This window comes from Lysobacter sp. Root604 (assembly GCF_001427505.1).
Lineage (GTDB): Bacteria > Pseudomonadota > Gammaproteobacteria > Xanthomonadales > Xanthomonadaceae > Lysobacter.
This window is the reverse complement of the sequence record NZ_LMGS01000010.1, coordinates 57,262-171,876: the sequence shown is the minus strand read 5'-3', so window position 1 is coordinate 171,876 and position 114,615 is coordinate 57,262. Positions and strand designations below refer to the sequence as shown.

94 protein-coding genes and 2 pseudogenes (2 of these 96 cut by a window edge) are annotated in these 114,615 nt (G+C 68.9%); 47 read left to right on the top strand and 49 right to left on the bottom strand.

Annotation, left to right across the window (positions count from 1 at the left end):
• From ASD69_RS15870 to ASD69_RS15850, 5 genes and pseudogenes are all read left to right on the top strand, one after another.
• A pseudogene (locus ASD69_RS15870) lies at positions 1–76 on the top strand (polymer-forming cytoskeletal protein); its annotated part reaches 296 nt to the left of the window's first position; the annotation flags it as partial.
• Positions 77–169: 93 nt separating this feature from the next.
• Positions 170–898 (top strand): DUF6776 family protein, encoded by a 729-nt coding sequence (locus tag ASD69_RS15865; RefSeq protein WP_056180406.1) that lies wholly within the window; start codon positions 170–172, stop codon positions 896–898.
• A 241-nt stretch (positions 899–1,139) separates the two neighbouring features.
• Entirely contained in the window at positions 1,140–1,517 is a 378-nt protein-coding gene (gene erpA, locus ASD69_RS15860; RefSeq protein ID WP_056180404.1) for an iron-sulfur cluster insertion protein ErpA, read from the top strand.
• 65 nt (positions 1,518–1,582) lie between these two features.
• A complete protein-coding gene (gene nudC, locus ASD69_RS15855) occupies positions 1,583–2,482 on the top strand; it encodes an NAD(+) diphosphatase (RefSeq protein WP_056181247.1) in 900 nt (299 codons plus the stop codon).
• A gap of 148 nt (positions 2,483–2,630) precedes the next feature.
• Positions 2,631–3,530, top strand: a complete 900-nt coding sequence (locus ASD69_RS15850; protein WP_056180401.1) for a hypothetical protein — start codon at positions 2,631–2,633, stop codon at positions 3,528–3,530.
• Positions 3,531–3,563: 33 nt separating this feature from the next.
• Here ASD69_RS15850 and ASD69_RS15845 read toward each other — a convergent pair whose 3' ends face one another.
• From ASD69_RS15845 to ASD69_RS15830, 4 genes are all read right to left on the bottom strand, one after another.
• The gene (locus tag ASD69_RS15845; RefSeq protein ID WP_056180396.1) at positions 3,564–3,839 is read right to left on the bottom strand and encodes a CD225/dispanin family protein; all 276 of its coding nucleotides are present in this window, start codon (positions 3,837–3,839) and stop codon (positions 3,564–3,566) included.
• A gap of 61 nt (positions 3,840–3,900) precedes the next feature.
• A complete protein-coding gene (locus tag ASD69_RS15840; RefSeq protein WP_056180393.1) occupies positions 3,901–4,323 on the bottom strand; it encodes a DUF2752 domain-containing protein in 423 nt (140 codons plus the stop codon).
• Between the two features lies 1 nt (position 4,324).
• Positions 4,325–4,654, bottom strand: a complete 330-nt coding sequence (locus tag ASD69_RS15835) for a CD225/dispanin family protein (protein ID WP_056180390.1) — start codon at positions 4,652–4,654, stop codon at positions 4,325–4,327.
• Positions 4,655–4,791: 137 nt separating this feature from the next.
• The gene (locus tag ASD69_RS15830; RefSeq protein WP_056180387.1) at positions 4,792–6,675 is read right to left on the bottom strand and encodes an MFS transporter; all 1,884 of its coding nucleotides are present in this window, start codon (positions 6,673–6,675) and stop codon (positions 4,792–4,794) included.
• Positions 6,676–6,988: 313 nt separating this feature from the next.
• On the opposite strand from ASD69_RS15830, the gene ASD69_RS15825 reads away from it, so the two are divergent.
• Positions 6,989–7,270 (top strand): hypothetical protein, encoded by a 282-nt coding sequence (locus tag ASD69_RS15825; RefSeq protein WP_056180385.1) that lies wholly within the window; start codon positions 6,989–6,991, stop codon positions 7,268–7,270.
• 130 nt (positions 7,271–7,400) lie between these two features.
• On the opposite strand, the gene purD is transcribed toward ASD69_RS15825, so the two are convergent.
• Complete coding sequence (gene purD / locus ASD69_RS15820; protein WP_056180382.1) at positions 7,401–8,696, bottom strand: phosphoribosylamine--glycine ligase; 1,296 nt, start codon at positions 8,694–8,696, stop codon at positions 7,401–7,403.
• Positions 8,697–8,960: 264 nt separating this feature from the next.
• On the opposite strand from purD, the gene ASD69_RS15815 reads away from it, so the two are divergent.
• The gene (locus ASD69_RS15815; RefSeq protein WP_200944016.1) at positions 8,961–10,415 is read left to right on the top strand and encodes a sodium:alanine symporter family protein; all 1,455 of its coding nucleotides are present in this window, start codon (positions 8,961–8,963) and stop codon (positions 10,413–10,415) included.
• Positions 10,416–10,425: 10 nt separating this feature from the next.
• Here ASD69_RS15815 and ASD69_RS15810 read toward each other — a convergent pair whose 3' ends face one another.
• Together ASD69_RS15810 and purH are read right to left on the bottom strand one after the other, a co-directional pair.
• Positions 10,426–10,938, bottom strand: coding sequence for an N-acetyltransferase (locus tag ASD69_RS15810; protein WP_056180378.1), 513 nt, complete (start codon positions 10,936–10,938; stop codon positions 10,426–10,428).
• A gap of 2 nt (positions 10,939–10,940) precedes the next feature.
• Complete coding sequence (gene purH, locus ASD69_RS15805; RefSeq protein WP_056180375.1) at positions 10,941–12,515, bottom strand: bifunctional phosphoribosylaminoimidazolecarboxamide formyltransferase/IMP cyclohydrolase; 1,575 nt, start codon at positions 12,513–12,515, stop codon at positions 10,941–10,943.
• 252 nt (positions 12,516–12,767) lie between these two features.
• Here purH and ASD69_RS15800 point away from each other — a divergent pair, with 252 nt between their 5' ends.
• Genes ASD69_RS15800 through ASD69_RS15775 form a run of 6 tightly spaced genes read left to right on the top strand, consistent with a single transcriptional unit; the run spans position 12,768 to position 18,665 of the window.
• Complete coding sequence (locus tag ASD69_RS15800; protein WP_056180370.1) at positions 12,768–13,412, top strand: CDP-alcohol phosphatidyltransferase family protein; 645 nt, start codon at positions 12,768–12,770, stop codon at positions 13,410–13,412.
• A complete protein-coding gene (locus ASD69_RS15795; protein WP_056180367.1) occupies positions 13,409–15,151 on the top strand; it encodes a bifunctional alpha/beta hydrolase/class I SAM-dependent methyltransferase in 1,743 nt (580 codons plus the stop codon). Before ASD69_RS15800 ends, ASD69_RS15795 begins: the two co-directional genes overlap by 4 nt.
• Positions 15,148–16,491 (top strand): phosphatase PAP2/dual specificity phosphatase family protein, encoded by a 1,344-nt coding sequence (locus ASD69_RS15790; RefSeq protein ID WP_056180364.1) that lies wholly within the window; start codon positions 15,148–15,150, stop codon positions 16,489–16,491. Before ASD69_RS15795 ends, ASD69_RS15790 begins: the two co-directional genes overlap by 4 nt.
• Positions 16,488–17,036, top strand: a complete 549-nt coding sequence (locus ASD69_RS15785) for a hypothetical protein (RefSeq protein ID WP_056180361.1) — start codon at positions 16,488–16,490, stop codon at positions 17,034–17,036. Before ASD69_RS15790 ends, ASD69_RS15785 begins: the two co-directional genes overlap by 4 nt.
• Positions 17,029–17,697: a lysophospholipid acyltransferase family protein gene (locus tag ASD69_RS15780; protein ID WP_056180358.1), complete on the top strand. Its 669-nt coding sequence runs from the start codon at positions 17,029–17,031 to the stop codon at positions 17,695–17,697. Before ASD69_RS15785 ends, ASD69_RS15780 begins: the two co-directional genes overlap by 8 nt.
• A complete protein-coding gene (locus ASD69_RS15775; RefSeq protein ID WP_056180355.1) occupies positions 17,694–18,665 on the top strand; it encodes a phosphatidate cytidylyltransferase in 972 nt (323 codons plus the stop codon). The genes ASD69_RS15780 and ASD69_RS15775 overlap by 4 nt, the downstream gene beginning before the upstream one ends.
• A gap of 819 nt (positions 18,666–19,484) precedes the next feature.
• On the opposite strand, the gene fis is transcribed toward ASD69_RS15775, so the two are convergent.
• From fis to prmA, 3 genes are all read right to left on the bottom strand, one after another.
• The gene (gene fis, locus ASD69_RS15770; RefSeq protein WP_056180352.1) at positions 19,485–19,757 is read right to left on the bottom strand and encodes a DNA-binding transcriptional regulator Fis; all 273 of its coding nucleotides are present in this window, start codon (positions 19,755–19,757) and stop codon (positions 19,485–19,487) included.
• Positions 19,758–19,878: 121 nt separating this feature from the next.
• Positions 19,879–20,832, bottom strand: a complete 954-nt coding sequence (locus ASD69_RS15765) for a DUF3426 domain-containing protein (protein WP_235567244.1) — start codon at positions 20,830–20,832, stop codon at positions 19,879–19,881.
• 34 nt (positions 20,833–20,866) lie between these two features.
• Complete coding sequence (gene prmA, locus ASD69_RS15760; protein WP_056180344.1) at positions 20,867–21,787, bottom strand: 50S ribosomal protein L11 methyltransferase; 921 nt, start codon at positions 21,785–21,787, stop codon at positions 20,867–20,869.
• 258 nt (positions 21,788–22,045) lie between these two features.
• Between prmA and ASD69_RS15755 the strand changes: the two genes are divergently transcribed.
• Together ASD69_RS15755 and ASD69_RS15750 are read left to right on the top strand one after the other, a co-directional pair.
• Entirely contained in the window at positions 22,046–23,056 is a 1,011-nt protein-coding gene (locus tag ASD69_RS15755; protein ID WP_235567243.1) for a hypothetical protein, read from the top strand.
• Positions 23,053–23,400 (top strand): annotated as a pseudogene (locus ASD69_RS15750) (hypothetical protein); the annotation flags it as partial. The gene ASD69_RS15755 and the pseudogene ASD69_RS15750, both read left to right, overlap by 4 nt.
• 259 nt (positions 23,401–23,659) lie before the next feature.
• Here the strand turns inward: ASD69_RS15750 and ASD69_RS15745 are convergent.
• The 9 genes from ASD69_RS15745 to ASD69_RS15705 form a co-directional block, all read right to left on the bottom strand.
• Positions 23,660–23,911 carry a hypothetical protein gene (locus tag ASD69_RS15745; RefSeq protein ID WP_157499231.1) on the bottom strand — a complete coding sequence of 84 codons (252 nt, stop codon included), beginning with the start codon at positions 23,909–23,911 and terminating at the stop codon, positions 23,660–23,662.
• Positions 23,912–23,967: 56 nt separating this feature from the next.
• On the bottom strand, positions 23,968–25,335 hold the full coding sequence (accC, locus tag ASD69_RS15740) for an acetyl-CoA carboxylase biotin carboxylase subunit (protein ID WP_056180338.1): 1,368 nt from the start codon (positions 25,333–25,335) through the stop codon (positions 23,968–23,970).
• A complete protein-coding gene (locus ASD69_RS15735; RefSeq protein ID WP_056180335.1) occupies positions 25,328–25,765 on the bottom strand; it encodes a four helix bundle protein in 438 nt (145 codons plus the stop codon). The genes accC and ASD69_RS15735 overlap by 8 nt, the downstream gene beginning before the upstream one ends.
• A 27-nt stretch (positions 25,766–25,792) precedes the next feature.
• The gene (gene accB, locus ASD69_RS15730) at positions 25,793–26,272 is read right to left on the bottom strand and encodes an acetyl-CoA carboxylase biotin carboxyl carrier protein (protein ID WP_056180332.1); all 480 of its coding nucleotides are present in this window, start codon (positions 26,270–26,272) and stop codon (positions 25,793–25,795) included.
• A gap of 42 nt (positions 26,273–26,314) precedes the next feature.
• The gene (gene aroQ, locus ASD69_RS15725; protein ID WP_056180330.1) at positions 26,315–26,761 is read right to left on the bottom strand and encodes a type II 3-dehydroquinate dehydratase; all 447 of its coding nucleotides are present in this window, start codon (positions 26,759–26,761) and stop codon (positions 26,315–26,317) included.
• Between the two features lie 244 nt (positions 26,762–27,005).
• Positions 27,006–27,608, bottom strand: a complete 603-nt coding sequence (locus tag ASD69_RS15720) for a TlpA disulfide reductase family protein (RefSeq protein ID WP_056180327.1) — start codon at positions 27,606–27,608, stop codon at positions 27,006–27,008.
• Positions 27,608–30,061: a protein-disulfide reductase DsbD gene (dsbD, locus tag ASD69_RS15715; RefSeq protein ID WP_056180323.1), complete on the bottom strand. Its 2,454-nt coding sequence runs from the start codon at positions 30,059–30,061 to the stop codon at positions 27,608–27,610. Before dsbD ends, ASD69_RS15720 begins: the two co-directional genes overlap by 1 nt.
• Positions 30,054–30,389 (bottom strand): divalent-cation tolerance protein CutA, encoded by a 336-nt coding sequence (gene cutA, locus ASD69_RS15710; RefSeq protein ID WP_056180320.1) that lies wholly within the window; start codon positions 30,387–30,389, stop codon positions 30,054–30,056. The genes dsbD and cutA overlap by 8 nt, the downstream gene beginning before the upstream one ends.
• Before the next feature lie 68 nt (positions 30,390–30,457).
• Positions 30,458–31,390, bottom strand: coding sequence for a LysR family transcriptional regulator (locus tag ASD69_RS15705; RefSeq protein ID WP_082576556.1), 933 nt, complete (start codon positions 31,388–31,390; stop codon positions 30,458–30,460).
• Between the two features lie 85 nt (positions 31,391–31,475).
• Between ASD69_RS15705 and ASD69_RS15700 the strand changes: the two genes are divergently transcribed.
• From ASD69_RS15700 to ASD69_RS15690, 3 genes are all read left to right on the top strand, one after another.
• Complete coding sequence (locus ASD69_RS15700; RefSeq protein WP_056180316.1) at positions 31,476–32,486, top strand: NAD(P)-dependent alcohol dehydrogenase; 1,011 nt, start codon at positions 31,476–31,478, stop codon at positions 32,484–32,486.
• A 542-nt stretch (positions 32,487–33,028) separates the two neighbouring features.
• Positions 33,029–34,207 carry a hypothetical protein gene (locus ASD69_RS15695; protein WP_056180312.1) on the top strand — a complete coding sequence of 393 codons (1,179 nt, stop codon included), beginning with the start codon at positions 33,029–33,031 and terminating at the stop codon, positions 34,205–34,207.
• A complete protein-coding gene (locus tag ASD69_RS15690; RefSeq protein WP_056180309.1) occupies positions 34,207–36,306 on the top strand; it encodes a WG repeat-containing protein in 2,100 nt (699 codons plus the stop codon). The genes ASD69_RS15695 and ASD69_RS15690 overlap by 1 nt, the downstream gene beginning before the upstream one ends.
• A gap of 431 nt (positions 36,307–36,737) precedes the next feature.
• Here ASD69_RS15690 and ASD69_RS15685 read toward each other — a convergent pair whose 3' ends face one another.
• Positions 36,738–38,516 carry an endonuclease gene (locus ASD69_RS15685; RefSeq protein WP_056180306.1) on the bottom strand — a complete coding sequence of 593 codons (1,779 nt, stop codon included), beginning with the start codon at positions 38,514–38,516 and terminating at the stop codon, positions 36,738–36,740.
• Between the two features lie 85 nt (positions 38,517–38,601).
• Positions 38,602–39,018, bottom strand: a complete 417-nt coding sequence (locus tag ASD69_RS22505) for a helix-turn-helix transcriptional regulator (protein WP_082576554.1) — start codon at positions 39,016–39,018, stop codon at positions 38,602–38,604.
• A gap of 971 nt (positions 39,019–39,989) precedes the next feature.
• Here ASD69_RS22505 and ASD69_RS15675 point away from each other — a divergent pair.
• The 3 genes from ASD69_RS15675 to ASD69_RS15665 all read left to right on the top strand — a co-directional run bounded on the left by ASD69_RS15675 (position 39,990) and on the right by ASD69_RS15665 (position 43,397).
• Positions 39,990–40,277, top strand: coding sequence for a co-chaperone GroES (locus ASD69_RS15675; RefSeq protein WP_056180300.1), 288 nt, complete (start codon positions 39,990–39,992; stop codon positions 40,275–40,277).
• A 126-nt stretch (positions 40,278–40,403) separates the two neighbouring features.
• Complete coding sequence (gene groL / locus ASD69_RS15670) at positions 40,404–42,044, top strand: chaperonin GroEL (RefSeq protein WP_056180298.1); 1,641 nt, start codon at positions 40,404–40,406, stop codon at positions 42,042–42,044.
• Positions 42,045–42,185: 141 nt separating this feature from the next.
• On the top strand, positions 42,186–43,397 hold the full coding sequence (locus ASD69_RS15665) for a right-handed parallel beta-helix repeat-containing protein (RefSeq protein WP_162250665.1): 1,212 nt from the start codon (positions 42,186–42,188) through the stop codon (positions 43,395–43,397).
• A gap of 166 nt (positions 43,398–43,563) precedes the next feature.
• Here ASD69_RS15665 and ASD69_RS15660 read toward each other — a convergent pair whose 3' ends face one another.
• The gene (locus ASD69_RS15660) at positions 43,564–43,917 is read right to left on the bottom strand and encodes a hypothetical protein (protein WP_056180292.1); all 354 of its coding nucleotides are present in this window, start codon (positions 43,915–43,917) and stop codon (positions 43,564–43,566) included.
• A 187-nt stretch (positions 43,918–44,104) separates the two neighbouring features.
• On the opposite strand from ASD69_RS15660, the gene ASD69_RS15655 reads away from it, so the two are divergent.
• The gene (locus tag ASD69_RS15655; RefSeq protein ID WP_157499230.1) at positions 44,105–46,009 is read left to right on the top strand and encodes an alpha/beta hydrolase; all 1,905 of its coding nucleotides are present in this window, start codon (positions 44,105–44,107) and stop codon (positions 46,007–46,009) included.
• 406 nt (positions 46,010–46,415) lie between these two features.
• Here ASD69_RS15655 and ASD69_RS15650 read toward each other — a convergent pair whose 3' ends face one another.
• The 3 genes from ASD69_RS15650 to ASD69_RS15640 form a co-directional block, all read right to left on the bottom strand.
• Positions 46,416–48,434, bottom strand: a complete 2,019-nt coding sequence (locus tag ASD69_RS15650; protein ID WP_056180287.1) for a multicopper oxidase domain-containing protein — start codon at positions 48,432–48,434, stop codon at positions 46,416–46,418.
• 288 nt (positions 48,435–48,722) lie between these two features.
• The gene (locus ASD69_RS15645) at positions 48,723–50,156 is read right to left on the bottom strand and encodes an XVIPCD domain-containing protein (RefSeq protein WP_056180283.1); all 1,434 of its coding nucleotides are present in this window, start codon (positions 50,154–50,156) and stop codon (positions 48,723–48,725) included.
• A gap of 15 nt (positions 50,157–50,171) precedes the next feature.
• Positions 50,172–50,669, bottom strand: coding sequence for a hypothetical protein (locus ASD69_RS15640; RefSeq protein WP_157499229.1), 498 nt, complete (start codon positions 50,667–50,669; stop codon positions 50,172–50,174).
• A 299-nt stretch (positions 50,670–50,968) separates the two neighbouring features.
• Between ASD69_RS15640 and ASD69_RS15635 the strand changes: the two genes are divergently transcribed.
• The 4 genes from ASD69_RS15635 (at position 50,969) to ASD69_RS21325 (ending at position 58,109) form a co-directional block, all read left to right on the top strand.
• The gene (locus tag ASD69_RS15635; protein WP_056180278.1) at positions 50,969–52,573 is read left to right on the top strand and encodes an NAD(P)/FAD-dependent oxidoreductase; all 1,605 of its coding nucleotides are present in this window, start codon (positions 50,969–50,971) and stop codon (positions 52,571–52,573) included.
• A gap of 319 nt (positions 52,574–52,892) precedes the next feature.
• Entirely contained in the window at positions 52,893–54,242 is a 1,350-nt protein-coding gene (locus ASD69_RS15630; protein ID WP_162250664.1) for a S8 family serine peptidase, read from the top strand.
• 134 nt (positions 54,243–54,376) lie between these two features.
• The gene (gene glnE, locus ASD69_RS15625; RefSeq protein WP_056180271.1) at positions 54,377–57,208 is read left to right on the top strand and encodes a bifunctional [glutamate--ammonia ligase]-adenylyl-L-tyrosine phosphorylase/[glutamate--ammonia-ligase] adenylyltransferase; all 2,832 of its coding nucleotides are present in this window, start codon (positions 54,377–54,379) and stop codon (positions 57,206–57,208) included.
• 676 nt (positions 57,209–57,884) lie between these two features.
• Positions 57,885–58,109, top strand: a complete 225-nt coding sequence (locus ASD69_RS21325) for a hypothetical protein (protein WP_082576551.1) — start codon at positions 57,885–57,887, stop codon at positions 58,107–58,109.
• Positions 58,110–58,149: 40 nt separating this feature from the next.
• On the opposite strand, the gene ASD69_RS15620 is transcribed toward ASD69_RS21325, so the two are convergent.
• Entirely contained in the window at positions 58,150–59,103 is a 954-nt protein-coding gene (locus ASD69_RS15620; RefSeq protein ID WP_056180268.1) for a mitochondrial fission ELM1 family protein, read from the bottom strand.
• A 144-nt stretch (positions 59,104–59,247) separates the two neighbouring features.
• On the opposite strand from ASD69_RS15620, the gene ASD69_RS15615 reads away from it, so the two are divergent.
• The 6 genes from ASD69_RS15615 to ASD69_RS15590 all read left to right on the top strand — a co-directional run bounded on the left by ASD69_RS15615 (position 59,248) and on the right by ASD69_RS15590 (position 64,173).
• The gene (locus tag ASD69_RS15615) at positions 59,248–59,835 is read left to right on the top strand and encodes a malonic semialdehyde reductase (protein WP_056180267.1); all 588 of its coding nucleotides are present in this window, start codon (positions 59,248–59,250) and stop codon (positions 59,833–59,835) included.
• Between the two features lie 75 nt (positions 59,836–59,910).
• Positions 59,911–60,504 carry a YceI family protein gene (locus ASD69_RS15610; RefSeq protein ID WP_056180264.1) on the top strand — a complete coding sequence of 198 codons (594 nt, stop codon included), beginning with the start codon at positions 59,911–59,913 and terminating at the stop codon, positions 60,502–60,504.
• 5 nt (positions 60,505–60,509) lie between these two features.
• Positions 60,510–61,217: a pirin family protein gene (locus tag ASD69_RS15605; RefSeq protein WP_056180261.1), complete on the top strand. Its 708-nt coding sequence runs from the start codon at positions 60,510–60,512 to the stop codon at positions 61,215–61,217.
• 278 nt (positions 61,218–61,495) lie between these two features.
• Positions 61,496–61,696 carry a zinc-finger domain-containing protein gene (locus ASD69_RS15600; protein ID WP_056180259.1) on the top strand — a complete coding sequence of 67 codons (201 nt, stop codon included), beginning with the start codon at positions 61,496–61,498 and terminating at the stop codon, positions 61,694–61,696.
• Positions 61,697–61,724: 28 nt separating this feature from the next.
• Positions 61,725–62,846 (top strand): glycosyltransferase, encoded by a 1,122-nt coding sequence (locus ASD69_RS15595; protein ID WP_056180256.1) that lies wholly within the window; start codon positions 61,725–61,727, stop codon positions 62,844–62,846.
• 73 nt (positions 62,847–62,919) lie between these two features.
• Positions 62,920–64,173 carry an O-antigen ligase family protein gene (locus ASD69_RS15590; protein WP_056181239.1) on the top strand — a complete coding sequence of 418 codons (1,254 nt, stop codon included), beginning with the start codon at positions 62,920–62,922 and terminating at the stop codon, positions 64,171–64,173.
• A gap of 55 nt (positions 64,174–64,228) precedes the next feature.
• Here the strand turns inward: ASD69_RS15590 and lpxL are convergent, their stop codons facing one another.
• Positions 64,229–65,161 carry an LpxL/LpxP family Kdo(2)-lipid IV(A) lauroyl/palmitoleoyl acyltransferase gene (lpxL, locus tag ASD69_RS15585; RefSeq protein ID WP_056180253.1) on the bottom strand — a complete coding sequence of 311 codons (933 nt, stop codon included), beginning with the start codon at positions 65,159–65,161 and terminating at the stop codon, positions 64,229–64,231.
• A gap of 143 nt (positions 65,162–65,304) precedes the next feature.
• Here lpxL and waaA point away from each other — a divergent pair, with 143 nt between their 5' ends.
• A complete protein-coding gene (gene waaA / locus ASD69_RS15580; protein ID WP_056181237.1) occupies positions 65,305–66,600 on the top strand; it encodes a lipid IV(A) 3-deoxy-D-manno-octulosonic acid transferase in 1,296 nt (431 codons plus the stop codon).
• Between the two features lie 223 nt (positions 66,601–66,823).
• On the opposite strand, the gene ASD69_RS15575 is transcribed toward waaA, so the two are convergent.
• The 3 genes from ASD69_RS15575 to ASD69_RS15565 form a co-directional block, all read right to left on the bottom strand.
• Positions 66,824–68,227 (bottom strand): TolC family outer membrane protein, encoded by a 1,404-nt coding sequence (locus tag ASD69_RS15575; protein WP_056180250.1) that lies wholly within the window; start codon positions 68,225–68,227, stop codon positions 66,824–66,826.
• Between the two features lie 21 nt (positions 68,228–68,248).
• Positions 68,249–68,905: a protein-L-isoaspartate O-methyltransferase gene (locus tag ASD69_RS15570; RefSeq protein WP_056180247.1), complete on the bottom strand. Its 657-nt coding sequence runs from the start codon at positions 68,903–68,905 to the stop codon at positions 68,249–68,251.
• Between the two features lie 172 nt (positions 68,906–69,077).
• On the bottom strand, positions 69,078–69,746 hold the full coding sequence (locus ASD69_RS15565; protein ID WP_056180244.1) for a TetR/AcrR family transcriptional regulator: 669 nt from the start codon (positions 69,744–69,746) through the stop codon (positions 69,078–69,080).
• 78 nt (positions 69,747–69,824) lie between these two features.
• Between ASD69_RS15565 and ASD69_RS15560 the strand changes: the two genes are divergently transcribed.
• A complete protein-coding gene (locus ASD69_RS15560) occupies positions 69,825–70,931 on the top strand; it encodes an efflux RND transporter periplasmic adaptor subunit (RefSeq protein ID WP_056180240.1) in 1,107 nt (368 codons plus the stop codon).
• 206 nt (positions 70,932–71,137) lie between these two features.
• Positions 71,138–74,317 carry an efflux RND transporter permease subunit gene (locus ASD69_RS15555; protein ID WP_056180237.1) on the top strand — a complete coding sequence of 1,060 codons (3,180 nt, stop codon included), beginning with the start codon at positions 71,138–71,140 and terminating at the stop codon, positions 74,315–74,317.
• Positions 74,318–74,775: 458 nt separating this feature from the next.
• Here the strand turns inward: ASD69_RS15555 and leuB are convergent, their stop codons facing one another.
• The 10 genes from leuB to ASD69_RS15505 all read right to left on the bottom strand — a co-directional run bounded on the left by leuB (position 74,776) and on the right by ASD69_RS15505 (position 86,485).
• Positions 74,776–75,864: a 3-isopropylmalate dehydrogenase gene (gene leuB / locus ASD69_RS15550; protein WP_056180232.1), complete on the bottom strand. Its 1,089-nt coding sequence runs from the start codon at positions 75,862–75,864 to the stop codon at positions 74,776–74,778.
• On the bottom strand, positions 75,854–76,435 hold the full coding sequence (leuD, locus tag ASD69_RS15545; RefSeq protein WP_056180228.1) for a 3-isopropylmalate dehydratase small subunit: 582 nt from the start codon (positions 76,433–76,435) through the stop codon (positions 75,854–75,856). The genes leuB and leuD overlap by 11 nt, the downstream gene beginning before the upstream one ends.
• The gene (gene leuC, locus ASD69_RS15540; protein ID WP_056180225.1) at positions 76,435–77,859 is read right to left on the bottom strand and encodes a 3-isopropylmalate dehydratase large subunit; all 1,425 of its coding nucleotides are present in this window, start codon (positions 77,857–77,859) and stop codon (positions 76,435–76,437) included. The genes leuD and leuC overlap by 1 nt, the downstream gene beginning before the upstream one ends.
• A 144-nt stretch (positions 77,860–78,003) precedes the next feature.
• Positions 78,004–79,593, bottom strand: coding sequence for a 2-isopropylmalate synthase (locus ASD69_RS15535; RefSeq protein WP_056180224.1), 1,590 nt, complete (start codon positions 79,591–79,593; stop codon positions 78,004–78,006).
• On the bottom strand, positions 79,590–80,738 hold the full coding sequence (locus ASD69_RS15530; RefSeq protein WP_056180221.1) for a threonine dehydratase: 1,149 nt from the start codon (positions 80,736–80,738) through the stop codon (positions 79,590–79,592). The genes ASD69_RS15535 and ASD69_RS15530 overlap by 4 nt, the downstream gene beginning before the upstream one ends.
• A gap of 4 nt (positions 80,739–80,742) precedes the next feature.
• Positions 80,743–81,651: an aminotransferase class IV gene (locus tag ASD69_RS15525; RefSeq protein WP_056180218.1), complete on the bottom strand. Its 909-nt coding sequence runs from the start codon at positions 81,649–81,651 to the stop codon at positions 80,743–80,745.
• Between the two features lie 47 nt (positions 81,652–81,698).
• Complete coding sequence (locus tag ASD69_RS15520) at positions 81,699–81,935, bottom strand: ACT domain-containing protein (protein ID WP_056180214.1); 237 nt, start codon at positions 81,933–81,935, stop codon at positions 81,699–81,701.
• Complete coding sequence (gene ilvG, locus ASD69_RS15515) at positions 81,919–83,667, bottom strand: acetolactate synthase 2 catalytic subunit (protein ID WP_056180211.1); 1,749 nt, start codon at positions 83,665–83,667, stop codon at positions 81,919–81,921. Before ilvG ends, ASD69_RS15520 begins: the two co-directional genes overlap by 17 nt.
• Complete coding sequence (gene ilvC, locus ASD69_RS15510) at positions 83,667–84,698, bottom strand: ketol-acid reductoisomerase (protein ID WP_056180206.1); 1,032 nt, start codon at positions 84,696–84,698, stop codon at positions 83,667–83,669. The genes ilvG and ilvC overlap by 1 nt, the downstream gene beginning before the upstream one ends.
• A 53-nt stretch (positions 84,699–84,751) precedes the next feature.
• A complete protein-coding gene (locus ASD69_RS15505) occupies positions 84,752–86,485 on the bottom strand; it encodes a dihydroxy-acid dehydratase (protein WP_056180202.1) in 1,734 nt (577 codons plus the stop codon).
• Between the two features lie 733 nt (positions 86,486–87,218).
• Between ASD69_RS15505 and ASD69_RS15500 the strand changes: the two genes are divergently transcribed.
• The 5 genes from ASD69_RS15500 (at position 87,219) to ASD69_RS15480 (ending at position 94,645) form a co-directional block, all read left to right on the top strand.
• The gene (locus tag ASD69_RS15500) at positions 87,219–89,333 is read left to right on the top strand and encodes a S8 family peptidase (protein WP_056180197.1); all 2,115 of its coding nucleotides are present in this window, start codon (positions 87,219–87,221) and stop codon (positions 89,331–89,333) included.
• Positions 89,334–90,137: 804 nt separating this feature from the next.
• On the top strand, positions 90,138–92,996 hold the full coding sequence (locus ASD69_RS15495) for a DUF11 domain-containing protein (RefSeq protein ID WP_056180194.1): 2,859 nt from the start codon (positions 90,138–90,140) through the stop codon (positions 92,994–92,996).
• Positions 92,997–93,399: 403 nt separating this feature from the next.
• A complete protein-coding gene (locus ASD69_RS15490) occupies positions 93,400–93,876 on the top strand; it encodes a hypothetical protein (RefSeq protein ID WP_056180192.1) in 477 nt (158 codons plus the stop codon).
• Between the two features lie 84 nt (positions 93,877–93,960).
• Positions 93,961–94,281, top strand: a complete 321-nt coding sequence (locus ASD69_RS15485) for a hypothetical protein (protein ID WP_056180188.1) — start codon at positions 93,961–93,963, stop codon at positions 94,279–94,281.
• A gap of 13 nt (positions 94,282–94,294) precedes the next feature.
• Positions 94,295–94,645, top strand: coding sequence for a hypothetical protein (locus ASD69_RS15480; RefSeq protein ID WP_056180184.1), 351 nt, complete (start codon positions 94,295–94,297; stop codon positions 94,643–94,645).
• Between the two features lie 30 nt (positions 94,646–94,675).
• Here the strand turns inward: ASD69_RS15480 and ASD69_RS15475 are convergent, their stop codons facing one another.
• Positions 94,676–97,651, bottom strand: a complete 2,976-nt coding sequence (locus tag ASD69_RS15475; protein ID WP_056180181.1) for a serine/threonine-protein kinase — start codon at positions 97,649–97,651, stop codon at positions 94,676–94,678.
• A 534-nt stretch (positions 97,652–98,185) separates the two neighbouring features.
• On the opposite strand from ASD69_RS15475, the gene ASD69_RS15470 reads away from it, so the two are divergent.
• Both ASD69_RS15470 and ASD69_RS15465 read left to right on the top strand, forming a co-directional pair.
• Entirely contained in the window at positions 98,186–100,147 is a 1,962-nt protein-coding gene (locus ASD69_RS15470) for a hypothetical protein (protein ID WP_157499228.1), read from the top strand.
• Positions 100,148–100,222: 75 nt separating this feature from the next.
• A complete protein-coding gene (locus ASD69_RS15465) occupies positions 100,223–101,119 on the top strand; it encodes an enhanced serine sensitivity protein SseB C-terminal domain-containing protein (protein ID WP_157499227.1) in 897 nt (298 codons plus the stop codon).
• Between the two features lie 52 nt (positions 101,120–101,171).
• Here ASD69_RS15465 and ASD69_RS15460 read toward each other — a convergent pair whose 3' ends face one another.
• Both ASD69_RS15460 and ASD69_RS15455 read right to left on the bottom strand, forming a co-directional pair.
• On the bottom strand, positions 101,172–102,617 hold the full coding sequence (locus ASD69_RS15460) for a serine hydrolase domain-containing protein (protein WP_056180171.1): 1,446 nt from the start codon (positions 102,615–102,617) through the stop codon (positions 101,172–101,174).
• A 115-nt stretch (positions 102,618–102,732) separates the two neighbouring features.
• Positions 102,733–103,137 (bottom strand): hypothetical protein, encoded by a 405-nt coding sequence (locus ASD69_RS15455; protein ID WP_056180167.1) that lies wholly within the window; start codon positions 103,135–103,137, stop codon positions 102,733–102,735.
• 248 nt (positions 103,138–103,385) lie between these two features.
• On the opposite strand from ASD69_RS15455, the gene ASD69_RS15450 reads away from it, so the two are divergent.
• A complete protein-coding gene (locus ASD69_RS15450; RefSeq protein WP_056180165.1) occupies positions 103,386–104,612 on the top strand; it encodes a pentapeptide repeat-containing protein in 1,227 nt (408 codons plus the stop codon).
• Positions 104,613–104,806: 194 nt separating this feature from the next.
• Entirely contained in the window at positions 104,807–105,769 is a 963-nt protein-coding gene (locus ASD69_RS15445; RefSeq protein ID WP_056180163.1) for an MBL fold metallo-hydrolase, read from the top strand.
• 51 nt (positions 105,770–105,820) lie between these two features.
• On the opposite strand, the gene ASD69_RS15440 is transcribed toward ASD69_RS15445, so the two are convergent.
• Genes ASD69_RS15440 through ASD69_RS15430 form a run of 3 tightly spaced genes read right to left on the bottom strand, consistent with a single transcriptional unit; the run spans position 105,821 to position 108,199 of the window.
• A complete protein-coding gene (locus ASD69_RS15440) occupies positions 105,821–106,717 on the bottom strand; it encodes a DMT family transporter (protein ID WP_056180160.1) in 897 nt (298 codons plus the stop codon).
• Positions 106,714–107,325, bottom strand: coding sequence for a class I SAM-dependent methyltransferase (locus ASD69_RS15435; protein WP_056180156.1), 612 nt, complete (start codon positions 107,323–107,325; stop codon positions 106,714–106,716). Before ASD69_RS15435 ends, ASD69_RS15440 begins: the two co-directional genes overlap by 4 nt.
• Before the next feature lie 37 nt (positions 107,326–107,362).
• On the bottom strand, positions 107,363–108,199 hold the full coding sequence (locus ASD69_RS15430; RefSeq protein ID WP_056180152.1) for an AraC family transcriptional regulator: 837 nt from the start codon (positions 108,197–108,199) through the stop codon (positions 107,363–107,365).
• Positions 108,200–108,477: 278 nt separating this feature from the next.
• Between ASD69_RS15430 and ASD69_RS15425 the strand changes: the two genes are divergently transcribed.
• Entirely contained in the window at positions 108,478–109,257 is a 780-nt protein-coding gene (locus ASD69_RS15425; RefSeq protein WP_056180149.1) for a hypothetical protein, read from the top strand.
• A gap of 13 nt (positions 109,258–109,270) precedes the next feature.
• Here the strand turns inward: ASD69_RS15425 and ASD69_RS15420 are convergent, their stop codons facing one another.
• Positions 109,271–109,879 carry a GyrI-like domain-containing protein gene (locus ASD69_RS15420; protein WP_056180147.1) on the bottom strand — a complete coding sequence of 203 codons (609 nt, stop codon included), beginning with the start codon at positions 109,877–109,879 and terminating at the stop codon, positions 109,271–109,273.
• Between the two features lie 113 nt (positions 109,880–109,992).
• Positions 109,993–111,447: a tectonin domain-containing protein gene (locus tag ASD69_RS15415; RefSeq protein WP_157499226.1), complete on the bottom strand. Its 1,455-nt coding sequence runs from the start codon at positions 111,445–111,447 to the stop codon at positions 109,993–109,995.
• Positions 111,448–112,080: 633 nt separating this feature from the next.
• Here ASD69_RS15415 and ASD69_RS15410 point away from each other — a divergent pair.
• Positions 112,081–113,604, top strand: a complete 1,524-nt coding sequence (locus tag ASD69_RS15410) for an FAD-dependent monooxygenase (protein WP_200944015.1) — start codon at positions 112,081–112,083, stop codon at positions 113,602–113,604.
• Between the two features lie 107 nt (positions 113,605–113,711).
• Here ASD69_RS15410 and ASD69_RS15405 read toward each other — a convergent pair whose 3' ends face one another.
• Entirely contained in the window at positions 113,712–114,197 is a 486-nt protein-coding gene (locus tag ASD69_RS15405; RefSeq protein ID WP_056180138.1) for a VOC family protein, read from the bottom strand.
• Between the two features lie 323 nt (positions 114,198–114,520).
• On the opposite strand from ASD69_RS15405, the gene ASD69_RS15400 reads away from it, so the two are divergent.
• A protein-coding gene (locus ASD69_RS15400) for a class I SAM-dependent methyltransferase (protein WP_056180135.1) crosses the window boundary here: on the top strand, positions 114,521–114,615 show its start. The gene runs 583 nt beyond the window's last position; the window shows 95 of its 678 coding nt (coding positions 1–95); it begins with the start codon at positions 114,521–114,523; its stop codon lies off the right edge, out of view.

Below are 114,615 nucleotides of genomic sequence, written 5' to 3'. Positions count from 1 at the left end.
CCACTACAAGGTGGTCGAGATGATCGCCGGCTCGATGCTGACCGGCCGCCTGATCCATTCCGACACCGCCGGCGCGCCGCGCGCGGGCGCTGAAGCTCCGGTGACCGCGCACGCCCTGGCCGACTGAGGGGAGATTGCGCCGGCCCGCGCCGCGCCCTATTAATGGGGCATGGCCGAATCCGAACCGCGCAGTCCCCAGAACGCGCCCCGCCACTGGCGCTACGCCGCCGGCGTGGCGATGGCCGGCGTGCTCGCGTTCGGCGCCTGGGGCCTGTGGCGCGCCTGGTCGCCGCCGCCGCCCGCGGCGCCGGCCGGCTCCGACGCGGCGCGGGACGCGCGCGCCGAACACGCCGAACTCGAGCAGCTGCGCCAGCGCGTGACCACGCTGAGCCGATCGGATCAGATCAGCCGCGAGGCCAACCGCGACCTGCAGGGCACCCTGTCCGAGCGCGACGAGGAAATCGCCGGCCTGCGCGCCGACGTCGCCTTCTACGAACGCCTGGTCGGCTCCACCGCGCAACGCCGCGGCCTGGCCGTGCACGCGCTGCGGGTGCAGCCCCAGAACGGCGGGGCCTGGCATTTCACCAGCACCCTGACCCAGAACCTCAACCGCGGCGCGGTCAGCGCCGGCCGCCTGACCGTGGCCCTGGAAGGCAGCCGCGGCGGCAAGCTGCAGAAGCTGGCCTGGGACGACCTGCGCCAGCAGCCCAATGCGCCGGGCCTGGCCTATTCGTTCAAGTACTTCCAGCAGATCGAAGGCGACCTGTTCCTGCCCGCGGGCGTGACCCCGGTGCGGGTGGTCGTGCGCCTGACCCCGCAAAGCGGCTCGGCGGTGGAGCAGTCGTTCACCTGGGCCGAGGCTACGCGCGAGGGCAGCGGGGCGACGGCGGCGGAGTAGGGGTGGGCTAGTCGGCTCTGCGGAAACCCCGATGCGCGATCGCTTTTGCCCGTGATTCCCGCGGAAGCGCAGCCCGCCTATGCGGGAGTGGCGACTGGAGAGTTTCGACCGAATTGCGACCGCGCCAGACCGCGCAAGCCCCTCACGTCGAGGTCCGCCGCGCCGCGATAGCAGCAACGATCAACCGCAGCGTTCGATCCGCGAGCTTGAATGCGGGGCCTTCGCCCCCCATCCTGGAGGGATGGAAACGATCACTGCCCTGCCCACGGCGCCGGACTACCAGTCGCTGGAGCGCCCGTTGGATTTCACCGCCTCGGCGGCGACCAAGGTCCGCGAGCTGATCGCGGAAGAAGGCAATGCCGCGCTCAAGCTGCGCGTCTACATCCAGGGCGGCGGCTGTTCGGGCTTCCAGTACGGCTTCGAATTCGACGAGCAGCAGGGCGAGGACGACCTCGCCGTGCAGACCGACGGCGTCACCCTGCTGGTGGATCCGCTGAGCCTGCAGTACCTGATGGGCGCGGTGGTCGATTACACCGAAAGCCTGCACGGTGCGCAGTTCGTGATCCGCAATCCGAACGCTAAGACCACCTGCGGTTGCGGCTCCTCGTTCGCGGTGTGAGCGACGCCGCCGACCAACCCGAGCGCGCGCCTTACGCCTTCGTCGAAGCCGGCAGCGATGCCGCCGTGCGCGCAGCCTTGGACCGTGCCGACCATCTGCGCGACCAGCCCGAAGCGCTGACCGCGCTGTGGCCGCAGGCGCGGGTGATCCTGCTGGACGAGTCCGGTCAGGCCCTGGCCGACGACGATGGCCAATTGCTCGCGCCCAGCGGCGCCGAACTCAGCGCCGGTCCCGGCGGAATCGGGGCGGCCGTGTTCCTGGGCCTGGCGCCCGACGGCGGCGGCTGGTTCGCGCTGGAGTCGGCGCTGGCCGCGTTCGAAGCGCCGCGCCGGGTCGATCTGCGCAACGCCGCCGCGCATTGGCCGGCGCTGCACGCCAGCGTGTTCGCGCAGGCGCGCGCGCTGCAGCATTGGCGCACGCGCAACCGCCACTGCGGCGTCTGCGGCGGCGAAGTCGGGTTTTCGCGCGGCGGCTGGCAAGGCCGCTGCGCGCAATGCGGCGCCGAGCACTATCCGCGCACCGATCCGGCCGTGATCGTCGCCGTCAGCGACGGCGAGCGCCTGCTGTTGGGCCGCCAGACCGGCTGGCCGGCGCGTCGCTATTCGGTGCTGGCCGGCTTCGTCGAGCCCGGCGAATCGCTGGAGCAGACGGTCGCGCGCGAAGTGTTCGAGGAGGCCGGCGTGCGCGTGCAGCGCTGCCGTTACCTGGGCTCGCAGCCGTGGCCGTTCCCGGGCGCGCTGATGCTGGGCTTCTTCGCCGAGGCCGGCCCGGACGAGCCGCAGGTCGGCGACGAGCTGGAAGAAGCGCGCTGGTTCACCGCGCAGGAAGTCCGCGAGGCCCAGGCCCGCGGCGAGCGTCCGCCGCGCGAGGACGACCAGGGGCCCCTGCTCTCGCCCAGCATTTCGATCTCGCGCTGGCTGATCGATCAGTGGCTGGCGGCCGCCGAGGCACGTGCTACGCGTTGAGCCACGGTAGAATCGGCGCTGGCGGACGTTGCAGAGCGTTCCGCCGGATGGCCGGTTCGGCCATGACGGCGGTACGCGCCAGGCGCGCGCCGCCCACGCATACAACGGACACCTTCATCGGATTGGCCACGCCGGGAGCCGGGACGCAATGTCAGAAACGCTGATCGCCGCCGTCGTCGCGCTCGTGCTCGGCCACCTCGCGCAGTCGCTGGCGGCCTCGGTGCGGCACTACGGCTGGTACGCCGATTGGCTGCGCTGGCTGGGCACGCGTTTTCCCGAGGACAGCATCTGGCGCGGCCGCTGGGGCATCGCGCTGGCGCTGGTGCCGCCGCTGCTGGCGGTGGGCTTGTTCCAACTGGCCCTGGACGAGCCGCTGTACGGGCTGGCCGGCCTGGTGTTCGGGATCGCGGTGCTGTTCTACGTCTGGGGCCCGCGCGATCTAGATCTGGACGTGGACGCGATCGTCGCCGCGCCGGATGCGGCCTCGCGCCGCGAAGCCGCCTCGCGGCTGTGGCCGCAGGGCGCGACGCCTTCGTTGGACGGCGGTTCGCTGGTCGAGGCGGTGTTCCGCAACGCGTTGCGGCGCTGGTTCGGCGTGCTGTTCTGGTTCCTGGTGCTGGGCCCGTTCGGCGCGGTGTTGTACCGCCTGACCGAATTGGCGGCCGAAGGCGAGGGCGCGCAGGAATTGCCCGGCGAAACCGCCGTGGGCGCGCGCACGCTGTTGGCGATCCTGGAATGGCCGGTGGCGCAGCTGCTGACCCTGGCGATGGCCCTGGTCGGCAATTTCGACACCGTGCTGGGCGCCTGGCGCGAATCCGGCGGCGCCGCGCTGAGTCTGGACAACCGTTTCCTGGGTGCGATCGCGCGCGCGAGCGTGAAGATCGAGCTGGCCGAAGAGGCCGCCGACTACGCCGAGGACAACGGCAACGCGACCCTGGCCAGCGCGGAGCTGCCCGAATTGCGCGACGCCATGAGCCTAGTCTGGCGCAGCCTGCTGGTGTGGCTGGCGGTGCTGGCGCTGTTCGTGATCGCCGGCTTCGTCAGCTGATCGCCTGACGGCGACCCCTGACCGACCGCGGGCTCATTGCCCGAGCGCGGCGCCGAGCACGGCGAGTCCGCCGAAGAACACGAACCACAACACGATCGCGACCGGCAGCGCGACCACGGATGCGATCGCCCAGTTGATCGCGCTGCGCGAGGCCGCGCGCGCGCCGGCGATGTCGCCCGCGGCGCGTTTGCCGTCTACCTGCGCGGCATACACGATCGAGACCACGCCCAGCGGCAGGCAGCAGAACAGGGTGGACAGGATCGCCCAGACCAAGTGATTGGGGACGTATTCGCCGTGAGGTGCGTTCATGCGGTTCTTCTGCAAAGGGGACGGTGCGCCGCGTTCGCGGCGCCGAGACGGAGGATGCGATTCAGCCCGGCGCGAGCCAGCTGAAAGGCCACCAGGGCAGGTTGCGCGCGATCCAGTAGCCGAAGATCAGGCTGAGCCAGAACTTGCCGCTGAGCAGCAGGTCGATCGCGCGTTTGGGCAGGGGCAGGCGATAGCCCATGCCGTGCGCGATCAGCAGCGGCATGGCCGGGATCACCACGAACAACAGCGGGTTCATCGCCAGTGCCTGGCCGAGGTCGCCGTGGACCAGGCCGTGCATGGCGCGGGTGCTGCCGCAGCCCGGGCAATACAGCCCGGTGAAGTGGAAGAACAAACAGCCCGGTAGCGGGCTGTCGGGCGCGTTCGGATCGACGCGCCGCAACAGCCAGACGCCGGCCCCGGCCGCCGCGAGCGCGGCGGCCGCAGCCGTCGCGTGCCACAGTCGGGGCTGGCGCAACGCGGTCATATCAACGCGCGTTCTGCATCTGCTGCATCATTTCCATGTACTGAGCGGTACCGCCCATCATGACGTAGCCGATGTTGAGCAACAGGCCGACGGCGACCAGCGCGGTCGCGACCCAGCACCAGATCTTGGCGTTCTCGGAGGCCTTGCGCGCGCCTTCCAGATCGCCCGCATTGGACTTGCTGTTGACCTGCGAGCCGTAAACGATGCCGACGATGCCCGGCGCGCAGCCGAAGATGCAGCACAGGCAGAAGCCGAGCACGGTCATGCTGATCGACCAGGCCAGGTAGTTTTGAATCGGCTGCGCAGGCGTGGCCTGAGGCGGCTCGTACATGGGTGTCCCCTATCCTTGTTGTGTTTGTGATCGCCGGCACGCGCCGACGCCCCCTTGCCCATCCTAGCAGCGGCTTGCGACGGCTGTCAGTCCTGAATGGGCTTTAGCGGGGTTTTGCCGGCGCCGGGCCGGCATCTTCAGGCGGCGTCGCCGCGCAGCGCGCGCACCTGCGCTTCCAGGCCCTCGGCGCTGGCGGCGGCGCCGTCCACCGGCGCGGCCGCGACCACCTCGACCTGGGCGCGGAAACGCCGCGGCACGCGCATGCGCGACATGCGCGAATCGCGATGGCTCCACATGCTGGTCCACATCCCGCGCAAGGCCATCGGGATCACCGGCACCGGCTGTTTTTCCAGGATGTGCTCGACGCCGGACTTGAACTTGGCGATCTCGCCGTCCTTGGTCAACGCGCCCTCGGGGAAGATGCCGACGATCTGGCCGTCGGCGAGCGCGGCCTCGATCTCCTCGAACGCGCGTCGCATGATCTCCGGATTCTCGCGCGCGCCGGCGATCGGGATCGCCTTGGCGGTGCGGAAGATCCAGCTCATCACCGGGATGTTGAAGATCTTGTAGTACATGACGAAACGCACCGGGCGCGGAATGCTCGCGCTCAGGATCAGGGCGTCCATGTAGCTGACGTGGTTGCACACCACCAGCGCCGCGCCCTCGTCGGGGATCTGCTCGACGCCCTTCACGCGCAGCCGGTACAGCGCGCGCACGAGCACCCAGCTCATGAAGCGCATCAGGAACTCGGGCACCAGGGTGAAGATCCAGATCGCGACCAGGGCATTGGCGATCGCCAGGCCCAGGAACACCTGCGGAATGGTCCAGTGCAAGTAGCGCTGCACGACCACGCCCAGCACGGCCGCCGACACGATGAAGCCGGCGTTCTGGATGTTCATGCCGGCGATCACACGCGACAGCTCGTTCTTGGGCGAACGGCTCTGGATCAGCGCGAACAGCGGCACCACGAAGAAGCCCGCGAACACGCCGATGCCGACCAGATCGACCATCACCCGCCAGGCGCCGGGCTGGCCGACGAAGCCGGCCACATCCAGCCCCGTGACGGTCGCCGCGCCGGTGCGGGCGAAGTACAGGTCGACCATGAAGGCGGTCATGCCGAACGCGCCCAGCGGCACCAGACCGATCTCGACCGTGCGCGCCGACAGCCGTTCGCACAGCATCGAGCCTACGCCGGTGCCGATCGAAAACAGCGCGAGCGCGAAGATGTACAAGGTCGGCCCGCCGCCGAGGTTGTCCTCCGCGTAGCCCGGCAGCTGCGAGGTCAGCACCGTGCCGACGAACCAGAACCACGACACGCCCAGTACGGCGTTGCGCACCGCCGGCTGGCGCCGGGTCATGCGCATGATCTTCACCGACTCGGGGAGCGGGTTCCAATTGATCGCCAGGTCCGGCTCGCCGGCATCGGCGCGCGGAATCATGCGGCTGACGATGTTGCCGGTGATCGCCAACAGCACGATCGCGGTCGCCGCGACCACCGGGCCGTGGGTGCCGGCGAGGGTGAAGATCAGGCCGCCGAAGATCATGCCGGCCAGGATCGAGATCGAGGTGCCCATCTCGACCAGGCCGTTGCCGCCGGTGAGTTCCTCGGGCTTGAGCACCGAGGGCAGGATCGAATACTTGACCGGCCCGAACAGGGTCGACTGCAGGCCGGTGCCGAACAGCGCGACCAGCAGCACCGGCAGGCTCTGGGTCAGGAAGCCGACCGCGGCCAAGGACATGATCGCGATTTCCATCGCGGTCGTGATCCGGATCAGCTTGTGCTTCTCGAGCTTCTCGGCGATCTGGCCGGCGGTGGCGGAGAACAGGAAATAGGGCAGGATGAACAGCGCCGGCGCCAGGTTGGTGTAGAGGGTGCGCTGCTCGTCGCTAACCCCCAGATAGAACAGCAGGCCGATGATGGCCTGGCGATAGACGTTGTCGTTGAACGCACCGAATGCCTGGGTCAGGAAGAACGGCAGGAACCGCCGTTGCTTGAGCAGCTCGAACTGGTTGTGCGCCATGCGGCCTGCGGGTCCGGTCAGGTCCGCACGTCGATGTGCGGCTCGTGCGAAGGGTTCGCCGGTGGAGCCTAGCAAACCCCCCTGACGGGGTGTAGCGGTACCGGCGAGGTAGCGGAAAACTAGCCCCGCGATGCCATCGGCCTAGCCTTGGCCGCCCTGCATCGTCGCCTAGACGGCGCTGGGGTGCCGGCGAGCTGCCCGGAGCTCGTCCTGGGTGACCGGTGAAGGCCGCGTGTGCAAGGCGCGATCCGTTTCGCGGGCAGCCAGCTTGGCCTGGCTACCCTGAGGCCCAGCTTGTGCAGAGGAGGTTGCCATGTCCGCCGATAACAAGACGCCGTTGGATCACGTGAACTCGGCCTTGAACCAGCTCAAGGAAATGCGTCACTACTCCAAGAACTATGTCGAGCAGCTGACCGCGCAATGGCTGCTGTTCGACGGCGAGCTGTCGAAGTTGAAGCTGGCCGCGCACATCGAGGATCTGATGGTGCGTCAGGGCGAGTTGTACGAGGCTTTGGAGAAGGAGATCGCGGAGTTGGAGGAGGTGGCGGTGTCCTTGCAGCCGGCGCCTGAGGAGGCGGCTGGGGCGGCGCACTAGTTGCGGTGGTCGCGCCGGTGCTTGTGTTGGCGCGATCGCGGCTTACGCCGCTCCCACAGAGAGCGCTAAAGAAAACGGCCGGGAGCGCGATGCTTCCGGCCGTTTGTTTTTGCGTGCGGCGATGTCGGGCTTAAACCTGCGCGGCGCGCTCGCGCTCGATCGCGCGCCAGCCAATATCGTGGCGGTGGAACTCGCCGTGCCAGGAGATGCCGGCCACCGCTTCGTAGGCGCGGTGCTGGGCTTCGGCCACGCTGGCGCCCAGCGCGCACACGCACAGCACGCGGCCGCCCGCGGTCACGACCTGGCCGTCGACCAGTTGGGTGCCGGCGTGGAAGACCTTGCTGTCCTCGGGCAGGGGCACGTCCCAGGCGCTGATCGGATCGCCGGTGCGCGGCGTCTCCGGATAGTGCTCGGCGGCCATCACCACGCCCAGGGACGGGCGCGGGTCCCACTGGGCCTGCGTCTCGTGCAGGCGGCCGTCGATCGCGGCCTCGACCAGGTCCAGCAGGTCGGACTGCAGGCGCAGCATCACCGGTTGGGTTTCCGGGTCGCCGAAGCGCACGTTGAACTCGATCACCTTGGGCGCGCCAGCCTTGTCGATCATCAGGCCGGCGTAGAGGAAGCCGGTGAAGGGGATGCCGTCGGCGATCATGCCGCGCACGGTCGGCTCGACCACTTCGCGCATCACTCGCGCATGCACTTCGGGGGTGACCACCGGCGCCGGCGAGTAGGCGCCCATGCCGCCGGTGTTGGGGCCGGTGTCGCCGTCGTGCACGCGCTTGTGGTCCTGCGAGGTCGCCATCGGCAGAGCGGTGCGGCCGTCGACCATGGAGATGAAGCTGGCCTCCTCGCCGTCGAGGAATTCCTCGATCACCACGCGCGCTCCGGCCGCGCCGAAGGCATAGTCGGCGAGCATGTCGGTGATCGCGGCTTCCGCCTCGGCCAGGGTCATGGCGACGATCACGCCCTTGCCGGCGGCCAGGCCGTCGGCCTTGATGACGATGGGCGCGCCCTTCTCGCGGACGTACTCCAACGCTTCCTCGACATGAGTGTGCACGGCGTAGTGCGCGGTCGGGATCTGGTGGCGGGCCAGGAAATCCTTGGCGTAGGCCTTGCTGCCCTCGAGCTGGGCCGCCGCCGCGGTCGGCCCGAAGATGCGCAGGCCGGCGGCGCGGAAGCGGTCGACCACGCCCGCGACCAGCGGCGCCTCGGGGCCGACCACGGTGACCGCCACGCCCTCGGCCGCGACCAGGGCCAGCAGGCCGTCGATGTCGGTCGCGGACACCGCGACGTTGCGGCAGCGCTCCTCCGTCGCGGTACCGGCATTGCCGGGGGCGACCAGCACTTCGTCGATGCGGGAAGACTGGGCCAGCTTCCAGGCCAGCGCGTGTTCGCGCCCGCCGGACCCGATGACGAGAACCTTCATACGTGCTCCAGGGAAATAACGGATGGGGAGAGGCTCATGAGCCATGGGATTTTACGCCACCGGCCGGGACGGGGTGGGCGGCTGCTACCATCGCGACGGCTACTGGCGGCCTTTCCGGCCTGAACTCGGACGCAGTCCTCGTCCGGTTCGCGACAGGGCCGCGCAGGGCATGCCGGCGATCCGTAACGACGGCGCCGGCAGGGCGGCATGGACGCGGCCGCACGAGCCCCTCTTCCTTCCCGCCCTCATTTCGGAACCGTCCGCATGGATTGGCTGCTGCACCAGATCGAACTCGCGATCTCCCCGGTCGTCGCCGCGATCAACAACCTGCTGTGGAACTACATCCTGATCTACGGCCTGCTGGCGGTGGGCGTGTTTTTCACCGTGCGGCTGGGCTTCGTGCAGGTGCGGCGCTTCCCGCACATGCTCAAGGTGATCGGGCGCGGCACCGACGGCGACGACGCCGGCATTTCGCCGTTCCAGGCGCTGTGCACCTCGCTGGCGGCGCGGGTGGGCACCGGCAACCTCGCCGGCGTGGCCATCGCCTTGAGCCTGGGCGGCGCGGGCGCGCTGTTCTGGATGTGGTGCACGGCCGCGGTCGGCATGGCCACCGCCTACGCGGAGAGCTCGCTGGCGCAGCTGTACAAGGTGCGCGACGAGAAGGGGCAGTATCGCGGCGGTCCGGCCTATTACATCGCGCGCGGCCTGCGCATGCCGAAGATGGGCTGGGCGTTCGCCGCCTGCTTGTTGTTCTCCTACGGCGTGGTGTTCAACGGCGTGCACGCCAACGCGATCGCGCAGTCGGTGGGCGAAACCTTCAAGTTCAGCCAGACCCAGGTCGCGGTGGTGTTGGTGGTGCTGACGGGGGCGATCATATTCGGCGGCTTGCGTTCCATCGCCAAGGTCGCCGAATGGGTGGTGCCGTTCATGTCGATCGGCTACATCGGCCTGGCGGTGTGGGCGCTGGTCGCGCATTACGACCAGATTCCCGCCGCGGTGATGATGATCCTGCGCGGCGCGTTCGGCCTGGACCAGGCCGCGGGCGGCATCGCCGGCGGCATGGCGGCGGCGATGCTCAACGGCGTCAAGCGCGGCCTGTACGCCAACGAGGCCGGCATGGGCAGCGCGCCCAACATCGCCGCGGCGGCGACGCCGGTGCCGCACCATCCGTCCAGCCAGGGCTTCGTGCAAGCCCTGGGCGTGTTCTTCGACACCATGTTCATCTGCACCGCGACCGGGCTGATCGTGTTGCTGTCGGGCGTGCTCGACCAGGGCGGCGATGGCGTGGTGATCACCCAGCGCGCGATGACGGTGTTCTTCGGCGAGTGGGGCGCCTGGTTCGCCTCGATCGCGCTGTTCTTCTTCGCCTTCACCACCATCCTGGGCAACTACTCCTACGCCGAGAGCGGCCTGCTCTACATCGGCGGCGGGCGCAAATCGCTGTTCGCGCTGCGCATCGTGGCGCTGTGCGTGATCGTATGGGGCGTGTTCTCGAAAGTGCAGCTGGTCTGGGACGCCGCCGACGCCGCAATGGCGGTGATGGCGACCTTGAACCTGATCGCGATCGTCTTGCTGGCGAAAGTGGTGGTGAAACTGACCCGCGACTACGACCGCCAGTTGGATGAAGGCAAGTCGCCGGAATTCCACATCGCGCAGTATCCCGAGCTGGGAGAGGGCGTGGACCACGAAATCTGGAAGGAACGCACGCCCAAGGCCTGAGCGGGCGCGGTCAGGCGACCTCGAACGCGCGGTGGTAGGTCACCGCGCCGGACGGCCTGGCGCCGGCGAATGCCAGCGCCATGAAGTACTCGGGCGGCAGGCCGGGGTAGCGCAGTCCGGTGTCCTGGCGGAAGCCGAAACGGCCGTAGTAGCCCGGATCGCCGACCACCACGCAGCCTTGCGCGGCCAACGCGCGCAGGCGCGCCAGTCCTGCTTCGATCAAGGCGCGGCCGATGCCGCGACCCTGCGCCCGCGGCGCCACCGCGACCGGGCCCAGGCCGTACCAGCCCCGGCTGCCGTCGTCGATGCTGACCTGCGAGAACGCGACGTGGCCGAGCACGGCGCCGTCGCGTTCCGCCACCAGCGACAGGCTCAGCGCATCGGCGGCGCGCAGGGCGTCGACGATGCGGTGTTCGGTCTGCTGGCTGTGCGGATGCCCGACGAAGGCGGCCGCGACCACGGCGCGGATCGCGTCGCGATCCCCGTCGCGCTCCTCGCGGATGACTGGCGCGTCGCTGCCCACGTTCAGTGGCGGAAGTGGCGCACGCCGGTGAACACCATCGCCAGACCGTGCTCGTCGGCGGCGGCGATCACTTCGCCGTCGCGCATCGAGCCGCCGGGCTGGATCACCGCGCGCACACCGGCCGCGGCGGCCGCGTCGATGCCGTCGCGGAACGGGAAGAAGGCGTCGGAGGCCATCACCGAGCCCGGCACCACCAGGCCCGCTTCCTCGGCCTTGAGCGCGGCGATCTTGGCCGAGACCACGCGGCTCATCTGGCCGGCGCCGATGCCGATGCTGCGGTGGTCGCGCGCGTAGACGATGGCGTTGGACTTGACGTACTTGGCCACGCGCCAGGCGAACAGCAGGTCGGCGAGTTCGGCCGGGTCGGGCGCGCGCTGGGTCACGACCTTCAGTTCGTCGCGGCCGACCTCGCGGATGTCGCTGGTCTGCATCAGCAGGCCCGAACCGACGCGCTTGACGTCGAAGTTGTTCCTGCCGTCGCCGTGCGGGATGCGCAGCACGCGCACGTTGGCCTTCTTGGCGCAGTAGGCCAGCGCGGCCTCGTCGTAGTCCGGCGCGATCAGCACCTCGACGAACTGACGGTCGAGGATGGCCTTGGCGGTGGCCGCGTCCAAGCGGGTGTTGAAGGCGATGATGCCGCCGAAGGCCGAGGTCGGGTCGGTGGCGTAGGCCAGCTCGTAGGCGTCGCCGCAGGCCACGCCCTCGGCCACGCCGCAGGGATTGGCGTGCTTGACGATCACGCAGGCCGGGCGCTCGAACTGGCGCACGCATTCCCAGGCCGCGTCGGCGTCGGCGAGGTTGTTGTAGCTCAGTTCCTTGCCCTGCAACTGGCTGAAGGTGGCCAGGGTGCCCGGCACCGGGTACAGGTCGCGGTAGAACGCGCCCTGCTGGTGCGGGTTTTCGCCGTAGCGCAGGTCCATGACCTTGACGAAGTTGCTGTGCTGCTGGGCCGGGAACTGCTGGCTGCGCACGCCGTCGGCGTCCAGCGAGGACAGGTAGTTGGCGATGCAGGCGTCGTACTGGGCGACGCGATTGAACGCGGCCACCGACAGCGCGAAGCGGGTCTGCGCCGACAGGGTGCCGGCGTTGGTCTGCAGCTCCTCGATCAGGGCCGCGTACTGGGCCGGATCGGTCGCGACCGCGACCCGGGCGAAATTCTTGGCCGCCGAGCGCAGCATGGCCGGGCCGCCGATGTCGATGTTCTCGACGATGTCCTCGAACGAGCTGTCGGCCTTGGCCGAGACCTGCTCGAACGGATACAGGTTCAACACCAGCAGATCGATCGCGCCGATGCCGTGTTCGGCCATCACCGCATCGTCGATGCCGGCGCGGCCGAGCAGGCCGCCGTGCACCAGCGGGTGCAGGGTCTTGACCCGGCCGTCCATCATTTCCGGGAAACCGGTGACCTCGGAGACGTCGCGCACGGCCAGGCCGGCGTCGCGGATCGCCTTGGCGGTGCCGCCGGTGGACAGCAGTTCGACGCCATGGGCGGACAGGGCACGGGCGAGGTCGAGCAGGCCGCTCTTGTCGGAAACAGAGAGCAGCGCCCGGCGGACGGGCAGGCGATCGGAGGTCATGCGGGGAGTCGGGCAGCGGAAGGGCGCGGGAATTATAGCGGTGCGACTGCGCCATCCCGGCCCCGCGCGCCGAATCCAGCCGGTACGCCCGCCCGCGGGGCATCCGGCGCAGCCGAAGGTGGCGCGGCGCTGGCCCCGGGGGTCAGCAATGCGCTACCCCTGCGATCGGGCCGCGGCGGGACCGTCAACGCGTCCGCCAGCGGCTAAGCTGATGCCCGATCGCCCGTGAGGGCATGCGGACCGGCTCAGGGAATGGCATCGATCTACGCGTTGAAGGGGCGCTTCCAGGCCTTGTTGCGGCCGCTGGTGCGCGCCCTGTTCGCGGCCGGCGTGACCGCCAATCAGGTCACCGTGCTGGCCGGCCTGGGCTCGCTGGCGGTCGCGGCCTGGGTGGCCTGGAACGGCAGCGAGCAGCCCTGGGCGTTCGCGGCCCTGCCGCTGTGGATGTTCCTGCGCATGGCCTTGAATGCGATCGACGGCATGCTGGCGCGCGAGCACGGCCAGCAGTCGCGCCTGGGCGCCTACCTCAACGAACTGTGCGACGTGGTTTCCGACAGCGCCCTATACCTGACGTTGCTGGTGGTCCCCGGCGTCGCGCCGTGGACCCTGCTGCTGTTCGCGGGGCTGGCGGCGCTGACCGAATTCGCCGGGATCCTGGCTCCGATGGTCGGCGCGCCGCGCCGCTACGACGGGCCCATGGGCAAGAGCGACCGCGCCTTCGTGGTCGGCGCGCTGGGACTGGCGCTGGCCCTGGGCTGGGCCGGCGCGCGCGCGACCGAACTGGTCGCGATCCTGGCCGCTTTGTTGTGTGTGTGGACGGTGCTGCGGCGGGTGACCGCCGGCGTGCGCCACGGCGCGGCATCCGCCGACGCCGCAACGCAAGGGAGTCGCGAATGAGGGAACACCAGGAACGCCACTACGCCAGCTTCGACGGCACCGAGCTGTACTACCGTCATTGGCCGGCGCGCGGCGAGGGGCCGCGGCGCGCGGTGGTGCTGCTGCATCGCGGTCACGAACACTCCGGCCGGGTCGCGCACCTGGTCGACGAACTGGGCCTGGACGATTGCGATTTCTTCGCCTGGGACGCGCGCGGCAACGGCCGTTCGCCGGGCGAACGCGGCGACGCGCCGGGCTTCGAGGCGCTGGTGCGCGATCTGGACCGCTTCGTCGCCCACATCGGCGACGTCCACGGGATCGCGGTGGAGGACACCGCGCTGATCGCGCAGAGCGTGGGCGCGGTGGTCGCCGCGACCTGGGCCCACGATTACGCGCCGCGCCTGCGCGCGCTGGTGCTGGCCTCGCCTGCGTTCAAGGTCAAGCTGTACGTGCCGTTCGCGCGCGCGGGCCTGGGCCTGATGCAGAAGCTGCGCGGCAATTTCTTCGTCAACAGCTATGTGCAGCCGCAATGGCTGACCCACGACGGCGAGCGCGTCGCCAGCTATCGCAGCGACCCGCTGATCGCGCGGCCGATCTCGGTGCGCGTGCTGCTGGGCCTGTACGAGGCCGCCGACCGCATCGTCGCCGACGCCCAGGCGATCCGGGTGCCGGTGCAGCTGCTGGTCTCGGGCTCGGATTTCGTGGTCCACCGCGCGCCGCAGGACCGCTTCTACGAGCGTCTGGGGTCGAGCATCAAACAGCGCCACTTCCTGCCCGGCTTCTATCACGACACCTTGGGCGAGAAGGAGCGCGCGCCGGCGCTGGCCAAGATCCGCGACTTCCTGCGCGCGCGCTTCGAGGAGCCGCTGCAACACGCTTCGCTGCTGGATGCGCACCAGCGCGGCGACAGCTTCGAGGAGGCCGAGCGCCTGGCCTGGCCGCCGCAACGCAATTCGTTGCAGGATCTGCGCTGGCGTTTCGTGCGCGCCGGCCTGCGCTTCGGCGGCCACCTGTCGGAAGGCATCCGCACCGGCCTGGACACCGGCTTCGACTCCGGCAGCAGCCTGGACTACGTCTACCGCGATCAGGCGCGCGGCGCCGGTCCGCTGGGCCGCATGGTCGATCGCAACTATCTGGACGCGATCGGCTGGCGCGGGATCCGCGTGCGCCGCACGCATCTGCACGAACTGCTGGGCGAGGCCATGCGCCGCTTGCGCGAAGCGGGCGAGCGCGTGGATGTGGTGGATATCGCCGCCGGCCACGGCCGCTACGCGCTGGAGGCCCTGGCCGGCGGCGCCGATTCGATCCGCCTGCGCGACTACAGCGATCTCAATGTGCGCCAGGGGCGCGCGCTGATCGCCGAACTCGGCGCCGGCGGCGTGGCCGAGTTCGAGCAGGGCGACGCCTTCGACCGCGTCGCGCTGGCCGCGCTGACACCGCGCCCGACCCTGGCGATCGTGTCCGGCCTGTACGAACTGTTCCCCGACAACGCCCTGGTGCGGCGCTCGCTGGCCGGCCTGGCCGACGCGGTCGCGCCGGGCGGCTATCTGGTCTACACCGGCCAGCCTTGGCACCCGCAGTTGGAGTTCATCGCGCGCGCCCTGACCAGCCACCGCGGCGGCGAGGCCTGGGTGATGCGGCGGCGCTCGCAGGCCGAGATGGACGAATTGGTGCGCGCGGCGGGCTTCCGCAAGCTCGATCAGCGCATCGACCGTTGGGGCATCTTCACCGTGTCGCTGGCGCAGCGGGTCGAGGAATGAGCGAGACCGCCGTGCGCCGGCCCTGGGGCCGCGCGCTGCTGTGGCTGGCCTTGCTGGGGCCGTTGTTCTTTCTCAGCTACGGCTATGCCAACTCGGTCGCCGCCCAGCGCGTCGGCGTGCCCAGCATCGTGTTCGGCTGGGAACACGCGATTCCGTTCTGGGCCTGGACCATCCTGCCGTACTGGTCGATCGATCTGTTCTACGGCATTTCGCTGTTCGTGTGCCGCGACCGCCGCGAACTCGACAACCAGGCCTTGCGCCTGCTGACCGCGCAGGCGATCGCGATCGCCTGCTTCCTGGCATTCCCGCTGACCTTCAGCTTCGTGCGGCCCGAAACCGACGGCGTGTTCGGCTGGATGTTCGACGTGCTGCTGGGCTTCGACAAGCCGTTCAATCAGGCGCCGTCGCTGCACATCGTGCTGTTGATCGTGCTGTGGGTACGTTTCGCCCAACACCTGAGCGGCGCCTGGCGCTGGCTGCTGCACCTGTGGTTCGGCCTGATCGGGGTGTCGGTGCTGACCACCTATCAACATCACTTCGTCGACGTGCCGACCGGGCTGCTCGCGGGTTGGCTGTGCGTATGGCTGTGGCCGGAAGGCGCGCGCTCGCCGTGGCGCGCGGCGGCTTGGGCGCGCGATCCGAAGCGATGGCGACTGGCATCGCTGTATTTGTTGGGCGCGGCCTTGTGCGCGGCGCTGGCCTGGATGCTGCGCGGCGCGGCGTGGTGGCTGTTGTGGCCGGCGCTGTCGCTGCTGCTGGTGGCGCTGAACTATGCGCTGCTGGGCGCGGACGGATTCCAAAAGCGCGCCGACGGCCGCCTCAGCCCGGCCGCGCGCTGGCTGTACGCGCCCTACCTGTGGGGCGCGTGGATCAATTCGCGGCTGTGGACGCGGCGCGCGCCGCAGCCGGTGGAAGTCGCCGACGGCGTCTGGCTGGGGCGCATGCCCGGGCGGGACGAGGCTGCACGCTACGCGGCCGCGGTCGATGTCTGCGCCGAGTTGTCGGCGCCGTCGACGCTGCGGGTGGCGGCGGTGCGGCCGATGCTGGACCTGGTGGCAGCCGAACCGCAGGCGCTGCGCGCGGCCGCGCAAGACATCGAAGCCGCGCGCGCGGCCGGTGCGGTGCTGGTGTGCTGCGCGCTGGGGTATTCGCGCAGCGCGGCGGCGGTCGCGGCCTGGTTGCTGGAGAGCGGCCGCGCCGATACCGTCGAGGCCGCGGTCGCGCAGGTGCGCGCCGCACGGCCGGTGGTGGTCCTGGGCGAGGCGCATCTGCGTGCGTTGGAACAGGTCCGTGCCGGTGCGATGCCAATCTCCGTGCAGGCAGGGGCGCCCGCGACATGACCACCGCTTTCGAGCTGCACACCATGGGCCTGCTGCTGCGCCAGGGGCGACGCTTGAATGCGTTGTCGCTGGGCTTGCTGGCCCTGACCGGCCTGTGGCTGCTGCTGGCCGGTTTCGGTTTCGGCGCGCTCGTAGGCTGGACCGCCTACGGGCTCGGCCTGAGCGCGATCGCCGGCCTGCTGCAGGTCTATTACGCCGCGCGCGTGGATTTCGACGCGGGCCTGCTGCTGGCCGCCGCGCGCGAACGCGATCCGGCGCATGCGGCGACGGCCGTGGACGCGAGTCTGCAAGCCCTGGGCCTGCAGGCGCCCGAACACGCCGGCCGCGACTGGTCCGCGCGCTGGCGTGGCGCGCGCGGCCTGCTGCGGCGTCAAGCCGCGTGTCTGATCGCGCAGGCGCTGTTGCTGGCGAGCGCCTGGTGGTTGGCGCCGTTGCCGCTGGATAACGATCCGGCCCCAGAGGCGTTCGACGACGATCCGGTCGCGAGCCTATGGCGGCCCGAGCGCGCGCCCTCGTCCATTTTCGGAGTACGTATCGATGCTTAGCGGTTGGATCGCCGACGGTTTCAGTTTCGCGATCCGCGCCCTGACCGGCGCGCGCGCGCTGTGGCGCTGCCCGCCGCTGGGCGATCGCCGGGTCTATTACGGCAACCACGTCAGCCACGGCGATTTCGTGATGATCTGGTCGGCCTTGCCGCGCGCGATGCGCGACGAGACCCGGCCGGTCGCGGGCGCCGACTATTGGCAGCGCGACGCTTTGCGCCGTTACCTGATCCGCGAGGTCTTCAACGGCGTGCTGGTGGACCGCGAGCCCAAGCCACAGGACTGCGGCGATCCCGACCAGCGCCGCCACGAGGCCATGCAGACCTTGTGCGACGCGGTCGACGGCGGTGCCTCGCTGATCCTGTTTCCCGAGGGCACGCGCAACCAGGGCGAGGGCCTGCTGCCGTTCAAGAGCGGCCTGTTCCACCTCGCCCGGCTGCGTCCGGAGCTGGAATTCGTGCCGGTGTGGATCGACAACCTGGCGCGGGTCATGCCCAAGGGCAAATTGCTGCCGCTGCCGCTGCTGTGCACGGCCACTTTCGGCGAGCCGCTGCGCCTGCACAGCGACGAGGACAAACCGGCGTTCCTGGCGCGCGCGCGCGAGGCGTTGCTGGCCTTGTCCGATGACGGTACGGGCACGCGCGGCTCGGAGGGCGGCGCATGAGCGCGAACCTCGCGATCCTGATCGAGCGGGTGAAGGTGCTGCCGCATTCGGTCTTGTTGTTCCTGGGCGTGGCGGGGGTGCTGTTGCTGGCCACGGCGATCGCGGAATTCCTGCGCTGGCGCACGCGCGGGCGGCCCAGCCCGGTGATCGCCAACCTGACCGCGCGCATCCGCGCCTGGTGGGTGATGGCGGCGGTGGTGGGCGCGTCCTTCCTGATCGGCCGGGTCGGGGTGATCGTGCTGTTCGCGCTGGTGTCGCTGTTCGCGCTACGCGAGTTCATCACCCTCACGCCGACCCGGCGCAGCGACTACTACGCGCTGGCGGTGGCGTTCTACGCGGCGTTGCCCTTGCAGTACTGGCTGGTCTACACCGACTGGTACGGGCTGTACACGCTGCTGATTCCGGTCTACGCCTTCCTGCTGCTGCCGATCCTGTCCACGGTCGGCGGCGACACCACGCGTTATCTGGAGCGTGCGGCCAAGGTGCAGTGGGGGCTGATGATCTGCGTGTTCTGCATTTCGCACGTGCCGGCGTTGTTGAACCTGGACATTCCGGGCTACGAGGGTCGCAATCTGCTACTGATCGCGTTCCTGGTGATCGTGGTTCAGTCCTCGGACGTGCTGCAGTACGTGTGGGGCAAGTTGTGCGGGCGCCGTTTGATCGCGCCCAAGCTGTCGCCGTCGAAAACGGTGGAGGGTTTCGTCGGCGGCGTGGCCTCGGCGACGGCGCTGGGCGCGGCTTTGTGGTGGATCACGCCGTTCACGCCGCTGCAGGCGGCGGCGCTGGCGTTGGTGATCAATCTGATGGGGTTCTACGGCGGTCTGGTGATGTCGGCGATCAAGCGCGATCGCGGGATCAAGGATTGGGGGCACATGATCGAGGGGCACGGGGGCATGCTGGATCGCCTGGATTCGGTGTGTTTCGCGGCCCCGGTGTTCTTCCATTTGATTCGGTATTGGTGGGCGTAGCCGGACGCATTGCGCGCATTGCGCGCAGTCCGGCTACGCGCCCGGCCATGGATGGCCGGGCCGGGCGATCCGGAGCCAGCGTCTTCTCGCCATGGATGGCAGGGGGGCACCCCCAAGAAGCGTCTCGCGCATTGCGCGCAGTCCGGCTACGCGCCCGGCCATGGATGGCCGGGCCGGGCGATCCGAAGTCCGCGGAAGTGGCGCCATGGATGGCAGCGAGTCGCTACCTATGCGTCGTGCAGAACGCGCTCATCCCAAGTAGACGGCTTTGCTGGTGCTTGTCATCCCGGCGCGGGCGGCTTACGAGCGCAGGTTCGTTCACGGTTGAACGCCAGAGGGCTCTCGCTCCTAGCTCCTAAGCTCTTTAGCTCTTTAGCTCCCTCCTTTGGAAAAGGAGGGTTGGGGAGGATTTGCTTTTGCTGTTGCTTCGTCGGCTCGGTTCGAAGGTCAACGGCTTCGTAACCAAAGAGAAGGGCTAGCGTGACCAACCCTCCCCTGCGAGTTCGAGGCTTTCGCCGGGATTTTTCGAATGGACGTCCCTGTCCATTCGAAAAACGGCGCGCGTCCTGCGCGCCGCCCTTCGGGTCTACGGTTGTCTGTGTGAGTGCGGTGCTTTTGGACTTCAATGCAACGGCAACGGCAACGGCAATCGCAGCTCCGTGAAAGACGGCGTTCGTAGGATGCGGTGAGCCGAAGGCGAACCGCATCGTCGCGGCGGTTCGATGTGCGGTGGGCTCTGTCGTGCTGGCCTGGAACGCCCGGAAAGGCGGGAAAGCCCGGGAAAACGAGGCTTTCGACCGCTCACGCAGCGGCGGCGGATTACTCCAGCCCGTACTCGCGCAGCTTCTTGCGCAGGGTGGCGCGGTGGATGCCCAGCATGGAGGCGGCGCGGCTTTGGTTGCCGTCGCAGTGCTGCAGGACTTCGGCGAACAGCGGGATTTCGAGTTCGCGCAGGGCGATCTCGTAGAGGTTCTCGGTGCCGCTGCCGTTGAGGTCGCCCAGGTAGCGCCGGATCGAGGTGGCCACGTGGTCGCGCAGCGGGACGCGCGGTCCGCCGCGGGTGGCTTCGTTGCGATCGATTGCGGCGTTCAAGCGGTTCCCCTGATGCAGTGTCGTCCCGCCGGGCGGGTGCCTGGCGCAGGGCGCGGCGGACGGGCGGGAGGGGGAGTCTAGCGCGCGACGGTCGCGGCGGACAACGCGACCGTCGCAGTTTTTATCGGAAGTCGAAGGTGAATGCGACGATCCGGGGCGCCGGCTCGACCACATCCAATTGCACCGTCGCGCTCTGCCCGGGGGCGAGTTCGTCGGTGGGGGCGTGGCCGCGGCGGTAGTCGGAGGGAGCGAACGCGCGCTGGCCGACCTCCCGGCCATCGACATCGGACAAGGTCAGCAGCAAGGTCGGCCAACGCTGCGGCCAACGCGCATCGTTGCGGAAGCTGGCGTTGACGCGCAACACGCCCGGCGCGCCGGGGCTGGGGCGCACGTTGCGGTTGAGCATGCTGTAGGCGGTGGGCTCGTGCCAGGGCGGAAGGCTGCAGCGCAGTACGCCGCACAGCGCGCCGACCAGCGGGCGCCAGCGCGCATCGGCGGCCAGTTCCTGGCGTTGGGCCAGGACCAACTGCAAGCCCAGCGCCAGCACCAGCACGGCGATCGCGGCGACCGCGCGCCAGTCTCGGCGCGTCGGCGCTGCCGCTGCGCTGCCGCGCGCGAAACTGGGCGCGTCGCGCTTGGCGCGCGGCGTACGCGCGGTGCGGGACGGGCGGGTGCGCGTGTCGGGCAGGGCGGACGCGGCCACCGCTTCTTCCAGCGAGGGCACGGCGGCGGCGGTGGCCGCCGCTTCGGTTGCGGCGCCGTCGGCGTCCGCGGTGGCGGACGCGAGCGCGTCGGCGGGTTCCGGTTCCGGTTCCGGCGATACGGGCGCGCTTGCCGGCGACTGATCAGCGGGCGCGGGCGGCGCCTCCGGCGAGACTGCGTCGGCCTCGGGCTCCGCGTCGCCGGGCGCGATGTCTGCGTCCGCGCCGGCGGCGTCGGCCGCATCGGCCTGCAAGGGGCGCTCGCAACGCGGGCAGCGTTGCGGCGTTTCGCGCGCCCCGCTGCCGGCGGCAGGCAGGATCAGCGCGACCAGGAATCCGCAATGTGGGCAGGCGACGAACATCGGCGTATTCAAGCACGCCGGCTTCGCCGCTGTCCGCCCCCCTGACTCAGCGGCGACGCGTGCCCGTGACGCGCATCCAGTCTTCGAGGCGGTCGGCGCGCAGGTCTTCGAAGGCGTCGGCGTAGCGCGCCAGCACGTCTTCCTCCTGCCCGGCGAGGATGCCCGACAGCGCGATGCGGCCGCCCGGCGCGACGCGCGCGGCCAGGGTATCGGCCAGCGCGATCAGCGCCGAGGCGAGGATGTTGGCGACCACGATCGGGTAGGTCGCTACCGGCTCGTCCTGCGGCAGGTAGACCTGCACGCGTGCGGCCACGCCGTTGCGTTGCGCGTTGTCGGCGGTGGCGAGCAGGGCCTGCGGGTCGTTGTCGACGCCGATGGCGTGGGCGGCGCCGAGCTTGAGCGCGGCCAGCGCGAGGATGCCCGAGCCGCAGCCGAAATCGAGCACGCGGGCCTCGCCGAGCTGGCCGTCGGCGGCCAAGCCGTCCAGCCACTGCAGGCACAGCGCGGTGGTCGGATGGGTGCCGGAGCCGAAGGCCAGGCCCGGGTCGAGCCGGATCACCGCCGCGTCGGCGGCGTCGGCGCCCTCGGGCAGGTCGTGGTTCCAGGGCACGATCCAGGTCCGCGCGCCGAAATGCAGGGGCACGTACTGGTCCATCCAGGCGCGTTCCCAGTCCTGGTCCTCGACCGCGCGGAAGCGCGCCTGGGTCCAGTCCAGGCCGGCGTCGAAGGATTCCAACGCGGCCAGCAGCACCAGTGCGTCGGTCTCGTGCGGGAACAGCGCGCTGAGCACGATCTCGTCCCAAAGCGGGGTTTCGCCGACGCCGGGTTCGAGGATGGCGTGCTCGTCGTCGGTGTCGGCATCGGCGTCCAGCATGGTTACGGCCAGCGCACCGACGTCGTCCAGCGCGGTCTCGTAGCGGGGCTGCTCGGATTCGCGGCAACGCAGGGTCAGTTCGAGGAAGGGCATCGCGGTCGCAGCGGATAACGGGACCGCATTATCCCACCCTTGGCCGCGGTTCCGGTTCAGGTCGGGCCGCCGCCGCCGTTCGTGCCGCCGACGGCGCCGGTGGGCCGGCCGTTTCGGCGCCGGCTGACGGCTTGCTTTACTATTCGAGGTATCAGGGTGCCACCCGCTACCGCGCGCAGGCTGCGCGGCGAGGAAGGGCGGGCCCGCTGGCACCAGGCCGCAGGACCCAGCCCCGCACGCGGCGGAGATCAGGACCGAATGTCCGACTTGCTGACATCCCAGCTCGAGAAGCAGGCGCCGCCCGCGGCTCGGGCCGGCGTGTTCGCTTCCGTGCGGCCGATGTGGGCGGTGGCCGCCGTGGCCTTGCTGGCCGGTGGCGTCTTGTACGCGCGGCGCGGCCAGGTCGCGCCGGATGCGGCGCCCGAGAGCGCCGCGACCTCCGCCAGCGCGGTCGCCGGCGCGAGCGCGGGCACCGGCCATGGCGTGGGCGATGCGGAGGCCGACGCGCCCCAGCGCACGCGCGCGCTGACGCCGGCGCAGCGCTTGCGCGAGCGCTTCGAGCACAGCGACGATCTTTACGGTTACGCCCAGGAGCTCGGTGCGGCGGCGCGCGCGGGCGAGCCCGAATCGACCTGGATGCTCAGCCGCGTGCTCGACTACTGCGCCGGCTACGCCGCTTCGCCCGCCGACTACGGCCGCGATACCCAGGCCATCGCCGGCATGAACCTGCGCACCTCGGCGGCGATGGCGGCGGCGCGCAATCGCGTCGGCGAACGCTGCGCGCGGTTCACGCCCGCCGACGATCTGTCCTACGCGACCATCCAGCGCACCCGCATCCGCGCGGCCAAGGCCGGCAGCCTGCCGGCGGAAGCGGCGCTGATGGGCATGGACCAACCGCTGCAGAACGACGAAGCCTATGCGCGCGACCTGGTCGACCGGGTGCGCAATTCGCTGGACCCGGAGGCCTTCTTCGCGATCTCGCCGAAGATGGGCATCGCCTCCAGCGGTCGCAAGAATTTTTACGGACCGGTGGCCGGTACCCAGTTCTCGGAACTGGCCTGGCAGCTGGCCGCTTGCAAACTGGGGTTGGATTGCAGCCCCAACAGCGTGCTGATGACGACTTATTGCGCCAACGGAGGTATCTGCTCGCAGGACCCGAACCAGGACTTCAGCAGCTTCGTATTCGATGCGGCGGTGCCGCGCCAGGGAACCGAAGTGATGAACGACATGGTCAACGGTCTTGTCGGCGGAACGAGGATAACCAAATGAAAGACAAGCGCTTCGTACACAAGGCCAAGCTGGGCTTCTGGGTGCTGCTGTTCGCCGCCTATTCGGTGGGTGCGGCCGGGGTCGTGATCGACGTGCTCGCCGACGACTACAGCGAGCTGTCGCAGGTCGCGGTGACCACGGTGCACTCGCCCGAACAGACCCGGCGCGCGAGCTCGGCGCAGATCGCGGCGATGTATCGCGCCCAGAGCGGCACGCCGTTCTCGTCGCTGCCCCCCGGAAGCACCTTCAAGGTGGTCTGGCCCGACGGCTCCAGCGAGTACGTGATGATCGTCAGCCCGGCGTCGAGTTCCGGCGCGCAGCCGATCCAGGGCACGCAGTCGCGTGCGCAGGGCGGCCCGATCACGGTGCCCGCGCCCGGCGGCCTGGACGGCGTCAGTGTCGGCGACCTGGGCGAAGTCGGCGAGGTCAAGGTGCCGCGCCAGTTGGATTGAGCGCGCGCATCGTCGCGCCGCCAGGGCCGCGCCGCGGATCGAATGCGAATCCGCGACGGTCGCTCATCCCAGGCGCTAGCGCGCGCCGGGACGCTTGAACCGCAGGGCCGCCTACTGGGCGGCCCTGATCGTTTCCGCCATCGGCCGCCGATCAGGTTGGATCGCGAATAGCCCGATAGACGCCGATGCCGAGGAAGAGGCCGATCTGGCATAGCAGCAGCGCCAGCCAAGCTGCCTTGATGACGATCAGGACCAGCGCGGACAGCGCGATCGACATCAAGGCCCACCAGTAGCTGTAGTCGTACTGCGCGCCCACCGACTCGATGCGGCCCGCGCGAAAGAACGTGACCGCGCACACCAGGGCCAGCACCACTTCGATACTGATGCCCACAGGCTTCCCCATGCGAAGACGGCGCCGGTGTTCCAGCGCCGTCGGAAGGTCCGCTACCGGCGATCGGATCAGACGATCGAGATCGACTTTTCCTTCTGTTCCTTGAGGCGCTTTTCCAGGTAATGGATGTTCATGCCGCCCTGCTGGAAACCGGCGTCGGACAGGATCCGCTGCTGCAGCGGAATGTTGGTCTTGATGCCGTCCACGACCATCTCGCTCAGGGCCACGCGCATGCGCGCGATCGCGGTTTCGCGGTCGGGGCCGTGCACGATCAGCTTGCCGATCATCGAGTCGTAGTTGGCCGGAACGCGGTAGCCCTCGTAGATGTGGCTGTCCACGCGCACGCCCGGGCCGCCTGGGGCGTGAAAGTGCTGGATCAGGCCGGGGCTGGGCAGGAAGCTGTCCGGGTCCTCGGCGTTGATGCGGCATTCGATCGCGTGGCCGGACAGCACCACGTCGCTTTGCTTGATGGACAGCTTGTGGCCGGCGGCGATCATCAACTGCTCGCGCACCAGGTCGATGCCGGTGACCAGCTCGGTGACCGGGTGCTCGACCTGGATGCGGGTGTTCATTTCGATGAAGTAGAAGCGGCCGTTCTCGTACAGGAACTCGAACGTGCCCGCGCCGCGGTAGCCGATGCGGATGCAGGCCTCGACGCAGACCTTGCCGATCTCGGCGCGCTGCTCGAGGCTGATGCCCGGCGCCGGCGCTTCCTCGACCACCTTCTGGTGGCGGCGCTGCATCGAGCAGTCGCGTTCGCCCAGGTGGATCGCGTTGCCCTGGCCGTCGGCGAGGACCTGGATCTCGACATGGCGCGGGTTCTCGAGGAACTTCTCCATGTAGACCATGTCGTTGCCGAACGCGGCCTTGGCCTCGGACTTGGTGGTCTGGATCGCGGCGTTGAGGTGGGCCTCGGTGTGGACCACGCGCATGCCGCGACCGCCGCCGCCGCCGGCGGCCTTGACGATGATCGGGTAGCCGATCTCGCGCGCGATCTTGATGTTGGTGGCGTTGTCGTCGCCGAGCGGGCCGCCGCTGCCGGGCACGCAGGGCACGCCGGCGTCCTTCATCGCGCGGATCGCCTCGACCTTGTCGCCCATCAGGCGGATGGTGTCGGCCTTGGGCCCGATGAAGATGAAGCCCGACTGCTCGACGCGCTCGGCGAAGTCGGCGTTCTCGCTGAGGAAGCCGTAGCCGGGGTGGATCGCCTGGGCGTCGGTGACTTCGGCCGCGGCGATGATCGAGGCCATGTTGAGGTAGCTCTCGGTCGACGGCGCGGGGCCGATGCAGACCGACTCGTCGGCCATGGCGACGTGCTTGAGATTGCGGTCGACGGTGGAATGCACCGCGACCGTGCGAATGCCCAGCGCGTGGCAGGCGCGCAGGATCCGCAACGCGATTTCGCCGCGATTGGCGATGACGACTTTATCAAGCATGGGATTTGGGATTCGAGATTAGGGATTCGTAAGGCGCGTGCGTCTCACTGACGGCGCGCGGCGATGAGTCGAGTGAGCGGATCAAGGCATTTAGACGGGCGAACGTTCGGTCCATCAGGTCGGCGTCCGTGGCGTCCTCGGTGAGGTAACCGACGCGGCGCGCGATCTCGTACTGAGTGCTGACCTCGGCGAGCGAGCCGCGCGCTATCGCTAGGAATCGCAGGTACTCCTGCCGCGAGCGACGCGCTGCGCCTTCGGCAATGTTCGACGGAACGCTTACGGCGGCTCTGCGCAATTGCAAGGCCAGACCCAATCGCTCCGTGTCGGGAAATGAAGCCGTGATCCGGTAGATCGATTCGACCAGCAACATAGCATCGCGCCAGACCTCAAGGCGCTCATGCGGCCGCTGGTTTTCCGAATCCCTAATCACGAATCCCGAATCCCGTCGTGATCGGCCTTAGCCGATCACGAAGAGCGGCTGATCGAACTCGATCGGCTGGCCGCTCTCGGCCATCACCTTGAGTACGGTGCCGGACACGTCGGCCTCGATCGGGTTGAACATCTTCATCGCCTCGATGATGCCCAGGGTGTCGCCGGCCTTGACCGCCTGGCCGACGCTGACGAAGGCGGGTTTGTCCGGCGACGGCGAGGTGTAGAAGGTGCCGACCATGGGCGCGCGCACCACGTGGCCATCGGGCAGGTCGTTGGCGGGCTTGGCGCTGCCGCCGGTGGCCGCTTCGGTGGGCGAGTGCATCGGCATCGCCTGCGGCGGGCGCTCGGCCATCGGCGCGGCCTGCATCATCGGCTGGGCCACGGCGTAGCCGCCCTTGGGCGTGCGCGCCAGGCGCACCGACTCTTCGCCCTCCTTGATCTCGATCTCGGCGAGGTTGGATTCCTCGAGCAGGTCGATGAGTTTCTTGATTTTGCGCAGGTCCATGGGCGGGCCTCAGGTAATGCCCCGGGCGACGGGGCGGTGGTTTCAGGATTGGGGATCGAGCCGCTGCAGCGCGGCATCCAGAGCGTAGCGGTAGCTGTCCGCGCCGAAGCCGCAGATCACGCCCAGCGCCAGATCGCTGAAGTAGCTGGTGCGGCGGAAGTCTTCGCGGCGGTGCGGGTTGGACAGGTGGATCTCGATGAAGGGGATCGCCACCGCGGCCAGGGCGTCGCGCAGGGCCACGCTGGTGTGGGTGAACGCGGCCGGGTTGATCAGGATCAGGGCGGTGCCGTCCTCGCGCGCGGCCTGCACGCGGTCCACCAGCACGTGCTCGGCGTTGGACTGCAGGCTGTCGTAGCGGTGCCCGGCGGCCTCGGTGCGGCCGCGCAGGTCGGCATCGATCTGCGCCAGCGTGGTGCGGCCGTAGACCTCCGGCTCGCGCGTGCCGAGCAGGTTGAGGTTGGGGCCGTGCAGGACCAGAAGCGTCGCCATCGGAACCGGAGCGGTGGCCTTCAAAGGGCGGCAGTGTGCGTGAAGGCCGGTGCCATGTCCAGAAGTTCGCCGCCAAATCGGCGAAGTTGTTACGATTTAAGCGGTTGTTTGAGTGGCGACTCTAAATTTCCCGGCGCCCGGGCACGTTGCCGGCGCAATCGCCGACGATGGCGCGGGGAGGCGGCGCGATGGGCGTAGGGGCAAGGTGGCGCCGGCGAGGCCGGCTGTCAATCCGGGGCCTGGCTCACTGTGCCGAGCCGACCCAGGCCTCGAGTTCGCCGGGTTCGAACGGCCCGATCTTCTGCTTCAGCAGCCGCCCCTCGGCCGAGACCAGGGCGGTGTAGGGCAGCACGCCCTTGGGGTTGCCCAACTGCACGCCGGCGTCGCGCGGGCCGGCCCGGTCCAGCAGGATCGGGTAGCGCACCGGCACCCGGCGCAGGAATTCGCGCACCGCATCGGCGTCGTCCAGGGCGATCCCGACCACCTGGGTGCCGGTCGCGCCCTGCTGGGCGGCATAACGGTCCAGTTCGGGCATTTCCTGGATGCAGGGGCCGCACCAGCTGGCCCAGAGATTGATCAGCACCGGCCGGCCCGGGTACGCCGAGGGCAGACGCAGCGGCTTGCCGTCTAGCGTAGGCAGCTCGATCACCGGCACCGGTGCGCCGCGCGAGGCCACGGCCAGGCCCTGCGGCGGCGCGGGCGCGGTCGAGGCGATCACGCCCTGCAGCACGCGCTGCCCAGCCTCGGTGCGCAGCAGCGGACCGGGGCCGTTGAGCCAGATCCCGAGACCGGCGCCGAGCGCGCCGGCGATGCCGGCGACCAGCAGGACTTTCGCGGTCGACCCCATCAGCGCGCGCGCCGCGCGCGTTCGACGAACTTGGGCGCTTCCTCGAAACCGAACAGGCGCAGCTCGCGACGCTCGGCGCCGCCGGTGTAGTACAGCGTGGCCGGCGGGCCGTGGATGCCCAGGCGCTTCATCAGCGCGGCGTCGAGCTCGTCGTTGGCGGTCACGTCGGCCTTGAGCAGGACGAAGCCGGACAGCGCCTCGTGCACCGTGGGCTCGGTGAAGGTGTACTTCTCCATCTCTTTGCAGGACACGCACCAGTCGGCGTAGAAATCCAGCATCAACGGCTGGCCGGCGGTCTGGGCCGCGGCGACCTCGCGATCGAGATCGGCCACCGATTTGATGGTGCGGAACGGCAGCTCGCGATGCGCGGCGCCGCCGCCGCGCAAGCCGGCCAACGGCTGCAGCGGATCGCTGCCGCCGGCCAGGGCGCCGACGATCTGGGCGGCGCCGGTCAGGCCCAGCAGCAGCGCCGCGGTCCAGCCCAGCGCGCGCAGACCTCCGCTAGCGCCGGCGCGGCTGGCGACCAGGCCGATCGCGGCGGCCGCGCCGCACAGCAGCGCGCCCCACAAGGCCAGCACGAACGGGCCGGGCAGGATGCGCGACAGCATCCACACCGCCAGGCCCAGGAACACGAAGCCGAACGCGCGCTGCACGCCCACCATCCACGGCCCGCTGGTCGGCACGCCCTTGCCCGCGGCCACGCCGAACGCGAGCAGCGGCACGCCCATGCCCAGGGCCAGCAGGAACAGGGCCGCGCCGCCGAACCACTGGTCGCCGCTCTGGCCGATGTAGAGCATCGCCGCCGCCAGCGGCGGCGCCACGCAGGGGCCGACGATCAGCGAGGACAACGCGCCCATCGCCGCCACGCCCAGCCAGGAGCCGCCACGCTGGCGGTCGCTGAGGCTGCCCAGGCGATTGCGCAGCGCGGCCGGCATCTGCAGTTCGTAGAGGCCGAAGCTGGACAGCGCCAGCAGCACGAACAGCAGCGAGAAGGCGACGATCACCCACGGGGTCTGGAACAGGATCTGCAAGTTGGCGCCGACACTGGCCGCGATCACGCCGGCGATCGCGAACACCACCGCGTTGGCCAGCACGTACACCAGCGACAGCGAGAACGCGCGGCGCACGCCGATGCCCGGGCCGTGGCCGGCGATCAGGCCCGACAGGATCGGGATCATCGGCAGCACGCAGGGCGTGAACGACAGACCCACGCCCATCGCCAGGAACACCAGCAGGGTGAACCAGCGGTTGGGGCCGGACAGAGCGGCGGCGAGCAGGCTGTCTTCGGCTTGCTCGGGGGCCTGGGTGGACGCGGATTGGATCGCGGCCACATCGGCTTGCGCTGCACGCACATCGGCGCCGGTTTGCGTGGCGGCGGACGATGCAGGGTCCGCGAGCGCCGTCGCCGCTTCGGCGTCGGCTGCCAGAGCGGCGCCAGCGGCTTCCGGATTGGCGGCGTCCGTCGCCGCGACCGCCGGATCCACCGCGATCTTGCCGCGCGGCAGATCGATCGAGACGGTGCGCGTCATCGGCGGATAGCAGATGCCGTCGGTCTGGCAGCCCATGAAGTGCGCGGTCAGCACGAACTTGGCGGCGTCCTCGCGCGTGCGCCGCAGCGGCAGCGGCACGTCGATCTGCTCGAAGAACACGATGACCTGGCCGAAGTGCTCGTCGCGGTGCGCGCTGCCGCGCGGCCATTGCGGCGCGCCCAGGGCGATGCCGGCCTTGCTCGCGGCCGCGTCCAGCTTGAACGAGGTCTTGTCGCGGTACAGGTAATAGCCGCGCGCCGGGGTGAAGCGCAGCAGCAGGGTGTTGCCGTCGCCGGGGATGGCCTCGAAACCGAAGGCCTGTTCCGGCGGCAGCGGCAGCGCATCGGCGCCGGCCGCGGCGCTGGGCGCGTTGCCGAGCAGGCCGCCGCCCAGCGGCGGCGCGCCGCCTGCGCCGGTGTTGCCGAACGCGACCAGGGGTTCGTCGTTGCCGGCCGCCGCGTTCGCGGCCGCGGGCAGGTTCACGCTGACGTTGCGCGTCACCGGCGGGTAGCAGATGCCGGCGTCGGCGCAGCCCTGGTACTTGATCTGCAGATCGACGCGGGTGGCGCCGGCGCGGCCGGGCAGGGTCGCGCTCAGGGCCTTGCGGTAGGTCTCGACTTCGCCGAAGAACTCGTCCTTGTGCTTGTCGCCCGTGGGCAGCTGCAGCGCCTGCGCCGCGAACGCGGGGTCGGCCTTGACCGAGATGCGGTGCTTATAAAGGTAGTAACCCTCGGCGATCTTCCAGCGCAGCACGATGCGGTCGGCGGCAGGCGCCTCCGCGCTCAGCACGAAGGCCTGTTCGACCGGCAGCAGATCGGACTCGTCGATCGCCAGGGCCGGGCCGGCCAGGGACAGGCCGAGGACGAGCGCAGCGGCGGCGTAACCGGCGCGCGCGCGCCGGAGCAAGGCTTTCAGTTCAGTCATCGTCACGAGTCTGTTCGGCCACCCAGTGCAGGTACTGGGGCAGGCCGCCGCAGGCTTCGACCGCGACAGCCTCCGGCAGTTCATAGGGATGCAGCGCCCGCAGGCGCTCGATCAGGGCGTCCAGGCGGTCGGCGCTGGTCTTGATCAGCAACTGCACCTCGTCCGCGCTTTCCACCTGGCCCTGCCAGCGATAGGTCGAGCGCAGGCCGGGCAGGCGGCTCACGCAGGCGGCCAGCCGTTCGCCGACCAGCGCTTGCGCGATCGCGTCGGCGCTGGCGACATCGGGGCAGCTGCTGAAGACCAGGCGGACGGGCGAGGGTGCGGGCATGAGGGGCGCAGTGTAATGCCCGCCCCTGGGCGCGGCGACCGTGGAGGCGGCCACGGACCGTTCCGCGCTCAGCCGCCGGCGAGCAGGCGTTCCCAGTGCGCGGGCCGGCCGATCGCTTCCTCCAGGAAGTCGATGAAGACCTCGACCTTGCGCGGCCGGTACTCGCGCCCCGGATAGACCGCGTAGAGGCCGATCGGGACCAGGCTCCAGTCCGGCAGCACCTCGCACAGGCGGCCGTCGGCGAGTTCCTGGGCGACGGCGAAGGTCGCGGTCTGCAGGATGCCGCCGCCGTGCAGGGCGGCGTCGACCAGGGGCGCGCCGTAGTTCGAACGCAGGCGCCCGCGCACCGGCACCCGCAAGGTCTCGCGGCCGCGGTGGAATTCCCAGGTCGCCACATCGCGGAACAGGGTGTAGTGCAGGCAGTCGTGGCCGACCAGCTCGCCGGGCGCGCGCGGTGCGCCGCGGCGCTGCAGGTAGTCGGGCGAGGCGACCAGGATGCGGCGGGTGTCGGCTAGCCGGCGCGCGACCAGGCGCGAATCGTCGAGCGCGCCGATCCGGATCGCCAGGTCGTAACCCTCGCCGATCAGGTCGACGTAGCGGTCGTCGAACTGGGCGTCCAGGGCGATGCCGGGCCAGCGCTGCAGGAACGCGGGCAGGCGCGGCATCACGTACAGGCGGCCGAAGTTCATCGGCAGCGACACCCGCAGCTCGCCGCGCGGTTCGCCGCCCAGGTCGTGCACGCGCTCAGCCGCCGAGGCGATCTGGGCCAGCGCGGGCGCGATCTGGGCGTAGTAGTCGCGGCCGGATTCGGTGAGGCTGAGGCGGCGGGTCGAACGGTTCAGCAGCTTGGCGCCCAGCCGGGTCTCCAGTGCGTGCAGCCGGCGCGTGATCGCGCCGGTGGTCACGCCCAGCTGGCGCGCGGCGGTGGTGAAGCTGCCCTGGGTGAGGATGGCCTCGAAGGCCTCGAGCTCGGAGTACAGGCCGCCCAACATTATTGACATTCACTCAATGATGAGTTGATTAGCTGATCCTATATCTACTTCTGTCTCAACAATAGCCTGTGTCTCCCCGATCCGGAGACATCCCATGGACGCTTACCAATTGCAGGGCCACCACCTGGACAGCCTGCGCCAAGTGCGCCTGCCCGAGCCCGCGCCCGGCCCCGGCGAGGTGCGGATCCGCACCGAGGCGGCCTCGATCAACTACCGCGACTACGCCCTGGCCACCGGTCTCTACCAGCCCGGGCTGGCGCGCCCCTTCGTGCCGCTGTCCGACGGCGTCGGCCGGATCGAGGCGCTGGGCGAGGGCGTGAGCGGCCTGCAGGTCGGCGACCGCGTGCTCGGCCACTACACGACCACCTGGCTGGACGGTCCCTTCCGCTCCGAGAACCATGCCCACAAGCTCGGCGGCCCGCGCGACGGCTGGCTCGCGCGTTCGATCGTGCTGCCCGCCGCCGCGGTGCTGCCGGCGCCGGCCTACCTCAGCGCCGCCCAGGCCGCGACCTTGCCGGTGTCGGGCCTGACCGCCTGGGCGGCCCTGCGCAAACTCGAACTCGCGCCCGGTGCGAGCCTGCTGGTGCAGGGCAGCGGCAGCGTGTCGCTGATGGCCATGCAGTTGGCGGTGGCGCGCGGCGTGCGGGTGATCGCGACCAGCGCCGACCCGGCCAAGGCCGAACGCCTGCGCGCGCTGGGCGCCAGTGCGGTGATCGATTACCGCCAGCGCCCCGACCTGGCCGCGGCGGTGCGCGAACTCACCGACGGTCGCGGCGTCGACGGCATCGTGGACGTGGTCGGCGGCCCGGGCTTGATCGAATTGCTGGGCGCCGCCGCCGACAACGCCCACATCGCCATCGTCGGTTTTCTCAACGGCTTCGAAGTCGCCGGCAATCTGATCGCGCCGATCATGGCCCACCAGCTCAACATCCACGGCGTCAGCGTCGGCAGCGCGCGCGACTTCGCGGAGTTCCTGGCCGAGCTCGAACGCCACCGAATCGAACCGGTGGTGGGCGAGGTGTTCGGCTTCGACGACGCCCCCGCCGCGATCGCCTCGGTCGCGCAGCAGCGCGTATTGGGCAAGCCGGTGATCGTGTTCGATTGATCGAGCTTCGCGGCCAAGGCGAAGCGAACGTTCAGCGTACCCGCAATGCGCGAACCCCGCCCCCTGTAGGAGCGGCGCAAGCCGCGACCGCGCAGTAACCGAAGTCGCGCGGTCGCSACTCACGTCGCTCCTACMCCAAAGCCCGCGCTGCGATACGTGGAGGCGGCGTTGCTGCGAACAGGCGACGACGGTTCCCCTGTCGTGGAGGCGGCGTTGCTGCGAACAGGCGACGACGGTTCCCCTGTGGGAGCGGCGTGAGCCGCGATCGCGTCGTAGCCGCAGTAGCGCAGTCGCSACTCACGTCGCTCCTACCCCAAAGCCCGCGCKGCGATAYGTGGAGGMGGCGTYGCTGCGAACAGGCGACGACGGTTCCCCTCTGGGAGCGGCGTGAGCCGCGATCGCGTCGTAGCCGCAGTAGCGCAGTCGCGACTCACGTCGCTCCTAACCCAAAGCCCACGCACATCATCGACAGCTGCGATCCGCCGCCGGGCCGCGCATCGCGCCGGGTTATCCTGAGCGCCCGACTCGCAACAGGATCGTGCATGGCGTCGCATCAAGGACGGTGGTGGTGGTCGCTATGCCTGTTCGCCGCCGCCGCGCCCGCGGCAGAGCGCCCGCAATGGCTGCCTTTCATGGGCGGCGAAACCAGCCAGGCGCATGCGATCCATCTGTCGACGCAGAAGCTGCGCCCGGACGGGCTGCTGGAATCGGCCAGCCGCTATCCGCGCACGTCCGCCGCCGGTTGGACCGCCGAGCAGCACCAGCGCGGCTGGTACGAATATCTGGAACGCCTGATCGATTGCGAAAGTGGCCTCTACGTCGACACCGCGCTGTCCTTGCTCGATCGCGACAACCACCTGGTCGCGCGCCGCGAAACCCGCCGCGACGACCAGTTGCAGCAGATCGCGCTGACCCGCTCCGATGTGGCCGCGCATCGCTGGCCCAGCCACAGCGAAATCTGGCTCGCCTGCGCGGCCAGCCGCGATCCCGCGGTCGGCGCCGATGCGCGTTCGACGATGAGCGACAACGGCGGGCACTATGCCTACGACTTCGAGGCGATCGGCGCTTCGCTTCCGTCGGACGGCAACGGCCTATACGAACGTTTGCGCGCGCAGTACGACGCCGAGCGGGCACGCGACTCGATGCCGTCGCCGCGGCCCGCGAGCCCGGTGGCGGGACCTTACCAAGGCGCGCCGTGGCTGACCGTTGGCGACCACGAGGCCGGCGCCTGGCACGTGGCCGGCCTGCGCCATCGCGGCGGCGGCACGATCGAGGTCGCGCAGCGCGCGGGGCACGACCGACAGCCGCCGCCTGCGCTGCCCGACGATGCAGACCTGCGCATCGAGTACAAGATCGACTGCCGCACCGGCCTCACCGTGCCGGTAGCCAAGGCCTACTACGCCGCCGACAGCGAGCGCCTGTTGCTGCGCACGTCCACGCCGGTGTTCGACACCGTGCAGACCCTCTCGCACGACGCCCAAGGGGCGAGTGCCTGGACGCCCTGGTTGGGCCCGTCGATACCGGGCGACGCGGCCGCCTTGTGCGTCGCCGCCGCCGCGCGCTGCAACGGCGGAAAGGCGCAGGCGCCGGGAACGCTGTTCGAGATCGATCCTGAAGACTTGCCCGCCGCCAGCGGCGCGCCCTTGCTGCTCGCGGCGCGCGCGCGCTGGCTCGCGCATCGCGACGGCTTCGTTCCTGCCTGCCTCATTGGAGTTCCCTGATGCGTATCCGCCCCTTGCTGCTGGCCACCGCGCTGCCGTTGGCCGCTTTCGCCGCCGCGGCGCAGGAGCCGCCGCTGCAGATCTTCTCGGTCAAGAACGAGTTGACGCGCTGGCGCGGCGATGGCCTGCGCGACGCCCAGGGCCGCGTGGTGCTGGCGCCGGCCGGTTTGCTCACCGCGCTCGGCAACGGCGGCTTCATGGCCCAGCGCGACGGCGCCTACTGGTTGTACGACGCGCGCGGCGCGCGCATCGGTGGCCCCTACGACAGTTTGGAGGTGGTCGATCCAGCCGTGGATGCCTTGATCGTCGGGGTCGGCGGCAGCCCGGTGCTGGGCGGCGACGGTGGCTTGATCGATGGCCGCGGCCAAACACTGATGGCGCCGGTTCAGAAGGATTTGCGCTACCTGCCGGGCACCCGCTTGTTCTCGTTCGAACAGGCGCGGCGCTGGGGGCTGGCCGACGCGCGCGGCCAGATCGTGGTCAAGCCGATCCTCGACAGCGTCAACGATGCGCCGGGCGCGGTGCTGGTCGGCGACGCCGGTCGGCAGGGCCTGATGGACCGCACGGGCCGCTATGTGGTGCCGTTGAACGAACACCTAGTGTCCTCGCTCAACGACAGCGCCGGCGCCGCCACGGGCTACTTCGCCGTGTGCGATGGCCAACGATCGAGCTGTCGTGGCGTCGACGGCGCCGGCCGGCCGATCCTGGGCGGGCGTACCTTCTCCGAAGCGACGTTTCATCGCGACCTCGCGCGCTGGGTCATCACGCCGGCGCGCGAGCCGGCGGCGACGGTCGCGGCCGACGATCCGGTGGTCGCCGCCGTGGCGGTACAGCCGGGCTGGACCCTGGCCGACGAGCAAGGCCGCACCCTGGCCACGTTCGACTGCGGTTACCCGTACCGCGCCGGCGGCCTGTTCCGCGGCGCGCGCGCCAAAAGCGATGCCGGCGACTGCCTCTGGGGCCTGGTCGACCGCGATGGCAAATGGCGCGTGCCGGCGCGTTACGACTCGATCGAGCCGGCCCACAACGCCTGGGGCGTGAATGCGGAAACGCCGGAGGCGAAGGCCGACGAATACGAGGTCGGCATCGAAGGCGAGGACCGCGTGCGCCGTTACGGAATGCTCGCCGCGGATGGCAGCGAAGTGCTGCCGCCGCGCTACGCGCAGATGTACGACCGCTATCCCGAACTCGGCCTGTACGTGGTGCGCCAGGGCGACAAGATCGGTTTGGTCGATCGCCAGGGCCGCTGGCGTGTGGAGCCCCGCTATAGCGAGACCGCGCCGAACTCCAGCCTGCCGCTGCCCTATCTGATGTTGAGCGAGCGCGACGACGACGGCGACGGCCCGCAGCGCGAGCGCGACTCGCTCATTGACCTGCGCACCGGCAAACCCGTATTCGCCGGCGACTACGAGTTTCTGAGCGTCGGGTACGACTTCCGCTGGGAGAAGCTCGGCCTGCCCTGGGAAGAGTTCGCCGTCGTCGAGGCCAGGCGCAACGGCAAGTACGGCGCGCTCGATCTGCAGGGCCACGTGATCGTTCCGTTCGAGTACGACAGGTTGGAGGGTCTGGACGCCTGGGGGCGGCTGCAGCCGATGCGCGGAGAACGCGAATTGCCCTGGGTGTCCGGATTGGGGCCGCAACGCAGCGCGCGCCTGCACGAGGCGCTGTCGCGCAAGTTGCGCACGGAGCCGGCGCCGTACGCCAGCGAGGGGGCGCCGTACGCCGGACGCTACGTGCCCGCCGACTATCGCAGCGCCGAGCAGGTGCGCGTGGCGGTCGCCGCGGGTCGTTTGTCGCGCGCGGTCGCGCCGCTGCTGTTGCTGGACGCGGACACGGTGATCTTCGACCTGGACATGATCACCAGCAAGCAGCGGCCGGATTTCGAGTTCCTGGAGTACTACTGCGCGCGCGACGACGGTTTCGACATTCCCTTGCCGGCGGCGGCGACGTTCGAGAACGCCTGCGAGGACCCGGCCGCGCCGAAACTCGAATTCCGCGCGCGCGCCGACCAGGCCTGGGACTGCGCGAACTGCGCGCGCCAGGGCCTGCCCACGCAATGGGTGCGCACCGATCCCGCGCCGGATGCGGCGATGCCGTAAGACGCGCGAACGACCGCGGGATCTTCGCGGGTCCTTGGCGAAGTCGTGCGCCGCGACCGTGCAAGGCGACCACGATCCTGTGCTGTAGCAGCGGCGCAAGCCGCGACCGCGCCGTAGCCGAAGTGGCGCAGTCGCGGCTCACGCCGCGCCTACCCCAAAGCCCGCGCGGCGATATTCGCAGGAGACGTTGGTGCGAACAGGTGGCGACGGTTCCCCTGTGGGAGCGGCGTGAGCCGCGATCGCGTGGTGGCCGAAGTGGCGTCATCGCGGCTCACGCCGCTCCCACAGAAAGCGGCAGGCCATCGCTGCGAGTAGGCCATCGCTGCGAGTAGGCACCTGCAGCTAGGGAAGGCCTCTCCCGCTGGTTCTGTCTTCCCAAAAAACGAACGCCCGCATCTCGCGGGCGCTCGTCATAGCGGCAGTAGCCGCGATTACGGAATCAACACGCAGCTAGCCGGCTTGCTCGAAGTGAACAACGCATTGCTCGCCCACTCCGGATGATCGATGAAGGGATTGCGGTTGCCCTGGAAGCTGAAGATCACTTCGTTGCGTTCCAGTTCGGCGGCGTCCGGCGGATCCTGGGTGTGCCAGGCCAGCAGCGTGCTCAGCAGGCCCATATAAGCCGGCGAGGACGAGGTGATCACGATCTTGCTGCGGTCGTCGGTGAGCTCCAGATCCGGCTCGCCCTGGCCGGTGACCGGATGGCTGTCGCCTTCGTAGCGGATCGCCATGTACAGCACCGCACGCGCCATGTTGCCCTTCATGTGGTTCCAGACCTGGAACGAGCCGGCGTTGCCGTCGGGCGTCTTGACCCAGTTGGAATTGCCCGGATACACGCCGCTACCGCCGCCGTAGCCGGCGTTGGCCTCGGTGATGCGCTCGCCGCAACCGCTGGCCAGGGTGCAGTCCGCGTACGGCTTGTTGCCGCGGTCGGCGTTCCAGGTCGCGTCGGTCAGGTACAGCATGTGGGTGTCGGTGTAGGGCGCGTAGGGCAGACCGAGGTTGCCGGTGGTGCTGCCGAAGCCCAGCGAGTTCGGCCAGGTGTGCTCGCGGTTGTACTTCAGGCCGCTGCCGCTGCCCGCGCGGTCGGTGACCTTGAGGTAGCTGCGGTTGCGATAGGCGTCGAGGATGCGGCCGGAATTGTTCGGATCCTCGTCGGCGATCTCCAGGATGGTCCAGGTGTTGGTGGTGCCGCCGCTGTAGGGATAAACCGTGTGGCCCTTGATGGTCTCGTGCAGCGAGCAGCGCAGCTGGCTGGCGCTGCTGGTGTTGACGTGGGCGTAGTAACCGCCGCCACCGCCGCCGCTGGCCACGCTGAAGTTGACCACGGTGTTGGCGGACGGATGCGCGCCGCCGCTGTCGGTGACCTGCGCGGCGACCACGGTGTAGGTACAGCTCTCGCCCGCGACCAGCGCGGTGCCGGTGGAGGCGGTGAAGCTGGTGCCGCTGGACGGGTAGGTCAGCGCGATCGTGCCCGAGCTCGCGCACTGCAGCGTGAGCGCGCCGCTGCCCAGGGTCACCGCTTCGCTGAAGCTGACCGCCAGATCGCCGGCGGCCGGGAAGCTGTTGCTGCCGTTGGCCGGTGTGGTCGAGGTCACGGTCGGCGCCGGGTTCGGCGTCGAGAACGTCTGGCCGGCGTTGCAGGCGCCGAAGCTCTGCGCGGCGGAGGCCTGCCAAGTGAAGTTGGCGTAAGTGCTGCCGCTGCCCGACAGGCGCAGCGAGGTGCCGGCCGCCGTCGAGCCGCTTTCGGAGACCGGCAGGTTGGTGCTTGTCATGCCCGCGGCCGGGCCGCTGGAAGCGGTGATCGCGCCCTCGTAGCTGAGGAACTGGACCACGTTGCCGCTGCCGTCGACCAGCGCGAAGCCGTCGTTGCTGCCGTTCTGGATGCCGTTGGTGGGATAGCTCAGCACGCCGATGCGCACGCTGCCGCCGCAGGACACCAGGCTGCCGGCGGGCAGCAGGTCGTTGTCGTAACTGGTGGCGGCCGACGGCGTCGAGCCGTTGTACAGATAGATGCGGTAATTGCTGAGGGTTTCGCCGGCGGTGGCGACGACCTCGATCTTCTCGCCGACGTCGCCCGCGGAGGTGGCGTCGTCGTAGTGGAATTCGTTGATGAAGACGGCGGCCGGCGCGGCGGTGGGCAGCGCGGCGGCCATCAGCAGGCTCAGGCAGGACAGGCTCAGACAGGAACGACGTAATGACAACGACATTGGGCGACTCCCTTTCCCCAGGTAGTCGCCGGAGTCTAGTCGGCCTTTGTGACATCGTCTGCCGCAGCGCAGCAGGCGGCGTCGTCTACAAGACCACCCGTGTGCCCTTGGTGAGCGTGGCCCGTGGACGGCCGGTGCGCAGCTCGGCCAGCTGCTCGGCGATTTCCACCAGCGGCGCCTTGGACTTGGTCGGGGTGTCGCGGAAGGCCACGATCAGGCGCAGTTCCAGCGGGTCCTCGACCAGCAGGGCGTCGGCGGCGGCCACCGAATCCATTTCGGTGTCGGCCGACAGGTTCATCTTGCCGCGCCCCGTCGCCAGCCATTCGAACTGCACGCCGGTAATCAGCGCGACCTCGCGCAGATGCGCGACGCTGGGGAATTTGCCCTGCGCGCTTTCCCAGTGGCCGACCGCGCTACGCTGCACGCCGACGGCCGAACCCAGGGCTGCTTGCGACATGCCGGCGTGGCGCCGGGCCAGTCGAATCCGTTGTTGAGGCGTCATCCTTGCGCTCCTTGCTAGGTGGGTTAGGGGTTTTTGCCTAAGAAATAGCCATTTGCTACCAAAAGTCACTAGGCGACCAATAGAGAGGAGACCTTGTGTGCTTTCGGTAGCAATATGAGCTTACTGGGTGGTCGTAAGTCAATGGTGACGGCGTTCATGCTTTCGCGGTGCCACCAGGAGTCGGCAGATTTCGCGACCAGGCACCTAGAAAATGTGACGTGGAGTGAACACCATCCACTCACGCCAACAAGGATGTGGGCAAACGACACGAGGTCGGTTCGGGGGAAGGGGCGCAGGATCGCGCCATGCTGAGGACGGCCGTCTCCGCACCAAAGAGCGCGTTCCACGGGACGCGCTCTTTTCTTTTGGGCGATCGGAACGCGCGCGAACGATGCGCAGCGCGATGCGAATCGCAAGCCAGCTTCCACTCGATGCTTCGATTGCGCCTGCTTTGGGGCAGGAGCGGCGTAAGCCGCGAGCGGGCCACCACTGCGACGACGCGATCGCGGCTTACGCCGCTCCCACACGGACAGATGCGTTTGCGGGCGATGCATTCGATGCGTCCGGGTCCAGGGGCGGGCGCGGGCCGGCCTGTCGTGGTGCCTGCCGTGGGTGTGGGGCCTGCTTTGGGGTAGGAGCGGCGCAAGCCGCGACCGCGCGACTTCGGCGGCGACGCGGTCGCGGCTTGCACCGCTGCTACAGGGAGGGACTGCCGCCACCGCCGCCGCTCCAGCATGAGAGGCCTCCGCCTCCGCTCCAGCACGAGGGCTCCCGCCGCCGCCCGAAGGCTGCGCGGGCCTACCGCCCGGCGGCCAATCGCATCCCGGCGCTTGAAAAGCCCCGCCGCCGCCCCATCTCGTGGCTATCCCGGTTCGCCGGGCGTTTTTTGTCCCCGGCATTGGCACTCCGCCGGGGCGACTGCTAAAATTACCGTTCTTTCTCCACCCATTCAGTCACTTACAGAGGTCGCCATGAATCTCAAGCCGCTTTACGACCGCGTTGTGGTCAAGCCGATCGAAGCCGACGAAGTCTCCGCCGGCGGCATCATCATCCCCGACGCCGCCAAGGAAAAGTCGACCAAGGGCGAAGTCGTCGCCGTCGGCGAAGGCAAGGCCCTGGACAACGGCAGCCTGCGCGCGCCGAAGCTCAAGGTCGGCGACAAGGTCATCTACGGCCAGTACTCGGGCAGCTCCTACAAGCAGGACGGCATCGAATACAAGATCCTCAAGGAAGACGACGTCCTCGCGATCGTCGGCTAAGAGCCGAGATTCGGGATTGGAGATTCGGGATTCGTAAAGCGCTTGCGCTGTGATCCCGCCCAACCCGACGTCTGCTCCCGCTCTTGCCAATCCCGAATCCCAAATCTCAAATCCCGGAGTTTCAAAATGGCTGCCAAAGAAATTCGTTTCGGTGAGGACGCTCGCGCCAAGATGGTGCGCGGCGTCAACGTGCTCGCCAATGCCGTCAAGGCCACCCTCGGTCCGAAGGGCCGCAACGTCGTGCTCGAGAAGAGCTTCGGCGCGCCGACGATCACCAAGGACGGCGTGTCCGTCGCCAAGGAGATCGAACTGGCCGACAAGTTCGAGAACATGGGCGCGCAGATGGTGAAGGAAGTCGCTTCCAAGACCTCCGACAACGCCGGCGACGGCACCACCACCGCGACCGTGCTGGCCCAGGCGCTGATCCGCGAGGGCATGAAGGCGGTCGCCGCCGGCATGAACCCGATGGACCTCAAGCGCGGCATCGACAAGGCCGTGATCGGCGCCGTCGAAGAGCTGAAGAAGATCTCCAAGCCGTCGTCGACGAGCAAGGAAATCGCCCAGGTCGGCGCGATCTCGGCCAACTCCGACGCCGACATCGGCGACCTGATCGCCCAGGCGATGGACAAGGTCGGCAAGGAAGGCGTGATCACCGTCGAGGACGGTTCGGGTCTGGAGAACGAGCTCGACGTCGTCGAGGGCATGCAGTTCGACCGCGGCTACCTGTCGCCGTACTTCATCAACAACCAGCAGTCGATGTCGGCCGAGCTGGACGACCCGTTCGTGCTGCTGTACGACAAGAAGATCTCCAACGTGCGCGACCTGCTGCCGGTGCTGGAAGGCGTCGCCAAGGCCGGTAAGCCGCTGCTGATCGTCGCCGAGGAAGTCGAAGGCGAAGCGCTGGCGACCCTGGTGGTCAACACCATCCGCGGCATCGTCAAGGTCTGCGCCGTCAAGGCCCCGGGCTTCGGCGACCGTCGCAAGGCGATGCTGGAAGACATGGCCGTGCTGACCGGCGGCACCGTGATCTCCGAGGAAGTCGGCCTGCAGCTCGAGAAGGCCACGATCAAGGATCTGGGCCGCGCCAAGAAGGTGCAGGTCTCCAAGGAGAACACCACCATCATCGACGGCGCCGGCGACGGCGACTCGATCCAGGCCCGCATCAAGCAGATCAAGGCCCAGATCGAAGAGACCTCGTCGGACTACGACCGCGAGAAGCTGCAGGAGCGCGTGGCCAAGCTGGCCGGCGGCGTTGCGGTGATCAAGGTCGGCGCTTCGACCGAGATCGAGATGAAGGAAAAGAAGGCACGCGTTGAAGACGCGCTGCACGCCACCCGCGCTGCCGTGGAAGAAGGCATCGTCCCGGGCGGCGGCGTCGCGCTGCTGCGCGCCAAGGCCGCGATCGCGGGCCTGAAGGGCGCCAACGAAGACCAGAACCACGGCATCCAGATCGCCCTGCGCGCGATGGAAGCCCCGCTGCGCGAGATCGTCACCAACGCCGGCGAAGAGCCCTCCGTCATCCTCAACAAGGTGCAGGAAGGTTCGGGCGCGTTCGGTTACAACGCCGCCAACGGCGAATACGGCGACATGCTCGAGTTCGGCATCCTGGACCCGACCAAGGTCACCCGCACCGCGCTGCAGAACGCGGCTTCGATCGCCGGTCTGATGATCACGACCGAGGCGATGGTCGCCGAGCTGCCGAAGAAGGACGAGCCGGCGATGCCGGGCGGCGGTGGCATGGGCGGCATGGGCGGCATGGATTTCTAAGTCCGTAACACCCGCAAAACGCAAACGAAAAGCCCCGCAGCGATGCGGGGCTTTTTTGTTGCGCGCGATCGCGGCCATTTGCGGCGCGCCGTCGATCTGACTAGGCTCGAACGACGGACGACCGACCACATGGAGCGCGATATGAAGATGCGGATTGAGTTTGTGCGCAAACTTTGCGTAAAAAATGCACTCAAAAAATTCAGTGTTTCCTCGGCTCTGATTCTGCTCATATTCGCGGCTTGCGCCGTGGCTCCGGCGAGTGCCGCTGGCGGGATCTTCACCGTCTACATGGCGCCAGCCGATGCCGGCGGTTCGGACTTCAACGATGGGCTGAGCACCGCTACCCCGGTCGCCACGTTGGCGGAGGTGCAGGAAGTGCTGACCGATGCGCGGCCGGATTCGGATGTCGAGGTACGTATTCGCCAGGGCGTGTACGAGGCGCCGCCGCTGGGCTCGTGGACCTTCTATGTACCGGGCCACACGGTCTCGTTCCTGCCCATCGACTACGTTTATGGCGCGGGCGGAGGCAGCATTGCCGGGCTTCCCGTGTTCAGGAACAAACAGAACAGCGACGGCACCTATCCGAATGGGCCCTGGTTGATCGCACGCGTGGGCGGCGCATTGCCCAACGGCGGCGACAGTCGGTTGCGCTTCTACTATCTGCAGGTCGAAAAATACTCCGATGGCCTCAGCGTCGCAGGCCTGCCCTACGGTGAGGACACCGATGGCGGCAATCCCGCCTACTACGCCAAGAACACCGCGGGACTCAACCGCAACGTCGTGTTCGGCATGTACTTCTTGAATATCGGCACCTACTGGACCGGCAACGATACCGGTAGCGGATACGGCGCCATCGTGCTGTCAAACTCATCCAACAATTTGATCGAGAACAGCCACTTCATACGCGTCGAGAACCAAGCCGGTCAGCGGGCGCAACTGCTGCATGGCGTCTATCTCGGTCATTTCAGCGACAACAATTCAATCAAGCGCAATCGCTTCTATTTCAACTCGGGTGCGCCGGTGAAGGTTCGCGACCGCAGCAATTTCAACACCTTCGATAGCAATACCTTCGAGCGCGCGGGCGCCACCGAATTCTATGCCGACGATGTGTGCGACCCCGAATGCCAGGCGCGTTTTCCGGAAATCGCGCGTGCGCTGGAATGCGCGGGATACCACAATAGCTTCATCAACAATCGGTTGATCTCCGCTTATCAGGGCGGCATGCCCGAACGCGTCTGGCGCATGTTTCCCTGGAGGCGGACCGACGATGAGTCGCAGCATTACGCAGGCGATCCCGCGCGTTGCACGCTTCCGGCCAACGAAGTGCGTCTGTATGTGAGCGGAAATCTGTAGCGGTTGCAGTCCGTTCGCCGTTCGCGCGAAACCAAAAACCCCGCCGCGAGGCGGGGTTTTTTTGCGCGTTGCGAAGGCGACGCGACCGAGTCGGGCGATACGCCTTGCGCGGGTATCCTCACGTGTCGCGCCCACGCGCAGGCGCGCAACGGAAGCGCAGCGTGGTCTAGTGTTGGCGGATCGTAAACGCCAAGGTCGTGCCGCGCACCTCGAAACGGGCGGCCACGCCGTTGGGCGCGTATGCCACCGAAGGCCCGCTGCGCCGCACGCCGCCGACCGCGCCGATGCGCAGGCGCACGTGGTCGCCCACGTTCAAGCGTTGGCCATGAAAATGCAGCGTGCCCAAATCGATTCGTTGGCCCCGATGGTGCGTCATGCGGCCGAGCAAACGGGTCTGGCTGATCACTTGGCCGTCGACCAGGCGTTGCACGACGAAGCGCGCCACGAAGGCGCCTACGTGGATGTAGTCGATGTACTGGTAATGCGGTTCCGGTTCCGCGGACGCTTCTGGCGTGTGCATGGCAGGACCCCCTCCGTGTGCGCAGCAAGATCGTTCGCGGAGTCTACGTGAAGACCGGGCGGTCCAGCCGGTGCTTCCGGGCCGGCTTGGACCGCTTGGCGGGTCGGCGGCCGATGGGCGCCGCGCGCGTTTACCGCCGCCCTCGCATAAGCGGACAATGGCGGCCTGATCCAGCAACGGAGGCGGGATGCGATCCAGCCGGCGGTACTTGCAAACGATGGTGCTGGCGCTGGCCTGGCTGCTGCTCAGCGGCTGCGCGGTGGTCTCGGTCAAGCAGCACACCGCCGACGATGCCGCGATCGCGCGTCGCGCCGACGTGCTCAGCAGCGGCAAGCTCAGCACCGACGCCACCACCTCCCTGGCCGCGGCCGGCCTGGACAGTGGCGCCTGCACGCGCGATCCCGCGCCTTGCGTGCAGCAATTACGCGCCGCCGTGCCGGTGGAAGCCTGGCTGGCCACCGCGGCGGAATTGCAGCTCGCGCGCCTGCAATCGGACAAAGAGGCGCAGGCCACGGCTGCGCCGCTGCGCACCCAGCTGGCGGCCGATGCCGCGCGCTGGTCCTACGCCTATCTGTTCCTGACCCCGCGCACGCCCGAGCAGCGTGTGTTCGAATCGCGCCAGCAGCGCGTGCTGGCGATCTACAACCGGGCGGTCGAGCTGCTGGCTCAGGCCACCTTCGAGGCCAGCCGCGCCGAAGGCGGCGTCGGCAGTTCGCCGGTGCGGGTCGGCGAGTTGGAGACCACCGTGGTCCTGCACGGCTTCGAAGCCAGCCAGCTGGGCACCCAGCCCGACGAACTGCTGGCCTCCGACACCCTGGGCTTCGACAACCTGCGCGCGGTGTATCGCCGCGACGGTTTCGGCTCCAGCCTGGTCGCGGTGTATCCGCGTCCGCAGCGCGACCCCGATCAGGCCCAGGTCGCTTACCGCGACACCCGCTACCTGCCGGTGACGGTGACCGTGCGTTTTCCGGGCGACAGCCTGGACGCGGTGCTTGCCAGCCGCCAGCTGCGCGTGGACGCCTACAACCCGTACCGGATCGACAGCGAGACCATCGCCGGGCGCACCGTGCCCCTGGCGGCGAATTTCTCGGCCGCCTACGGTGTTTGGCTGGCGCGTTCGGACCTGGCCAAGCTGAGCCTGGCCAGCCTGCTCAAGCCGCGCCAGAGCACGGTGTTCAAGCCGCGCGTTTATCTCAACCAGCCCTACGATCCCGACAAGCGCGTGATCGTGCTGGTGCATGGCCTGGCCAGCAGCCCCGAGGCCTGGGTCAACCTCGCCAACGAATTGCTGGGCGACGACGAGCTGCGCGGCCAGTACCAGGTCTGGCAGGTGTTCTATCCGACCAACCTGGGCCTGCTCGCGAGCCGGCAATCGATCGACGCCGCGCTGCAGGCCACCTTCCGCCACTACGATCCGGACGGCGACGATGCCGCCAGCCGGGATGCGGTGCTGGTCGGGCACAGCATGGGCGGGGTGATCGCGCGCCTGCTGGTCAGCGACAGCGGCGAGCGCGTGCTCGACGCCAGCCTGGCCTCGTTCTCGCCCGAGCAGACCGCGCGCCTGCGCAAGGAGCCGCTGGTGCGCGGCCTGACCGTGTTCGCGCCGATGCCGCAGGTCGGGCGCGTGGTGTTCATGGCGGCGCCGCATCGCGGTGCGGGCGTGGCCGACGGCTGGGCCCTGCGAGTGGTGCGCAAGCTGATCGGGCTGCCGTTCGAGGTGCTGCGCGAAACCGCCGAACTGGCGCAGCGCGCCGACGTCGATGAGCAGGCGCTGCAAAAGGTCGGCTTCCGTAAGGGGCGGCCGCCGACCGGTCCGGACGATCTGAGCCCGACCTCGTGGTTCATGCGCGTCACCGCCGACGTGCCGATGGAGCGGGGCCTGCCGTTCCACACCATCGTCGGCCGCAAGGACCCGGCGCTGCCGCTGGCGCAGTCCAGCGACGGTTATGTGCCTTACGCCAGCGCGCACCTGGACGGCGCGGTCTCGGAACTCGCGATCACCTCCGGCCACAGCGTGCAGGAGACCCCGCAGGCCATCATCGAACTGCGCCGGATCCTGCGCGAGGACGAGCGCGCGCACGCGAAGCCTTGAGGCGGTAACGCTCGCGCGACATGCGCCTCGCGCCGGCGCGGTTGCCACCGCACCCCGGCATACGCCGAAACAAGCGCGCCGCGTTCGTAGGATGCGGTGAGCCATAGGCGAACCGCATCATCGCCATGCACCGAAACCCCGCGTCGGTGCGGTTGCCACCGCACCCTACGACTTGCGCCGAAACAAGCGCACCGCGTTCGTAGGATGCGGTGAGCCATAGGCGAACCGCATCATCGCCATGCATCGAACCGCCGCGCCGGTGCGGCTGCCACCGCACCCTACGACTTGCGCCGAAACAAGCGCGCCGCGTTCGTAGGATGTGGTGAGCCATAGGCGAACCGCATCATCGCCATGCACCGAAACCCCGCGCCGGTGCGGTTGCCACCGCACCCTACGGCGCCTGGCCTCAATGATGCCGGCTGCTGTCGATCCCGCCGCCCTTGCCGTCGGGCACCAGCACGCGCACGTTCTGCATCATGCCCTGGTCCTCGTGTTCGAGGATGTGGCAATGCAGAACATACTCGCCGATGTAGCGCTGGTAGCGAGTGCGCACGAACACGCGATAGCCCTTCTTCACGAACAGGGTGTCCTTCCAGGTGCCCTTGGTGTTGGCGTATTGCGGGTCGTTCTTCTCGCCGCTGACGCTGACGTCCTGGCCCTGCGGGTCGAGGATGCGCGAGACCTGGAACGGATTGACGTGGATGTGGAAGGGATGGCCGCCGAGCTCCGAGCGCAGTTCCCATTCCTCGACGTTGCCCAGGATCAGGTCGCGCGATTTGCTCGGGTCGTAGGGGTAGCCGTCGACCATGTACACGTTCGGGATCCGGCTGCCGTCGATGTTGAACACCAGGTCCTGCTTGCCGGTGAGTTCGCCGTCGCCGATATCCGGGTGCGGCACGAACGCGTCCAGGCGCAGGCCGTCGCGCAGCGCCGCGACGATGCCGGCGCGCAGGTCGGTCGGCATCTGGGTTTCCACGGCCGCGACCAGGCGATCGGTTACGTAGGGCCGCAACTGCGCGATCGGCGCGCCGCTGCCCGCGGCCACGGTGGCCACGCCCAGCAGCTGGCGGTCCTCGGCGGCGTTGAGGATGCTGGCGCTGGCCGGCGCGGCGGCGTCGATCACGCAGTACTGGCCGGCCTTGGGGAACACGACCAGGGCGTCGCTGCGATAGCCCGGCTGCAACACGTTCTCCGCTTTCTCGATCGCGCGCGCATGGCTGAGGCCATCGGCTGCGACCTCGAACTGCGGCACCACCGGGCCGGTGCAATTGCGCGCGACCCAGTTGTCCAGCGCGGTGCCGGACAGGCCTTCCAGGCTGCCGGGGTTGGCGCGCAGTTCGCGCAGCTGCAGGTTGATGGTGTCGCGCACGCCCGCGTGCAGCAGGCGCCAGCGCTCGATGCGGCCGGCGACCAGGCCGGTGAAGGTCGGCAGCACGTCGCCGTTGATGCTGGTGTGGCGCCCGGACTGCACCCAGGTGTCGATCTTGGCGCCGGGCTCGAAGCCGAACTGGTCGTAGCCTTCGATCTCGCCGACATCGCCGGGGTCGCAGACCCAGGCCACGGTCTCGCCGGCGGCGTTCTTGCGCACCTTGATCTTGCCGGTGGCCTTGTCGCGGCAGGCGTAGGCGACCTGCTGGAACAGCAGCACGCGCTCGGGCAGGGCGCTGCCGTCGGGCTCGCGCAGCAGGGTGTCGAGATCGCCGGTGCGGCCGGGCGCGGGCAGGCGGTTGCCGCGCACCAGCAGCGCGCCGGCCATGCCGCTGGACACCTGCAGCGCGGTCGAGCCGTGCAGATGTGGGTGATACCAGTAGGTGCCGGCCGGATGGTCGGCGGGCAGGTTGTATTCGTACTCGAACTTCACGCCCGGTCGCAGCGTCAGCAGCACGTTGTCGCTGTTGCCGGTCGGGCTGACCCACAGGCCGTGCGAATGCAGGTTGGTGGAGTTGAAGCAGTGCGGGATGTTGATGTCGGAGTGCGCGCAGTCCTTCTGCTCGGGCAGGCTGTTGTCCAGGCGGATGCGCACGGTCTCGCCGGGCGAAGTCACGATGGTCGGCGCCACGAAAGGCACGTCAGGATGGGTGCCCGGGCTTTGGTAGGAGCGCAGGTTGACCTCGTCGTAGCGCTGGCTCTCGGGGTTCCAGATTCGCGAACGGGTATAGACGATACGCAGGTCCAGCTGGGCTTCGTGGGTGTCCAGCGGCTGCGCGCCCTTGGGCGTCAGGCTCAGCAGCGGTTTGGCGGCGTCGCCGGAGCGCAGCATGCGCGCCATCACCGGCTGATCGAGATCGCGTTCGTCCGGCGCGGTGTCCTGCGCCGTTGCGAGCGGCGCGAATGCGAGCAGGCAGAGTAAGGGCAGGGCGGTGGCCTTGCGCTCGCGCCGCGCGCGGCCGAGGCCCGGAATCGAGTCCAGGGAAATGCGTTCCATGCGTCGGTGCTCCTGATGGCGGAGTGGATGTGCCATCCGAGCATATAGCTGGCCGTGAACCCGCGCACTGGCACGTATTGGCGGCGCGCTTGCGTACGCGCGGGTGCTGCGCCGCCGCAATCGGTGCCGCGCCGCGCGAGCGGAATCGCGGGATTCGCCGCGCACTCGCGCACGGGCGCGTCGCGCGCGGGCGATGCGCAGCGAGCGGAGAACGTCGGGAACGCGCAGGCGCGCGTCCCCGCCGCGCCGACCGCCGATGCCGTGGCACCGACGGACGGTCGGTCCGCCTTACATCGACTGCGCCTGGCGCTGTTCCTTCAGCGGCGCCGGCTGGGCCGGGGTCTGGCCCTGGTTGAGCGCGTCGAGCTGGCGGAAGGATTCCTCGGCCGACGGCGCCTTGTCGGTGGGCACGCCGACGCGCACATGGGCCGGGTCGCTGAGCCCGCCCTGGACCAGGAACGCGGTCTTGCCGACTTCCTTGGTCACCGGGTCGACGCTGAGGGCGACATGGTCGGGGCTGGTGATGCCGTTGCGCTTGCCTTCCACGGTCATGCCGGCGGCGATGCGGTCCAGATCGCCCTCGGACATGCTGCGGCCGTGGCGCGCGAACTCGCCTTCGACCTTGTCGCGGATGCCGGTGAACAGCTTGTGGTCGGCATGCTCGGCGCTGCGCGGATCGACGCGGATGTGCGAATGCGTGTCCTCCAGCAGCTTCTCCAGCGGCGAGTTGATCGGCACTGCCGTGTGGGTGGTCTTGGTGTGATCGAAGTGACCCGGCTTGGGCGTGCTGGTGCTGGTATCGACATAGGCCTGGCGCCCGGCCGAATTCGCGCCCAGGTCGATGCCGTTCTGCTCCATCAGGCTCTCGTTGAGCTTGAGCTGGGTCATGTTCAGATGCACCGCCGGCTTGCTGCCGTCGGCGGTCTTGCCGTGCGCGTGCTCGAGCTGGCTGATGTAGCTGACGTAGCTGGCGCCGTAGTAGTTGGCGTAGTCGGAATTGCCGTTGTGGCCCAGACGCGCCTGCGAGCCGGGCATGTCGAAGTAGTACTTGCCCATCGCCTTGATGTTGTCGGCGCTTTGCGCCATCGACAGGTCGGCGCCGACGGTGAGGTCGGGCTTCATGGCGTAGGTGAAGTTGGGCGCGGTGCCGCTGCGGTTGATGAAGTCTCCGGCGCGGCCGGGCGATTTCAGGTAGACGTCCTCGAGCGTGGCGGTGGGCTTGGCCTGACGCACGTTGCCGACCAGCGCGTTCCAGCCGGCGATGTGGGCCTTGGCCTCGTCGTCGCGGTTGGTCTGGATCATCTTGCCGACGATCGTGGTGTAGTCGTGCACCGAGGCCGGGCTCTTGGCCATCGCCGTGGCTTCGGTGGCGAAGGTCGACAGGGCGGTGGCGCGATCGGTGCGGAAGTAGCCGTGCTGCACTTCGTGGCCGAGCACGAAGGTCATATTGCCGGCGTTGTAGCTGCCGCCGGGCGCGTTCTCCAGGCCCTTGATCGGCAGCAGCATGGTCTGGTCGCCGCTGCGGTAGGCGCCGCCGGCGTGCGGGTCGGTCAGCGCGGCGAAGCCCTTCAGGTGGCCCTTGGTGACGACGTCGTTGAGCTGCGCCATCAGGGCCGGCGAGCCGTTGATCGTGGCGGTGAGGTTGGTGACGGCTTCGGCGCTGACGCCGGACTGCTTGCCGAAATCGTCGATGAGTTTCTGCAGATCTGCACTGATAGGCATGACGGGATCCTTCCCTTACTCGACCGTGATCATCTTCACGCAGTGGTGGGTGGTCTTCTCCGGCGTTTCGCTGGATTCGCCCTCGATATAGACCTCCAGCGACAGCGTCGGACGCTGGAACCGGTAGTGGTCGACCCGGCCGTGCTCGCCGTAGCTGACGCTGTCCTGGAAGCCCATGCCCTTGAGCGCCTCGGCGTACTGCTTGAAGTCGACGCCGCAGATCGCGCTCATCGGCGCGTTGCCCTCGCCGGTGCGCGAGAAGTCGAAGATCAGCTTGTTCCTGTCGGCGCCGTCGGGCTTGGTCACGTACAGGTTGTAGGACCAGTCCGGGGTCAGCTGGGCGCCGGTGCCGAACGAATCGGCGCGGCCGGCCGCGCGCTGGATCGCCAGGCCGGTCTGCTGCTCCACGTATTCGGGGGTGAGCTGATCGCTGGACTTGAGCCCCTCGATCAGCTTCAACACGCGCCGGCTGATGTCGTCGGCGGTGAGCTGGGGGGTGGCGGTGGTGGTCATGGATTCCTCCTTGATGGACGTCTTGTCTGTAGGCTCGCTCTGCGACACATGCGCGCAGGCGGCCAAGGCGAGGCTGCTCAGCGGCAGCGCGCACCAGGTGATGAGGGAAGCGAAGGGGGAAGTGCGGCGGGGCGGCGGCATGGCGTCTCCTCCTTGGACGCTGGGGACTTCCCAGTTATAGAACATGCGTTGACCCCTAACAACGACAGAACCGTGTCGCGCAGGACAGGCGAAACCGTCTCTGGCCTGGACGCGATCCGGCCTGCGTTGCCAGTGCAGAACCCGACGAGGAAGCGCGTATGGCCCGCACGCCCCTGTACTCCTTATTGCGCCGCGCGGCCCGCATCGCGCGCGCGTCCCTGCATGCGCGCCAGCCCCTGGACGAGCTGCAGGCCTACGCCGACGAACGCCGCACCGACCTGCGCCGGCGCCGCCTGCTGCAGGGCGCGGGCGCCGGCCTGGTGCTGGCCGGTTGCGCGCAGGCGCCGCCGCGCGCGCTGCTGCCGCCGGACGAGGAAGTGGTGGTGGTGGGCGCCGGCATCGCCGGCCTCACAGCGGCCTGGCGGCTGCGCCAGGCCGGCGTGCGGGTGCGCGTGTTCGAGGCCCAGGGCCGGGTCGGCGGACGCATGCTGAGCCTGCGCGATCATTTCCCGGACGGCCAGGTGATCGAACTGGGCGGCGAATTGATCGACAGCAACCATCTGCGCATCCGCGCGCTGGCCGGCGAGCTCGGCCTGGCCCTGGACGACTTGCTGGAAGGCGATGCCGGCACCGACCGCTGGTACTTCGACGGCCGCCGCATCGACGAGCGCGAACTGGTCGAGGCCTTCGTGCCGGTCGCCGCCTTGATCGAGCGCGACCTCGCGCGCCTGGGCGACGGCGACATCACCTACCGCGACGCCCAAGGCGCGCAGGTGCTGGACGCGCTGTCGATCGCGCAATGGCTGGATGCCAACCAGGTCGGCGGTTGGCTGCGCAAGCTGATCGACGTGGCCTACACCACCGAGATGGGACTGGCGATCGAACAGCAGTCGGCCTTGAACCTGTTGACCTTCATCGGCACCGACGACGACGCCTTCGCGGTGTTCGGCGAAAGCGACGAGCGCTTCCACGTGCGCGGCGGCAACGACCTGATCGTGCAGCGTCTGGGCAGCAAGCTCGAGGACGCGGTCGAGACCGGGCAGGTACTGGAATCGGTGCGCGCGCAGGCGCGCGGCGGCTATACGCTGTCGTTCCGCGCCGGCGCCGGTTCGCGCCAGGTGGCGGCCAAGCAGGTGGTGCTGGCGCTGCCGTTCACCCTGCTGCGTCAGGTCGCGATCGAGGCCGAGCTGCCGCCGGTCAAACGCCGCGCGATCGATACCCTGGCCTACGGCAGCAACGCCAAGCTGATGATCGGTTACGACCGCCGGGTCTGGCGCGAGCACGGCGCCAACGGCGCCTCGATGAGCGACCTGAGCTACCAGACCAGCTGGGAGACTTCGCGCAAGCAGCCCGGCCGTGGCGGCGTGCTGACCAACTTCACCGGCGGCCAGCACGGCATCGACCTGGGCCAGGGCACGCCGCGCGAGCAGGCGCAGGCCGCGACCGAGGCCTTGGAGCGCGTGTTTCCGGGTCTGCTGGAGGCGCGCGCCGGCCAGCGCGAGGCGCGTTTCCACTGGCCCAGCCACCCCTGGACCCTGGGCAGCTACGCCTGCCTGCGCCCCGGCGATTGGACCGGTCTGCGCGGGGCCATGGGCGAGTCGGTGGGCGGCCTGCATTTCGCCGGCGAGCATTGCGCGCTCGACACCCAGGGCTTCATGGAAGGCGGCTGCGAATCGGGCGAGACCGCCGCGCGTGCGGTCCTGGCCCAGCTGCGTCTGAGCCAGTTCCGGCGCGGGCCGAGCCCTATTCAGGTAACTGCCTGAATCCCGGGGCTTTTTGAACTGACGGGTATCGTTTTGCAGTGCAGCGTGCAAAGGGGATAACGTTTCCTTCACGATCGCCCCGCATCCCGACGTGGGGGAGGGAGCAGGCCCGCAACCGGTTCGACCGGGGCGGGCTTTTTTATTGCCCGCTAGTTCGCGTTCCACCTCCATCCGCAAGCGTCGTGCCAGCTCCGCGCGACAGTCGGTGGCCGTTTTCGGCCGCGAATCCGTGCCTTGAGACCCCTTCCGCATGGGCCTACCCTGCTTCGGCACGGGGGAAGACCGTGACGCAAGTCACTCTTATCCAGGAGAAGGGGTTATGAAGCGTTGGACATTGGCTGTATGCGCGGCCGCGTTGGCTGCGGGCAATGCGCATGCGGCGACTTACGTCGTACAGGCGAAAGCGCAGAACTTCAGTCCGGCCCTCGCCGCCAAGATCGCCGCCGCCGGCGGTCAGGTGAAGGCGCGCTATGCGCAGATCGGCGTGGCGATCGTCGAGGCCGACGACAGCTTCGCCGCGCGCGCGCTGCAACTGGGCGAAATCGAATCGGCGTCGCGCGACCGCGTCTTGCAGTTCGAACAGCCGACCGTGGTGAGCGGGCTCAGCCTGGGCGAGAACGCCGCCAGTCCGCCCAACACCGGCGACAACGACACCCGCTTCGACCTGCAGTGGGGGCACACCGCGATCCGTGCCACCGACGCGTGGGCGCGCGGCTATCGCGGCGCCGGCGCGGTGGTGGCGGTGCTGGATTCGGGCGTGGACTGCACGCATCCGGACCTGGTGCCCAACCTTCTGATCAATCTCAACACCTCCTTCGTGGCCGGCGAGGGCGCGTGCGCGACGCGTCCGTTCCCGGCCTTCAACCACGGCACCCACGTCGCCGGCACCATCGCCGCCGCCGACAACGGCATCGGCATCATCGGCGTGGCGCCCTCGGCCAAGTTCTTCGCGGTCAAGGTGCTGTCCGAGTTCACCGGCAGCGGCAGCTTCGCCGGCATCCTGCAAGGCATCCTCTACGCCACCGACAACGGCGCCGACGTGATCAACATGAGCCTGGGCGTGTCCGGCGGCCTGCCGATCGCCGCCGACACCAAGGACCTGATCAAGGCGATGCAGAAAGCGGTGCTGTACGCGCGCCAGAACAACACCATCGTGATCGCGTCCACCGGCAACGACGCGATCGACTTCGATCGCGCGGTCGATGCCGACGGCAACCGCCTGATGTCGTTCCCGGGCGGCGTCGACGGCGTGGTCGGTATCTCCGCGACCGCGCCGATCGGCTGGGCGCTGAACTTCGATACCAACCTCGACATCCCGACCAGCTACACCAACTACGGCAAGCACACGGTCCACTTCGCCGCGCCGGGCGGCGACTCGGTGTATCCGGGCAACGAGAACTGCACCGTCGCCGGCCTGTTGCGGCCGTGCTGGGTGTTCGATCTGGTGTTCAGCGACAGCACCGGCGGCTTCTCCTGGGCCGGCGGCACCAGCATGGCCTCGCCGCACGCGGCCGGCATCGCCGCGCTCATCATCGGCGCCAACGGCGGCGATCTGCAGGTTTCGCGGGTGGAGAACGCGCTCAGGCAAGGCGCGGCCGACCTGGGCACGCACGGCGTCGACGAGTTCTTCGGCCAGGGACGCGTGAACGCCAACGATTCGCTGCGCTAAGCAGCCACCGCGCAGGGGCGCCGCGACCGATGGTGACCGGTCGCGGCGATGCGAACGCCCGTCGCGCCTGCCGCGGCGGGCGTTCGCTGTTTGCGCGCTACTGAACGCCGCGGCCGCCATGCCATCATCGCAGGATGTCCGCAACCGTCTCCATGCCCTCCGACGCGACCGAGCGCGCGCTTGCGCGCCTGCGCGCGTCCGCGCCCGAAAGCGCCGCCGCGCTGTCCGATCCCGAGCTCGCCCGACGCGTGGCCCGGGTCGCGGCGATCAGCGATTTCGCCATCGACACCCTGGTGCGTCAGCCCGCCTTACTGGCCGCGCTGGCCGGCGACGACGGTGCCGAGCCCTGGCCCTTGCCCGAGTTGCGGCCGGAGCAGCGCGCCGACTGGGGCAGCCTGCTGCGTCGCTATCGCGCGGCCGGCTCGACCCGCCTGATCTGGCGCGACGCGCTGGGGCTGGACGAGGTCGACGCCACCTTGGCCGGCAGCACCGCCCTGGCCGAGATCTGTCTGCAGCGTGCGGTGGACGCGCTGGAAGCCGAGTTCGCCCAACGCTACGGTGCGATCCGCGACCGCGACGGCCGGCTGCAGCGGCTGGTGGTGTTCGGGCTGGGCAAGCTCGGCGGCGGCGAACTCAACTTCAGCTCCGACGTCGACCTGGTCTACGCCTACGAGCACGACGGCAGCACCGAATACGACGGCCGCGACCCGGCGCGCGCGTTGGACGCCGAGAATTACTTCGCCAAGCTCGGCCAGCAGCTCGCGCGCCTGCTCGACGAGGTCACCCCCGACGGTTTCTGCCACCGCGTCGACCTGCGCCTGCGCCCCTACGGCAATGCCGGTCGCCTGGCCTGGTCGTTCGCGGCGATGGAGCAATATTTCCAGCGCGAAGGCCGCGACTGGGAACGCTACGCCTGGCAGAAGGCGCGTCCGGTGGCCGGCGATCTGGACGCCGGCGAACGTTTTCTGGAAGCGTTGCGCCCGTTCGTGTACCGGCGCTACCTGGATTTCGGCGCGCTCGACGGCTTGCGCGCGATGAAGGCGGCGATCAGCGCCGAAGTCGCGCGCAAGGAACTGGCCGACGACATCAAGCGCGGGCCGGGCGGCATCCGCGAGATCGAGTTCCTGGCCCAGGCCCTGCAACTGATCCGCGGCGGCCGCGAGCCCGAATTGCGCGGCAGGCGCTTGCTGCCGGCGCTGCGCGAGCTGATCGCCCAACGCCAGATCGGCGAAGCCGCCGGGGCGGCCCTGATCGACGACTACCGTTATCTGCGGCGGCTGGAAAACCGCCTGCAGATGCTGCGCGACGCCCAGACCCACGCCTTGCCCGAGGGCGAGGACGACAGGCTGCGAATCGCGCGGGGGCTGGGCTACGCGGATTGGGACGGGCTGCGCGCCGAACTCGATCCGCGCCGCGCGCGCGTGACCGCCGAATTCGACGCCCTGCTCGCACCGCGCCGGCGCACGGTCGCGCCGAACGCGCTGACCGTGTATTGGGGCGCGTTGCCCGAGGCGGGATCGGCCGAGGTGCTGGCCGACGCCGGTTTCGAGGACGCGACCGCGGCCGACGCCATGCTGCGCGATCTCGCCCGCAGCCCCGGCGTGCGCGGCTTGTCGGACGGCGCGCGCGCGCGCCTGGATCGCGTTCTGCCGGCATTGCTGCAAGGCGCGGCGGTGTCCTCGCAACCGATGCTGGCCTTGAAGCGTCTGCTCGCGCTGCTGCACAACATCCTGCGCCGCAGCGCCTACCTGGCCCTGCTCGACGAACAACCGGCCGCGCTGTCGCGTCTGCTGGAGGCCGTGACCCGCAGCGCCCTGCTGGCCGAACGTCTGGCCGCGTATCCGCTGCTGCTGGACGAACTGCTGGACGCGCGCGTGGCCGGGCCCTTGCCGGGACGCGCCGAATTGATCGCGGCCTGCGAGGAGGTCGACGAGGGCGACGACACCGAGGCCACTCTGCAGGCCTTGAACGAGGTGCGTCAGGCGTTGAGCTTCCGCATCGCCCTGGCCCTGCGCGATGGCCGTCAATCGGCCGAGGAGAGCGCGCGCCAACTGGCCTGGCTGGCCGACGGCGTGGTCCTGCGCGTACTCGCGCTGGCCGAGCGCGACATCGCCGCCGCGCACGGGCGCGTGCCGGGGTCGCGCTTCGTCGTGCTCGGCTATGGCAGCCTCGGCGGCGAGGAACTGGGCTTCGGCTCCGATCTGGACCTGGTGTTCCTGTACGACGCGCCGCGCGCGGACGGCACTTCCGTGGAGGGCATGCAGTCCGATGGCGCGCGGCCGCTGGACGCGGTGCGCTGGTTCGCGCGCCTGGCCCAGAAGGTGGTCGCGCTGTTGGGCGCGGTGACCGCGGCCGGTCGCTTGTTCGACGTCGACGTGCGCCTGCGCCCGGACGGTGCCAAGGGCCTGCTGGTGTCGTCGCTGACCAGCTTCGCCGACTACCAGCGCGAGCGCGCCTGGACCTGGGAGCACCAGGCGCTGGTGCGCGCCCGCAGCGTGGCCGGCGATCCGGGGCTGCGCGAGGATTTCGAGCGCGTGCGCGCGCAAACGCTGGCCAGCGCGCGCGATCCGGCCAAGGTGCGCGAGGACGTGGGCGCGATGCGCTTGCGCATGCGCGCCGAGCTGGACCGCAGCGATGCGGCGGCGTTCGATCTCAAGCAGGGCGAGGGCGGCCTGGTCGATCTGGAATTCCTGCTGCAGGCCTTAGTGTTGCGCGAGGCGCAAGCGCACGCGGCCTTGTTGACGCCGCGCGATACGCCGGGGCTGATCGGGATCGCGCAGTTTGTCGGGGTGTTGGACGAGGTCACCGCGACGTCGCTGCGTTCGGCGCACACGACCTTGTTGGCGCGAGGCTTGGATTGCACTTTGGATCGGCGTGCGCGACGGGTGGCGCCGGACGAGGCGGTGGAGGCGGCGCGTGCGGCGATACGCGCGGCGGCGAAGGCGCAGGGTTTGGCGTTCGACTGAATAGCTTGCTTGGGTAGCCGATCCCATCCTCCGCGGTTCCGCTCGCTTTACGTTGTCATCCCTGCGGAAGCGGGCTCCGCTTTACTTCGGCGTAGCCGAGCATGCAGCGCCTTCGGCGCTCTCCTGCAGGCGCTTGGACATGATGCCTTTGCTGTTGCTCGTCATCCCCGCGAAAGCGGGGATCCAGTGTCTTTAGCGCCTTCCTACAAGCAAGTCCCATCCTTTGCTTTTGACTCCCTCCTTTGTAAAAGGATGAAGCTGCGCGGCTTACGAACCGCAGGTTCGTGCGCAGCTGAACGCCGGCAGGCTATGCCTGCTGGCCGGGCGGGTTGGGGAGGATTTGCTCTTGCTGTTGCTTCGTCGGCTCGGTCCGAAGATCAAAGGCTTCCGCCCGCTTCGCATGCGGGTCACCTTCTCCGTGCTTCTAGCTCCCTCCTTTGAAAAAGGAGGGTTGGGGAGGATTTGCTTTTGCTGTTGCTTCGTCCGCTTTGGCTCGAAAGTCAAAGGCTTCCGCCCGCTTCGCATGCGGGTCACTTTCTCTCGCTTCTAGCTCCCTCCTTTAGAAAAGGAGGGTGGGGATCCGCCTGCTGCGCATGCGGGTCACTTTCTCTTGCTAGCCCAAGAGAAAGTAACCAAAGAGAAGGGCTAGCGTGACCAACCCTCCCCTGCGAGTTCGGTGCGTACGCCGGGATTTTTCGAATGGACGTCCCTGTCCATTCGAAAAACGGCGCGCGTCCTGCGCGCCGCCCTTCGGGTCTACGACTGGTCGGGTGAGTGCGGGGCTTTTGGATTTCAATGCCGCGGCAACGGCAACGGCAACGGCAACGGCAACGGCAACGGCAACGGCAACGGCAACGGCAATCGCAGCCGCGTGAAAGACGGCACTCGTAGGATGTGGTGAGCCGCAGGCGAACCGCATCGTCGCGTAGCGCATCGTTGCGCTAAGCGCCCAACCCCAGACGCCGTCGCACCTCGTCGGCGATGCGCGCCGTTTCGCGTAGCGGCGTGACCGCATAAGGCGCGAGGGCATCGGCGGCATCGAAGCGCCGTGCCCGCGCGCTGGCGAGCAAAGCGTCGACGAAGCGGCGCGGGCGGCCGCTGAGCGCGTCGATGCCGGCGATGTACAACGGCACGGTGGTCGCGGCCGCTTCCGACAACAGATTGACCGAATCGGCCGTGCAGACCACGCGGTCCGCCCAGCCGAGCAGGCCGGCGTAGGGGTTGGCGCCGTCTTCCGGGCCGGCCCAGACCACGCCGGGCACATGCGCGAATCGCGCGCGCAACTGATCGCGCACCATCGCCGGCGTGCGGCGCGACGCGGTTGCGAGCACGCTGCCGCCCTCGCGTTCCACCAACGCGGCGACGCGCGCGATCAAGTTTTCGAACATGCCCGCATCGAACGCGGCATGCGCGCTGGGGCCGCCCAACAGCAAGGCCGTGCGCGGCGCGGGCAGGGCGCCGAAGGCCGGGAAGGCGCTGCGCGCGGCGGCCAGCCAGAGGTCGTCGACCGGATGCAGGCTGCCGAGCGGGGACAGGCTGTTGGCCGCGCGCAAACCATCGTGCTCGGGCGCGATCACCAGGTCCCAGTGGCGGCTGTCGATGCGCGGATCCAGGATCTGCACCGCGCGCGCGCCACGCAGGCGCAACAAGCGGGTCGCGAGCGCGGCCTGGCGCCCGCAGCCGATCGCCAGCGCCGGCGGCGCCGCCAGCACGCCTGCGAACGCGGCACCGAAGGCGCGCGTGGCGCCGGGCAGGCGCCGCGGCGCGGCCCAGGCCCAGGGCGCCCGCGCTTCCAGCACGAACTCGCGCGCCGGCCGGCCCAGCGCGGCCGCCAGCGCCTGGGCCTGACGGACGTTGCCGGCATGTCCATCGGTCAGGACCAAAGTGTCATCCATGGCTGTAACCGAGCTTGAAGGCGTCTTTTGTTGCACTGGTGCTATCAATCCGTTCCGGCGATGGCGGCGTTGCTTAACGGCCCGGACTCTACACTTCTCCCCTTGGCCGCGGCGCTCCCGCTCCGGCACCCCTTGGAGACTCCGATGTCCTCGACCTTGTCCGATGCCGCACTGGACCAGCTATTCCGTACCGCCCGCACCCATAACGAGCTCGGCGGCGAGGTTAGCGACGATACCCTGCGCGCCCTGTACGACCTGATGAAGTGGGCGCCCACCAGCGCCAACATGTCGCCCGGCCGCTACGTGTTCGTGAAGTCGGCGGCAGCCAAGGAGAAGCTGCGTCCGGCGCTGTCGGAAGGCAACCTGGAAAAGACCATGAAGGCGCCGGTGACGGTGATCGTGGCCCACGACGAGGACTTCCACGAGAAGCTGCCCTACCTGTTCCCGCACACCGACGCCAAGGCCTGGTTCGACGGTCCGCGCGAAGGCCGCAGCGCCGCCGCGTTCCGCAACGGCAGCCTGCAGGGCGCCTATGTGATCCTGGCCGCGCGCGCGCTGGGCCTGGACGCCGGCCCGATGTCGGGTTTCGACAACGCCAAGGTCGACAAGGCTTTCTTCGCCGGCACGCCGATCAAGTCCAACTTCCTGATCAACCTCGGCCACGGCGACGCTTCCAAGCTGTTCCCGCGTTCGCCGCGCTTGTCCTTCGACGAGGTCGCGCAGATCCTGTGATCCGCGCCGGTTTCGTTTTCCCGTAGTACGCCCCGCACAGACCGGCCTTAGGGCCCCACCCGGAGATTTCCCGCCATGAAGCGCTTCCTGCTCGCCGCCGCCGTCGCTCTCGCCTTCGCGGGCGCCGCCACGGCCGCTCCGCTGACCTACAAGATCGATCCCAACCACACCGACGTCGTCGCCGGCTGGAGCCACTTCGGCTTCTCCAACCCGGTCGCCCACTTCGGCCAGGTCGACGGCAGCATCACCTACGATCCGGCCAAGCCGTCGGCGTCCTCGGTCGAGGTCACCATCCCGCTGGCCGGGCTGAACTCGCACGTCGCCGCGTTCGACGAGCACCTGCGCAGCGAGGATTTCTTCGACGCCGCCAAGTACCCCAACATCACCTTCAAGAGCACCAAGGTCGAGGCCGCGGGCGAGAAGAAGCTCAAGGTCACCGGCGACCTGAGCGTGCACGGCGTGACCAAGTCGGTGGTGCTGGACGTGACCATCAACAAGGTCGGCGAGCAGCCGATGGCCAAGCGCGCGGCGGCCGGCTTCGACGCCAGCACCACCATCAAGCGCAGCGAGTTCGGCGTGGGCAAGTACGTGCCCAACGTCAGCGACGAGGTGACGATCCACATCACCACCGAAGCCATCGTGCCCAAGCCGGAAGCGGCGAAGCAGTAAGCGCCATGATCGTCGAACGCCCTTCCGCGAGCCGCGGCCGCGTCCAGGCCGGTTGGCTGGACAGCCACCACACGTTTTCCTTCGGTGGCTATTACGACCCGGCCTGGATGGGCTTCGGCCCCTTGCGCGTGATCAACGAGGACCGCGTCGCTCCCGGCGCGGGTTTCTCGCCGCACCGCCACGCCAACATGGAAATCCTGAGCTATGTGCTCAGCGGCGGTCTGGCGCACAAGGACAGCACCGGCGGGGGCGGCACCATCCGCCCCGGCGAACTGCAGTGGATGAGCGCCGGTCACGGCGTCGAGCACAGCGAGTTCAACGCCTCCGAATCGGAGCCGGTGCATTTCCTGCAGATCTGGATCCAGCCCGACCGCCTCAACGCCCAGCCCGCCTACGCCCAGCGCGAGGCGGCTGCGGGCGCCGGCGACGGCTGGACCCTGCTGGCCTCGCCCGATGGGGCCCAGGGCAGCATCGCGATCCGCCAGCAGGCGTGGTTGTACGGCGCGCGTCCGGTCCAGGGCGAAACCCTGCAACATGAGCTCGATCCCGCACGCCTGTACTGGCTGCATGTGGCCGAAGGCGAGGTCGAGGCCAATGGGCGCCGGCTGCAGGCGGGCGATGCGCTGGGGTATCGGGAAGAGGACGGTGCTTTGAGCATCGTTGGGCTCGGTGCCGAGGCGGCGAATGTGTTGTTCTTCGATTTGCCGGTGTAGTAAACCCTAGCCCCTTCTCTCTGTTCCCTTCTCTCGCACCCTCGGGAGAAGGTGCCCGCAGGGCGGATGAGGGTGCGGGATGAGGTTTGAGCTGCGCGCTCGCGCCGAACCCTCACCCCAACCCCTCTCCCGCCAGCGGGAGAGGGGCTCAGTTCCACTAGCTCTTGGTCTTCTCTTCTTTTTCTGGAATGGCGCTGTCCAAAGGGCAGATGAAGGCCGGAATCGCCCACCCCGCACCTGCTAAACTGCGTGTCCGCGTCGCCACTCGCCGTTCCGTCATGACCGCAGCCAACGCCCATCCCACCCAGGCCAACGCCGAACAGCGCTACACCGTCACGCGCGCGGACCTGCCTTTGAGCTGCCCGCTGCCGTCGATGGCGCTGTGGAATTCGCATCCGCGCGTGTACCTGCCGATCGAGGCCGAGCGCGAATGCCAGTGCCCTTACTGCGGCGCGCTTTTCACCCTGGTCGACGACTGAGCCCGCGCGGCCACGCCGCAGGTTCCGCGTGCGCCCGCTGATCGTGGTGCAATTGCTGCCGGCGCTGGAGTCCGGCGGCGTCGAACGTTCCACCCTGGAGATCGCCGACGCGCTGGTGCGTGCCGGCCATCGCGCGCTCGTGGTCTCGGCCGGCGGCCGGCTGGTGCCGCGCCTGCTCGCCAGCGGCGCCGAGCACATCGAACTCGACATCGGGCGCAAATCCCTGCTGAGCCTGCGCCACGCGCGCGCGCTGCGACGCCTGTTCGCCGACACCGGCGCCGACATCGTGCACGCGCGCTCGCGTCTGCCGGCCTGGCTGACCCGGCTGGCCCTGCGCGGCATGCCGACGACGGCGCGTCCGCATTTCGTCACCACCGTGCACGGGCTCAATTCGCCGTCGCGCTACAGCGCGGTCATGACGACGGGTGAGCGCGTGATCTGCGTGTCCGACACTGTGCGCGGGTACGTGCTGCGACATTACCCCGACACCGATCCGGCCAAGCTGCGCACGATCCCGCGCGGCATCGATCCGGCCGCGTTCCCGCGAGCGCCGATGCCGGATCGCGAGGCGCGCGCCTGGGCCGCGTCGCTGCATCCCGCGCTCGCCGGCAGCGGGCCGTTGCTGCTGCTGCCCGGTCGCGGCACCCGCCTCAAGGGCCATGCCGATGCGCTGAGTCTGCTGGCCGCGCTGCGCCGCGACGGCGACGATGCGCGCCTATGGCTGCCGGGCGCGCGCGAGGCCGGGCGCGAGGCCTACATCGCCGAACTCGAACGCGAAGCCCAGACGCTGGGCGTGGCCGATGCGGTCGCTTTCACCGCGCCCACCGACGCGATCGCGCGCGCCTATGCCGCCGCCGATCTGGTGCTGCAGCTGTCGCGCAAACCTGAGGCCTTCGGTCGCACCGTGGTGGAGGCCCTGTCGGTGGGGCGCGCCGTGCTCGGCTGGGCCCACGGCGGCGTCGGCGAACTGCTCGCGCAACTGCAACCGCGCGGGGCGGTGGCGCCGTTCGACCCGGTCTTACTGCACGCGGCGGCTCGCGAATTGCTAACGCATCCGCCCGCGGCAACGGATACGATTGCCTATTCCTTGCGTGCGATGCAGGAGGCCACGCTTGGCGTCTACGCCGAATTCCCCCGCCGACCGCGCTGATCCGCGTTGGGTCGATCCCAACCCGCCGAAGCCGGCGGGCGTCGCGCATGGCTGGCGATGGGCGCCGGCCTGGATCCTGGCCTATGTCGCGCTGTGGCCGGCGCCGGGCTACGCCGAGGCGGTGCTGGTGCTGGGCGCGCTGGCCGCGATCGTGCACCTGGTCGCCTCGCGTTTCCGCAGCGGCGGCCAGTTGCTGAGCAATCCGGCATGGGCCCTGACCAGCGTGCTGTTCTTCGCGTACTGGTTGCCCGAGCTGGTCTCGGCCTTCGATGCGGTCGACACGCCGCACGCGCTACGCAAGGCGCTGGAAGACATTCGCTATCTGCCGTTCCTGTGGCTGGTGGCCTCGGCGGTCGCCAACCCGCGCGGGCGCCGGACCATCTTCGGCGGCCTGGCGGTGATCGTCGCGATCTGGACGGTGGACGCCTTGTTGCAGGCGCTGACCGGCGCCAGCCCGCTGTTTTCGGCGCTGGACGCGATCAAGCGCGGCATCAGCGGCCACGGTATGTGCACGCCGGAGGAAATCGCCGGCGTCGACCGCCTCAGCGGGGTACTCGGCCCGTGCAATCTCAAACTCGGCCAGGTGCTGGCCAGCCTGTCGCCGTTCGCGCTCTACGCCGGCGGCCGGCGCTACGGCATGGGCGGTTGGTTGATCGCGGCCGCGGGCGTCGGCCTGGTGGTGGTGTTGGCCGGTTCGCGCGCGTCGTGGATCACCTACGCGCTGGTGCTGGTGCTGTCGGGCTGGCGCTTGCTGGGTTGGAAGCGCCTGCTGGGCGTGTTCGCGTTCGGCGCGATCGCGGTGGCGACCATCGCCGTGGTCTCGCCGCAGGTGCGAGAGCGCATCGTGCGCACCACCCTGGTCCGCAGCGCCGACGCCGAGGGCGTGGACAGTGCGCTGTCCGGACGCGCGCGCATCTGGGGCGCCGCGCTGTGCATGGCGCGCGAGAACCCGATCAATGGCGTCGGCGCGCGCGGCTTCCGCGAGGCCTTCCCGGCCTGCGACCCCGATCCCGGCAAGCAGGCCGCCTGGGGCTACGGTCCCGCGCTGCACGCGCACCAAGTAGTGCTGGAAGTGCTCAGCGAGACCGGCCTGTTCGGTTTGTTGATGTGGCTGGCAGGCGTGGCCCTGGCCTGGCGGGCGTGGCGGTTCGCCGACGACGCCGCGCGCGATCGCGCGCGCCCGGCCATGCTCGCGATCGCGGTCACGCTGTTTCCGTTCAACACCCATCTGGCCTTCTATTCGACCTTCTGGGGCGGCCTGGCGCTGATGCTGGTGGCTTTGTATGCGGGGAGCTTGTTGTCGCAACCGGCCGAGAAGCAGGAGTGAGTCTGGAGAAGTGAGAAGTGAGTAAGAGCAGAGCGGAAACGCTTCCGCTCACTTCTCACTCCTCCCCGCTCACTCCTCGCTTATAAGGCGAGACATCCCCCGGCGGCCGGCGCTTGAAGCGGCGGTGGATCCACAGGTACTGGCTGGGCGCTTCGCGCACCATCGCCTCGATCTGGGCGTTCACGCGCGCGCTGTCGGCGGTGGCGTCGGAGGACGGGAAGTCCGTCAGCGGCGCGCCCAGGCGCAGCACGTAGTCGCCGCCTTCGCGGCGATGGAAGAACGGCACCACGGCGCAGCCGCTGAGGCGGGCGAACTGGTGGGTGGCGGTGATCGTCGCCGCCGGCACGCCGAAGAACGGCGCGAACACCGTGTCCTTGCCGCGCATGTCCTGGTCCGGCGCGTACCACAGGAAGCCGCCCTGCTTGAGGTGGCGCATGGCCGGACGGATCTCTTCGTTGGTGTACATGGCCGCGGCGTAGCGCAGACGTCCGCGCTTGACCGCCCACTCGAACACCGGGCTGCGGTGGCGACGGTACATGCCGGCCAGCGGCAGGTGGTCGCACATCAGCCGGCCGCACATCTCCAGGGTCATGAAGTGGCCGGAGATCAGCAGCACGCCGCGTCCCTGCGCGCGCACCTCGTCCAGCAGTTCCAGGCCCTCGATGCGCACCGTGCGCCGCATCGGCCCCACCGAGCCCCACCAGGCGCGTGCGAATTCGAACAGGCCGATGCCGAGGTCGCGGAAGCTCTCGCGCAGCATGCGCTCGCGCTCGGCCTCGCTCTTTTCGGGATAGCACAGGGCCAGGTTGATCCGCGCCGCGCGCCGGCGCTCGCCGGCCGCATGCAGGGCGAACGCGCCGAACAAGCGGCCCAGCCCGCGTTGCAAGGACCAGGGCAGACGCGCGCCCAGGCACATGCCGGCCAGGGCCAGCCACATCGGCCAATGGCGGGGGCCGCGCGGGGGAAGGGGCAGCGGGGTTGCGCTCATGCACGCTAGTTTAGAGGGATGAGGACGAAACGCGGCCACGGACCGGCGCCGCGCGTGCGCAAAAGCTGGCCAATCGCGGCCGTGGCCGCCGTTTCGCGCGGCCGATGGGCGTGGCGCGGGCGCGGAACGCTTATCCTTGGCGCATGCAGAGGGACTATATCGAGCGCCTGTTGCGCGGCCTGTACTCGGTCGCGCTATACCTATTGGCGCCGGTCACGGTCTACCACCTGATCTGGCGCGGTTTTCGCCAGCCGGCCTATTTTCAGCGCTGGCTGGAGCGCTACGCGATCTATCGCGGCCCCGCCCACAGCCGCACGCTGTGGCTGCATGCGGTCTCGGTGGGCGAGGTCAACGCCGCGATCCCGCTGGTCAACGCCTTGCGCCGCGGCCGCCCGGATTTGCGCCTGCTGGTGACCACGATCACCCCGACCGGATCGGACCGTGCGCGCGCGGCCTGGGGCGATGGCGTCGAGCACGTCTATCTGCCCTACGACCTGCCCGGCGCGGTCTCGCGTTTCCTCCAGCACTACCGCCCCTGCGCGGCGCTGATCATGGAGACCGAGCTCTGGCCCAGCCTGCTGTTCGGCTGCCGCGACCGCGGCATTCCGACCTACATCGTCAACGCGCGCCTGTCCGAGCGTTCGCTGCGCGGCTATCGGGTGCTGGCGCCGCTGGTCGCGCGCGCGCTACGCACCGTGCGCGCGGTCGCGGCGCAGTCGCGCGCCGACGGCGAGCGCTTCGTGCGCCTGGGCGCGCGGCCGGAGCAGATCGTCGAGACCGGCAACCTCAAGTTCGACGTCAACGTGCCCGAGGCGCTGGACGAATTCGCCGCCGAATGCCGCCGTCACAGCGGTGCGCGCCCGGTCTGGATCGCGGCCAGCACGCACGAGGACGAGGAGGCGGCGGTGATCGCTATCCATCGCCGTCTGCGCGCGCGCTTCCCGGAGCTGCTGCTGTTGTGGGCGCCGCGCCATCCGGAGCGGTTCCGGGTGGTCGCCGAATCCGCGCGCGCGATCGGTTGGACGGTATCGACGCGCTCGCGCATGCGTTGGCCGCAACGCGGCGACGACGTGTTCGTGATCGACACCCTGGGCGAGCTGATGTGCTTCTACGCCGGCGCCGACGTCGCCTTCGTCGGCGGCAGCCTGCAGGCGATCGGCGGCCACAACCTGTTGGAACCGGCCGCCACCGGCACGCCCATCGTGACCGGCCCGCACCTGCACAATTTCGTCGAGATCGCCGAGCGCCTGCAGGCCGCCGGCGCGCTGCGCATCGGCGACGACGCCGACGCGGTGCAGCGCGAGCTCGAGCGCCTGCTATCCGACCCCGAGCAGCGCGCGCAGATGGTAGCGGCCGGCCGCGCCCTGGTCGAACTCGGGCGCGGCGCGCTGGCCAAGACCATCGCCCTGTTGCAACCGGCGCTGCCGCCGCAGGCTTGAGTTTCTGGGAGCGTGTATTCCCGCGACTCCGGCCGAAGGCGCATCGCGGCTTACGCCGCTCCCACAGACAGCGAATTCGCTCCGTAGGATGCGGTGAGCGCAGCGAACCGCATCATCGCCATCGCCAAGATCGCGTCGGAGACGCGATGCGCCTTGCGAACGCACAAAAGAAAACCGCCGGGCACGCCGGCGGTTTTCGTGTCGCATCGAGCGGGCGTCGGAATCAGCCGCCGCTGGGCTCGAACTTGGCCGCCGGTTCGGCGGTCAGCAGGCGGTTGATGTCCTGCACGTCGGCCACGTCCAGCGTACCGGCAGCCTGTTCCAGCAACAGACGGTTCTGCAGGTAGTTGTACTTGGCCTGCGCGTAGGCCTGCTGCGCGGTGAACAGGTTCTGCTGGTTGATCAACACGTCCAGCACGGTGCGGGTACCGACTTCCAGGCCGACCTGGGAGGCCTCGTAGGCGCTGCGCGCCGAGACCAGCGCCAGACGGCGGGCTTCGACTTCGCTGACGCCGGCGACCAGGGTCTGGTAGGCGTTGCGGGCGTTGCGCACCAGGGCGCGCTTCTGCTGCTCGAGCTCGTCGCTGGCGACATCGCGCGTGGCCAGGGCCTGGCGCACGCCGGACTGGGTCGCGCCGCCGGCGAAGATCGGCACCGACAGGGTGATGCCCAGGCTGGGGCCGCGGCCTTCGCTGTCGCTTTCGAAGGTGTTGCCGCCGAAGGTGCGGTCGGTCCAGGTCTTGCTCTTGTCGTAGCCGCCGGTCAGGTACAGGGTCGGCCAGTGGCCCGAGCGCGCGGTCTCGACGTCGGCTTCGGCCGACTGCACCTGAAACTGCTTGGCGCGCAGGGACGGGTTGTTCTCGATCGCGGTTTGGACCCAGCCGTCGACGCCCTGCGATTCCGGCAGCGCCGGCTTGAAGTCGTCCGGCAGGCCCTTGAGGTTGCGGATCGGCTGGCCGGTGATTTCGCTCAGCGCCTGGTAGGCGTCCTCGACCGCGTTGCGCACCAGGATGGTGTTGGCGCGGGCGTTGTCGTATTGGGCGCGGGCTTCGTGCACGTCGGTGATCGGCGCCAGGCCGACTTCCAGGCGCTTGGAGGCGTAGTCGAACTGCTTCTTCAGCGCGGTCTCGGCGGCCTCGGCCGCGGCCAGGGTCTCCAACTGCACCAACACGTTGAAGTAGGCGGCCGAGGTACGCGTGATCAGGGTGTCGCCGGCGGACTCGAGCTGAAAGTCGCTGGCCTGGCTGAGCGCGTTGCGGCTCTTGAGCGTGGTGAAGCGGCTGCGGTCGTAGATCATCTGCCGCAGGTCGACGCCGTAGCTGCGCGAGGTCGTCTCGGTGGTCAGATTGCCGGCGACCTCGACCGGATTGGTCGGATCGCTATTGTCGGTGAAGCTGGGCGCGGTGTTGCGCGACTTGCTGAGCGTGGCCGAACCGGTCAGCGACGGCAGCATCGCCGCGCGGGCCTGCACCGCGCCTTCCTTGGTGGCCAGGCGGCTGGATTCGGCGGCCGACAACTGCGGGTCGCCGTTGCGGGCCAGCTCGTAGGTCTGCAGCAGGTCTTCCGCCGAAGCGACGGCCGGCAGCAGGGCGACAACGAGGGCGAGAACGAGTGGGCGGCGGATCATGCGGCTTCCTTGACGTTCGGTTCAGAACTCGAAGACGGGCGCGGGCGCCGCGCCGACGAGATAGGGTAGGTCGGTTTCGAACAACGATTGGATGCGGCGAGCGTTGACTTCGTTGCGCACCAGCACCGCTTCCATCGCCGGCGACCGGCCGCGGACCACGAACAGGCGTCCGTCCGGCTGCAGCCAGTCGAAGAAGTGTTGCGGAATTTCGGCGACCGCGCCGGTGACGCAGATCGCGTTGTAGCGGCGCTCGCTACGCCAGGCGTAGGCGTCGGCCAGCACCACCTGGGCGTTCTCCACCGACTGCTCGGACAGGCGCGCGCGGGCGGCGTCGGCGAGGTCGGCGTGGATCTCCAGGCTGGTCACTTCGCGCGCCAGGCGGCCCAGGCAGGCGGTCAGATAGCCGCTGCCGGTGCCGATCTCGAGCACGTCGTCGGTGGGGTCCAGCTCCAGCGAATGCAGGGTGCGGCCTTCCAGCACCGGCTTCATGGCGAATTCGCCATGGCCCAGCGGCAGGGACAGATCGGCATAGGCCAGGTTGCGGTGCTCGGCGGAGACGAAGGCCTCGCGCGGCAGCGTCGCCAGCACGTCGAGTACGCGCGGGTCGAGCACGTCCCAGGGCCGAACTTGTTGTTCGACCATCAGTTCACGTGCTTTGGCGTAATCGATCGTAGTCATTGGTTCGTGGTCTCGCGCGGGGAACGTCGGTCGAAATGCAGGCTAGAGCCGACAATTCTACCGGTCTGGCGCGGCAGCCGGTGGATACAGGATGGCGGTTGCGGGCGTACGGGGCTGAGTGCCGGAAGTCACCAAGACCGTCGTCATTCGCGCTCCCGCCCGGGCCTGGGTTCTATCCATGGGACGCGGAACGGGCGTAAGCGCGCAGGAACAGGTCCACCGAGGCCTGCAGGTGGGCATCGATCTGGGACGCGTCGAAGTCGCAACCGAACACCAGTTGCGCGTGCGGTTCGCCCTTGAGCAGGGCGAAGAACTGCCCGGCGGCGCGCTCGACGTCGTCGATCCGCAGCTCGCCGGCGACGATGCGCCGGCGCAGCAGGGCCGCGAATTCCTGGTGCACGCGCTGCGGGCCGGCTTCCCAGAACATCCGCGGCAGCGGCGAGCCGGCCAGCTGCGGCGAGCACAGGATGCGATGACCCTGGACCGCCTCGGGCGCACTGACCATGGCCCAGAACGCCTGCGCGATGGTCATCAGGCGCTCGCGCAGCGGGGTCGCCGGCGAGGGCTCGAACAGCAGCGGCGGCAGGTGGCGCTCGCAATAGGTCTTGATGGCCTCGGCGAACAGGGCCTCCTTGTCGCCGAAATGGCTGTAGACGGTGAGCTTGGAGACCCCGGCCTCGGCCGCGATCTGATCCATGCTGGTGGCGTCGAAGCCAGCCTGGGTGAACATTTTCGAGGCCGCATCGAGGATGGCGGCGCGCTTGCTCAGGTCCTTGGGGCGGCCCGGACCGGCGGGTTTGGCGGTCTCGGGCGGGGGCAGGGTTTTGCGTGAGGCGGTCATGCGCGGAATACTAGACTAACGGGTTCGATATTTATACAGTACCGCCAGGTACATTAATTATCCCTGAGGTCACCCGCGATGCGCAGCCGCACTTCCTCCCCCGGATTGGCGTTTTCCAGCGCCGTTCTGATGCTGGCGTTGGCGGCTTGCGGCCGCGATGCTCCCGCGCCCGAAGCGGCCCGGCCGGTGCTGGTGACCCACCCCGGCGCCGGCCAGACTGGCGTGACCGCCTTCGCCGGCGAAGTCCGCGCCCGCCAGGAAAGCCCGCTGTCGTTCCGGGTCGGCGGCAACCTGGTCGAGCGTCGGGTCGATGTCGGTGCCCACGTCGCCGCCGGCGACCTGCTCGCGGTGCTGGACCCGGGCGATCTGCAGGCGCAGTCGCGCGCGGCCCAGGCCCAATTGGCCGCGGCCGAGGCCGAACTCGGCCGCGCGCGCGCCGACCAGCAGCGTTTCGCCCGCCTCGCCGACGATCAATTGGTCAGTCGCTCCAGCCTGGACGCGCAGAACGCCGCGGCCAAGGCCGCGCAGGGCCAGGTCAACGCCGCCCGCGCCAACCTGGACGTGGCGCGCAACCAGGCTCAGTACACCCAATTGCGCGCGCCGCACGCGGGCGTGATCGCCACGCGCAGCGCCGAGGCCGGGCAGGTGGTCGCGGCCGGCCAGCAGGTGTTCGGCCTGGCCGCCGACGGCGTGCGCGAAATCGCGTTCGCGATACCCGAAGGCGCGATCGCCCAGTTCAAGACCGGCCGCGAGGTGATGGTCGAGCTGTGGTCGCAACCGGGCCAGCGCTGGCCGGGCCGGGTGCGCGAGATCGCGCCGGCCGCCGATCCGGCCTCGCGCACCTATGCCGCGCGGGTCGCGGTCGAGGCGCCGGAAGGCAGCCTCGAACTCGGTCAGAGCGCGCGCGTCTACATCGTCCAGGACGGCAATGGCGGTGCGGGTTTGAGCGTGCCGCTGTCGGCGCTGCAACGCGACAAGGGCGCGCCGGCGGTGTTCGTGGTCGACCCCAAAACCTCGACCCTGAAGTTGGTGCCGGTGCGGATCGGCGCCTACGGCGAGGATCGCGTGCCGGTCACGAGCGGCCTGAACGCGAACGACTGGGTGGTCGCCGCCGGCGGTCATCTGGTGCGTGCGGGTCAGAAGGTGGTGGCGGTGGATCGAGACAATCGACCCGTCAAACCGTAGTCCCCGAAGTGAACGCGACCCGATCGCCATTGAGCTGCCCGATGCGAATCCCGCTCGGCACCTTCGCCCTTCCCCCGCTCGCGGGGGAAGGGATGGGATGGGGGCGCGCCGCCGCGACACGCGTCGTACCGCATCCGTCCGCTCTCACCTCAACCCCTCTCCCGCAAGCGGGAGAGGGGCGACTCATTCAACGCTGAGCCTCTCTCATGCGCTTCAATCTCTCCGAATGGGCGCTGCGTCACCGCAGCCTGATCGTCTACGCGATGCTGGTGGCGGCGATCGCCGGCACCTTCTCTTATATGCGTCTGGGCCGCAGCGAGGACCCGGCGTTCACCTTCAAGGTCATGGTGATCCGGACCCTGTGGCCCGGCGCCACCGCCGACGAGGTCTCGCGCCAGGTCACCGAGCGCATCGAGAAGAAGCTGATGGAGACCGGCCAGTACGAGTTCATCCGCTCGTACTCGCGCGCCGGCGAGTCGCAGGTGATCTTCGGCGCGCGCGACTCGATGCACTCCAAGGACATCCAGCCGCTGTGGTACCAGGTGCGCAAGAAGGTCGGCGATATCCGCGCCACGCTGCCCAGCGACGTGGTCGGGCCGTTCTTCAACGACGAGTTCGGCGACACCTTCGGCAATATCTATGCCTTGACCGGCAAGGGCTTCGACTACGCCGTGCTCAAGGACTACGCCGAGCGCGTGCAACTGGCCCTGCAGGATCAGGCCGACGTCGGCAAGATCGAACTGTTCGGCGTGCAGGACGAGAAGATCTGGGTCGAGCTGTCGAACGTGAAGCTGGCGACCCTGGGCGTGCCGGCCAACGCGGTCGGTGAGGCCCTGAATCAGCAGAACGCGCTGTCCCCGGCCGGCTTCTTCGAAACCGGCAGCAACCGCGTGGCGCTGCGCGTCGGCGGCCAGTTCAAGACCGTCGAGGAAATCCGCGAATTCCCGATCCGGGTCGGCGACCGCACCTTCCGCCTCGGCGACGTCGCCGAGGTACGCCGCGGCTTCTCCGATCCGCCCGCGCCGCGCATGCGCTTCATGGGCGAGGACGCGATCGGCATCGGCGTGTCGATGAAGGAGGGCGGCGACATCCTCAAGCTGGGCAAGACCCTGGAGACCGAGTTCGCGCGCCTGCAGAAGACCCTGCCGGCGGGCATGGAGCTGCGCAAGGTCGCCGACCAGCCGGCCGCGGTCGATGCGTCGGTGGGCGAGTTCGTGCGCGTGCTGGCCGAGGCGGTGCTGATCGTGCTGCTGGTCAGCTTCTTCTCGCTGGGTTGGCGCACCGGCCTGGTGGTGGCGCTGTCGATTCCGCTGGTGCTGGCGATGACCTTCGCCGCCATGCAGTTCTTCGGCGTCGGCCTGCACAAGATTTCGCTGGGCGCGCTGGTGCTGGCGCTGGGCCTGCTGGTGGACGACGCGATCATCGCCGTCGAGATGATGGCGATCAAGATGGAGCAGGGCTTCGACCGCATCCGCGCGGCCGCGTTCGCCTGGGACAGCACGGCCTTCCCGATGCTCACCGGCACCCTGATCACCGCCGCCGGCTTCCTGCCGATCGCGACCGCGGCCTCCGGCACCGGCGAGTACACGCGCTCGCTGTTCCAGGTGGTCACGATCGCGTTGCTGGTGTCGTGGATCGCCGCGGTCGCGTTCATCCCCTACCTGGGCGACAAGTTGCTGCCCGACCACGGCCATGCGGCCGCGCCCAAGCCCGGCTCGCTGGTCGCGCGCTGGCATGCGCAACGCGCGCGCTGGGCCGAGCGTCTAAGCGCGCGCTCGGGTGCGGGCGCGCTGGCGGAGTTCATCGCCCCCACGCCGCACGACGGCAAGGATCACGATCCATACGCCAGCAAGTTCTATACGCGCTTCCGCAACTGGGTGACCTGGTGCGTGCGCCGCCGCTGGCTGGTGATCGGGATCACCGTGGCCGCGTTCTTCCTGTCGGTGTTCATGTTCCGCTTCGTGCCGCAGCAGTTCTTCCCGGATTCGGTGCGTCCGGAGCTGATGGTGGACATGGAGCTGGCCGAGGGCAGCTCGCTGCGTCAGACCGCCGAACAGGCCCAGCGTCTGGAAGCTCTGCTCAAGCAGCGCAAGGACCTGGTCAACTACGTGTCCTACGTCGGCACCGGTTCGCCGCGCTTCTATCTGCCGCTGGACCAGCAGCTGCCGTCGGCCAACTTCGCCCAGTTCGTGCTGATGCCCAAGGACGTGGCCGCGCGCGAAGCGATCCGCGAGTGGGTGATCAAGGACGTGGTGCCGCGCTTCCCCGACCTGCAACTGCGCGTGACCCGCTTGGAGAACGGTCCGCCGGTCGGCTACCCGGTGCAGTTCCGCGTCTCGGGCGAGCACATCGACCGCGTACGCGCGATCGCTTATCAGGTGCGCGAGAAGATCCGTGCCAACCCGCACGTGACCAACGTGAACCTGGACTGGGACGAGCCGAACAAGGTGGTGCGCCTGCAGGTGGACCAGGAACGCGCGCGCGCGCTGGGCGTGACCTCGGCGCAGCTGTCGCAGTTCCTGTCCAGTTCGCTGTCGGGCTCGCACATCAGCACCTACCGCGAGGGCAACGAGCTGATCGAGATGCTGCTGCGCGGCCCCACCGAGGAGCGTCTGCAGTTGAGCATGCTGGGCAGCCTGATGGTGCCGACCAGCAACGGCCGCGCGGTGCCGCTGACCCAGATCGCCACGCTCGAGTACGGTTTCGAGGAAGGCATCATCTGGCACCGCGACCGCCAGCCGACCATTACGGTGCGCGCCGACATCTACGACGGCACCCAGCCGGCGACGGTGATGGGCCAGATCTCGCCGACCCTGGACGCGCTGCGCGCGCAGTTGCCTTACGCCTACTCGATCGATGTCGGCGGCAGCGTCGAGGACTCGGCGCGCGGCCAGAATTCGATCATCGCCGGCGTGCCGCTGTTCGTGTTCGCGGTGTTCACCTTGCTGATGCTGCAGCTGCGCAGTTTCTCGCGCAGTTTCATGGTGCTGCTGACGGCGCCGCTGGGCCTGATCGGCGTGACCCTGTTCCTGCTGGTGTTCCGGGTGCCGTTCGGTTTCGTGGCGATGCTGGGCACGATCGCGTTGTCGGGCATGATCATGCGCAATTCGGTGATCCTGGTCGATCAGATCGAGCAGGACCGTGCGGACGGGCATGAGCCGTGGCGGGCGATCGTGGAGGCGACGGTGCGGCGTTTCCGGCCGATCGTGTTGACGGCGCTGGCGGCGATCCTGGCGATGATTCCGCTGTCGCGCAGTGCGTTCTTCGGGCCGATGGCGGTGGCGATCATGGGCGGTCTGATGGTGGCGACGCTGTTGACGCTGTTGTTCCTGCCGGCGCTGTATGCGGCGTGGTTCAAGGTGAAGGCGCCGGAGGCGGGGGCGTAAGCCCGCGGTCTCTATCCCCTCTCCCGCTCTTTGCTTCTAGCTCCCTCCTTTGGAAAAGGAGGGTTGGGGAGGATTTGCTTTTGCTGTTGCTTCGTCCGCTTCGGCTCGAAGGTCAAGGGCTTCCGCCTGCTGCGCATGCGGGTCACTTTCTCTTGCTAGCCCAAGAGAAAGTGACCAAAGAGAAGGGCTAGCGTGACCAACCCTCCCTTGCGAGTTCGGAGCGTGCGCCGGGATTTTTCGATAGGACATCCTTGTCCTATCGAAAAACGGCGCGCGTCCTGCGCGCCGCCCTTCGGGTCTACGGTTGGTCGTGTGAGTGCGTTGCTTTTGGATTTGAATGCAACGGCAACGGCAACGGCAACGGCAACGGCAACGGCAACGGCAAACGCAACCGAAACTGCAACCGTGGTTGGTTTATTCAAGGCTAGGGCTGCACGTTCGAATGCGCAGCCCCGCACTCAGTCGCGCAGCTCCGCGATCTGGCAAGGCAGCTCCAGCTGCGCGAGTACCGCCGCCGTCACCTCGGCCGTGCTGGCGCCGCGGCCGTTCGGGGCGAGGTCGGCGCTGAGGACGCCGCGTTCCAACACCGCCGCCACCGCTTGTTCGATACAGTCGGCTTCGTCGCTCAAACCCAGCGAGTGGCGCAGCAGCATCGCCGCGCTGAGGATGGTGCCGACCGGGTTGGCGATGCCGCGGCCGGCGATGTCGGGGGCGGAGCCGTGGATGGGCTCGTAAAGGCCGACCTTGCCTTCGCCCAGCGACGCCGAGGGCAGCAGGCCCAGCGAGCCGGCCAGCATCGAGGCTTCGTCGGTGAGGATGTCGCCGAACATGTTCTCGGTCACGATCACGTCGAAGGCGCGCGGCTTGGCGATCAAATGCATCGCCATCGAATCGACCAGCTGGTGTTCCAGGGTCACGTCCGGGAACTCGTCGCGGGCGACGCGAGTGGCGACTTCGCGCCACAGACGCGAGGTCTCCAGCACGTTGGCCTTGTCCACCGAGACCACATGTCCGCGGCGACCGCGCGCGAGCGCGCAGGCGCGGCGCACCACGCGTTCGATCTCGGCCACGCTGTACTCGCACAGGTCGCTGGCGCTGTCGGCGCTGCGCTGCTTCTGGCCGAAGTAGATGCCGCCGGTGAGCTCGCGCACCACCAGCAGGTCGACGCCGGCCAGCAGGTGCGGCTTGATCGGCGAGGCGCCCAGGGTGGCTGCGTGCGGTTTCACCGGGCGCAGGTTGGCGTACAGGCCCAGGCCTTTGCGCAAGGCCAGCAGGCCTTGTTCGGGACGTACTTTCGCTTTGGGGTCCGACCACTTCGGCCCGCCGACCGCGCCCAGCAGCACGGCGTCGGCCTTGCGGCAGGCGGCCAGCGTGGCTTCGGGCAGGGGCTCGCCGGTGGCGTCGATGGCGGCGCCGCCGATCAGGTGCTCGCGCAGCGCGAAGGCGTGGCCGTAGCGGCGGCCGACCGTGCGCAGCACTTCGACCGCGGCGGCGGTGACTTCGGGGCCGATGCCGTCGCCCGGCAATACGACGATCTCAGCATGCATGGCGCAGTTCCTCATAACGTTGGATGGCGGTTTGTTGTTTGAGCAGATAGCCCAGCTGGTCCACGCCTTCGAGCAGACAAGTCTGGGCGAACGCGTCCAGCGGGAATTGCACGCGGCGGCCGCCGGGCAGGATCACGCTGCGGCTGGCGACGTCGACGGACAATTCGATGCCGGGACGATCCAGCAACTCGTCGACCACATCGCTGTCGAGCACGATCGGCAGCAGGCCGTTCTTGAGCGCGTTGCTGCGGAAGATGTCGGCGATCTCGGTGCTGATCACCGCGCGCAGGCCCAGGTCGGTCAAGGCCCAGGGCGCGTGCTCGCGCGAGGAACCGCAGCCGAAGTTGCGCCCCGCGACCAGGATCTGCGCGCCGGCGTTCTCGGGCCGATTGAAGACGAACTCGGGATTGGGCGAGCCGTCGGCGAGGTAGCGCCAGTCGTTGAAGGCGTAGCGCCCCAGGCCCTGGCGCTGCGTGGTGGTGAGAAAGCGCGCGGGGATGATCTGGTCGGTGTCGATATTGCGCTCGCGCAGGACCACGGTGCGCGAGGTCAGTGCGGTGAAAGCGCTCATCACGCGGCCTCCGTGGCGACGGCTTGCAGGTAGGCGCGCGGGTCGGTGACCTCGCCCGCGATCGCGCAGGCGGCCGCGGTCAGCGGCGAGGCCAGCAGCGTGCGCGCGCCCTTGCCCTGGCGGCCCTCGAAATTGCGGTTGCTGGTGGAGACCGCGAGCTGGCCCGGGCCGACCAGATCGCCGTTCATGGCGATGCACATCGAGCAGCCCGGCTCGCGCCACTCGGCGCCGGCCGCGCGCACGATGCGGTCGATGCCCTCGGCCTCGGCTTCGCGCTTGACCTGTTCGGAACCCGGCACCACCAGCATGCGCACGCGCGGGTGCACGCGCCGGCCCTGCAGCACCTGCGCGGCCTGACGCAGGTCGGTGAGGCGCGAATTGGTGCAGCTGCCGACGAACACCACGTCCACCGACGCGCCGGCCAGCGCCGCGCCGCCGCTCAGGCCCATGTAGGCCAGCGCCTTGGCGGCGTCGGCATCCTGCGCGACCGGCAGGCGCGCGTCGACCGCGGCGACCTGGCCGGGGTGGGTGCCCCAGGTCAGGGTGGGTTTGATCGTGCTGGCGTCGATATGCACTTCGCGATCGAAGCGCGCGCCCTCGTCGCCGACGAACTCGCGCCAGCGCGCGACCGCGCGTTCGAAGTCCGCGCCCTGCGGCGCGCGCGGGGTCGCGGCGAGGTAGTCGTAGGTGACCTGGTCGGGCGCGATCAGGCCCGCGCGCGCGCCGGCCTCGATCGACATGTTGCAGACCGTCATGCGCTCGTCCATCGACAGCGCGCGCACGGTGGAGCCACGGTACTCGATCACCTGGCCGGTGCCGCCGTTGACGCCGATCTCTCCGATCACGTGCAGGATCAGGTCCTTGGCGCCGACGCCGGGCGCGAGCTCGCCTTCGATGTTGATCGCCAGGGTGCGCGGCTTGCGCTGCAGCAGGCACTGGGTGGCCAGCACGTGGCCGACCTCGCTGGTGCCGATGCCGAACGCGAGCGCGCCGAACGCGCCGTGGGTGGCGGTGTGGCTGTCGCCGCAGACGATGGTCATGCCGGGCTGGGTCAGGCCCAGCTCCGGCCCGATCACGTGCACGATGCCGCGGTGCGGGCTGTCGTAGTCGAACAACTCGATGTCGTGGCGCGCGCAATTGCGGCGCAGGGTATCGACCTGACGCTCGGCCTCGTCGGTGTAGTAGGGCAGACGGCCGTCGGCGCCGCGCGGCAGGGTCGGCGTGGAATGGTCGAGGGTGCCCTTGGTCAGGTCCGGCCGGCGCGGCGACAGGCCGCGCGATTCGAGCTCGGCGAAGGCCTGCGGGGTGGTGACCTCGTGGATCAGGTGCAGGTCGATGTAGAGCACGGCGGGCACGGCCTCGGTTTCGGGCGTGACCAGGTGGGCGTCCCACAGTTTGTCGAACAGGGTTCTGGGTGCGGTCATGGCGGGATGTGGGGCTTCGATGTTGGGCGGCTGTTGCGTTGGCGGGAGCGGTTCGGGGTGTGGGGCGCTGTGCGGAGCCGTCGTCGTGGCTGCTCGGCGCGTGCCCTCACCCCAACCCCTCTCCCGCAGGCGGGAGAGGGGCTCTTAGGCGGTGGCGGCTAAGCGCTGCGGGGGCTGCTGCTGGGTGCGCAGCACGCGGTTGGCGATCTCCAGCCAGGCCAACGCACTGGCCTCGAGGATGTCGGTGCTGGTGCCCGAGCCGGTCAGTTCGACACCGTCCACGCGTGTGGTCACGCTGGCCTGGCCCTGGGCGTCGTCGCCGGTGGTCACGCTGGACACGTGGTAGCTGTCGATCTGCAGCTGCACGCCGGTCGCGCGCGCCAGCGCGGCGAACAGCGCGTGCACCGGGCCGTCGCCGACCGCGGCTTCGTTGATCGCGCCGCCGTCGGGATCGACCAACTGCACGCTGGCGGTCGGCAGGCTGTCGCTGGCGATGCCGGTGCTGACATGCGCGCGCACCAGGCGATGGCCGCGCGCGGCGCGCGCGTCGGCGCCCAGCACCAGCGCTTCCAGGTCGGCGTCGAAGACTTCGCGCTTCTTCTCGGCCAGGGCCTTGAAGCTGGCGAACACCGCGTTCAGACGCGCCTCGTCGACGACGAAGCCCAGGGTTTGCAGGCGATCGCTGAGCGCGGCGCGTCCGCTGTGGCGGCCCAGCACCATCTGCGACTGTGCCCAGCCCACGTCCTCGGGATTCATGATCTCGTAGGTGCCGCGGTGCTTGAGCATGCCGTGCTGGTGGATGCCGGACTCGTGCGCGAACGCGTTCTGGCCGACGATGGCCTTGTTGCGTTGCACGGCCATGCCGGTGATGCGCGAGAGCAGACGCGAGGTCGGCACCAGCCGGCGCGTGTCGATGCGGGTCTGGGCGTTGTAATAGCCGCCGCGCACGCGCAGCGCCATCACCAGCTCTTCCATCGCGCAGTTGCCGGCGCGTTCGCCGATGCCGTTGATGGTGCATTCGACCTGGCGCGCGCCGCCTTCGATCGCGGCCAGGCTGTTGGCCACGGCCAGGCCCAGGTCGTTGTGGCAGTGGGCGCTGAAGATCGCCCGTTCGGCGTCGCGCACGTTCGCGCGCAGGTACTCGAACAGCGCGCGGATCTCGCTGGGGGTGGTGTAGCCGACGGTGTCGGGAATGTTCAGGGTGCGCGCGCCGGCGGCGAGTGCGGCGCCGCAGACCTCGGCCAGGAATTCCGGCTCGGTGCGCAGCGCGTCCTCGGCCGAAAACTCGACGTCGTCGACGTAACGGCGCGCCAGTTCGACGCCCATCACCGCGCGTTCCAGGACCTGCTCGCGGCTCAGGCCCAGTTTGTGTTCGCGATGCAGCGGGCTGGTCGAGATGAAGACGTGGATGCGCGGCTTGCCGGCACCTTCCAGGGCGCGCGCACAGGCCTCGATGTCGCCGACATGGCAGCGCGCCAGGGTGGCCAGGGTCGAGCCGCGCACTTCGCGCGCGATCGCCTGGGTCGCTTCGATTTCGGCGCCGGAGCTGGCCGGGAAGCCGGCTTCGATCACGTCCACGCCCAGTTCGGCCAGTGCATGCGCGAAGCGCAGCTTCTGGCTGGAGCTCATGCTGCAGCCGGGCGATTGCTCGCCGTCGCGCAGGCTGGTGTCGAAAATGGCGATGTGTTGCGGGGCGTGGTCTATGGGTACTACCGGCCCGGGCGACTCGTTCATGCGGGGACGTCCTCGATCAAAGTGGAATGCGGGGCAAGGGAGGGCGTGTGGGTCGTGCGCGCGGGCGGCGACGACCCGGATCTAAGTCGCGCCAACCGGAAGATGTCGCTCTCGATGGCGGCCGCCTCGCGTGCGGGCGCCTCGCGGCTGCGTCGGCGCGGGCGTCGCGGTGCGCGCGGGCGCACCTCTGACAGCAGCTGCGCGAGCACGCCGGCATCGAGGTTGCCGCCGGACACCACCGCGCATTTGCGCTTGCCGGCGATGCGGCGGCCGGCCGCCAGCGCGAGCGCGCCCGCGCCTTCGGCGATGATGTGTTCCTCCAAGGCCAGTCGCACCAGCGTTTCGCGCAGTTCGGCTTCGCGCACGATCACCACGTCGTCCAGCAGCGCGCTCAGCACGCGTTCGGTGAGACGGCCCGGATCCTTGACCCGCACGCCGTCGGCCAGGGTCGCGGCCGGTTCGATCAGGCGGCGGTCGCCGCGCAGGGCGCGCGCCATCGAATCCACGCCTTCGACCTGGGCGCCGATCACGCGCACCCGGCGCGCGGCCGCGCTGCCGCACAGCAGCTCCGACTTCAGCGCCAGGGCTACGCCGGCGGCCAGGCCGCCGCCGCCGATCGGCACCAGCAGCACGTCGGGCGCGAACGCGGCCAGCTCCAGCGCGACCGTGCCCTGGCCGGCGATCACGTCGGGGTCGTCGAAGGCCGACAGCAAACGGTAATCGTGTTGCTCGGCCAGCTCGATCGCGAAGGCCTTGGCCTCGTCGTAGCTGTCGCCGTGCAGGCGCACGGTGGCGCCCCAATGGGCGACGCCGGCGATCTTGGTCTGCGGCGCGCAGCGCGGCATCACCGTGATCGCGTTGACGCCCAGGCGGTACGCGGCCCACGCCAGGCCCTGGGCATGATTGCCAGCGGAGGCGGCGATCACGGTGCGGTGATCGCCGCGTTCGCGCGCGGCCAGCAGCGCATTGAGCGCGCCGCGCACCTTGTAGGAGCCGGTGCGCTGCAGGTTCTCCAGTTTCAGCCAGCAGCCGAAGCGCTCGGCGTGATGCAACGGCGTCGGGTCCAGGTAGCGGCGCAGGCGCGCCTGCGCCGCCAGCAGGTCGGCGGCGCTCACGGGTACCGCGCTGGCTACGTCGCCGTCCATGCGCTCAGACCGGCGTCAGCCACGCGCGGTAGCGCGGGTCTTCGCCGCGCACCACGCGCGCGTACTGCGCCGACAGCTCGCGGGTGACCGGGTTGTCGCCGAACTCGCGACGGTCCAGCACCGCGATCGGGGTGGCCTCGGCGGCGGTGCCGCAGACGAACACCTCGTCGGCGTCCAGCAGTTCGTGCAAGGTGACTTCGCGCGATTGCGCACCGGACAGCGCGATCATGGTGTCGCGGGTGATGCCCGGCAGCGCGTCGCGGTGCTCGACCGAGGTGATCGCGCCGTTCTTGACCATGAACACGTTGGCGCCGGTGCACTCGACCACATAGCCCTTGTCGTCGGTGAACAGCGCTTCGTCGAAGCCGCGTTGCTTGGCTTCGCGCTTGGCCAGAATCGAATTGACGTAGGCGCCGCTGAGCTTCAGCGCCGGCAGCGAGGTCGCCGGGTTACGCTTCCAGGGCGAGACCGTCAGGCGCGTGCGCGCGCCGCCCAGGTGCACCACCTTGGCCATGGTCGCGATCATCAGGTGCTGGCTCAGCGGGTCCACGTCCAGACCGATGGTGCCGGTGCCCATCCAGGTCAGCGGGCGGATGTAGGCGTCGCGATGACCATTCGCGCGCAGGGTCTGCACGGTCGCGGCGCTGGCGCGTTCGACGTCGAAATCGATGCCGAACAGCTCGGCGCCCTTGCGCATGCGCTGCATATGCTCGGGCAGGCGGAACACCGCCGCGCCGCCGTCGGCGGTGGCGTAGCTGCGGATGCCTTCGAACACCGCGGTGCCGTAATGCATGGCGTGGGTGGTCAGCGGCGCTTCCGGGGCATCGGCGGCGACGAATTCGCCGTCGAACCAGATCAGCGGCGTTTGCGTGTCCAGGCGCAGCGAGATGCTCGCCGGAGCGGTGGAGAGCATTGGAGAGTCCGCACATGGATGTGCGGGTTTTTGCGAGGGATTCGCACTCAAGTACATGGAGACACCTCGACGGCAAGACAGTCGTAGAGCTTGGCGAGTTGGCTCTGCAGGGCGGTGTCGGCGCGTTCGCCTTCCACCGTCATGCGCAGGTGCCAGCGATCGCCGTCGGGTTGCGCTTCGCCGTCCACCGACAGGGGACGGAAACCGCGCCGTTCGGCGGCGCCCAATACGCGAGCCAGCGCGCCCTCGGCCTGGCGCAGGGTCAGTTCAAGCTGGTATCGCATGGGCATCCTCCTTGTCGGTGGCGGGGGTGGGAGAGGCGGCCGCCGCGATCGCGTCGGCCTCGGGGTCCAGCATTTCGGCATTGCTGCGGTTGGGCGGCACCAGCGGCCAGACGTTGGCTTCCTGATCGATCGCCACATGCAGCAGCGCCGGGCCCTCGCAGGCCAGCATCGCGGCCAGCGCGTCCTCGACCGCATCGGCGCGTTCGACATGGAACGAGGCCACGCCGAAGGCCGCGGCGATCGCGCAGAAGTCCGGGTTGTCGGACAGGTCGATCTCGGAATAGCGGCGTTCGAAGAACAGCTCCTGCCATTGCCGCACCATGCCCAGGGCCTGGTTGTCGAGCAGCACGATCTTCACCGGCAGGCGATAGCGCGCGACGGTGGCCAGCTCCTGCACGTTCATCAGGAACGAGCCGTCGCCGCTCACGCAGATCACGCGCGCCGACGGATCCTGCATCTGCGCGCCGATCGCGGCCGGCAGGCCGAAGCCCATCGCGCCCAGTGCGCCGCTGGTCAGGTGCTTGCGCGGATCGTCGAAGCGCCAGTGCTGGGCCACCCACATCTGGTGCTGGCCGACGTCGCAGGTCACCACCGCGTCGGGGGCCAGGTCGGACAGGCGCCGCAGCAGCGCCGGTGCGTACACGGTCTCGCCGGGCGCGTCGTAGCGCGGGGCGCAATCGCGTTTGCGTTGCAGGCAGGTGTCGCGCCAGGCGCGCCGTGCGCCGCCGTTGCGGCCCTGGGTCTGGGCGGTGCAGGCCGGCGTCAGCGCTTCCAGCGAACGGCGCAGATCGCCGTTGACCGCGGCATCGGCGTGGCGCAGCTTGCCGATCTCGGCCGGGTCCAGGTCCAGATGGACCACACGCGCGTTCGGCGCGAACTCGGCCAGTTTGCCGGTGGCGCGATCGTCGAAGCGCGCGCCGACCACGATCAGCAGATCGCATTCCTGCACCGACAGATTGGCGGCGCGGTTGCCGTGCATGCCCAGCATGCCCAGGTTCAACAGGTGCTCCGCCGGCAGCGCGCCCAGTCCCTTCAGCGTCAGCACGGCCGGGATCTGGCTGCCTTCGACGAAGTCGCGGAACGCGCGCACCGCGTCGCCCAGGGCGATGCCGCCGCCGCCGTAGACCAGCGGCTTGCGCGCATGCGCGATCAGCGCCGCGGCCTCGTGATAGGTCGCGTCCGGTGCGCTCGGCAGCGCATCGGTGGGCAGCGGCACGTGCGCGGACAGATGCGCGGCGTCGGCGTTCTGCACGTCCTTGGGCAGGTCGATCAGCACCGGGCCCGGTCGCCCGGAGCGCGCCAGGCGGAAGGCTTCGCCGACCATGCGCGGCAGATCGTCGACGCTGCGCACCAGGAAGCTGTGCTTGACGATGGGCAGGGTCATGCCGAACACGTCCAGTTCCTGAAATGCGTCGGTGCCCATCAGGGACGTCGCGACCTGGCCGGTGATCGCGACCATCGGCACCGAGTCCAGCATCGCGTCGGCGATGCCGGTGACCAGGTTGGACGCGCCGGGACCGGAGGTCGCCACGCATACGCCGACTCGCCCGCTGGCACGGGCATAGCCGTTGGCAGCGAAAGCGGCGCCTTGCTCGTGGCGGACCAGCACATGCTTGAGGTCCGACCCGTGCAGGGCGTCGTAGAAAGGCATGATGGTGCCGCCCGGATAACCGAACAGCGTGTCCACGCCTTCTGCGGCCAGCGCTTGCGCCAGCCAGCGGGCACCGTTCATCACGCAGCCTCTTCCTGTCGTTCACCGCGCGTGGCGGCGGGGGCGGGGGCGGCCGGCTGCGCTTTCGGCGCGGTGTCCAGCCACTTCATGTTGGCGCGCAGCTTCTTGCCGACCGCTTCGATCGGGTGATCCAGATCGGCCTGCTTGAGCGCCTTGTAGTTGGCGTTGCCGGAGGCGTACTCGGCGATCCATTGGCGGGCGAAGGTGCCGTCCTGGATTTCCTTGAGCACGCGGCGCATCTGCGCTCGGGTGTCCTCGTCGACCACGTAGGGCCCGCGGGTGAGCGCACCGTACTGCGCGGTTTCGCTGATGAACTCGTGCATGCGGGTCACGCCGCCTTCGTAGAACAGATCGACGATCAGCTTCAGCTCGTGCAGGCATTCGTAGTAGGCGACTTCCGGCTGGTAGCCCGCCTCGACCAGGGTTTCCCAGCCGGCCTGGACCAGCTTGGTCGCGCCGCCGCAGAGCACGGCCTGCTCGCCGAACAGATCGGTCTCGGTCTCTTCCTTGAACGTGGTCTTGATCGCGTTCTGGCGCGCGCCGCCGATGCCGGCGCAGTAGGTCAGCGCGAACTCCTCGGCGCGGCCGCTGGTGTCCTGATGCACGGCGTAGACGCTGGGCACGCCGCGGCCGATTTCGTATTCGCGACGCACCAGCGCGCCCGGGCCCTTGGGCGCCACGAGTACGACGTCGAGGTCCGCGCGCGGCGCGATCTGGGCGTAGTGGACATTGAAGCCGTGCGCGAACAGCAGGCAGGCGCCCTGGGCGATGTTGGGTTCGATCACGTCGCGATAGAGCTGGGCCTGGACCATGTCCGGCGTGAGCACGGCGACCAGCTCGGCGCCGGCCACCGCCTCGGCGGGCGACTTGACGGTGAAGCCGTCGGCCTTGGCCTTGAGCTCGGTCGGGCCGCCCGGGCGCAGACCGACGGTGACGTCGAAGCCGGAGTCGCGCAGGTTGAGCGCGTGGGCGCGGCCCTGGCTGCCGTAGCCGACGATGGCGATCTTGGGGCGGAAGGTCGTAGCGGTCATGTCTGTGATCTCTGAGCGAGGAGTGAGCGGAGGGGAGTGAGGAGCGAGTGGGGTCAAGCGGTTTCGGTGCTGGCGTGTTCGACCAGAGCGGCTGGGATCGTTCGCGGCGGCGGCGACTGCAGCGGACCGGGCGCGGTGACCGCGCCTTGCGAGGCCGAGCCGACCAGCAGCGCGTACTTGGCGAGCACGCCGGTGGTCACGCGCGGGGCGATGCGCGCGGGCTCGCGTGCGGTCAAATCGGCGGCGACGTTCAAGCGGCGCGTGCGCACGTCGATGCTCACGCGGTCGCCTTCGCGCAGACGCGCGATCGGGCCGCCGTGCGCGGCTTCCGGCGAGATGTGTCCGACCATGAAGCCGTGGGTGGCGCCGCTGAAGCGGCCGTCGGTGATCAGGGCGACGTCGTTGCTCAGGCCCTGTCCGACCAGGGCCGCGGTCACCGCCAGCATTTCGCGCATGCCGGGGCCGCCGGCCGGGCCTTCGAAGCGGATCACCACCACGTCGCCGGCCTGGATGCGACGCGACTGCACGGCAGCGAACGCATCCTCTTCCGAGTCGAACACTCGCGCCGGGCCTTCGAAATGCTCGCGGCCGTGACCGGCCAGCTTGAGGATGCAGCCTTCCGGCGCTAGGTCGCCGTACAGCACCGAGTAGCCGCCGCGCGGCTTGATCGGGTCGGACACCGGGCGCACCACGTCCTGCTGGTCGGCCATGCAGGCGTCGGCCAGCTCCTGGAAAAAGGAACGGCCGGTGACCGTCGGAATATCCTCGATCAAGCCGGCCGCTTTGAGTTCGCGCGCCACCAGTGCCGCTCCGCCGAATTCGTACATCTCCGCGGCGGTGTAGCGGCCGCCCGGTTTCAGGTCGGCGATCACCGGCGTATGCGCGGCGGCTTCGAATTCCTCCAGGTCGAAGGGCACGCCGGCTTCGTGCGCGATCGCCAGCAGGTGCAGCGCGGCATTGGTGGAGCCGGCGGTGGCCGAGACCGCGCGCGCGGCATTGCGCAGCGCGGAGGGAGAGAGGAGCGCGCGCGGCCTCGGTCCGCCCTTACGCAGTTGCTGCATGACCAACTCGCCGCAGCTGCGCGCGGCCTCGGCCTTGTCGGCATGTATCGCCGGAATGTCGTTCAAGCCCAGCGGCGACAGGCCCAGGAAGGTCAGCACCATGGCCATGGTGTTGGCGGTGAACTGGCCGCCGCAGGCGCCGGCGCCCGGGCAGGCGTGCGACTCGATGCGGTGCAGTTCGGCGTCGTCGATGCGGCCGGCCGAATGCGCGCCGACGGCTTCGAACACGTCCTGCACGGTCAGCGGCTTGTCGTCGGCCGCGCCCCGCTTGGACGGGCAGTGGCCCGGCATGATGGTGCCGCCATAGAGGATCACGGTCGGGATATCCAGGCGCGCCGCCGCCATCGCCGCGGCCGGAATGGTCTTGTCGCAGCCCACCAGCAGCACCATCGCGTCCAGGCAATGCCCGGACACCGCCAGTTCGATCGAGTCGGCGATGGTTTCGCGCGAGGCCAGCGAGGCGCGCATGCCGTCGGTGCCCATGGCGATGCCGTCGGTGACGGCGATGGTGTTGAACTCGATCGGCGTGCCGCCGTTGTCGACCACGCCGCGGCGCACGTGCTGGGCCAGATCGCGCAGGGTGATGTTGCAAGGCGAAACGTCGGACCAGGTGTGGACCACGGCGACCAGCGGTCTGGCGATGGCCGCGTCGTCGAGACCGGTCGCGCGCAGCATCGCGCGTGCGGGGGCTCGGGCCGGGCCTTGCTTGATGGCGTTGCTTCTCACGGAAAAACGTTCCTGCAGTCGTGGTCGACAAGGAACCCGAGGCCTCAGAAACGAAAAACCCCGCGCCTTTTGGGCGCGGGGTTCAGGTTCTTTCGACCTTGGGTTGTGTGGTTTTGCTACACGAACCCGACTCCCGCGCTGGTAAGCGAGGTAATAAGTACGAGGACGAGAATAATCGTGGCGATCGCGGGTGCGAGACGCAGCGAAACGCGCGCGGCGTCGTTCGAGGCCGTGGCGGCCTTGAGCGAAGTCGTCTGCGAGTGGTTGTTGCGCTGCGTCATGAGGACGAGAAAAGCATGTCGATTCGCACCTTGTCAACCGTTTTTTAGGTTTCATGCGAAACCGTCATAAGGCGCTCGAGGCCGGGCGCTGCGATTCAGGCGGGGCCCCTGATCGGATCTGAGATGGCCGTCGCACTCGACGCTACGCCGTGGCCGGCGGCGGCCTGAATCCACGTCTGCATCGGCGCACCATCCTTAGGTCCGCATCGGGTCCGATGCGGACTGCGCCTGCAGGGACGCTGGGCAAGGTGCCTGTCGTGCGCACGACCGATACGCATCTCGCGCCGCGCCGCGCTGTCCAGGGAGGACACAGCATGAATCCGAATTCCATCCATCCATCCATCGCCCGCCGGTGCAGGAAGCGCCTCGGCTTGGGATGGCGAGCTAGCGTTTTACTCGTCGCGCTGGCGGCGGCGGGCACGGCCAGTGCGCAAGAGACTTTCAGGAAGGCGATGACCTGGACGGTGCTCGCGCAGAACGGTGGCCAGGTGCGCGTGGGCGCGGACGCCTTGTCGAACGCGTACGCGGGCGACACTCAGATCGATACCGAGTTGCCGATACTGTGCGCTTACATCGATGGTCGCGGCTCGTTCAACGCAACGGCCTACGACTACCGGCAAGCGCAGATGGTGAGCGAGCCGGGCGACCCCGGTGCGCCCGGCACGCCCATCTACGAACTTCCGCTGCCCCCTGACGATCCCCCGCCCGGCAACGCATACAGCTTTTCCGAAGGTTGGTTGCAAGGCGAGGTGCGTCTGACGCCGTCCATCCACGGCGTGGCGCTGATATCGCGAGAGCGCGGCGACGAAATCTGCGCCGATACCTTCGATCCCGGTTGGCGGATGGCCGAATTCCACGACGGCCGCTATGGCCCTTACTTCGAGTACCGCGGCGGTTGGACCTATTGGGCCGACGGCAATTTGCCCGCCGGCGCGCGCTTTTGGACCGCGATCGACGATCAGCCGGCCAACCCGTGGAACTCGGCCGGCGAGATCCCGGCCGTGCAGGTGCCCAAGTTCATGCCGTCCGAGGCGCCGGTGCCGGACCAGTACGTGGTGATGTTCAGCGAGGAGACGCCCGAGGCCGATGTCGAGCCGCTCTCGCAGGCGCTGCTCAGCAGCTACGGCGGCACGGTCATCAACGTGTTCCCGTCGGTACAGGGGTTCTCGTTCACCGGCAGTCAGTCCCAGGCCCTGGCGATGAGCGCCGATAGCCGCGTGGAGTCGGTCGAACAGGACACCTACGGCGAGCCGGCCGAGTATTGGCATCGCGATCGCATCGACCAGCGTTACCGTCCTTACAACAACAGCTACCTGCCCGGTAACGACGGCTCGGGGGTGAACATCTACGTGCTCGACACCGGCTTCCGTCGCTCGCACGAGCAGTTCGGCGGACGCGCCAGCCAGCAGGCCGACTTCATCCGCTTCCTGGGTTCGCGCGACGATTGCAACGGCCACGGTACCTCGGTCGCCAGCGCCGCCGGCGGCAGCACCGTGGGCGTGGCGCCGGGCGCCAATCTGATCTCGATACGCATCGCCGGCTGCGGCGGCACCGCCTACAACCCGCTGACGTCGCTCACCACCTCGACCATCGTCGCCGGCCTGGACTGGGTCGCGCGGCATCATGTCAAGCCGGCGGTGGCCAATGTCAGTTACGGCTCGTCGCCCGGTTTCTGGCGGCGCTGGTTCAACTGGCGGACGCCGCAGGACCGCGCGGTGCGACGCGCCGTACAGGCGGGCGTGACCGTGGTGGTGTCGGCCGGCAACGAAAACAAGAACGCCAACCGCTCCACGCCCGCGCGTGCGCCCGAAGCGATTTCGGTCAGCTCCACCGATTACAGCGATATGCGCGCGAGCTTCGGCAACTACGGCAAGGTGGATATGTTCGCTCCGGGCGTAAGCCTGCTGCTGGCCGATCTGGGCAGCGACAACGGCTACCGATACGGCAGCGGCACGTCCTACTCCGCCCCCATGGTCGCCGGCGCGGCCGCGCTCTATCTGCACGATCACCCCTGGGCCAGTCCGGCCGAGGTCCGCAACGCGCTGCAGAACTCGGCGACCCCGGGCGTTGTCGGCAACCCGGGGCCGGGTTCGGCGAACCGCCTGCTGTTCGTCGGATCGGCCGGCGGCAGCGCCACGCATGCCGGTCTCACCTGGAGCGTGGGTACGCAAAGCGGCAATCTGAATCACATCGGCGTGCATCCCAACAGCAATCCCTACGATGGCGACACGCCGGCCTCGGCGACGCTGCCGCTGCTGTGCATCGCCGTCGACGGCAGCGCGATGCCGGGCGGCTTGTCGCTGAGCTACTCCAGCGGCTGGGCACGCGGAAGAATCGCCGCGACGCCGCCGGTCTCCGGAACCCAGCTCAGCAGCCGCGCGACGGCCAATGCCATGTGCGCATCCGCGTTCGGTGCCGGATGGCGGATGGCGGAGTTCCACGATGGCCGCTACGGCCCCGGTCTGGCCTATCCCACCGGCTGGTCGTTCTGGGCTTACGGCACGCTGCCCGTGGGCACCCGCGTCTGGATCGCGATCGACGACCAGCGCGCCAATCCCTGGGACTGACGGATTCGGGGCGCCGCCGCGCGCGGCGCTCCCGAATCGATGCGGCATGACCGCATCGCCGGCGATGGACGCCATTTACGGGCGTCCGTCGCCGATGCCGGGCGTCGCGGCGGCCGCACAGGGCCGCGACGCCCCCGGACGGGTTTGCCGGCGACAAGGCGGCACCGGTCAAGGCGTCTTGAAGTCATGGATGCAGTAGAGCGGCAGGCCTGACCCTGCCTGCCGATGCAGGCGGCAGCGAGCTGCGGCGGATCGGCGACCGCGTAGATCCCGCCCTCCGATCCCAGACTGAGGTTGTCCGACCCGGCCAAGAATCCGGGTCGATCCCGCGCTCGCCTCGGCACCGCGCCAGCCACCGAATATCCGCCCTGCGAGCGCATGAATTGCGTATTCATTGCGGGCGCATCGGCGTCTGCATCTGATTGATTAAGCGCGTTTTTAGTGCATTTCATGCGGGTCGTTAGTGCACAAGACCTGCCCCCATCCAAGCGCTCCCCTGGTCTTCTGTGACTGGGTTGTAATTTTTCTGTGACTAACAATTAGTTTCCTATAGGATATTTATCGTCCTGTTGAGGTGCGCCGGGCCGGGCTGCGGGAATGGGCTCCGCGCACGCCGCGCCGCGGGTGCCGTCGGTGAGGTTTCGAGCGCGCACAGGACAAGGGGAAATCCGGTCGGGGACCTGCGGCGGCATGCGCACGGAAGGGTCCGCAGCCGGTTCGTGCGAAACGAAGGGGCGATCGAATCGAGGCCTGCGGCGCTGCCTGGCGCTTCGCGCCGATGCGCAGGAAGGGGATAGGCGTCTGATGGAGCGAGTGCAGCAGTGGTTGGGCGGCCTGTTGGTGTTGGCGTGCCTGGCTTGGGTATCGAACGTCGGCGCGCAAACGACGGTGCGCTATCAGCAGGTGCTGAAGGGCGGCGCCGCGATGATCGGCAACGCGCACTACCTGCGCTCGTCCGACTTCGGCAATCCGATCGTGGTCAACGACGTCGATGGCGACGCGAGCACCGCGATCTCGTCCTCGGCGGATCTGATCCTGCCGTCCGGCTCGACCATCATGTACGCCTATCTGACCGTGCAGACGGGCTATCAGACCAGTCAGGGCATCGGGCCGATGACCAGCGTCAAGTTCCGCGTGCCCGGCGGCAGCTATACCACCCTGACCAGCGCCTCGGCGCAATTCCTGCAGGCGCGCACCACCACCGAAGCGGCCAGCGGCGGCACCCGCTTCTATCGCCAGATCATGTTCAACGTGACCAGCCTGATGCCGGCCAACGGCTACGTCAGCAATGCCGGCGGCAGTCCGCTGGCGCGCTACTTCGTCGCCGACCCGGCGCCGGGCTTCACCGCGGCCGGCACCGGCGACGCCGCGCGCAGCCGCCTCGGCGGCTGGTCGCTGATCGTGGTCTACCGCCACGCCAACGCGCTGCCGCGCTCGATCACGGTCGCAGACAACTGGCAGTTCTTCGGCTCCGGCGCCTTGTCGATCGATACCGACGTGCCGAACGTGCAGTTGCCCAATGGCGGCACGGTCACCGCCACCGTCGGCGTGGCCGCCACCTACGGCGATCCGTCGGGGACCACGGGCGGCTTCACCTGCGGCAACTGCGACGACTTCCTGTCGTTCGGCATCGCCGGCGGCACGCTCACCGATCTGAGCGACCCGGTGCGCAACGTCACCAGCGATGCGCTCAACTCCACCATCGGCTGGGCCGCGGGCAACGACGTCAGCACCGACGGCGGCCCGGCGATCTCGGGCAGCTATGCCGCGCGCAACCCGGCCACGGGCTTCACGCCCTCCACCTACACCACCGTCGGCACCTGGGGATCGGCGGACTACGACTCCGACATCTTCAACGCCAGCGGCCTGCTGCCCGCCGACGGCTCCATCCGCACCCTGCGCTTCCGGCAGCGCAGCCTCGGCAACGATTGGCTGGTCAGCGGCTCCTACTTCGTGTCGGTGGAAACCGGCACCGCCGCGCTGCGCAAGTCGCTGACGCCGGCCGCGATCGTCGATGGTGGCGTCGGCACCTACACCTTCACCTTGGACAACACCTCGCCGACCTCGGTGAACCTGACCGGGGTCGGGTTCACCGACAACCTGCCCAGCAGCCTGCGCGTGGCCAACCCGGCGGCGATCGCCAACACCTGCGGCGGCACGGTGACGGCCGCGTCCGGCGCGACCGCGATCGTGGCCAGCGGCATCACCTTGAACGCGGGCGTTTCCTGCACGATCAGCGTCAACGTCACCAACGTGCCGGGGCAGACCAATACCAGTTGCGCGGCCAACCCCGCCGCCTTCACCAACAGCACGATCAACATCACCGGCACCACCAGCGCGCTGTTTCCGGACTTCAATCCGGTCTGCCTGGTGGTGCAGCCGGCGGCGACGATCGTCGTCGTCAAGGACGCGGTGCCCAACGACGCCCAGGACTTCGCGTTCACCGCGACCGGCACCGGTTTGAGCGCCTTCAGCCTGGACGACGACGGCGACGCCACGCTGTCGAACACGCGCAACTTCACCGGCCTGGCCGCCGGCAGCTATACGATCACCGAAACCGCGGTAGCCGGTTGGGCGCTGACTGGCCTGGTCTGCAGCGATCCCACCGGCAACAGCAGCGGCAACACCGGCACCCGCGTCGCGACCATCGATGTCGCCGCCGGCGAGACCGTGACCTGCACCTATACCAACACCAAGCGGGCGCAGTTCCGACTGGCCAAGACCTGGGACGTGAACAGCGCGGTCGGCGACGTGGCTACGATCGCCGCGACCACGGGTCTGGCCAACAACACCGCCGCCTTCAATTCGCCGGCCACCGCCGCCATGCAGGGCGCGGCCGTCGGGGTGCTGGTCGGCGAGACCGCGAGCCTGCCGGCCGAAACCATGACCCCGGCCGGCGCGCTGGCCAATTACCTCACCTCGCTGACCTGCGACAACGGCGTGGTGCCATCGGGGGCGAACGGCCAGGCCGCCAATACGGTGCAGATCCCGGGCAATCTCGCGGTCGATACCCTGATCACCTGCACCTACACCAACACACGCAGGACGACGACGCTGCAGCTGCGCAAGCAATGGTCGGGCGCGGCGGTGGGCGACGACGCCACCGTAACGCTGACCCGCGCCGGTGCCGGCATCGACAGCCTGGCGTCGGATGCGGGCAGCGCCGGCGAGCTCGATAGCGATGCCACACCGACGACGGTGTTCGCCGGCGAGACGGTGGTCGTCGCCGAAAGCCTGGCTGGCGCCAATGCCGGCGCCTACAACGGCAGCCTGGCCTGCACCGGAAGCGCGGACGCCAATCCGAACGACGGCATCACCGTGGCTGCGGCCGACACGGCGATCGTCTGCACCTACACCAATACGCGCAGATCGGCGGACCTCTCGGTCGCGAAGACCAATGGTGCCAGCCTGCTCACGGCCGGCAGCACGACCACCTATACCGTGACCGTTCGCAATCAGGGGCCGGATGCCGCGCACGGTGCGGTGGTGCGCGATACGCCGGGCGCGCAATTGAGCGGATGCACGGTGATCGCTTGCGCGCCGATCGGCGCCGCGGCCTGTCCTGCCACGCCCGCGAATCTGCTCGCCGTCGGAGGCGCCGCAGTGCCGACCCTGCCGAATGCCAGCGGCGTGGTCTTCACTTTGCAGTGCACGGTGCTGTGAGCGCCTGAGCCTCGATATCAGGCGAAGCCGCGGCGCTTGCGCCGACAAGGCGCAGCAGCGCTGCGCGCGTTGGCTGGGCAGCTCGGTCTTGGCGTACCGGATGCCGTTCGCGCGCGTGTGGCGACGGGTGCGCAGGCGCCGGCGGTCGTCCAGGTGTTGCAAGACGGCACCGGTTCGGCGACTGGCCGCCGCAAAGCCGCGATCGGGCGTTGACCCCGCGTCACGACGTCGCCGACCATGAGCGGACATCGCGTCTCGGGCTTCGATCGCGATGGATGGCTGCGAATTCCGGCGTTTTGCGGCAAGTGGCCGGCACCTGGCCGGCCGTACAATAGCGGCCGGACCCCTCGCGCAAAGGTCCGCTTGCCCGGCGAGCGGGCTTGCACTCAACGACTACCCTGGCATGCCGCAACTCTCAGCTCCCACCGAATCGGTACTAAAGCAAGCCATCGATATCGTCGGCCAGGAGGGCGTCAGCGAGGATGAGATCGAGCGGCGGGTCGCGGCGCTGGTGGAAGAGCCCATGCTCGCCCGGCGTGTGATCGACTGGCTGCCCGAGGTGTTCGGGCTGGTCCTGGTCTCGCACATGGACGGCGTCGAACTGCCGACCACCTTCAGCGCGCGCGATCGGCGCGGTCGCTGGCATCGGTTCGAGTTCGAAATCGAGCCCGTCTTCAAGAGCGCCTTGGTGCTGGCGGTGGAGATGTATCACGCCGGTCCCCGTCGCGGCTTCGGCGCGGTGGCGCTGCGCAGCTCGGTGGTGGCCGCGGCCAGCCAGGCCTTGCGCGAGAACGGCACCCTGGAGGGCGCGGACCTTACCGGACCTGCGCTGGCTGGAATACCGGCCGAGCTGTACGCGAGCGCGGCAGCTCGGAAGTAGCAGGTTCCTGGCCACGCCTTGACGGTGCCGTCGATCCGAGTCCAATCTGGATCGCATCGATTCCTGGGGGCAGCGAGAGGCGCGATGCCGGATACCGTGAACTTGTCCTGGGGACGTTTCGCACTGGCGATCGGCGTGCTCAACGGCGTGCCGTTGTTGCTGGCGCTAACGGGGAATGGGCTGGATTCCGGTCTCATGATCGTATGGCTGGTAGCGATCTCGCTCTCCATTTTCTTCGCCTTCGGCTGGGCCCGCCTGCGACGGGAGAATGCCGTCAGTCCGCTTTCCGCTTTCGACAAAGACCGTTTCAAGCGTGTGCTCATAGGCCCGCCGGTTCCCGCCATCGTGTGGTTCGCCGCCACGATGGCGGTGGCGATCGGCCTGGCGGTCATGACCGCCCTGTAGCGGCAGCCGAGGCATGGAGTTCCTCTGTCGATTTCACGACAGCGACGCCCTGTCGCAGGCGCGCGGCCGCCTGCGTGAGAAGGGTATTCCCAGCTTCGCCTCCGAGGTCGAATCGCGCAGGATGGGCAGCCAGTGGGCGCTGTTCGTGTGTTTGCCCGAGCAGGCCGAAGATGCGCGTAGGCTCCTGCGCGATCCGAACCATGAACCCGCCGTGCGTGTCGACGCCGCCGAGTTCGAACGCGCCATCGAGCACGCGGAACGCGCCCCCTCCGACGAGACGTTCGCGCGCTGGATCACCATCGTGGGCGCGGTGGTGGCCGCGGGCTTTCTGGTGCTGGTTTACCTGCGCTCGCAATGGGCCTGAGCCGGTCCGACCCGAGCCCGCCCCGTCGCGCTAACGCGCCTTGCCGCGGCACGCCTGGAGATGCAGCGGTTCCGCCGCGCTCAGCGCGGCCTTGATCGGAACCTGCGCGCCCGTGGTGTTGAGCATGCGGCCGCGCTGGCGCAGCGCGCTGAGGAAGCCGACGGTGTCGCGGGTGGCGAAATGCGTGGGCCCGAGCCTGGCCCGCTCCGAGGCCAAGGCCTGCTCCAGATAGCGCTGCGCCTGCGCGTTGTCGCAGTGCTCGTAGGCGTGAAGGGCGCGATACACCCAGGAGTCGTGCAGGTACAGCTGCGCGAGGTAGCCGGTGTCGTCGCGGTACGCGTCCAGGGTGCGCGCGAAGTCGCGGTCGGCTTCGACGCGATGGCCTTGCTGGTAGCGCAGGGTGATCCAGAAGATATCGACCATGCCCCGGTAGCTGCTCTTGGGCTCGAAATAGCGCTCTCCATCCGCGCGGCTCTCGCGCAGCAGGGCTTCGACCCTGGGCAGGTCCGTCGCGCCGCCGTGCAGCAGCAGCGAATGGGCCAGCAGCAGCTTCTCCCACGGCCCCGGAATGCGGGCCGCGCGCTTGATGCGCAGGTTGTATTCGAACAGCGCCTCGGCCTCCTTGTGGTCGCCGGGCTGCAGGATCGCCGGCGCCAGATCGTGCAGGCGGGCGGCCAGGGTGCGACGCGCGAACAACGTGGTTTCATGGGCCGGGCCCAGACGGGTCTCGCAAATGCGCAAGGCCTCGCGCAGCACCGGGACGTTGTCGCGCGATTCGCGCGCGGCCACGGTGGACCCCATCAACAGCGATAGCGCGTACTCGGGATGGTCGCGGCCGTAGGCGGCTTCGATCAGGGCGCGCCCGGCCTCGATGTATTTCAGCGCATCGACTTTACGGCCGTTCACGTACTGCCCGTAGCCGAGCAGGATCCAGGCGCGCGCGGTCTTGGGGTGGCGGTCGCCCAGGGTCTCGCGGCGGTCGCGCAACAAGCGCTCGGCCATGGCCAGGTCCGACGAGCGCCGGTAGCGGGCGGACATGGTCAACCAGTGATCGCGCCCGTCGTCCGCCAGTACCGGGTTGCGCAGGTCGACCAAGGCGATGGCTCGCTCCGCGTCGGCCTGCGCCTCTTTGAGCCGGAACAGGCGGCCGCGGAACTTGCTGCGCTGGATCAGCAGTTGGGCGAGCAATTCCTCGTGCCCGCCGCCCAGCGCTTGCGCCTGACGCAATGCCGTATCCAGCGTCCTCAGGGCCGCCGTCGGATCGCCCAGACCCCACTGCGCCTGCGCCAGTTCGACGCCGAAGGCGACCTTGGACTGATGCGCCTGCGCATCGTGACGCTCGGCCAGCACCGCGAGATGCGCGCGCGCCACCTGCGCGGCCTCGGCGTAGCGCGATTGTATGTTGAGCAGGGACAAGCGCGTGGCGGCGACGTAGTCCTCTTCGTCGATGTCGTCGCCGAGACTGAGTTGCGCCTCGTCCGCCAGACGTTCGGCGTGCCGATAGTCGCCGATCACCGCGTAGCTGCGCGCCAGCGTGGCCAGGCTGTGCGCCTGCAGGACGTGGTGCCGGCTCAGGTCGAGCTTGCGCAGCTCCATTTCGGTCTTGGCCAACAGGTTGCGCGAAGAGAAGGGCGTGGTGCCCAGGCCGGATAGGGTGGCCGAGCCCAGGGTCGAGGCGAACAGTTCGCTGACCGCGCGAGTGGCCTGGGCTTCGTGCAAGGCGCGCTGACTCTGCCAGTGCGAGATGCCGAAGGCCGCGCCCAGCACCAGCGGCAGCGCGAATGCCAGACTGGCGGCGGCGCGGTTGCGACGCAGCAGTTTTTTCGTGCGCGGCCACCAGCCGACCGGATTGGCATGGACCGGGTGGCCGGTGCGCCAGCGTCGCAGGTCTTCGGCGAATGCCTGAGCGCTCGCATAGCGATCCTGTGGCCGCTCGGCCACCGCTTTGAGCGCGATCGCCGACAGATCGCCGGCAAGCTCGCGCGTCAGCGCCGTAATGCCGGCAACGCCGCGCTCGGTCGCTACCGAACTCGGGGCCTGGGCGAGCAGGCGATCCATCGGCGCGGCGGTGCCTTGCGCGGCGTCGGGTATCAGCGCGCTGAGGGTATGCAACGCGGTCGGCCATTGCCCGCACAGCAGGCGATAGCTCAGCACGCCCAGGGCATACAGGTCCGCGGCCGTGCCGCCCGCGCCGAGGCTGTGCGCGCCTGCGCGCCGTATCTCCGGCGCGGCGTAGTCCATGGTCAGCCCTATGCGCTCGCTGTGCGCGCCGGTCAAGACCTCGAAGGTGGAGGACAAGCCGAAGTCCACCAGCTGCACTCGGCCGTCCTCGGTCACCAGCAGATTGGACGGCTTGATGTCGCGATGCAGCAGGCCTTGCGCATGCGCGTATCCCAAGGCCCGCGCGGCCTGCATCAACAGATCGACGCGCTCGCGCACCGGTGCGCGGCGCCGATCGCACCAGCGGTCGATGGCAAGCCCGTCGACGTAGCGCATCGCGAACCAGGGTTGGCCGTTCTCGTCCACGCCGCCATCGACCAGGGCGGCGATGCCGGGATGGTCGAGGCGCGCGAGATGATTGCGCTCGTTGCGAAAGGCCGCGATCAGCTCCGGCGTGGCCAACTCGGCGCGCACGCATTTGAGCGCGACGCGCTGTTGGTAGTGGCCGTCGTCGCGGTGCGCCTCGTAGACGCTGCCCATGCCGCCGTGCGCGATCGCGCGGTCGATGCGCCATGCGCCAAGGCGGGTGCCGATGCGCGCATCCGCTGCCTGCGCTTCGTCGGCATCCAGCGGCCGCGATGCTTGCTTGTCGGCGATTACGTCCGCGGGCGAGCGCGACAGTATTCCGGAGGCGCTGTCGTCGTCGGCTTGAAACAAGGCGCGCAGCGCCTGGTGCAAGGCGGGATCGCGGCGCGCCAGCTCGGCTAAGGCGCTTTGACGTTCGGCCCAGGGCAGGTCGATCCACTGGTCGAACAGGCCCAGTGCGCGCGTGATGAGTTCGCTCATGGAGAGTGCATCGCCGCCTTGGTTGGATAGGCAGGGTCCATGGTCGGATGTTCCGTCGCGGCAGGGATGGTCGTGATGAGTAGGCGTCAATTGATACGCCAAACGCGACAGGCTGTCGAACCCTCGAGCTGGATGCACGTGACTGTCGCGATGGCAGCGCGAGCGTCGTGTGCGTGGCGAGTCTTCGAGCGTGCTTTCGGATCAGTCGCGCGTACGCGGCGCGTGGAGGCGGATCGTGCGACCGCGAGAATCGCGTGGATTATGTGTGTATTTGTGATGCGCATTAAACGCCTATAGGTACTTTCACTCTCTTTATTTTCAGTAACCGATGGTGCGATCAATGCGCGCAAAGGAGCGCCTTCGGTGTAGGTTGCGGGGGCCGAAATGGGATGCCGGACGTGGCAAGGGAGCGCGACGATGGATAGAGATTCGCTTGCATGCGCGAATGACAAACGGATATGGCACATAAGTGAAGTGCCTAGCGCACAGAATAAGTGCGTGTACGGCGAGAAGTTCTGTCCGGCGCTAGCTGCAGTGGGGCGCCGTACGCGGATTCTGTTCCCGGCCTTGGCCGCGCTGGCGTTCATGTTGCCCACGGCGGCGGCGTTCGCCCAGAACCGTCCGACCCTGGAGATGCAAACCACCAACGGCGGGCCCGCGGGCACCGGCCCAACCACCGCCAGCCAAGTCGTGACCTTTCGCAGGAACAACGACAACCCCGGCGGCAATACTTTCGCCGCGCAAGCGCCGCTGCCGGCGGTCACGGTGACCTATAGCCTGTCCAACCAGCAGTACACCTTGAACACGACGACCGAATCCGCCGCCGGCGCGGCTGTCGCTTTCGGCAGCAACTTGAATAACGCCGGCACGCTGGCCGGGCCGCTGAATCTGTACATGAACATGAGCACCATCGGTGCGCCGGCCAATGGCTCTTTCACCTCCACCGGCACCTCGACCGCGGGTACCGGCATCGAGATCGCGCAGAACGGCGCCATCGAGATGTTCATCTCCACGCGCGGCCTGTTCAATGCTGGCGCGCCGACCAACGCCAGCTATCGGATGGCCGATCTCACCTTGACCTTCAGCCGTCCGGTCAACAATCCGGTTCTCCATTTCGCCGGCACGGGCGGAATGTTCGGCACCATGGGCATAGCGCCGACCTTCGATCTGCTCACGCCAGGGCTGTCGCTGACCCGCCTGTCCGGCAATGCCGCGTTCGCCACCGGCATCAACCCGGCTACCGGCTTGCCCTCGGTCAGAAACGCGGCCGTCACGCCTGCCGCCGCCTGCAACGTCGCCGATGAGGCCGCCTGCGGCTCGGTACGCGTGGTGGGCAACAATCTGTCGTCGATCAGCTTCCGCATCTACCTGCGCGGCGATGGGCTGGAAACAGTTTGGGCCACGCCTGCCCAACATCCGGGCGACGGATTCACCGTCGGGGTTTCCCTGGACGTGCCCCCACGCATTCGCTTGCAGAAGGCGCTGGGCGCCGGCGGGCGCGCGGCCGCGGCGGATCAGTTCGCCTTGAGCATCGCCGGCCCGGTGGGTGGAACCGCGACCACCGTCACCACCAACACCACCGGCACCGGCACCACCGCGACCGGCACCGCCGATTTCGCCCAAGCCGATGTAGGCGCCACCTACACCTTGTCCGAAGCCATGGCGGCGGGCAGCACCACACCTTTGACCGGCTACACCAGTTCGATCGCGTGCGTGAACGCCACGGCGAACTCCACCACCGTACTGCCCAGCGGCGCGGGCACCAGCTTCACCCTGACGACCACGGCGGCCGACGACATCACCTGCACTTTGACCAACACCCGAAAGGCCGTGCAGTTCCGCCTGGCCAAGGTCTGGGGCGCGAACAGCATTGCCGGCAACGTGGCGTCGATCGCGGCGACGACGGGGCTGACCACCAATACCGCGGCCTTCACTTCGACCGCGCCCACCAACACCAACGGCGCGACCGTGACCGCCTTGGTCGGCGAGGTGGCGACGCTGCCGGCGGAAACCTTCAGCAGCGGCAGCCTGGCCAATTACACCACCGCACTGACCTGCGACAACGGCGTCGCGCCCTCGGGCAGCAACGGCCAGGTCAGCAACACGGTGACGATCCCGAACAATCTGCCCGCCAACACCCTGGTCACTTGCAGCTACACCAACACGCGCCGGCAGGCCAACCTGTCGATCACCAAGACCAATACGCCGGGCACCAACGGCGAGGTCGACCAAGGGGCCGATACCGTGATGACCGGCAACTCCACGGTGTACACGGTGATCGCTACCAATGCCGGACCGGACGCCGCGCATGGCGCGATCGTGCGCGACCAGCCGGTGGGCGGTTTGAGCGGCTGCGTGGTCAGCGGTTGCACCCAGAACGGCGGTGCTGCCTGTCCGGCCACGCCGAACGATATCTTGAACGCGGGCGGCGCGACGCTACCGGTATTTCCCGCGAACGCATCGGTGCATTTCGTCGTGGCTTGCACCGTCAACTAGGCCTGGCTGCCGGACTCCGTGGCGCGGCGCCACGCGCCACGGAGCGACTGCCTGCGCCGCGCTGGGACCGGCCCCGTGGGGCGCACCGGTCTGCCGCAGCGCGGTGTCGCCGAGATTGACGCGGGCGCCCGCGCCATCCGAGCATCCGTCCATCGCCCGGCCGCAACGGCCAGGCCTCTGGTTTTCGGAACTCGCATGGACGCAGCGCGCAACGCCCTGGAAATCGCATTGGCGCGCGCCGCCGCCGAGCCCGCGGCGCGACCGGCGTTCTATCGGCTGCTGCTGGACTCGGAAATTTTCGCGATCGGCCATACCCGAAGCTCGAACGATGGTGGCGACAAGCTAAAGCTGGCGCTGATGCAATGGCAGACGCAAGACGGAGCGCCCTATCTGCCGTTCTTCGCCAGCATGGAGGCCTTGCGGCGCGAGTCCGACGACGAAGTCGCGGCGGTGTCGATGCCGGCGCGCAACTTTTTCGAGCTCACCCGTGGCGCCACGGTGGTGCTGAACCCCAGCTCCGACTGCGGCAAGGAGTTCACGCCCGGCGAGATCGCGACCTTGCTGGACACCGGCATGTCCCAGCGCGTGAGCGCGCATACGATTCCGCACAGCAGCCAGGTGCTGCTGGGTCAGCCGGCGCAATTGCCGACCCGGATGCTGGCGTCCTTGAGCGCCTTGCTGGCGACGCGGCCCGAAGTGCGCGCGGCCTATCTATGCCAGATGCACGACCCTGCCCGGATGCCGGAGCCCGGTCTCGTGGTCGGCTTTCAAGGCGCGGGCGACTTGGACCGCGTCATGCAGGACGCCGCCACCGTCGTCGCCGATACCGTTCCACCGGGACACTCCGTCGACTTCGTGGCGATATCGCGCGGCGACGGCGGCCTCGGCGACTATTTCCTGAGCTCGGTCGCGCCGTTTTATCGGCGTTCCTGGAGCAGCAGGTTGAAGGCGCTGTTTTCGTCGCGGGCTTAAGACCTGCTCCCGACGGAGATGCGGTGCGCTCTCGTCGATCGTCGGACGAAGCTTAGGGCGCGCCTTCCAGCCGCCGCAGCTGCGTTGCCGCATGCGTGTTCTTCGGATCCAGTACCAGCGCGCGCCGGTACGCCTCGATCGCGCCCTTGCGGTCGCCGTTGACCGAGCGGGCTTCGGCCAGGCTGTCGTAGGCATTGCCGCTGTTCGGATACAGATCGACGATGCGTTCGAAGATGGCCAGGGCCTGCTTCGGACGGCCGGAGGCGAGCAAGCGGTAGCCCCAGTCGTTGAACTCGGCCTCGGGGAAGCTGGCTTGCGGATGTTGGGCGCGCAAGTCGCGCAACACCGTGTCGACCCGCTCGTAATCGCTGTCGTCCAGCGCGATCCGCAGCGCGGGGATGCCGGTCAGCGGCAGTTCGGGCGCGTAGATCTTGGCGATGCCGTCGATGAAGTCCTCCGGGTAGGCGCCCGACAGATTGGTGAGCACGACCACGGCGAGTGCGTCGTCCGGATACAGAAACACCGCCGAGCGCCCGCCGCCGGTCATGCCGACCATGCGATGGCTGCCGCGCGCGAACACCTGCCAGCCCAGCCCCCATTGCCCCGGCTTGCCGTCGGCATACCGCACCGGCGTCCACAGCCGTTCGCGCGTGCGCGCGTCGATCAGGCTGGCGTTCAACACCGCCTTCGCCCAGTTCGCCATGTCTTCGGCGTTGCTGTTGATGCCGGAGGAAGCCTGCCGATAGGGCGGGAAGCGCTCGTAGATGGGGCGCAGGGTACGCGGGGTGCCCGGCCCGCTGTCGCGGTAGCGATAGTTCGGACCCTTGCCGGGGACCACGACGTCGGCGTCGCCATAGCCGGTATGGCGCATGTCGGCCGCGGCGAACTGGGCGGTGGCCAGCGCCGCGTCTGACGGACGCGCCGTCAGTTGGTTGAGGATGCGTTGCAGCAGCGTGTAGTTGGTCTGGCAGTAGTCGTAGCGTTCGCCAGGGGCGAAGCGGATCGGTTGCGCCAGGGTCCACGCCCATGCGGCCGCGGGGTCCTGCTCGACGCTGGGCGCGCGCATCAGGTCCGGCAGGCCGGACATATGCGCCATCAGTTGTTCGATCGTGACTGCTCGCCAGGACTCGGGCAGGTCGGTGAGGTAACGCGACAGCGGGGCTTTGGGATCGAGGCGGCCCTGCGCGATGGCGGCGCCCGCGGCGATGCCCGAAAACGCCTTGGTGATGGAATTCAGCGAAAACACCGAGGCGTCGGTCACCGGCACGCCGAGCTCCACGCTCGCGACTCCGTAGTTGCGCAGCAGTACGGTGCGGTCCTGGCGCACCACAGCGACTTGCAGGCCGGGAATGCCCAGCTGCTGCATCCGCCGTCGCACCAGCGCGTCGACCGCTCGGGTGTTCGTGTCCGTGGAGGGCGCGGTCGGCGCGGGGGCGGCGTGGGCGCTGCCGATGGCGGCGGCCGACAGCACGAGCGCGAGCAGGAAACCTAAGTTCATGAGTAAGCGATGCCTGCGGTTAGTTCGGGTCCACGAGGGGCCCGGTTCCATGTGCGATTAGAGATAGGTCCACGGCGATGGTCGCGCCTTGCATGCTCCGATGCGACCGGTTCGGCTAGAGCACATCCCAATCGGCGCGGCCGGTGAGGGTCTTCCTGCCCAGCGTGAGCGTGCCGGCATCGCCTTGGACCTCGAGCACGAACGACGGCGGTTGGCGCGAATCGCCGGGGTTGGTATGGCGCACGGTCAAGCGCTTCCCGGCCCGATCCATGCGCACGACATAGGCCTTGGGATTGGCTTCGTACTGCCCGCTGCCGGTCCAGCTGGTTTGAGGAAAGCCCGGGTCCTCGCGGCCGACCAGCTCGAAGGAAAAGAAATCGGCGGGCGTGGTGCCGGCCGAAAAGCGGAACAGGGTGCCGGTCGCCGATGCAGGCAAGGCGCACAAGGACAAGACCAGCAACAGGGCCCAGGCGCGAGCCTGGTGAAGGCTGCGAGCGGCGAAACGGGCCGTGCTTTCCATTGCGAAAACTCCGCGATCGGTTGGTGGTGGGCGCGTCGGCATTGTGAGCCGCGCTTTCGCGGCGGAGCAATCGGGATCCAACGAATGCCGCGGGGAATGCGCCAGACCGGGGCGCGGCCGGCGCAAACGCTGGGCGCGGCCGGCCGATGAGACGCGCCCGGTGCGGACGGACGGCGCGCAGCCGCCCACACTTTCGGCTACTGTCCAGCCTCTGCCACAGGGGGCGTGCCATGAATGGATTCGGGTGGATGCTGGTAGCGGTCATGGGGGCGATGTCGGTGCAACCGGCCAGGGCCGCCGATGCGGACGCGCTGTATCGGTTGTTGCATCCCAAATCCTGTCTGGGCTGCGATCTGAGGCAGGCCGAGTTGCCCGACGGGATCGACTTGAGCGGTTACGACTTGAGCAAGACGCGCTTCGACGGTGCGCGCCTGCGCGGCGCGAATCTGCAGGGCGCCGACTTCGGCGGAGCGGATCTCACCGGCGCCGACGCCAGCGGCGCCAACCTGCGTTCCGCGAAGCTGGGCACGGCCAAGCTGGCCGGCATCGATTTCAGCCGCGCCCAGCTCGACGCCGACTTCAGCGGCATCGACCTGACCCGCGCGCGCTTCAAGGGCAGCGAGCTCAACGGCAACCGCTTCAATCGCGCGCAGCTGGGCGATGCCGACTTCAGCGAATCCAAGCTGGTCGGCGTCGATTTCGGCAAGGCCGTGGCCCAGCGCGCCGACTTCAGCGCCAGCCGCATCGAGAACACCCACTTCGTCGGCGCGGTGTTGAGCGGGGCCAGCTTCAAGGATCTGCAGGTGCAGAGCTACAACGTCGGCAAACCGATCGACTTCAGCGGCGCGGATTTGAACGGCGCTGATTTCAATGGCGCCAACTGCCGTGGCAAGTCCTTTCGGATCTGTACGCGCACCGACGCCGCGACCACCTGTCCGGCGGGCAATAAGGGCCCTTGCCTGGACTTCGGCTCGGCGCTGGTCGCGCGCAATCGCGAGACCTTGAACGGCACTGCGGAGTGCAAGAGCTGCGATCTGCGTGGGGCGACGCTGGACAACAAGGGCGGCGCGCGCATCGTCCTGGATGGCGCCGACCTGCGCTACGCCTCGCTGTATCGCTTCAACGCGCCAGACGGCAGTTTCGTCGACGCCAAGCTGCAAGGCGCGGACGTGGTGGGCGATTACACGCGCGCCAAGATGCAGGGCGCCGACCTGCGCGCCGACCGCCTGATGGGTACCTTCGTCGAGGCCCAGATGCAGGGTGCGGACCTCAGCGGCGCGGATATCCAGATGTCCGACTATCGCCGGGCCAACCTGGTCAAGGCCAAGCTCAACAACACCCTGGTGTACGGCACCGACCTGCGTGGCGCGGACCTGACCGGCGCCGACGTCCAAGGGCTGCGCTACGGCAACACAGCCAAAACGGATGCCACCACGACCTGCCCGAACGGAAAGCCGGGGCCTTGCGCCTGGTGAACCGTCGATGGGTGCGAGGGCCCGATCGAGCTTGCGCGCAGGCACGCGCGCAAGCGATACAGGCGAAATGAGCAAGACACTGTTGCGTAGATGCCGGCTTGTTGGTCGATAACGGCGGGGCTAAGCTCGCCGAGCCGCAACGCCCGGTCACCGGCGAGTGTCGCCGCTCCCCACTTCGCACCCGAGACCTGCCCATGAATCGCACCGCGCTCTCTCTCTTCGTCGCCGCCGCCTTGGCCGGCGCAACCTTGGTCGGTTGCGCCAAGCCCGAGCCCGCCGCGACCGCCACGCCGACTCCGGCCGAGACGCCCGCCACGGCCACGGCCTCGACGCCGGAAACCGCGAACCCGGATGTGCATCGTTTCAAGATCGGCGCGCTCGATGCCGCGGCCTTGAAGGACGGCGACATCGACGCCGCCAACGACGGCAAGACCTTCGCCCTCGGCCACCCGCCGGCGGACGTCGCCGCGCTGCTGAGCGCGGCCGGCCTGCCGACCGACGTGCTGCATCTGAGCATCCAGCCTTTGCTGGTGCGCAGCGGCTCGCGCGTGTTGCTGTTCGACACCGGCGCGGCCGACGCCTCGTTCGCACGCGCCGGGCGCCTGCCGGCTTCGCTGCGCGCCGACGGCGTCGAGCCTTCGCAGGTCACCGACATCTTTCTTTCGCACCAGCATCAGGATCACACCGGCGGCCTGCTCACCGCCGACGGCAAGCTCGCGTTCCCCAACGCCGCCATCCATCTGTCGGCACCGGAATGGGAAAGCCTGAAGGCCGACAAGGGCGCCGCCGCCTTGGTCGCGGCGATGACGCCGAAGGTTGCCCCCTTCCAGCCGGGCGCAGTCCTCATTCCCGGTGTCGTGACCGCGGTCGCCGTGGACGGACATACGCCCGGCCACAGCGCCTACGAGATCGCGTCGGGCGATCAGCGCCTGCTCTACATCGGCGATACCGCGCATCACCACGTGATCTCGGTGCAGCGTCCGGAGTGGACCATCCAATACGACACCAACGCGCCGCTGGCCCAGACCAGCCGCCGCGCGCTGCTGCAGCGCGCGGCCGACGGCGATCTGCGCGTCTACTCCGTGCACTTCCCGTTCCCGGGCCTGGGCCACGTCAAGGCCCAGGGCGAGAGCTTCGTCTGGGTGCCGGAACACTGATCGCGAGCGGGGCAGCGCGTTACGGCGCCGCTGCCCCGCGCTCGATGTCGGTCACCTGCTTTCGTCGCTGCCTATCGGAACCGGATCGGCGCCATGCTGCGACGCTCCCCGCGAGGTGGCCAGGAATGAGCCCAGCAGCACCAGGGCGAAGCCCGCGAGCATGCCCGGCGTGAGCGGCTCATGCAGCAGCCAGACCCCTAGCAGCAAGGCCACCACCGGATTGACGTAGGTGATCACGGTGGCGCGCGTGGGGCCGGCTTCGGCGATCAACGAGAAGAACAGCAGGAACGCGATCGCGGTGCAGACCACGCCCAGCACCAGTACGGAGCCAGCGGCTTTCATCGTGACCTGCGGCGGCCAGGCCGGAATCGCGAACGGGATGTACAGCGCCGCCGCGACCGCGAGCGAGGCGGCGATCACGCCCAGCGGCGGTACCCCGGACAGATAGCGGCTGATCACGATCGGACCCAGCGCGTAACCCAGGGCGGTCGTCAGCGCGGCGCCTACGGCCCAGCCGTTGGAGACGTCGATGTCCAAGCCGACCAGTGCGACCACGCCGCCCAAGCCCACGGCCAATCCCAGCGAGCGTCGGCCGTTCAGCACTTCGCGACCGCTCAGCACCATCAGGCCGGCGGTCAGTACCGGCACCAGCGCGATCAGCAGGCCGGCGGTGGAACTGTTGATGCGCGTCTCCGCATAACCCAACAACCACCAGGGAATACTGATCTCGACCAGGGTGAAAGCCAGCAAGGGCTTCCAGTAGCGCAGCAGCGGCCGCAATTCCCCGCGCATCGCCGCGATCGGCAGCAACAGCAAGGCGCCGATCAGAGTGCGCGCGAACGCCACGCACACCGGCGGCAAATCGGCCACCGCCACCCGGATCAGCAGATAGGGAATGCCCCAGATCAGGCCGAGCGCGAGGAACAGCCACCAGGCGCGCGCGCTCATGCGGCCTTCCTCGCCAGCACGGAGCGCCAGGGACCGGAGCTCTCGTCCTGGTGCGCTTCCCACACGACGACGAAGCCTGCGCGCCGCAGGCGCCGGTCCAGCGCTTCGCCGGTCCACAGCACCACGCGATAGTCGCCGGAGTTCGCCTGCTCCCAGTACTCGGTCTCGCCCAGCGGGTAGGAAAGCAGCACGGCGCCCTCCGACGTCAGGGCGTTCGCGAGTTTGCGCAACACGGCATCCAGGTCGGCGCGCTCGAAGTGCTGAAGCACGCATAGCATCAGGATGCCGTCGTAGGTGTCGGCGATCTCGTCAGCGAGCACGTCCAGCGCATCCACGCGATGGCCGCGCTCGGCCTGAACCTCGCGGAAGGCCGCCGTCACGTCGGTGCGGTGCACGCGCAGGCCCAGGGTTTCCAGGAAATCGGCATCCCAGCCGGGGCCGGAGCCCACGTCCAGCACGCGCCCGCCAGCGGGCAGCAGCTCGGCCAGTTGCCGCAAGGCCGTGGCATACAGCCCGGTCGGCTGCTTCGGCACGCTGGCCGCGTAGTCGTGCGCGCATCGCTCGTAGCCGGCGACGGTGCGGCGGTTCGAATCGGACGAATCGGGCATGGCGTGTGCTCCTGGGGCGTAGCGATGAGGCGAGGCCTTAATCGGCCAGCGGTATCCACAGCGAGAGCCCGCCTTCGCCGGTGTCGGGATCGAACTCAGGCGAATGCCGCTCGATGATAGGCGACTGAGCCGGCGTCCATCCGTGCTCGGGCAAGGCTTCGTTCCAGATCGCGGCATAGGTATCCAGTACCGTCGAGACATGTCCGCGGTGTTCGAACACCGCGTAGCGGCAAGGCGCGATTTCGATCCGCAGCAGATCTTCCGGTACACGGCCGAACGCGCTGACCTCGGCGGCGCAGACGTAGTCGAATCCGCCCTGTTCGTCCGCGGGCTGCTGAATGCCGATCGGTATGCCTTCGACCCGGTGCGGAATCTGGCCGTAGCTGCCGGCCATGAAGACCTGCCATTGAATGGGAATGCCGATGACCTTGTCGAAGCTGTGGCGGCGCGACAGACCGACCGCGCGCACGGCCGGACCGTCGGCCAACCAGGGCGGCGCCAGCGCGGGCCGCGCCCGGTTGCGCAGGTCCAGTGGCGCGACCAGCGCCAGGCCCTGCGTGCTCGCGCGCTCGCGCACGCGCTCGGGCGGCAGCTCGAACTGATCGCGGAATGCGCGGGTAAAGGCTTCGTGCGAACCGTAGCCCGCGTCCAGCGCCACCGCCAGAATATCGGGCGCACCCTGCGCCAAGGTTTGCGCCGCGCAGGTCAGGCGCCGCGCGCGCAGGTACTTCATCAGCGGCCAGCCGGTGCTGCTGCCGAACGCGCTGGCCAGGTGCGAGCGCGATACGCCGCAGGCTTCGGCCACGGTCGACAGGCTGAGCTCGCATTCCGAGTTGCGCTCGATGACCCACAAGGCTTTGTCCACGACCGACATGCGAGTCCTCCCGTTTCGAAAGGCGCAACCTAACAAGCGTGTCGGCCGGCCGTTTGATCGTTCGTACGGTCGGAGGGTGGCCGTTCCCGGCCGGGCGCGATAGTGACAAGTCTCACAAGAACGCGATGATGCGCGGATCCGACTAACCTGCGCTGCCCCAATGCGCCTGGCCGCCTTGTCGGCGACCCGACTCGCGCCACGCCCGCATGGGCGAACGCTGGCCTGTTCGTGCGGCATCCGACGTTGGCCCCGGATGTCGAGCCAACGGAGGGCGGGTCATGATCGTCTCGGTGTTCAATCTCAGCCACGGCGCCATCGGCGACCTCCGCATGCAGGAGGTGATCCGGGCCATCAATATCCAGATCGAGCGCGACTTTGAGCCCTACTGGGGCTTCGGCGCGACGCTGCGCCTGGAAGGGCACACGGCCCGCAAGGGCAAGCGCCGTTTCGAGTTCGAGCCCCTGGATATGCGCGGCGACGGCGTGCTGTACGTGCTGGACAAGTTCAACAAGGACCTGGCCGGCGCGCACGAGACCGACTTCCGCGGCGTGCCGGCGGGCGTGGTTTACCTGGACCTGAGCAAGGGCTTGCAGGAGGACTGGACGGTCAGCCTCTCGCACGAGGCGCTGGAGATGATCGCCGACCCGCAGGTCAATCTGGTGGTGCAGGGGCCGCATCCGGAAGCGCGCGATCGCGACGTGTTCCACTGGTTCGAGATGTGCGATGCCGTGCAGGCGCAGTCCTACGCCATCGACGGCGTCGGCGTGTCGGATTTCGTCCTGCCCCTGTACTTCACGCCCACGTCGGAGCCCGGCTCGCGCAACAACTTCATGGGGGCCGTGACCCGCGGCAAGAAGAGCGTCGACCTGCCTTCGTTCGGCGTGGCCCACGGCGGCTATATCGGCTATTTCGATCCGCGGAAAGCCGACAACCTCACCTACGAACACGAAGGCGACACCTTGGCCAGGAAGCGCCGGGCCCTGAAGCAGGGCCGCACCGGCCGTCGCGCTCAACGCATGCTAAAGACGGCCAACTTCGCCAAGATACCCAAGGCCTAGACCGCCGTCGCGCTCACTTCATCGGCTGGCGGATGATGGTTTTCCACTTGGCCGGATCGCCGCGGCGGATGTCGCTGAGATAGATCTCGTGGTGCTTGCCGGTCAGCGTCGAACGCGCGGCGATGTGGTCGTGGACGCGCTGTATGGTCGGGCCTTCCTCGCTGAAGGGGCCGATGTGCAGCGTCTGCGCGCACCGGCCCTCATCGAAGGACGCCAGCCTCAGCTGGCTCACCGCGGGTAGCGCCTTCTTTCGTCGCACCTGCGCGATGGCCGCGTCGATGACCGCGTCCGCCACGAAATCCGGCTGCAGGATCATCATCGTCCATTGCCATTGCGAACGGTCGTCGGCGGCGAAGGACGCCAGGTCGTCCGCCCACCACAAGCCTTCCAAGGGCATGACCGCGTAGTCGATCGCCTGCTTGCCCTTCTTGAGCATGAACTTGGCCGTGTAGGACACGGAGAACAGAGCCTCCACCGCGGCGGCGTAAGCGGGCGAGGTGTTGGGGTCGCCCGCGCCGTCGATCATCAGGAACCGCAAGCTCGGCACCTCGACTTCGACCACGGCCTTCGCCGAGGGCTGGTAGAGGAACTTGAGTTCTTTCTTCAGATCGATCTTGCCCATGCAGACTCCCAAGGACGACGAATGCGGCCGCTGCCGCCGCGCACGAATGCGACGATCGTACGCGGTGGCCGGACCGCGATGGGTCGAAGCCCGGCGCCGGCCTGGAAGCGCGGTCAGAGCGAGGTCTGCGCCTGCTGGTCTGGCCGGCCTTGCTGGCTCTGCTGGCGTTGCTGCCACAGCGGCGATTTGAAGTAATGGTGCAGATGGTGGTCCGCGCCGACCGCGACGCCGGAGCCCGACCACACCGCATTCTGGCCCGAGCCGTCGTCCCAGGTGACGCCGCACACGTGATAGCGATCGGCGGCGTCGATCTGCTGCAGCTGCATGGTGCCGGCCTGGCTCCAATCGCCGGGCGCGATCCGCGACCACAGATGGTGATTGCCGTCGATCGCGAACAGCGAAGCGTCGGCGCCGATCGCCACGTCCAGCATCGCGCCGGTGGTCGGAGAGGAGACCGCCTGCCAGCCGCCGCCGGTGAAGAAGAACAGCTTGCCGCTGGGGTCGAGGCCGGCGATGTACTGCGAGGAACCCACCGCGACCTTCTGCATCCGGCCAGGCACGGACTGCCAGGCGGCACCGTCGAAACTCCAGATCGCTTGCGCCTGATCGACGGCCCACAAGCTGCCGTCGACGCCCGCCGAGATCGAAACGAAATTGCTGCCCGCGATCTTCTGCCAGGTGCTGCCGCCCCATTGCAGATAGACGCCGGTCTGCACGTCGAGCGCATACATCTTATGGGCGTCGATGGCGATCTTGTCCAAGGTGCGATTCGGAAACACCAGCGACTGCCAGGCGCCGAAGCCGGCCAGCCGGACGACCGGATCGCCGTCGACCAGCAGGGTGCCGTCCGCGGCCACGCCGGCCGAAGCGCAGGACCCCAGGGTGTCGATGGGCTGCCAGAAGCCGCCGCCCAGGACCCAGAGCAGGCCGAAGTCCCAGCCGTAGACCAGCCCGCCGTTGCCCGCGGCGATGCCGAACAGATTCGGTGTGTTGGTGGCGGCGACCCGCCATACGCCGCCATCGAGATACAGAGTGCGATCGTCGTGCGACTGCAGCCAGACCGTGCCGTCCGGAGCGATCGAGATCCACTGCGCGTTGGGTGCGTCGGTCACCGGAGCGAAGGTGCTGCCGTTCCACTTGTACGGAACGCCGGGGCCGCCCCACCAGCCGCTGGTGTTGTCGATGGTCCAGACATTGCCGCCGTCGCCGACCGCGACGAACAGGGCCATGGCGCCGCCGTTGGGGCGTTGCTGCCATTGCCCGCCGGACCACTCGAAGATATTGCCGTTGCCGTCGACGCCCCAGGCCGAACCGTCCGCGCTGGTGCTGACATGCCACATCGGCGTCCAGGGCGCGGCCTGGTACGGCGTATTGACCAGCTGATAGACCTCGCCGGCGGCGCTGAGGCCGTAGATGCTGTTGACGTTGCCGACCGCGATATAGGTCAGCGCCTGCGAGGTTTCGGGCTGCACCGAGGAATTGCCCAGATACCGCAGCGCCTGATGGGCCGCGTTCAAAGCCCAGAACGTACCGTCGTTGCCATTCGTCGCCATCAAATACGTTGCCATGCGCTACTCCGAGAGTGGGATGGAAGTGACAGGACCGGGCTCTGGTTTCCCCGCGCACAGCGCTACAGCGCCCTGCGCCAGGCCGAGCGGCGGTGGCGACGCGGTGCTTGCGGCGGTTCGGAAGCTTGCAGTTCCCCGGGTGTAGCCGTGTTCGTGCTGCGGCGGCAGCGACCGCTCCGCGGTATCGCGCCACGTCGGTCGTACCGGCGTGGCGGCGAAGACGGGTTCATTGCGCCCAGCGCAATCCTACGTCCGCTCCGGCTCGGAAACGACCGCGCCGGTGTCGGCGGTCGCCCCGTAGGCGCCGCTCATCCGGCGCGGTCGCCGGACGATGCCGATGTTGGCGTGTCGGACGCGATGCGCCGGCGGGCCGAGCCCGCGCGGGTCGTCGTGTTCGGAAAGAAGAGCGGACCGGCGCAGGCAGGCGGCTATCCGCGCTGGAACGCGGAAGAAGGCGGGTAAGGGGGCTTGGGCGGAACGCGCGCCCGCGCAGCGGGCCGATCGGCGTGCAGGGGGTGAAGACGCCCCTGTCCCTATCAATATCTTAGCGCATGGGGGGCTTGCGGCAAGCCCCGCGCCGTGGCGCTAAATCGCCGACCGTAAGCCGGACCCTCCGGCCGTTGGAGCGACGACATGGGCGAGCGGTTAGTTCAAGACGAAATGCGTGGGCATGCGGTGGCGATCGCCGGAGGCGGCCCGACCGGACTGATGCTGGCGGCCGAATTGGCCTTGGCGGGCGTGGACGTCGCCATCGTCGAGCGGCGCGCCAATCGGGATCTGGTGGGCGCGCGTGCGGGCGGTCTGCATGCGCGCACGCTGGAGATCCTCGATCAGCGCGGCGTCGTCGAGCGATTCCTGTCGCAGGGACAGGTGGCCCAGGTCGCGGGCTTCGGCGGCACCACGTTCGATATCGGCGACTTCCCGACCCGGCATCCCTACGGCCTCGGGCTGTGGCAGAACCACATCGAACGCATCCTCGCCGATTGGGTGGATGAGCTGTCGGTGACGATCTATCGCGGCTGCGAGGTCGCCGGTTTCGTCCAGGACGCCGCCGGCGTCGACGTCGCCTTGTCCGATGGCCGGAGCCTACGCGCGCAGTACCTGGTCGGCTGCGACGGCGGACGCAGTCGGGTGCGCAAGGCCGCCGGCATCGAATTCCCCGGCACCGATCCGAGCACCAGCGCCCTGATCGCGGAAGCGCAATTCAGCCAGCCGCCGGCATTGGGCGTCCATCGCGATGCCTTGGGCACGCATGGGTTCGGCAAGCTGGATTACGAGATCCGCGACGGCAAGGTGGTCTACGGGGAAGGCGGGCCGACCCGGGTCATGGTGACCGAGGCGCAGGTCAGCACGACCGAACCTACTCTGCGCGATCTCAGTGCCGCCCTGATCGCCGTGTACGGCACCGACTACCGGATACACAGCCCCGCTTACATCTCGCGATTCACCGATACGACGCGTCAAGCCGCGAGCTACCGCGTCGGACGCGTGCTGCTGGCCGGCGACGCCGCGCACATACACAGCCCGATCGGCGGACAGGGCCTCAACACCGGCGTGCAGGACGCGGTGAATCTGGGCTGGAAGCTGGCTCAGGTCGTCCACGGCACCTCGCCGGAGGGTTTGTTGGACAGCTATCACGCCGAACGCCATCCGGTCGGCGCGCGCGTCTTGCGCAACACCCTGGCGCAGGTCGTATTGCATCGCAACGACGACCGCAGCAAGGCGGTGGCCGAGGTGGTGTCCGAGCTGATGCGCATGGACGAGCCGCGCAAGCGCTACGCGGCGATGATGAGCGGCTTGGATATCCGATACGAGTTCGGCGAAGGCCATCCGCTGCTCGGGCGCCGCGTGCCCGATCTCGAACTGATCGGCGCCGACGGCCCGCTGCGTGTCTATACCTTGCTGCACGAGGCCAGGCCGGTGCTGCTCAACCTGGGCGCACCCGGCGCCTTGGACCTCGCCGTGTGGACGGGGCGAGTGCGCTTGGTCGAGGCGCGCTACGCGGGGGTGTGGGAGCTGCCCGCACTGGGCATCGTCGCGCCGCCCACGGCCGTGTTGATACGGCCGGATGGCCATGTGGCCTGGGTGGGCGAGGGCACGCACGAAGGACTGCGCGAGGCGCTCGCCACCTGGTTTGGCGCGCCCGTCGAGAGCTGACGCGGGCGGCGTTATCGTTCGGGGCTTAGCACCCGGCGATCGCCTTCGAGCCTGCGACCGCTATGCGTCGCAGGCGCGGGGCGTAGCCTCGCGAACGTATCCGAACCTCAGGTGCCGACGTCCGCGACCGCGCGATCGAGCTCGGCGATGTCGATCTTGCGCATTTTCATCATCGCTGCGAACGCGCGTTTCGCGGTGTCGCCGCCCTGGGCCATCAGATCGGTCAGGCGCCGCGGCGTGATCTGCCAGGACAGGCCGAAACGATCTTCGCACCAGCCGCACATGCTCTCTTTGCCGCCGTTGTCCACGATCGCGTTCCAGTAGCGATCGGTTTCGGCCTGGTCGTCGGTGGCGACCTGGAAACTCACCGCTTCATCGAACTTGAATTGAGGACCTCCGTTCAACAGCAGAAACGGCATGTCGAAGATCGTCATCTCGACGGTCAGGACCTCGCCCTGCTTGCCGTCGGGATAATCGCCGGGCGCACGCGCCACCGCGTCTATGTGGCTACCGGGAAAGGTCGCGGCATAGAACTGCGCGGCCTCTTCGGCGTTTTTGTCGTACCAAAGGCAGGGCTGGATCTTGGCGGTCATGCGCAACCTCCTGAGGTCAATCCGGGCGAGCGAGGGTACTGCGGCGCGAGCGAGTCTGGCGTGAAGTCGCCTCGCCCAGCTTTCGCGTCTTCGGCGAGCGCCACCCAAGGCCCACGCGCATGAAGCCCTGACCCGGCGTGGGCGATCCGTCGTCGGCACGCATGGCCGTGGTGGCGGTATCGGTCGTGGGAACGTGGCGGCTCGTGTCTGCGGCGACATCGCGGCGTTGCGCGAGGCGCGACGATCCGTGCCAGCGGTGCCCGATCGGCGGCGCGGCCCATGCCGTAGCATGAAACGCCCTGGCTTCGAGCGGGAGTTCTGCCTTGTCTTCGTTCTCCGATCCGCAAGCGGTCGCCCGCTACGCGCAGGGCCCGGTGCGCCAGGTACCGGGTTTTCATGCCCTGCAGCAAATGACCCG

Excerpts from the sequence above, each read along its gene's own strand:
- ASD69_RS15745 (WP_157499231.1), bottom strand. The coding sequence starts at position 23,911 with ATGGGGAAGCCTGTGGGCATCAGTATCGAAGTGGTGCTGGCCCTGGTG.
- ASD69_RS15570 (WP_056180247.1), bottom strand. The coding sequence starts at position 68,905 with ATGACTACGATCGATTACGCCAAAGCACGTGAACTGATGGTCGAACAA.
- ASD69_RS15495 (WP_056180194.1), top strand. The coding sequence starts at position 90,138 with ATGGAGCGAGTGCAGCAGTGGTTGGGCGGCCTGTTGGTGTTGGCGTGC.
- ASD69_RS15850 (WP_056180401.1), top strand. The coding sequence starts at position 2,631 with ATGTCAGAAACGCTGATCGCCGCCGTCGTCGCGCTCGTGCTCGGCCAC.
- ASD69_RS15620 (WP_056180268.1), bottom strand. The coding sequence starts at position 59,103 with ATGGATGACACTTTGGTCCTGACCGATGGACATGCCGGCAACGTCCGT.
- ASD69_RS15410 (WP_200944015.1), top strand. The coding sequence starts at position 112,081 with ATGGGCGAGCGGTTAGTTCAAGACGAAATGCGTGGGCATGCGGTGGCG.
- cutA (WP_056180320.1), bottom strand. The coding sequence starts at position 30,389 with ATGCCCGCACCCTCGCCCGTCCGCCTGGTCTTCAGCAGCTGCCCCGAT.
- prmA (WP_056180344.1), bottom strand. The coding sequence starts at position 21,787 with ATGCCCTTCCTCGAACTGACCCTGCGTTGCCGCGAATCCGAGCAGCCC.
- ASD69_RS15665 (WP_162250665.1), top strand. The coding sequence starts at position 42,186 with ATGAAGATGCGGATTGAGTTTGTGCGCAAACTTTGCGTAAAAAATGCA.
- ASD69_RS15695 (WP_056180312.1), top strand. The coding sequence starts at position 33,029 with ATGGCGTCGCATCAAGGACGGTGGTGGTGGTCGCTATGCCTGTTCGCC.
- aroQ (WP_056180330.1), bottom strand. The coding sequence starts at position 26,761 with ATGGCGACGCTTCTGGTCCTGCACGGCCCCAACCTCAACCTGCTCGGC.
- leuC (WP_056180225.1), bottom strand. The coding sequence starts at position 77,859 with ATGACCGCACCCAGAACCCTGTTCGACAAACTGTGGGACGCCCACCTG.
- ASD69_RS15775 (WP_056180355.1), top strand. The coding sequence starts at position 17,694 with ATGAGCGCGAACCTCGCGATCCTGATCGAGCGGGTGAAGGTGCTGCCG.
- ASD69_RS15520 (WP_056180214.1), bottom strand. The coding sequence starts at position 81,935 with ATGCGATACCAGCTTGAACTGACCCTGCGCCAGGCCGAGGGCGCGCTG.
- ASD69_RS15535 (WP_056180224.1), bottom strand. The coding sequence starts at position 79,593 with ATGAACGAGTCGCCCGGGCCGGTAGTACCCATAGACCACGCCCCGCAA.
- lpxL (WP_056180253.1), bottom strand. The coding sequence starts at position 65,161 with ATGAGCGCAACCCCGCTGCCCCTTCCCCCGCGCGGCCCCCGCCATTGG.
- ASD69_RS15815 (WP_200944016.1), top strand. The coding sequence starts at position 8,961 with ATGGATTGGCTGCTGCACCAGATCGAACTCGCGATCTCCCCGGTCGTC.
- ASD69_RS15435 (WP_056180156.1), bottom strand. The coding sequence starts at position 107,325 with ATGCCCGATTCGTCCGATTCGAACCGCCGCACCGTCGCCGGCTACGAG.
- ASD69_RS15600 (WP_056180259.1), top strand. The coding sequence starts at position 61,496 with ATGACCGCAGCCAACGCCCATCCCACCCAGGCCAACGCCGAACAGCGC.
- ASD69_RS15645 (WP_056180283.1), bottom strand. The coding sequence starts at position 50,156 with ATGCCTATCAGTGCAGATCTGCAGAAACTCATCGACGATTTCGGCAAG.
- ASD69_RS15450 (WP_056180165.1), top strand. The coding sequence starts at position 103,386 with ATGCTGGTAGCGGTCATGGGGGCGATGTCGGTGCAACCGGCCAGGGCC.
- ASD69_RS15475 (WP_056180181.1), bottom strand. The coding sequence starts at position 97,651 with ATGAGCGAACTCATCACGCGCGCACTGGGCCTGTTCGACCAGTGGATC.
- ASD69_RS15780 (WP_056180358.1), top strand. The coding sequence starts at position 17,029 with ATGCTTAGCGGTTGGATCGCCGACGGTTTCAGTTTCGCGATCCGCGCC.
- dsbD (WP_056180323.1), bottom strand. The coding sequence starts at position 30,061 with ATGACTGAACTGAAAGCCTTGCTCCGGCGCGCGCGCGCCGGTTACGCC.
- ASD69_RS15835 (WP_056180390.1), bottom strand. The coding sequence starts at position 4,654 with ATGTACGAGCCGCCTCAGGCCACGCCTGCGCAGCCGATTCAAAACTAC.
- ASD69_RS15500 (WP_056180197.1), top strand. The coding sequence starts at position 87,219 with ATGACCTGGACGGTGCTCGCGCAGAACGGTGGCCAGGTGCGCGTGGGC.
- ASD69_RS15845 (WP_056180396.1), bottom strand. The coding sequence starts at position 3,839 with ATGAACGCACCTCACGGCGAATACGTCCCCAATCACTTGGTCTGGGCG.
- ASD69_RS15655 (WP_157499230.1), top strand. The coding sequence starts at position 44,105 with ATGCGATCCAGCCGGCGGTACTTGCAAACGATGGTGCTGGCGCTGGCC.
- accC (WP_056180338.1), bottom strand. The coding sequence starts at position 25,335 with ATGCTTGATAAAGTCGTCATCGCCAATCGCGGCGAAATCGCGTTGCGG.
- ASD69_RS15530 (WP_056180221.1), bottom strand. The coding sequence starts at position 80,738 with ATGGACGGCGACGTAGCCAGCGCGGTACCCGTGAGCGCCGCCGACCTG.
- ASD69_RS15720 (WP_056180327.1), bottom strand. The coding sequence starts at position 27,608 with ATGGGGTCGACCGCGAAAGTCCTGCTGGTCGCCGGCATCGCCGGCGCG.
- ASD69_RS15825 (WP_056180385.1), top strand. The coding sequence starts at position 6,989 with ATGTCCGCCGATAACAAGACGCCGTTGGATCACGTGAACTCGGCCTTG.
- ASD69_RS15830 (WP_056180387.1), bottom strand. The coding sequence starts at position 6,675 with ATGGCGCACAACCAGTTCGAGCTGCTCAAGCAACGGCGGTTCCTGCCG.
- ilvG (WP_056180211.1), bottom strand. The coding sequence starts at position 83,667 with ATGAACGGTGCCCGCTGGCTGGCGCAAGCGCTGGCCGCAGAAGGCGTG.
- ASD69_RS15490 (WP_056180192.1), top strand. The coding sequence starts at position 93,400 with ATGCCGCAACTCTCAGCTCCCACCGAATCGGTACTAAAGCAAGCCATC.
- waaA (WP_056181237.1), top strand. The coding sequence starts at position 65,305 with ATGCAGAGGGACTATATCGAGCGCCTGTTGCGCGGCCTGTACTCGGTC.
- ASD69_RS15560 (WP_056180240.1), top strand. The coding sequence starts at position 69,825 with ATGCGCAGCCGCACTTCCTCCCCCGGATTGGCGTTTTCCAGCGCCGTT.
- purD (WP_056180382.1), bottom strand. The coding sequence starts at position 8,696 with ATGAAGGTTCTCGTCATCGGGTCCGGCGGGCGCGAACACGCGCTGGCC.
- glnE (WP_056180271.1), top strand. The coding sequence starts at position 54,377 with ATGTCCGCAACCGTCTCCATGCCCTCCGACGCGACCGAGCGCGCGCTT.
- ASD69_RS15415 (WP_157499226.1), bottom strand. The coding sequence starts at position 111,447 with ATGGCAACGTATTTGATGGCGACGAATGGCAACGACGGTACGTTCTGG.
- ilvC (WP_056180206.1), bottom strand. The coding sequence starts at position 84,698 with ATGACCGCTACGACCTTCCGCCCCAAGATCGCCATCGTCGGCTACGGC.
- erpA (WP_056180404.1), top strand. The coding sequence starts at position 1,140 with ATGGAAACGATCACTGCCCTGCCCACGGCGCCGGACTACCAGTCGCTG.
- ASD69_RS15755 (WP_235567243.1), top strand. The coding sequence starts at position 22,046 with ATGTCCGACTTGCTGACATCCCAGCTCGAGAAGCAGGCGCCGCCCGCG.
- ASD69_RS15660 (WP_056180292.1), bottom strand. The coding sequence starts at position 43,917 with ATGCACACGCCAGAAGCGTCCGCGGAACCGGAACCGCATTACCAGTAC.
- ASD69_RS15640 (WP_157499229.1), bottom strand. The coding sequence starts at position 50,669 with ATGACCACCACCGCCACCCCCCAGCTCACCGCCGACGACATCAGCCGG.
- ASD69_RS15425 (WP_056180149.1), top strand. The coding sequence starts at position 108,478 with ATGATCGTCTCGGTGTTCAATCTCAGCCACGGCGCCATCGGCGACCTC.
- ASD69_RS15430 (WP_056180152.1), bottom strand. The coding sequence starts at position 108,199 with ATGTCGGTCGTGGACAAAGCCTTGTGGGTCATCGAGCGCAACTCGGAA.
- ASD69_RS15445 (WP_056180163.1), top strand. The coding sequence starts at position 104,807 with ATGAATCGCACCGCGCTCTCTCTCTTCGTCGCCGCCGCCTTGGCCGGC.
- ASD69_RS15480 (WP_056180184.1), top strand. The coding sequence starts at position 94,295 with ATGGAGTTCCTCTGTCGATTTCACGACAGCGACGCCCTGTCGCAGGCG.
- ASD69_RS15800 (WP_056180370.1), top strand. The coding sequence starts at position 12,768 with ATGGCATCGATCTACGCGTTGAAGGGGCGCTTCCAGGCCTTGTTGCGG.
- ASD69_RS15700 (WP_056180316.1), top strand. The coding sequence starts at position 31,476 with ATGGACGCTTACCAATTGCAGGGCCACCACCTGGACAGCCTGCGCCAA.
- ASD69_RS15675 (WP_056180300.1), top strand. The coding sequence starts at position 39,990 with ATGAATCTCAAGCCGCTTTACGACCGCGTTGTGGTCAAGCCGATCGAA.
- ASD69_RS15420 (WP_056180147.1), bottom strand. The coding sequence starts at position 109,879 with ATGGGCAAGATCGATCTGAAGAAAGAACTCAAGTTCCTCTACCAGCCC.
- leuB (WP_056180232.1), bottom strand. The coding sequence starts at position 75,864 with ATGCATGCTGAGATCGTCGTATTGCCGGGCGACGGCATCGGCCCCGAA.
- ASD69_RS15630 (WP_162250664.1), top strand. The coding sequence starts at position 52,893 with ATGAAGCGTTGGACATTGGCTGTATGCGCGGCCGCGTTGGCTGCGGGC.
- ASD69_RS15485 (WP_056180188.1), top strand. The coding sequence starts at position 93,961 with ATGCCGGATACCGTGAACTTGTCCTGGGGACGTTTCGCACTGGCGATC.
- ASD69_RS15790 (WP_056180364.1), top strand. The coding sequence starts at position 15,148 with ATGAGCGAGACCGCCGTGCGCCGGCCCTGGGGCCGCGCGCTGCTGTGG.
- ASD69_RS15865 (WP_056180406.1), top strand. The coding sequence starts at position 170 with ATGGCCGAATCCGAACCGCGCAGTCCCCAGAACGCGCCCCGCCACTGG.
- ASD69_RS15615 (WP_056180267.1), top strand. The coding sequence starts at position 59,248 with ATGTCCTCGACCTTGTCCGATGCCGCACTGGACCAGCTATTCCGTACC.
- ASD69_RS15705 (WP_082576556.1), bottom strand. The coding sequence starts at position 31,390 with ATGTCAATAATGTTGGGCGGCCTGTACTCCGAGCTCGAGGCCTTCGAG.
- ASD69_RS15455 (WP_056180167.1), bottom strand. The coding sequence starts at position 103,137 with ATGGAAAGCACGGCCCGTTTCGCCGCTCGCAGCCTTCACCAGGCTCGC.
- ASD69_RS15795 (WP_056180367.1), top strand. The coding sequence starts at position 13,409 with ATGAGGGAACACCAGGAACGCCACTACGCCAGCTTCGACGGCACCGAG.
- ASD69_RS22505 (WP_082576554.1), bottom strand. The coding sequence starts at position 39,018 with ATGACGCCTCAACAACGGATTCGACTGGCCCGGCGCCACGCCGGCATG.
- ASD69_RS15440 (WP_056180160.1), bottom strand. The coding sequence starts at position 106,717 with ATGAGCGCGCGCGCCTGGTGGCTGTTCCTCGCGCTCGGCCTGATCTGG.
- ASD69_RS15460 (WP_056180171.1), bottom strand. The coding sequence starts at position 102,617 with ATGAACTTAGGTTTCCTGCTCGCGCTCGTGCTGTCGGCCGCCGCCATC.
- leuD (WP_056180228.1), bottom strand. The coding sequence starts at position 76,435 with ATGAGCGCTTTCACCGCACTGACCTCGCGCACCGTGGTCCTGCGCGAG.
- groL (WP_056180298.1), top strand. The coding sequence starts at position 40,404 with ATGGCTGCCAAAGAAATTCGTTTCGGTGAGGACGCTCGCGCCAAGATG.
- ASD69_RS15555 (WP_056180237.1), top strand. The coding sequence starts at position 71,138 with ATGCGCTTCAATCTCTCCGAATGGGCGCTGCGTCACCGCAGCCTGATC.
- ASD69_RS15610 (WP_056180264.1), top strand. The coding sequence starts at position 59,911 with ATGAAGCGCTTCCTGCTCGCCGCCGCCGTCGCTCTCGCCTTCGCGGGC.
- ASD69_RS15405 (WP_056180138.1), bottom strand. The coding sequence starts at position 114,197 with ATGACCGCCAAGATCCAGCCCTGCCTTTGGTACGACAAAAACGCCGAA.
- ASD69_RS15635 (WP_056180278.1), top strand. The coding sequence starts at position 50,969 with ATGGCCCGCACGCCCCTGTACTCCTTATTGCGCCGCGCGGCCCGCATC.
- ASD69_RS15650 (WP_056180287.1), bottom strand. The coding sequence starts at position 48,434 with ATGGAACGCATTTCCCTGGACTCGATTCCGGGCCTCGGCCGCGCGCGG.
- ASD69_RS15690 (WP_056180309.1), top strand. The coding sequence starts at position 34,207 with ATGCGTATCCGCCCCTTGCTGCTGGCCACCGCGCTGCCGTTGGCCGCT.
- ASD69_RS15565 (WP_056180244.1), bottom strand. The coding sequence starts at position 69,746 with ATGACCGCCTCACGCAAAACCCTGCCCCCGCCCGAGACCGCCAAACCC.
- ASD69_RS15840 (WP_056180393.1), bottom strand. The coding sequence starts at position 4,323 with ATGACCGCGTTGCGCCAGCCCCGACTGTGGCACGCGACGGCTGCGGCC.
- ASD69_RS15575 (WP_056180250.1), bottom strand. The coding sequence starts at position 68,227 with ATGATCCGCCGCCCACTCGTTCTCGCCCTCGTTGTCGCCCTGCTGCCG.
- accB (WP_056180332.1), bottom strand. The coding sequence starts at position 26,272 with ATGGACCTGCGCAAAATCAAGAAACTCATCGACCTGCTCGAGGAATCC.
- ASD69_RS15525 (WP_056180218.1), bottom strand. The coding sequence starts at position 81,651 with ATGCTCTCCACCGCTCCGGCGAGCATCTCGCTGCGCCTGGACACGCAA.
- ASD69_RS15605 (WP_056180261.1), top strand. The coding sequence starts at position 60,510 with ATGATCGTCGAACGCCCTTCCGCGAGCCGCGGCCGCGTCCAGGCCGGT.
- ASD69_RS15785 (WP_056180361.1), top strand. The coding sequence starts at position 16,488 with ATGACCACCGCTTTCGAGCTGCACACCATGGGCCTGCTGCTGCGCCAG.
- purH (WP_056180375.1), bottom strand. The coding sequence starts at position 12,515 with ATGACCTCCGATCGCCTGCCCGTCCGCCGGGCGCTGCTCTCTGTTTCC.
- ASD69_RS15685 (WP_056180306.1), bottom strand. The coding sequence starts at position 38,516 with ATGTCGTTGTCATTACGTCGTTCCTGTCTGAGCCTGTCCTGCCTGAGC.